A 112512-nucleotide genomic window follows, 5' to 3' on the forward strand; every position below is an offset into this window, starting at 1 on the left:
GCACGTACGGGGACCAGGGCAACGCACTGGTGGTGGAGCGCCGGGCGCGGCAGCGCCGGCTGGACGTCCAGCGCCTGGACGTCCGCTCCGACCAGCAGATCCCCACCTCGGGCGACATCTACCTGATCGGCGGCGGCGAGGACCGTCCGCAGCGGCTCGCGGCCGAGCGGCTGCGCCGGGACGGCGGCCTGAACCGGGCGGTCGCCAATGGCGCGATCGTCTTCTCGGTGTGCGCCGGGTACCAGATCCTGGGCCATGAGTTCATCAACGACCTGGGCGAGCGCGAGCAGGGCCTCGGGCTGCTGGACGTGGTGAGCACCCGCGGCGAGGGCGATCGGTGCGTCGGTGACGTACTGGCCGACATCGACCCGGGGCTCAACCTCCCGCCGCTGACCGGCTTCGAGAACCACCAGGGCGTCACCCACCTCGGGCAGACCGCCCGCCCGTTCGCGAAGGTACGGTTCGGCAACGGCAACGGCGTGGGTGACGGCTACGAGGGCGCATGGAAGGACACCGTCTTCGGTACGTACCTGCACGGCCCGGTGATGGCCCGTAACCCGCACATCGCCGACATGCTGATCAAGCTGGCGCTGGACGTGAACGCGCTGCCGCCGGTGAACGACCACTGGTACGAGGCGCTGCGCCAGGAGCGGATCGCGGCGGCTACACAGCCGGCGTGAGGCGCGAGGCGTAAAGCAACGTTTCGTCGCGAGGCCCCCCTTGCCGTATCAACGGGCGAGGGGGGCTTTGCGTGCCCGGAGGTGGGCTGAATGAAGAGAGGGGCCCGAGGTGACGTTTCGTCTTCTGGCCCCCCTTGTACTGGGGAACGGTTGGTTGAGGGGGCGAAGTGGTGCCCGGTGTGCTCGTCCGGGGCTGTCCGATGGGCACATCCTCGCCAGCCCCATCCGCTCAAGTGTGGCCGGGATCAGCGCATGTGAGGGGCCGGATTCCCGTAGTGCGGGCAAGCGCTTCGGAGGGGAGCGCCGCGCTTGTAGGGTGTGCGGAATCCAACCGGACGACGGGGTCCGGTCATCCGGTTGAGTTGCAGAGGTTTCTACGAGCAATGCGTATTGGTGTACTCACCTCCGGAGGCGACTGCCCCGGTCTGAACGCCGTCATCCGCTCCGTCGTGCACCGCGCCGTCGCCGACCACGGCGATGACGTCATCGGCTTCGTCGACGGCTGGCGTGGCCTGCTGGAGTGCGACTACCGCAAGCTCGACCTTGACGCGGTAGGCGGCATCCTGGCCCGTGGCGGCACCATCCTCGGCTCCTCCCGCGTGCAGCCGGCCCACCTGCGGGACGGCGTCGAGCGGGCCCGCGGCCACGTCGCCGACCTCGGCCTGGACGCGATCATCCCGATCGGCGGCGAGGGCACGCTGAAGGCGGCCCGGCTGCTGTCGGACGCCGGCCTGCCGATCGTCGGCGTGCCGAAGACCATCGACAACGACATCGCGTCGACCGATCTGACCTTCGGGTTCGACACGGCGGTCGGCGTGGCGACCGAGGCGCTGGACCGGCTGAAGACGACCGCGGAGTCGCATCAGCGGGTGCTGATCGTGGAGGTCATGGGCCGGCACACCGGGTGGATCGCGCTGCACTCCGGCATGGCGGCCGGTGCGCACGCGATCGTCGTCCCGGAGCGGCCCTTCGACATCGACGAGCTGAGCGAGCGGGTCGCGGCGCGCTTCGAGGCGGGCAAGAAGTTCGCGATCGTCGTCGTGGCGGAGGGCGCGAAGCCGCGCGCCGGCTCGATGGACTTCGAGGTCGGCGGCAAGGACATGTACGGGCACGAGCGGTTCGCCGGCGTCGCCCGGCAGCTGGCCGTCGAGCTGGAGGGCCGGCTCGGCAAGGAGGCCCGTGCGGTGATCCTGGGGCACGTGCAGCGCGGCGGCACCCCGACCGCGTACGACCGCGTGCTCGCGACCCGCTTCGGGTGGCACGCGGTGGAGGCGGCGCACCGCGGTGACTTCGGGATGATGACCGCGCTGCGTGGTACGGACATCACGCTGGTGCCGCTGGCGGAGGCCGTCGAGACGCTGAAGACGGTACCGGGCGACCGGTACGCCGAGGTGGAGTGCGTGCTGTAACGACACCGCGTACGGCACCGCGTACGACACCGCCTTCAGGAGCCGCCCCCGGTCACCGTCCGTGCCGGGGGCGGCTCTAGGCTGGTCGCGGAGCATTGGTGCGATTCAGGAGCGAGCGGATGGATCACAGCGGGCACGGCATGATGATGGATCTGCCGCCGTTCACGCTGGGGCGCGGGTTGGAGTTCGGCGGCGACGCGTTCTTCCTCGTCGGATGCCTGCTGGGGCTGGCGCTGTACGGCTGGGCCGTGCTGCGGCTGCGGCGGCGCGGCGACAGCTGGCCGGTGAGCCGGATCGTGGCCTGGGTCGTGGGCGTGCTCTCGGTCGCCCTGGTGATGTGCACGAAGCTGAACGACTACGGCATGGTCATGTTCAGCGTGCACATGGTGCAGCACATGGTGATCAGCATGCTGTCGCCGATCCTGCTGCTGCTCGGCGCGCCGGTGACGCTGACGCTGCGGGCGCTGCCGGCCGCGGGCCGTGGCCGCAAGGGCCCGCGCGAGCTGCTGGTGGCGCTGCTGCACAGCCGGTACATGCGGATCATCACGCACCCGGCGTTCACGATTCCGCTGTTCATCGCGAGCCTGTACGCGCTGTACTTCACGCCGCTTTTCGACTTCCTGATGGAGTCGCGGGCCGGGCACATCGCGATGATGGTGCACTTCCTGGCGGTCGGGCTGGTGTTCTTCTGGCCGATCATGGGCGTGGACCCGGGCCCGCACCGTCCGGGGTACGTGATGCGGATGCTGGAGCTGTTCGCGGGGATGCCGTTCCACGCGTTCTTCGGCATCGCGCTGATGATGGCGTCGGAGACGATGATCAAGACGTTCCAGCACCCGCCGGCCTCGCTGGGCGTCGACGCGCTCGCGGACCAGCAGGCGGCGGGCGGCATCGCCTGGGCGTTCAGTGAGATCCCGTCGGTGCTGGTGCTGATCGCGCTGGTCTTCCAGTGGTACACGACGGAGAAGCGGCAGTCGGTACGGAAGGACCGGGCCGCCGACCGGGACGGCGACAAGGAGCTGGCGGCGTACAACGCCTACCTCGCGTCGCTGAACGCGCGCGGCCAGGGATAGCGCGGACCACACGGAATCCGACGAAAGCTGGCGGTACGGGCCGCGGCCGGGGAACATGTCCCCAAGGCCGCGGCCCGTGGCATATCCCCGTACGGGCCGCCGTGAGGAGGATGCCAGGATGCCCGGATCGGCTAAGGCGATGGCAGGGTGCACGGTGGGCGGGCTGATCCTGGCCACGGCGTACACGGTGGCGGTGGGCAGCAGCGGCTGGCTGTGGTTCGCGTGGGTGGTGCTGGCCCTGGTGACGGTTGGCGTGGTGGCCGGGAAGCGGTACTGACGGACACCAAAGCTAACGAATATTTGTTCGATAATTAGACGGCGGGATCCGTTGTGGGGTGTCCCCCGCCCGGTGTGCTGCGCAGATACGCCAGTACCGCGAGCACGCGGAGATTGACGTGGGCACGTTCGTGGCTTTCGGGGTGCGGCAGGCCGAGTTTCTGGGAGATCGAGGTGACACGTTTCTCGATCGTCTTGAGGCTGTAGCTGAGTTCCGTGGCGATCGCCGCGTTCGAGTGGCCTTCCGCCATGAGTGCCAGGATCTGCCGCTCCACCGGGAGCAGGGAAGCCAGTGGATCGGTCGTCCGAGGACGGGTGAGGACGCGTTGGACGACCTCCGGGTCGACGACGACCTCTCCGGAGGCCACCCGCTTGATGGCGTCGACAAGCCGGTCCGCGTCCCGGACCCGGTCCTTGACGAGGTACCCCACAGCCCGGTCGGCCGCTTGCAGCAAGCGCATCGCGTAAGACGTCTCGGCGTAATGCGAGAGCACCAGTAAACCGACCGAGGGATGGCCCGCCCGGATCCGCTCCGCGCCTTCCAGCCCCTCGTCGCGGTGGGTCGGTGGCATGCGGATGTCCAGCACGGCGACATCGGGTGGATCGGCCGCGACGGCTCGCAGCAACTCGGGCAGGGTGGCGACCTCCGCGGTCACGGTGAAGCCACGCGCGGTGAGGATCTCGGCCAGCATCTGCCGCAGCAGTCCGGAGTCCTCCGCGATCACGATGCGCATGGCAGCTCCGCGACCAGACGGGTGCCCGCGCGCAGCGGACTGATCACGTGGAGCTGCCCGTCCAGGGCCCCCACCCGGTCCTCCAGTCCGCGCAAGCCCGTCCCGCGTGCCGGGTCCGCGCCGCCTGTGCCGTCGTCGGCAATGTCGACGACCAGACGGTCCGGTTCGTCGTCCGCCCGGATGCGCACCTGGGTCGCCTCCGCGTGCTTGTATGTGTTGGCCAGGGCTTCGGTGATCACGAAGTAGGCGGTCCGTTCCACATGTTCCGGCCAGCGACGGTGCGGAATGCAGGTGAGCACGGGCAGCGGGCCTCGCTCGGCGAGTGCTTCGACGGCGGCGGCCAGGCCCTCCTCCACCAGGATCGGCGGGCTGATTCCCTCGGCCAGTGCACGAAGCTCGTGCAGGACCTCCGTCAAGTACAGCGCTGCCGAGGCCAGATCGGGCCGCTGTCCCTCATCGGGCTCGTCCGCCGTGCCGGTCGCTCGGGCCCGGTCCACCAGCATGGAGATCACCAGCAGCTTGTGCTGGATGCCATCGTGCAGGTCGCGTTGGATGCGCTGGCGTTCGGCGTCGGCCGCGAGCGCGATGCGTGCACGGGAGGCACGTATTTCTTCGAGTTGGGCGCGTTGCGCGGCCAGCAGGCGGGCGTTGTCCAGCGCGAGCCCCGCCGCGGCCAGGACAGTGCCGATTAGGGGGCGCTGCTCGCGGAGCGCCGGATCGTGGACGAGAAACGCCAGCGGCTGCCCCCGTCGGACGACGGGCGTGACACCGCGGCCGTCTCCGGGAAGGACGTCGGAGGCCGCTCCGTCCGTGCGCACATAACCGGCCGCGGTGTGCCCCGCGGTGTCGGGACGTGGGAACCACAGTTCCAGCGCGGGGTCGCCCAGCGCCTCGGCGATGGCCGCCCGTACGGCCTCCGGTTCAGCGGATTCTTCCAGCCGTACGACGAGATCGGCCACCCGTACGCGTGCCATGCGGACCCGCACCAGCCCGGCGGCGAGTGCGACCGGCGTGACAATCATGCAGAGGGCGTACGCCAGGAGAGTAACCCTCTGCAGCCCGAGTGGCGCGTCGAGCATCGCCGCGACGGCAGCCGTGACGACCACTCCTCCCAGCGCGAGCATGGTCGTCCACACCGGCGCGTAGGCGCGGCGGACCGGCCGCCCCGCCGCGGCCCAGCGGCGCACCACGAGGGCGGCGGTCAGTGCGGTCAGCGCGAGGGCCACGACGCTGCCGATCGGCGCCCAGATCGAATACAGTGCCTGGGGATCTCCCCACTGCTGCGGTTGCGGCAGGTACTCGGCCCGGTATCGCACCCCCTGGGTCACCAACGGCATGGTGTAGAGGAGTGCAGCGACCCGACGTTCGTAGCGGTGGTAGAGCCGTCCCGAGGGCAGGGCGAGCACCAAGTGGCCGAGGGCGGCGTAGGTGAGGTAATAGCAGCAGAAGCCGATCGCGAACAGCACCGCATTGTCGCTGAGCTGCAATTCCCCGATGTACCAGGTGAAGCCGACCAGGATCATCCAGCGTCCGGTAGCGTTCGCCGGCCTGCGGAGCCGCAGTACCACCCCACACCATACGAAGGTCACCCCGGCCGTCTGCACCGGCAGCCACACCCATGGCGGATACGGCGCGCTGCGCCACGTGGCCAGGGTGGCTGCCGAAGCGAGCAGCACGCCCGCCACCCCCAGCAGGAGAGGTCCGAGCGACCGTCCCGGTTCCCGGTCTTCCCCCCACGGCCAGGCAGTGGTCGGTGTCGGGACAGCGCCGGCCGCTGGCATTCCCCCATTGTCGCGGCCGGATCCGGGTTTGTGCAGCGAGATTTCGAGGCGGGCCGCAGCGCGGTGACCGTACGGCCCGCCAGTAACGGCACACCCGTTCGGAGGGAAAACCCGCCGCCGCTTGGCGGGGTCACCCCACAGCGGTGCCGATCGCTCGCTGGCAGCGTGGACGCAAAGCACCGCACACGGTGGAAACGACAGGGGGAACGGGCCATGCGAGCAAAGCTCTTGGTGGTCTCGGCCGGCGCGGCGCTGGCCATGGGCCTGAGCGCCTGCGGGAGTTCGGAATCGGACGCGCCGGAGCAGCCGCCCGGGATCGTGAACGAGGACCCGGCGCAAGGAACAACGGACGAGCCGCTCTACGACGCCCCGGAGGAAGCAACGGCCGACGAGCCGCTGTACGAGGCCCCGGAGCAGGAGACCACCGACGAGTCGCTCTACGACGAGCTCGACAACTACTACGACCACAAGCGGTTGGAGCGTCAGCACGGCCTGACCAACGAGGACCTGCTCGACGACGGTTACGAGAATTTCCAGCGGAACATGGGCTCCTCCAGTGGCTGGTGACCACCGCGAAAGCTTCTCGGCCCGTTGCGTGAACGACGACAGCGAAGAAAAGGAGGAGACCCATGAATCCCAGTTTGCAGTGCCGGAGGCGCATGACCAGGCGGCTGGTTCCTTGGACCGCCATGCTGGCGGCAGCGCTCGCAGCCACGTTCACGGCTCCTGGTGCGGCCCATGCCGACGCGGATGCGGTTGCCGCATTCACGTGTGTCACCCGGACTCCGACGATCCTCGGCACGGAGAAGGACGACACCCTCGTCGGCACCAATGGCCGCGACGTCATCATGGGGCTGGGAGGCAACGACACCATTCGTGGTCTCGACGGCGCGGACGTGATCTGCGGGGATTACCACGACAGTCCCCCGCCCAACGCGAAGCCGGGCCGCGACACCATCTACGCCGGAGCAAGCGGCACGGGAGCGTTCGACGCCGACGAGATCCGCGGAGACGAGCGCGACGACCGGATCTTCGGCGAGGACGGACCGGACGAGCTCGTGGGCGGGACCGGCAACGACGACCTGCGCGGCGGTCCGGGCAACGACGACCACAACGGCCTGGAAGGCAAGGACACCATGTACGGCGGTCCCGGTGACGACACGCTGCGGGAGAGCAATCCCAAGGGCGGAAACGACCGCCTCTTCGGCGAAGAAGGCGTTGACACGCTGGAAAGCGGCGACGGCAACGACAAGCTCAGCGGAGGCAAGGGAAACGACAACCTCAGCGGTGAGGACGGAAACGACGATCTCAACGGCAATGAGGGCCAGAACGCGAATGATGGGGGCGCCGGCCACGACAAGTGCGTCAACCCGAGTGCGCCCACAGCCGTGAACTGCGAGAAGCCCTAGGGCATGGCCGATGGGTCGCCGCGACGCCGCGGCGACCCATCGCACACGGTCCGGCGCCGCCGCACCGTGGCGTGCAGGGCTGTGGGCGGCTGGAGGAGTAGGCCGACGCGGGGGGCCGGGTCGGCGGGGGCTACGTCGAGGTGGTGGTGCTGGGCGAGGGTGGCCAGTAGGAGGGCGGCCTCTACCTGGGCGAAGCGGGCGCCTAGGCAGGTGCGTTGGCCGCCGCCGAAGGGGTACCACGCGTGGTCCGGTACGGGGTCGGGGGCGTCGGGGTCCCAGCGTTGCGGGCGGAATGCCGTGGGGTCGGGGAACCAGCGCGGGTCGCGGTGGGTGGTCCACTGGCTGCACCACACGACGGTGCCGGCCGGGATGCGGGTGCCGGCGAGGGTGGCGCCGTCGCGGGCGACGGCGGGGATGAGCCAGGCGGGCGGATAGAGCCGGAGGGCTTCCTTGATGATTTGCCGGGTCCACGCCAGGCGGTCGTAGTCGTCGATGGTGGGTGGGCGGCCGGCGAGGACCTCGTCGAGTTCGGTGGTGAGCCGTTCGCGGGCCTCCGGTGAGTGCGAGAGCAGGTACCAGGTCCAGGTCAGGGCCGTGGAGGTGGTCTCGTGGCCGGCGGCCCACAGGGTGGCGGCCTCGTCGCGTACCTCCTCGGCGGTGAGCGGGCGGCCCTCTTCGTCGCGGGCCGCCAGCAGCCTGCTCAGCAGGTCGTCGCGGTCCCCGGTGTCGCCGCGCCGCTGCCGCGCGCGGATCAGCCGGTGCACCTCGGCGTCGATGGTGGCGATGGCCCGGAGCAGGCGGCGCCGGCCCGGGGTGCGGATCCAGCCCGGCAGGAAGAGGGTCATGTTCCGCAGTTCGGCGCCGATGCCGTGTTCGGCGACGGCCATCGCTTCGCTGAGCGCCCGGGTCCGGTCGCCGAGGTCGTTGCCGAACAGGGTGCGCAGGACGATGCGCTGGGTGAGCAGCGCCATCTGGTGGCGTACGTCGATGCGGTCGCCGTCCTGCCACTGCGCGGCCGCGTCCCGCGCGCACTCGACCATGGCGGTGGCGTAGCCGCGGACCTGGCGCGGGCGGACGGTGGGCTGGACCAGGGAGCGTTTGCGGCGCCAGTCGCTGCCCTTGCTGAGGATGAGGCTGCCGCCGGTGAGCTGCTTGAAGGCCCAGCCGATCTCCAGGAGCTCGAAGGTGCGCTCCCGGGCGGCGAGGAATTCGGCGATGTGGGTGGGGTGGAAGAGGAAGAGGCTGCGTCGCGGGCCGAGGGACCAGGTCACGGCGTCGCCGTACTCGTCACGCAGCCGTACGAGGAAGGCCAGGGGGTCCCTGCCGAAGGCCGGGAGGTTGCCGAGGAGGGGCAGGCCACGGGGGCCCGGTACAGGCTTCAGAGGGACGGGTGTCAGGGGGACGGTGGTCACGGGCATCAGTGCCTGCTGTGTGCCATGTGCCGCTCGAAGCGGGCGAAGGCGGCCTCCAGGCGCTCCTGCAGCCGTGCCTTCGGGCCAGCGCCCAGGAAGGCTTCCTCCAGTGCGGTGCGGGCGAGGTCCTTCAGCTCGGGGTAGCTCAGGTCGTACGTGGTCGCGGCGCGCTGGTACTCGTGGCTGATGTCGGTGCGGGAGATCCCGGGGTCGTCGGTGGCGAGCGTCACCGGTACGCCGGCCCGGCGGTAGCGCTGGAAGGGATGGTCGTCGCCGCTGACGCCGAGGATCTGGGCGTTGCTCGTCAGTGGCGATTCGAGGGCGATGCGTTGCTGGGCCATGGTGCGCAGCAGCTCTTCCGCGCCGTCCTCGTGCGCCAGGTCCACGCCGTGGCCGATGCGCTCGGCGTGGCCGGTGTGGACGGCTTCGCGGATGTGGAAGCGCAGGTCGGCGGGTTTGACGAGACCGGGGGTGAGTTCGCCGGCGTGCAGGGTGATGTGGGCGCGGGGGTAGACGCCGTGCAGGTAGTCCAGCATCCGCATGTGGAGCCGGTAGTCGCGCAGGGCGACCGCGCCGTCCTCGGGCGCGACGAGGTTCACCGCGACGAACCGCCGGTCGCGCTCGGCCAACCGCATGCCGAGCGCGAGCTGCGTGAAGACCAGCTCGGGGGCCTCGGACCGGATGCCCTGGGAGATGAAGCGGACGGTCACGCGGCAGCCGGGCGCCGGGGCGCGGGTGGCGCAGTGTGCGGTACGGCGGGAAACGGCCGTGGCCCGGTCGGCCTCCCGCCGGGCGTCGCGCACCACGCGGTCCAGCTTGCTGCCGGCCAGCAGCTCGCGGTGCATCCGGGCGAAGTCGGCGTCGTACCCGACGTCGGTGGCCAGTCGGCGCGCGGCGGCCGCGGCCGGGCTGATCATGGTCTCCAGGTACGACTGGTGGTGCGCGGCCGCGGTGCCGGTCACGTCGGCGAGCAGCTCACCGGTGTGCCGCTTGGCGGCCGCGTCGAATTTGCCGAAGGCGGCGAAGAAGTGGTCGTGGCCGGAGGTGCCGGGCGGGAGGTCCTGCATCGACCAGGCGCGGATCAGCCGCTGCCGGAAGGCGGGGTCGGTGCGGGTGTCGGCGGCGGGCCGGGTGCCGGCGCGGCACGGCGGCGGCAGGGCGGTATCGGTCCGGTCGATGCACAGCCCGTCCTGCGCGGCGAGGTGGACGAGCAGTTCGGTGGACGCGGCGCCGACGAGGTGATTGTGCAGGTCGCCGCCCTTGGGCAGGGCCCGCATGAAGGCGCGCAGCGCCCGCGGGTCGTGCCGGATGGCGTTCAGGTGTGCGTCGACGCGCTGCTCGGCGGGGGTCGCGGGGCGGCCGGGCGGTGGCGGGGTCGCGGCGGCGTCCGGTACGGCGGGCAGGGCCGCCGCGCCCAGGGAGGCGGCGGCCAGGAGCGTCAGTACGGTGCGCAGGCCGGGCTTGGGGCGGGGTGCGGGAGCGCTCCTGCGGAGCCGGTTGCCGAAGATCACGGTGCATCTTCGGCACGCCGGGTGGCCGGGTGCGACCTGACAGGCCGCGGGGGCGGGAAGGCCACCCGGTCGGCACAAGCGAGGGCAAGGCCACCGGTCGGCACAAGCCACGGGCAAGGCCACCCGGTCGGCACAGCCACGGGCACGGCGGCCCGGTGTGTGGCTGTGCCGATGCCGCTCGGGCGGTTACGCCCCCGAGACGGTCAGCTCGCGCTCCGCCTCCAGCTCCCGCTCGGCTTCCCCGACGGCTTCCCGATCGGCTTCCCGGGCGGCGAAGGGGCACTGCCAGTCGGCGGGCTTCGGGCGGCCGGAGTAGCGGCGGGCCTCGGAGAGCTGCTCGTACTCGTACAGGTTGGGGTTGATGTCCCCCTGCAGCTTGATGTCCTGCTTGCGTATCTTGTCCGCAAGCCGGTCCCACATGCCGGCGCCCTTTATGAGGTCGAACTGCTCGTGGGAATTGAAGGCCAGCATCGGGAAGGGAGGCCGACGGCCCCAGCGGCGGTGCGTCTCGTGCAGACCGATCACGAAGAAGGGGTGGCCGGCCACGGAGAAGGCGAACTGTCCGGACTGCGGATCGGACGAATAGCCCTCGGCCCAGCGATGACTTTCCGCGTCCTGTTCGTGGAGCAGCTGGAGCTGCTGCCAGAGAAGCTCTTCGAACCGCAGCTCATCGACCCCGCGAGGTTGCTCGAAGGTCGCGATGAAGCTGGTGAACGTCCGGGGGCTCCAGTCCGCCGAGCCGACGAATTCCGCGAGATCGAATGCCATCAGCCGGGCGGCTTCCGTACTCCCCATCCGGTCGTAGTGCCGGTGGGTTATGCCGCCCCGGCGCCAGGCCGAACGCCCTGCCAGGCAGGCGAACCGCTCCCCCAGGATGAACTCCTCGACCTCGCCACGCGCATCCGCCGTCATGGCCAGCCTTCCTTCCAATTACGTGCCTCCTCACAGGGAGATCGTTCCGGTGTGCCTGGCTGATTGTGACGGCCGAAGGCCGGTCAAAGAAAATCCGCGGCGGAATTCGCGATGACGAATCGCCCACATCCCGAGCAATCGGGTGGTTGTGTGCCGCCGCGCGGCGGCACGGGGCAGGCGTCACGAGGCAGACGTTCCGTGGCGGCGTTCCGCGGAGGCGTGAGGAACGCGGAATCCAGGAACCCGGCAACCGAGAACCCAGCGACCGAGGAACCCAGGAACCGAGGAGAGGCGTGGCATGACTGAGTACGAGCGTTCGCGGACGATGCCGGCGCTGCCCGAGCACGTCTTCGACCAGGCGAGCAATGTGTCGCAGCTCGATTCCTGGATGCCGGCGGACCTGCACGTACGGGAGGCGGAGCTGCCGGCCGTGACGGTGCACGAGGACCGTACGGGCGAGGACGCGTCCGCCCTCTTCCGGGCCGAGCCGGATCAGCAGCGCATGGAATGGGGCACCCGGGAGACCGGCAGCTACGCGGGGTGGCTCCAGGTGGCCGGCATCGGGAGCGGGGCGAGCGAGGTGACCATTCACCTGTCCTTCTTCGAGGCGTCCCACGACCCGGGCGGCGAGGCCGTGGAGGCGGCGCTGGACCGGAGCCTGGAGCGGCTGGCGGAGCAGGTACAGCTGCGTGTCGACGGCACGGAAGGGTGAATGATCATGCATCACGACGAGTTCCTGCGCCTGGTGCAGGCAGGAGCCGCGCTCCCCGACCGCGGGGCGGCGGAGCGCGCGGTGCGGGCGACGCTGGAGACGCTGGCGGAGCGCGTCCCCGACGGCCTCGCCGAGCATCTGGCGGCCCAGCTGCCGCAGGAGATCGGCGAGCACCTCCGCCGGGTGGTCGCCGCGCACGAGGGCGGCCCCGAGGAGTACCACACGGCGGAGCGGTTCGATCTGACGACGTTCGCCGCGCGGATCGCCTGGCGCGGCGGGGTCTCGGAGGACGCCGCGCTGCAGGAGGCGAGCGCGGTCTTCGAAACGCTGGACGCGGCGCTGGCGCCCGAGCTCAGCGAGAAGCTCGGCAGCGTCCTGCCGCCCGACATCCGTGAGCTGCTGCCCGTCTCCCGGGCGGAGGAGCGTTGACCATGAACCCGGCACCGGACCTGCGTACCGCCGTGATCACCGGGGCGGACTCCGGCATCGGCCGGGCCACCGCCGTACGCCTCGCCGAGCAGGGGCTGGACATCGGCATCACCTGGCACAGCGACCGGGAGGGCGCCGAGGCGACGGCCGAGGAGGTCCGCGGCAAGGGCCGGAACGCGGTGATCGAGCGGATGGACCTCGCGGATCTGCCCGCGGCCGCCGGCGCCGTCGACCGGCTCGCGGAGCGGCTCGGCCGGCTCGACGTACTCGTCAACAACGCCGGTACCGGCACTGCCACGCCCTTCCTGGACATCGACCACGCGACGTTCCAGCACGTGGTGGACGTGGACCTCATCGGCCCGTTCCTCTGCTCCCAGCCGGCCGCCCGGCGCATGATCGACCAGGGTGACGGCGGCCGGATCGTCAATGTCACCAGCGTGCACGAGCACCAGCCCCGGGTCGGCGCCGCGCCGTACTGCGCCGCCAAGGGCGGGCTGGGCCTGCTGACGCAGGTCATGGCGCTGGAGCTGGCCGAGTACGGCATCAACGTGAACGCCGTCGCGCCCGGTGAGATCGCCACCCCGATGACCGGGCAGACCGACGAGGACGTGACCGTCAAGGACCGGCCCGGTGTCCCGCTGGGCAGGCCCGGCGACGCCCGTGAGGTGGCCGCCGTCATCGCCTTCCTCGCCGGTCCGGACGCGGCGTATGTGACGGGGGCGTCGTGGGCCGTCGACGGCGGGATGCTGCGGATGGGTCCGCAGGCCGGCTCCCACCTCCCGGACCACAGCTGGCGCCGCCCGTAAAAAGACCGCCCGCAAACGACCGCCCGTAAAAAGCGTTACGTGGCGCTGCGCTCGCTCTCGTCCCGCAGTTCACGCTCCACGGCGCGGTTGCGGGCGTCGTCCGGGCGGCCGGCCGCGGTGCCGGGCCGACCCGCTCTGAGCAGCTCGCGCCACCGCTCCGGGCTCCAGTCGGCCGGCCGGGTCGTGGCGATGAAGTGCTGCACCGCGGCGAGGAAGCGGTCCGGATCGGCGGTGAAGGGGAAGTGCCCGGCCCCCTCGAAGACCTCCAGGCGGCTGCCGGGCATCGCATCGTGCGCACGGTACGCGTGGCGTACCGGTATCACGCCGTCCCGTGACCCCCACAGCAGCAGGGTGGGCATGCCCTCGGCCAGGTAACAGCGGTCCAGCATGGTGACGACCTGGCCGCGCCAGTCGACCACGGCGCGCAGGCTGCGGACGAACGCGCTCCGGGACGCCGCGTCCGGAAGCGCGTCGACCAGCCGGAGCAGGGTCGGCGCGTCCTGCCCGAGGTCCGTACCGAGGCGCTTGAGCAGCCCGAGGGCCAGCCGGGTCTGGGCGCGCATCCCCGGCAGGCCGAGCACAGAGAGCAGCGCGGCGGCCACCGGCAGGGACACGGCCCGCAGGACGGGGGTGACCTCCCGGCCCACGCCGCCCGCGCTGACCAGCACCAGGCGCTCGGTGCGCTCGGGGAACTGGTACGCGAACTGCATGGCCACCCCGCCGCCGAGCGAGTGCCCGATCAGGGTCGCGCGGTCGATGCCGAGGACGCCGAGCAGGTCGCGGACGCCGTTGGCGTAGGCGGCGACCGAGTAGTCGGCGCGCGGCTTGTCGGAGGCGCCGTGGCCGAGCAGGTCGGGGGCGATCACGGTGTAGTTCCTGGCCAGCGCCGGGAGGATGCCCGCCCAGGTCGCGGAGGAGTCCCCGATGCCGTGCAGGAACACGAGGGCGGGGCCACGGCCCGCGAGCCGGAAGGCGCGGCGGTAGCCGTGCACCACGTGGTGGCGCAGCTCCACGTCGTCCTGCACGCCCGAACGCCCCTCCCCCGGCCGTCTCCCCGTCCCCACCTTTCCGTACACCTTCTCCGTACGAGCGTAGAAGGCGTAGCCCCCCGGGGCCGTTACCGGAGTATGTCGTGCCCGCTACGGTCGCGGGTGCACTCGGTGCCGGACCCAGACGTTGGGTTCGACGTAGACCGCGTGATCGTGTGTGGTGTCGCAGTGCACGGGGATCAGGGCGCCGGGCACCTCTACGGGACCGTCGTGGTCGAAGGGCAGGCCGGTCCATTGGCGCCACTGGGCCAGGGAGCCGCTGACCGTCATCGACGCCGGGGCGATCTTCTCGATGGTGCCGCCGGCCTTGAGGTGCACCCGTAGCCACGGGTCGGCCGGCAGTCCGTCCGCGCGTCGCCGGTGGATGTAGTCGGTCATGGGGACGTGCGGTTCGAGGTGCTTGGCGGTCGGGCGGACCGGGGCCAGCAGCGCGTCGTGGCCCTGCCGGCCGACGGCATTCCGCAGCGCCTCCAGCATCCGGTAGGACAGCCCGCGGCCGAGGTATTCGGTGTCCACCGTGATCTCCAACGCACTGGCCGTCGTCGGCCGGTCCCCGTCCCGCCGGTCGTGGAACGACCATCCCAACACCCGGTCCCAGCCCCGGTCCGGCGTCTCCTCCCGGCCGTCGCTCGCGCCGTCGAAGGGCACGCTCAGCCCGCGCGCCACGACGCGGTCGCCGTCCGTCGCCACCACGCAGTACTCGGGGAATTCCGCGGCCACCCGGCCCAACAGGGCGTCCGCCACCGGGTCGTGCGGGACGAAGTCCGGCCAGGTGTCGGCGAACTCGTAGAGCCGGGGCAGCAGTTCCGGGCGCTCGGCGACGGGGGTTATCCGGATGCGGTCGGTGTCGGTCACGGCGGGGCCGGTGCCACTTCGGTCGGTGTCGGTCACGGCGGGGCCGGTGCCACTTCGGTCGGTGTCTGTCACAGCGCGGACGCTGCCACACGGACACCGCTCCGGCCAGCGGTTTTCCCCGGTCCTGCGTGGCCCGCCGACAAGCGGCTACACGTCCTCGTGGCGCCACCTGGCGGGCGATGCGTCAGGGGCTCCCGAAGAGGGAGGAGTGGGCATGCTCTTCTTCCGGCGGTCCCGCCTGAAGGCACGCGCCGTGAAGCAGAAATCGAGGCAGGCCGCCGGCCGCACCACGGAGGCGCTGGACGCCCGGCTGCCGGTCGCCGAGGGCGGCGGGCTGCTGCGCAAGCCGTTCCCCGACCACTGGTCGTTCCTGCTGGGCGAACTGGCCCTCTACAGCCTGATCGTGCTGGTGCTGACAGGGGTGTACCTCACGCTGTTCTTCCAACCCGGCATGAACGAGGTGGTGTACGACGGTTCGTACACTCCGCTCTCCGGTGTCCGGATGTCCGAGGCGTTCGACTCCACCCTGCGCATCAGCTTCGACGTGCGCGGCGGGCTGCTGATCCGGCAGATGCACCACTGGGCCGCGCTCGTCTTCCTCGCCGCGATCGGCGTGCACCTGCTGCGGGTCTTCTTCACCGGCGCGTTCCGCAAGCCCCGCGAGGTGAACTGGATGATCGGGGTGACGCTCTTCCTGCTGGCGCTGGCGGAGGGCTTCGCCGGTTACTCGCTCCCGGACGACCTGCTGTCCGGCACCGGGCTGCGGATCGCGCAGGGCATCATGCTCTCGGTGCCGCTCGTCGGGTCGTACGTCAGCATGTTCGTCTTCGGTGCGGAGTTCCCCGGCCACGACCTGATCTCCCGGCTGTACGGAGTACACATCCTGCTGCTGCCGGGCCTGATCCTGGCCCTGGTCACCGTCCATCTGATCCTGGTCTTCTACCTCAAGCACACGCAGTGGTCGGCCCCCGGCCGCACCAACCGCAATGTGGTCGGCAGGCCCCTCGTCCCGCACTTCGCGGCCACCTCGGGCGGCCTGTCCCTCATGGTCTTCGGGGTGACGGCGTTTCTCGGCGGGGTGGCGCAGATCAACCCGGTCTGGGTGTACGGCCCTTACCGGCCGGACCAGGCGTCCACCGGCGCCCAGCCGGACTGGTACGTCGGCTTCCTGGAGGGAGCGCTGCGGCTCGTACCGCCGTGGGAGACGACGGTCACCGGCCACACCCTCATGTGGAACGTACTGCTCCCGGCGGTGGTGCTGCCGCTCGCGCTGTTCGCGTTGCTGTACGCCTACCCGTTCGCCGAGGCATGGGTGACCGGCGACCGGCGCGAGCACCACCTGTGCGACCGGCCGCGCGACCGGCCCGTGCGCACGGCGCTCGGCGCGGCGGCCGTCAGCGCCTACGGCGTACTGCTGCTGGCCGGCGGGAACGACGTGGTGGCCCACGCCTTCGGCATCTCCCTCAACGCCCTTACCTGGGTGCTGCGGACGGCGTTGATCGTGCTGCCCGTGCTGGTGTTCATGGTGGTCAAGCGGGTGTGCCTGGCGTTGCGCGAGGCGGAACTGGAACGGCTGGCCGAGGGCGAGGAGACCGGACGGATGCGCCAGACGGTCGAGGGCGGTTACGAGGAGGAGCACCGGCCGGTGGGCGACGAGGAGCGGTACGTGGTGTTGCACGGCTCGATGCCGGCGGCTCCCCCGCTGGCGGCGGCCGGGCGGGACGGGTCCGGTGACGGGGCCGGGCGGCTGCGGTCCGCGCTCAGCCACTGGTTCGCGGCGGCCTCGCACCCGCGCGCGGAGTCCCGGGAGTCCGCCCGTCAGCTGCGCGACCGGCCGCCGGACTCCTGACGGTCCCGTCGGCCCCGACTGTCCTGTCGGTCCTGACTCCTCGCGTACTGGAACACCATCTCGAAGATGCCGAGGGCCAGCACCCCCGCGCCGAGCAGCGCCAGCCACAGCCCGAAGACCACACCGAGCGCGACGACCGTGAACCCGGCGGCGACGACCAGGGGCCAGGGGCTGGCGGGCGGGAAGAACTCCAACGGCCCTGCGGTGTCGGCCACTTCGGCGTCGCGGCGGTCCTGCGCCCGCGACCCGCGCCGCCGGTACTGCACGGCCAGGAAGAAGGCGACCAGCGCGGCCATCAGGCACGCGACGATCAGCACGCTGGTGCCCGCGGGGTCGTGCCCGTACCTGCCGTAGACGCCCGCGGTGACACCGAAGAAGCCCGCCACCCCGGCGAAGAGAACAGCTTCCGTCTTCATGTCCCCTACCTCTCCTGCGACTTCATGTGTGCCACTCCTTCTCCGGATGGTGCAGATCGAAGGCGGGCGACTCGGAGCGGATGCGCGGCAGGGCAACGAAGTTGTGGCGCGGCGGCGGGCAGGAGGTGGCCCACTCCAGGGACCGGCCGTAGCCCCACGGGTCGTCGGTGCCGACGCGCGTGCCGTACTTCGCCGTCTTCCACACGTTGTAAAGGAACGGCAGCGTCGAGGCGCCCAGCAGGAACGCGCCGATGGACGAGACGGTGTTGAGCAGGGTGAATCCATCGGCCGCGAGGTAGTCGGCGTAACGCCGCGGCATGCCGTTCTCGCCGAGCCAGTGCTGGACGAGGAAGGTGGTCTGGAAGCCCACGAACAGCGTCCAGAAGTGGATTTTGCCGAGCCGCTCGTCCAGCATCTTCCCGGTCAGCTTGGGCCACCAGAAGTAGAAGCCGCCGAACATCGCGAACACCACCGTCCCGAACAGCACGTAGTGCAGATGCGCCACGATGAAGTACGAGTCGGTGAGGTGGAAGTCCAGCGGCGGCGAGGCGATCAGTACGCCACTGAGCCCGCCGAGCAGGAACGTCACGAGGAAGCCGACCGCCCACAGCATCGGCGGTTCGAAGGACAGCGCCCCGCGCCACATCGTCCCGATCCAGTTGAAGAACTTCACTCCCGTGGGCACCGCGATGAGGAACGACATCAGGGAGAAGAACGGCAGCAGCACCGCGCCGGTGGCGAACATGTGGTGTGCCCAGACCACGGCCGACAGCATCGTGATCGCGACGGTCGCGCCGATCAGCCCGACGTACCCGAAGATCGGCTTGCGGGAGAAGACCGGCAGGATCTCCGTCACGATGCCGAAGAACGGCAGCGCGACGATGTACACCTCGGGGTGGCCGAAGAACCAGAACAGGTGCTGCCAGAGGATCGCCCCGCCATTGGCCGCGTCGAAGATGTGCGCACCGAACTTCCGGTCCGCCTCCAGCGCCAGCAGCGCCGCCGTCAGCACGGGGAAGGCGGGGAGCACCAGGATCGAGGTGAAGAGCACGTTCCAGGTGAAGATCGGCATCCGGAACATCGTCATGCCGGGCGCGCGCAGGCACATGATGGTGGTGATGAAGTTGACCGCGCCGAGCGTGGTGGACACCCCCGCCACGACCAGGCCCATCGTCCACAGGTCGCCGCCGGCGCCCGGTGACCGGACGGCCCCGTTCAGCGGCGCGTAGGCGAACCAGCCGAAGGCCGCGGCCCCGCCGGGCACCAGGAAGCCGCTCACCACCATCAGGCCGCCGAAGAGGTACATCCAGTACGACAGCGCGTTCAGGCGGGGGAAGGCCACGTCCGGCGCGCCGATCTGGAGCGGCATGACGGCGTTCGCGAAGCCCGCGAAGAGCGGGGTGGCGAAGAGCAGCATCATGACCGTGCCGTGGATGGTGAACAGCTGGTTGTAGAGGTGCTCGTCGGTGATCTGCAGACCGGGGCGCGCCAGTTCGGCCCGCATCAGCAGCGCGAGCACGCCGCCGAAGAGGAAGAAACAGAACGACGTCACCAGGTACAGATTGCCGATCACCTTGTGGTCGGTGGTCTTCGTCAGCCGGACCAGCCGCCTGCCCAGCGGTGGGGCCGGTCGGTACACGGGACGCACCGCGCCGTCCGCCAGTTCGGTCACAGCCTCGCCTCCCGGGAACACGCCGACTCAGCCGTGCCCGAGTGCCCCGCGGGGCCGGGAAAATCCGCCCGGTCGGCGGGACAATTGCTGTGTGGGCAGGGATCGGGAGAAACCAGGGGTGCGCGGCGCTCAGCTGTGGGTGCCGGGGGCGGTGAGCGGGCTGCTCGCCGGATACGCGGCGCTGGCCGTCGCGGAGCTGGTGTCGGCGGCGGTGCGGCCGGAGGCCGGGCCGGTCGTGGCGGTCGGCGGCGCGGCGGTCGACCTGACCCCGGCGCCGGTGAAGGACTGGGCGATCCGGACCTTCGGTACGGCGGACAAGCTCGTCCTCCAGCTCGGCATCCTGGCCGTACTGGCGCTGCTCGCGCTCGCCCTGGGCGTCCTCGCGCTGCGCCGCCGGCGGCTCGGCGCGGCGGGCGTCCTGCTGTTCGGGGTGGTCGGGGCGGTGGCCGCGGTGAGCCGGCCGGACGCGGGCGCCCTCGATGCGCTGCCGTCGCTGGTCGGGGCGGTGGCGGGCGGCGGGCTGCTGTACTGGTTCGCGGGGCGGCTGCGTGGGCGTACGGTACCGGGCTCGGGCCCTGCATCGGCCGCGGCTCCGGCTCCGGCTCCGGCTCCGGCTCCGGCTTCGGCTCCGCCTCCGGCTTCGGAGGCGACGGCGGCCGGGGAAGCGCCCGTGGCGGGCAAGGGCTGGGACCGCCGCGGCTTCCTCCTCGCGGCCTCGGCCGCCGCCGCGGCCTCCACCGGCGTCGGCGTGCTGGGCCGTACGCTCGGCAGTCCGGGCAGAGACGCGCTCGCCTCCCGGAGCCGCGTCGTCCTGCCCCCGCCGGCGTCCCCCGCACCACCCGTCCCGCGCGGAGCGCAGCTACGTATCGCGGGCCTCGGCCCGTTCCGCACCCCGTCGAAGGACTTCTACCGGGTCGACACGGCGCTCCTCGTCCCCAAGGTCGACGCCACGACCTGGCGGCTGCGCATCCACGGCACGGGCGTCACCAGACCTCGGACGCTGACCTTCGACGATCTCCTCCAACGCGACCTGATCGAACGCGACATCACCCTCGCCTGCGTCTCCAACGAGGTCGGCGGCCCGTACGTGGGCAACGCGCGGTGGATCGGCGTACCCCTGGCCGAGCTGCTCCGGGAGTGCGGCATCCGGCCGCCGTCCCGGGGCGGCCCGGCCGATCAGTTGGTGGCGCGCTCGGTGGACGGCATGACGATCGGCAGTCCGGTCGAGGACATCATGGACGGCCGGGACGCGATGCTGGCGCTGGGCATGAACGGCCGGCCACTGCCGCTGGAGCACGGCTTCCCGGTACGGATGGTCGTCCCCGGCCTGTACGGCTACGTCTCGGCCTGCAAGTGGATCGAGGACATCGAACTCACCACCTTCGACGCCTACGACGCGTACTGGGTCGAGCGCGCGTGGGCCCGCAAGGCCCCCGTCAAGACGCAGTCCCGTATCGACACACCCAGGCCCGATGCCCGGCTGCGGACCGGCACGGTCATGATCGCCGGTGTCGCATGGGCGCAGCACCGCGGCATCGACCGCGTCGAGGTACGGATCGACGACGGACCGTGGCGGCGGGCCGCTCTCGCCGCCGAGGACACCCGCGACACGTGGCGCCAGTGGTCCCTCCGGTGGCGCGCGAGGCCCGGCAAGCACACCCTCACGGTCCGCGCCACGGACCGCACGGGAAAGACTCAGCCCGCACGCCGCACCCCACCCGTTCCCGACGGGGCAACGGGCCACCACTCGGTGGTCGTCACCGTCGAGTGACGTGCCCGCGTGCCCAGCTGGTCTCCTCAGCCGTCTCTCCTCAGCCGTCAAGCACCCGGTCGGTGTCCAGGCGGGTGAGGAGTTCGGGGTGGTGGAGTTCTGCCAGGGGGGCCAGCAGGTCCGGGTGGCGCAGGAGGGCGGCGGCCTGCTGCTCGTGGGTGTCGGGCGCGACCAGGCGGCGGAATTCGACCGGTGTCCCGGAGGTGTGCCAGGAGTCGGCGAGGGCGTTCACCGCGGTTTCGGCCAGTGCGGGCGTACTGAGCAGGGCCGCAGCCCAGCTCGCGACGACCTCGTCCACCCACGACCGCCACGCGCGCTCCGCCTCGCCGTCCGGGTCGGAGGCGTCCGATCCGGGGGCGTCCGATCCGGGGGCGTCCGCGCCGGTGAGCCAGTCGAGACGGGCTGAGCCACCCGGGCCGGTGACCGAGACCAGCGCGGCATCCATCGGCGTCGGGTAGCGCAGCCACGCCGCGACGGTCACGGCCTGCCGGGCCTGCGCCTCGGTGAGGGCAGCGCTCATGGCACCGCCGCTCGACGGATACGCGCACGTCAGCCACTGGGTCGTCGCCGATATCAGCGGGGAGAGGTCTGCGGGCACCGATGAGCCCTCCGAATCGGTGAGGGGGCAAGCCGTACAGAACGTTACCCAGCAGCACTCTCCGGATAAATGACGCAGGTCACGACGGCGGCGTGGCATTCATCTCCGCTTGTCCCGTACTTGTCCAGTTCTTGTCCAAGCGCCGGTCAGGATGCACCTGGCAGTGGTACGCAGCTGCCTCTGCAGGTGAGGACGGACTCCGCGGGGCCCGGACCGAGGCAGCCGGCCCGGACTCGCGGGTCTGCTCAGTGTCAGTCGTACTCAGGGACAGTCCTACTCGGCGTCAGCGGTCGGCATGGGGCGGACGGTGAGTATCTGCTGTGCGTGGCCGACGGGCCCGTTGATGTCATGCAGGACCGTGCTGGTGATGCCCTGCCCGGTGCCGCCGAAGGTGACGGTGGTGTCCAGCCCGGTCCAGCGCCCTTCCGGCTGCCGGTGGAGGTGGACGGTGAGGTCGACGTTGGGAAACATCCAGGCGGTGGGCGACTCGCGCACGGCGATGCCGTTGGCGGTGTCGACCAGGGCGAGATAGGACGCCAGCGGACTGCTCGGCTGTCCCGCGACGAGGTCGAGGTGTGTGGACACCCAGGCGGTCGTGCGCCCCGGCTGCGGCGGTGCGACCGGCCGGACATCCAGCGAGGCGATGTACCCACCGGGCCATACGGAGCCCAGCGGCCAGGCGGGCAGCGACTCGGGCGGCTGGAGCCGGTCACCGGCGCCACCGGCCACGGCCGCGGTGTCCACGGCGGCGAGCAGCCAGGCGCGCGCCCGGACCACGGGGCGGCCGGCGATCCGTACGACGGCCTCGATCAGTTCGATCGTACGGCCGGGCCGCAGCGTCTCCACGTGGATCTCGCACTCGTCGAGCGCGAGGCGCCCCAGGATGTCGAAGCTGACCCGCCCGAGGACCAGCCCGCTGTCCGGACGCGCCGTCAGATGACGCTCCATGGCATGCACGATGAGACCACCGAGCGGGCTGAAGTGCTGCTCGTTGACGTCCCAGGCACCGCTCACGTGCGGGGTGGGCTTGTAACGGTGCTCATATCTATGGGCTCGTAAAAACTGTCGTACTGCGGCGCGCCGGTACTCAACGGAAGGTTCTCCTCGGCCTGCTGTCAAAGAGTGTAAGGAGCACAGAGTGTCAGGTCAGGATGACATGCAGGATGCGGAATGCAGGCGGTGAAGATCGTCACGCCGGGTCTTGAGCCGCGGACCGGTGGCGGGCCGTGTCGGGCGGCCAGACGGGGCGGTGGCTCTCGGGGAGAGTGGCGAGGGCCTGGGTGACGGTGGTGAAGACCGGGAGCAGTTCGCTGCCGCCGGTCTGGTCCAGTACGTGTCGTACGCGGCGGCCCACGCACGCCAGCAGCAGCCGCCCCTGGCGGCGGCGCAGCAGCCAGTGCAGGCCCAACAGGCAGTTCAGGCCGCGGGAGTCGCAGAAGGTGAGGGCCGAGCAGTCGAGGGTCAGATAGCGGTGACCGGCGCCGACGCAGGCGCCCACCGTGACGCGGAAGACGCCTTCACTGTCGTGGTCGAGCTCGCCGCTGACGCGTAGCACCGCGCCGGCATCGCAGGAGGCGAGCGTGGTGATCGCCAGTCCGTCGGCGTACGGCATCCAGCACCTCCGGCGCTCCTCATGCCCACTTCTGTCCACTTTCCCGTTGCTGCGGATCGTACGGGCCGCGCGAGGGGAAACAAGGCGCTTCCCCCAGTTTCCTCCTCGCCGCTCCGATCTCCTCCCCCCGTGCGGAGTTGCCTCGGCCGTCCCGGCCGACCGTGCGCCGTACGCACTGTGCGGTACGGTCCGTTCAGGCAACACCCGGCGAGAGGAGGTGCGCGCAGTGGCCGGACCTGTGGCTCGCGCCGTCATGGACGACCAGACCCAACTCCGCACGGTGCTCGACTTCGCCCGCCGCCACTTGGCGAGCAACGCGGCCGAGGCCGAGGCGTTCGCCCCTGGCGATGCCGGCGGCCAGATGCGCCACCGCCTCGCTGGCCTCACGAAGACGATCGAACTCCTCCTGGAAGCCGCCGAGCCGCTGGCCGCCCCTCCTCGACGCGAGGCGCCCCGCCCGGGCTCTGACGAGCAACACCGTGCGGACTGAGAGGAATTCCGTGCGTACTGATATGGCACCACTTATCAGCATGCCGATCAGCACTGCCTATCAGTAGTAGCACTCACCGGGAGTATCCCACTTGCTCCGCTGAGCAACCATTGCCAGGATGCGGGTGCACTTGAGATATGACCCAGCAGCATGCCAACGTCAGATTCGAGCCAGGTCGAGCGAGGATCACCGGCGTTCGGTCCACAGGAGACAACCACGCATGTGCGACGAATCGATCCCTCAACAATCGGTCCCTCAGCAGTTGACATCCGTTCTCCTCGACCTTGCCGACGCCGGCCCGCGTGACCACGACAACGGTGGCGTACTGCGGCGACTGACCGACCACAGCCGGAAGCTGCCGGGCGTCGAGGCGACGGCGGTCATCTCCGTGGACGAGCGCAACAAGAACGCTCCGACGGTGGCAGCCGCATCGGACCACGCATCCGGTCAACTTGCCAACGCTCAACTGGAGTTCGACGAGGGGCCCGGCCTCGAAGCCCTCCGTACCGGACGCCCGCTCGCCGACCTCCCCCTCGACCGGCCGAGCTTCCGCTCCCGATGGCCGCGCTTCGTACCGCGGTCCCTGTCCGAGGGGTTCACCGGCATCACCGTCATCCCCCTCCGCCACCAACACCGCACCATCGCCGCACTCCATCTCCACCACCAGCATTGCCGGCACCACGCCTTACCCGACGAGTCCGTCCGGGCAGCACAGGCCATGAGCGAGGCGGCAGTGATAGGCGTGGCGCATCAGAGGCAACAGCGGTACGTCGACCAGTTGCAATCGGCCCTGACCTCGCGGATCGCCATCGAGCAGGCGAAGGGAATACTCTCGGAACGCTTCGGGTGGACCATAGACGAGGCGTTCGAGCTGCTCCGCTCGTACGCGCGCAGCCACAACACCCGCCTGCACGACCTCGTCCGCTCAGTCCTCGACGGCCCACCCACCGAGGGCCCGTTCCGCCGCGCTTCACCTCAGTAGCCTTTTGACCTCAGGGGGCCTCACCGCCTCCAACCATCTCCGACCATCTCCAACCGCCTCCAACCGCCCTCTAACAGTGAAAGGTCGTGGTCGCTTCGAGGGAAGCCCGGCCGGTCGTGAGGCGGTTGACCGGCGCGGCCTCATCGGCGTACCCGAAGGAAACGCCCACGAGCAACTTCCCTTCCTTTACGCCGAGTTCACCACGGACGGTGTCGGCGTAGAAGCTCAGCAACCCCTGCGGGCAGCTGTCTATGCCGTACGCGGCCATCGCCAGCAGCAGCGTCTGCGTGTAGATGCCGACGTCCGCGGCCAGCCGCGCCCCGCCGTCACCGGCCACGAAGAGAAAGGCGACGTGCGGGGCACCGTAGAAGCGCAGGCTCTCGGCGTCGTAGGCCGCACGGGCCGCCTCGTCGTCCCGGTCGATGCCCAGCGCGCCGTAGAGCTCGCCGCCGAACGCGGCGCGGCGGCGCTGTTGCGCCGGCGAGTACATGTCCTCGCGGTACGGGAAGTCGCTCGTGGTGCGCCGCCCGGCGTGGGCTGCCTGGAGCGCGTCGGCGAGGCGGTCTCGCGGCGCCCCGCTCACCACCTCGACTCGCCAGGGCTGCGCGTTCGAGTTGGACGGCGCGGCACCGGCGAGCGCGAAGACCGCGCGCAGAGTCTCCTCCGGTACCGGGTCGGGCAGGAAGGCGCGGGTCGCACGGCGGCCGCGGATCAGCTTCTCGGCGTAACCGCTCAACTCGGTGCGGTGGGGCGGGCCGGACGGGTTCATGGGGGCACTCCTCAAGGGTCACTCAGGTACACGCGTCAAGGTCACTTAGGTAAACGTGACCGTTTACTTAAGCCGAGACCGTAACAGCACCTCCCCCCTTAAGTAAACGCTCGCGTATACTTCTGCTCCATGAGCAGCACGACGACCGCGAAGAAGACCCAACGCCGGGGGCGCGGCGCGCGGGAACGAATCCTGGCCGCGGCCGCCCCGCTGTTCGCGCAGCAGGGGATCAACGCGACCGGCATGGAGCAGGTCGCGGAGGCGGCGCCGGTGTCCAAACGGACGCTCTACGCGCACTTCCCGCTCAAGAGCGATCTGGTGATCGCCCACTTGCGGGAGCTGGCCGCATCGGGCCTGACCCTGGAGAGCGTGCTCACCCGCGAGGATCTCGATCCCCGCGAACGCATTCTCCGGCTGTTCGACCCCCCGGCACCGGACGCGAATCCGGTGCGCGGGTGCCCGTTCATCGATGCCGCGGTCGAATTCCCGGATCCGCTGAGCGAGATCCACACATACGCATGCGAGCAGAAGCTGCTGATGGCGCAACTCGTCACCGAGCTGGCGACAGAATTGGGCGCCGCCGAACCCGCCGCGCTCGCCGAGCAGTTGGTCACCCTCGCCGACGGCGCCGCCAGCCGCGCGATGGTGCTGAATCAGCCGGATTACGGCCGCCACGCGCGCACGGCCGCGGAAATCCTGCTCGACCGGGCGGCGCGTCACTGATCGTCACCCCCATCGGCAACGGTCGCCGCGGAGAGTCAACCGGATGAGGGCATGTGCACACGTACCAGCGAGTTTGGCGCCCCGTTCGAGTTACGGGCGTTTTCTGCACATCGCACCGGAGATGCTCCGTGCGGGCATTCCCTCACATCAGGAGAAAATCATGAGCATCCGTCGCGCAGTCGTCGCCACCACCCTGGCCGCCGCCGCTGTCCTGGGAGGTGCAGGCGTCGCAGCAGCCGATAGCGGTGCACAGGGCGCCGCCCTGAACTCGCCCGGCGTCGCCTCCGGTAACGTCATCCAGATCCCCGTCCACGTTCCGGTCAACGCCTGCGGCAACACCATCAGCGTCGTCGGGCTGCTCAATCCCGCCATCGGCAACACCTGCGTGAACACCTGACCCAACGCCACCGACTGACCCGTCGGCCTCCGGTCGAACGCCCCGCCTTCTCCCCCTTGCGGCGGGGCGTTTCGCATGCCCGCGTGCGAAACCCGGCGCAGAACCCTTGTGAAGCGATTCGCCGCCGCTCTACGGTATCGCCACTTGAATCGATTCAGCACCTAGAGACAGCCAGAGATGCAGGCTGTCGTGCAAGCCACAGCCACTCCGGGCTTCCATACGCGACGTTTCAAAGGGGAACAGTCATGGCTCTGCCGATCCCCCGCACCGTCAGAACGCCCAACCCCTGGCACGTGGGCATCGTCTCGGGAATGGCGTCCTACATCGACGCGGCAGCGATCGTCTCGAACGGCACCGCACTCGTCATCTACCAGGACGCGATCGGCCTGAGCGGCAGCGAGTTCGGCTGGCTCTCGGGCATCCTCACCTTCTGCATCGCCATCGGCGCCGTCGTCGGCGGCAAGCTCGGCGACGCCTTCGGCCGGCGCGCCGTCTTCCTCGTGACGATGGCGATGGCCGTCGCCGGCTGCGCGCTGCTGGTCTTCGGGACGTCCTTCCCGCTCATGCTGACCGGCGTCGCCCTCGTGGGCCTGGGCACCGGCGCCGACCTGCCCGTATCGCTCGCCACGATTTCCGAGGCGGCGACCGACAAGAACCGGGGCGCGCTGCTCGGCCTGTCCAACATGCTCTGGACGGTCGGCATCCTCGCCACGGCCCTGATCGCGTCCCTGGTCGGCGGCCTCGGCCGGCTCGGCGGGCAGATCCTCTACGCCCACGTGGGCATCGTCGCCCTGATCATCCTGCTCCTGCGGCTGGGCATCCCCGAGTCGCCGTACTGGCTCGCGGCCCGCAACGAGCGCCGCCGCGGCATCGAGACGGTGCGGGCAGAGCGGGTGCGCTTCGGCGAGCTGTTCACGCACCCGTACGCCAAGCCGTTCGCCGCGCTCCTGGTCTTCTACTGCCTGACCAATCTCGCCGCCAACACCAACGGCCAGTTCCACACCCACATCGCCGTCAACGTCGTCGGCATCAGCGTCGAACTCGCCTCGCAGCTCAGCCTCTTGGGATTCCCGCTCGGCCTGCTCAGCAGCCTGATCTTCATGAAGTACGTCGGCACCCGCCACCGGATGCGTCTTTTCGCGACCGGCGCGGTGATGCTCATCGTGTCCTATGCCACGCCCGCCGTCGTGGGATTCAGCCTCCCGGCATTCATCACGATGGGGATCATGGGCGGCGCCGGCGGCATGCTCGCCTTCGAGGGGATGATGAAGGTCTGGACGCAGGAGTCGTTCCCGACGATGCTGCGGTCCACCGCTCAGGGCGGAATCATCGCCGTCGCCCGGGTACTCGCCGCCGTCGCGGCCGTCCTCACCCCGGCCCTCCTCCAGTACAGCCCCCGCCTGACGTACGCGGGCCTCTGCCTCGCCACCGCCATCGGCCTGGGCGCCGCCTGGCTGGTCTTCCGCCGCCGGACACGCAACGAGTTCGAGGCGGAGGACGAGATCGACACGGAAACCCACCCCACCGCACACTCCGAAGGGCACCCATGCTCGACAACGCCACGATGATCACCGCCGGCACCGACCGCGCCGCCGCCGTCGTCCTGCACCGGACCATCGCCCTCGACGCCCCCCGATCGGAGGTGACCGCCGCACGGCTCCGGGCGACGGCGCACGGCATCTACGAGGCCCGTATCGACGGGCGCCCGGTCTCCGATTCGGTACTCGATCCGGGCTGGACCTCCTACGAATGGCGGCTGGAGGTACAGACGTACGACGTGACCCACCTCCTCAACAACAACCACGCCCACGAACACCACGACAACTCCCTCGACATCCAGGTGCTCCTGGGCAACGGCTGGTGGCGCGGCGATCTCGGCTTCGAGGGCGCGAACGCCAACTACGGCGAGGAGACCGGCTTCCTCGGCGAGCTCGAGATCACCTTCGCCGACGGCCACACCCAGTTCGTACCAACCGACACCACCTGGTCGGCCCGGACGAGCGAGATCCTGGAGAACAGTCTCTACAACGGCGAGCGGATCGACGCCCGGCTGCGTGGCAGCGGCGTACCACTGGAGGTCCGTGAGACCGCCTTCGACCGCACCACGCTCGTCGCCGAGACCGGTCCCCGAGCGACGCGGCAGGAAGTACTGCGGCCGCAACGCGTCTGGACCTCGCCGCAGGGACGAACCCTCGTCGACTTCGGTCAGAACCTCGTCGGTTGGATCCGTCTGCGTGTCACCGGCCCCGCCGGGACCGAGATCGTCATCCGGCACGCCGAGGTACTGGAGGACGACGAGCTCGGCACGCGGCCGCTGCGCGCCGCGAAGGCCACCGATACGTTCGTACTGTCCGGCGGTGACGACGAGTTCGAGCCGACGCTCACCTTCCACGGGTTCCGGTATGCCGAGGTCACCGGATATCCCGGGCGGCTCACGGTGGGCGACGACGCCCTGGTGGCCGTCGTCGTGCACTCGGACATGGCGCGCATCGGCACTTTCACCTGCTCGCACGACCTCGTCAACCGGCTCGTCGAGAACTCGGTCTGGGGCCAGAAGGGCAACTTCCTCCACGTACCGACCGACTGTCCGCAACGGGACGAACGCCTCGGCTGGACCGGTGACATCGCCGCGTACGCCGCCACCGCCTCCTTCCAGTTCGACACCGCCGATTTCCTGCACCGATGGCTGCTCGACCTCGCGGCGGAGACCCGGCACGCGGGCGCCGACGGAGTACCGCATGTCGTCCCCGACATCCTCAAGCACGGCCACTTCGCCAACGCGGAGTTGCTGGAGAAGTGGAACGGACCCACCGCCATCTGGGGCGACGCCGCGGTGTGGGTCCCGCAGGCGCTCTGGGAGGCGTACGGCGACCGCGAGCGACTCGCCGCGCACTACCCGGGCATGGTGCTCCACCTGGAGTCCGTACTCCCCCACCTCTCGGCGAACGGGCTGTGGGACAAGGGGTTTCAGTTCGGCGACTGGCTGGACCCCGACGCCTCGCCGCACGAGCCGTGGGCCGCCAAGGCCGACGCCGGTGTCGTGGCAACCGCGTGCCTCTACCGGTCGGCCTCCTTCGCGGCCGAGACCGCGCGCATCCTGGGCGAGGAGGCGGACGCGGCGCGCTGGGAGGAGCTGGCCCGGCGTACGAGGGAGGCGTTCCAGCAGTACTACGTCGACGGCACGGGTACGGGCGTGGGCACGGGTACGGGCGTGGGCACGGGCGGTGCCGATGGCGGGGGCGTGTTGCGCATCCGCTCCGACTGCGCAACGGTCTACGCGCTGGCCATCTGCTTCGGCCTGCTGGACGACGCAACGCGCGCCGCCGCCGGTCGCCGCCTCGCCGAGGTCGTCCGCGACCGCGACTACCGCGTCACCACCGGCTTCGCGGGAACGCCCTTCGTCACCTGGGCGTTGTCCGAGACCGGGCACGTCGACGACGCGTACCGGCTCCTGCTGGAGACGGAGTGCCCTTCCTGGCTCTACCCCGTGACGAAGGGCGCGACGACGATCTGGGAACGCTGGGACTCGATGCTCCCCGACGGGAAAATCAACCCGGGCGAGATGACCAGCTTCAACCACTACGCACTGGGCGCCGTCGCCGACTGGCTCTACAAGGTCGTCGCCGGCATCCAACCCGCCGCGCCGGGCTACGCCCGCATCCGCATCGCCCCGACACCCGGCCCCGGCCTCGACTGGGCCACCGGCACCCTCCGGACCCCGCACGGCCGCGTCGAGTCCCACTGGCGCCGTACGGGGTCCGGCATCGAGGTGCGTGCAGTCATCCCGCCCGGCATCGAGGCCGACGTACTACTCCCGGACGGCTCCACAACCACCGTCACGAGCGGCGGCGAACACATCTTCCACTCCCCCACCGCAACACACTGAACTACCACTGAACTGAGCTCCCGGACGCCCATAGAGTCCGCGGGCGGGCTTTACGCGGTGCGCCACTGTTCCAGCAGCGAACGCGCATGGACTCACCTGACGAGACCTCGCCGATCAACGTGGATTCCGCACCCCGTACGCTCGTCCGTCTACAGGCCGACGTCGACGAAGTGGAAGAGGAAGCGCATGGCGGGGGACAAAAACACACACGGGCTCGTGGCAGGAGCCGAGCAAGCAGCCCAGCCGGTCGAGAGCGCTCCTGCCCGACGCCGTACGCGCCCGATTCACTGGTTGTTGTTCAACAGCGTGTGCGCTGTGGCCTCGGTGGCCTTGATGTGGCTGGGGCCCGTGGTGCCGGTGCCGGTTCTGCGGCCCGTGGGCTTCCTCGTCTCCGCGTTGCTGATTCCCCTGGCGCTCATCCTGGTGCCGGTCTTCTGGTTCCGTCGTGTCATTCGGCAGAAGCGGACGGCCGCGTGGGAGCTGATCATTACCGTCATCGCCGCGGTCGGGCTGGCGGTCGTCTCCATGTCGGCCGGTGAGGATCAGGCATTGGAGAAGCGGGGCCGGTGGGTCGAGGCCGTCGTGACCAAGGTCGATGACCGCAAGACCGACCGATGCGAGCTCCGCACGCGCGACGGCCGGGAGATCTCCCCCCGGCTGTCGGAGGGCGACGGCTGTGACGCGGACATCGTGCAGCCGGGCGATGAACTGCGCGTGCTGGTCGACCCCGAGGGCATGGCCGGTCCGGCGGACGAGATGCCGTCCGGCTCGTACGTGGGAGCCATCGTCGGCCTGGCGGCACTGGTCGTCGCAACGGGCACCTGCGGCTGCGTACGGCTGCGTTTCTGGGACAACGCGGACGACAACCACTGAGTTCTCGAGGGTACTCGTGAGGCGGAGCGCCTGACGGGAGACAACGACGTATCAGCGCCGCAGAGCCGTATGCACAGCAGAACATGTAAAGGAAGCACTTCATGACCACCGCGGACAACGCGGACAGCGTGGACAGCAGCACCGGCGGCACGGCGGCTCGGCGAAGGCGGGGTGAGCCGTACCCGGCGCCCGGGCCCGTCCAGGCGTATCCGAACCGGGCCGCCCTGTTGCGGGAACGGGCGCAGGCGCTCAACTCGCTGGTGCGTGAGGACTTTTCCCGGCTGCGCGGTCTCGGCTTTCTGCTCTGTGCAGGGGTGCTGGTGGTCGCCGTCGCGCTCGGCGTGGGCAGTGTGACGGACGCGGTGCAGGCAGGTATCGACGGCGAGAGCGAGCGGTTGAGAAGCGACCTGATCGGCACCCCCGCGACCGTTGTGGCCGCGGGTATCGCACTGCTGGGGCTGCGGGCCATCCGCTCACGGGACCGACTGCGTTGGCAGCGTATTCGGGCCTGGTACGTGCTGGAGCGCACGCCCGCTGCCCGTGCCCTGCCGACAGGCGACATCCCGGCCGAGCTCGAACCGGCGGATGAACGCCCCCGGGTCCTGGACCGCTATGTCCGCTACCAAGGCTTGCACCTGCGTGGCAATTGCGGCTGCGTCGCGCTCCTCGCCTGCGCCATCTGCCTCCTCATCGTTCTGGTGAACGGAGACACCGCCTCGCCATTCACCATCATGGGTGCCGCCGCTCTGCTCACCGCCGGGGCACTGGCCTGGCAGGTCGTGTCGAAGTATGCCCGGCGGTCCCGCTGGTCCGGCGAGCAGAAGTCCGCGCAGGTCACCGAACGCAACCGCCACATCTTCCGCGAGCGTCTCACCGAGCCGGAGGCCAACAAGCAGGCCGCTGCGATGCCGCGCTACCTCCTCGCCGCCGTTGTGATCGCCCCGACCGTCCTCGTCCTCGGCGCGATCTGCGTAGCACGCCCGCGTACGGCGGCCAACCTCGGCGGCATCGCCGCCATGGCACTGGGCATCCTCCTCCTGCTGCTGCCCTTCGTCCTGGTGGCACGCCTGCGCGAACGCCGCGCCCTCAAGGCAGCGGCCCGAACCGCAGCGGCCGCCCTCCCCGCCGGGTCCGCCTTCTATGCGGTGGACTTCGGCCTGAACGAGGACGTGGCCCACGACACGGAAGCAGCCGTCTGGGACCGCGGCCCCGCCCGCGCCGGCGCCGCAGCGCTCACCGACTCGGCCGTCCACCTTCGCGAACCAGCCGGCGCAGCCCTGGACATCGCCCTGACCGACGTCCTCGGCGCGGTGCATTCCACCCCGGCGCCCTGGCTGGCCGACGGCTCACTGGACCTGCATCTGCACTCGGGTGAGGCCATCGAACTCCGTACACCCCAGCACAAGCACTTGGCGACCGACCTGGCCTCGGCGGGCGTACGGGTACTCCGGGCATAGCCTCGGGGCCGTACACCGCAGCGGCGTTGACGCCATCAGTTGGTGCGGTCCGCGAAGCCGGTCGGCAGGTCGGACGGGCCCGCGGCGACGACGTTTTCGTTGTTCTCCCCGACGTGTTCGAACAGGGTGATCTTTGCGAACTCCGGGACGACGTAGATGGGGTAGGTCGGGCCGGCGTCGCGGTAGGCGCGCATTTCGTCCAGGTGCTCGTTCTGGTACAGGACGGTCTTGCTGCCGTCCTCCTCGATCCAGTGCGGGAAGAAGATCGTGCCGTGCAGGACTCGTCGGCGGGGCAGGACGTTCACGACGACCGAGGTTCCCGTCGGTTCATTCCACGAGACCTTGTAGGCGTCTTCGGCCAGCTGTACCAGGTCGACTTCCTGGTCCTTGACCCATCGGCCGCCGACCATGCCGGTGTGGATGCGGTAGTCGATCGTGGTGGCATTCTTCACGTACATCTCGTACTGCCAGCCGTTGGCGTACGTGTAGATGAAGCGGTGCCCCACGATGCCGGACAGGTCCTGCGGCGGTACGGGGTTCTCGATGGTGGTCGTAGTCGTGGTCATGGGGGGGCTCCTCGGTGGTGCGTGGCGGTTGCCGTTCGGCTTCCGCTATTTGATTTTGCCACAAAATAGTTTTGCCGCAAAAGCATGCCGCTGACAGGGCAGAATGGGGCCATGGACTACAGCGCAGCAGACACCGGCACCGGCACCGGCACCGGCCAGCACGTCGCCATCGAGCTCGGCAGGCTCCTGGGGCCACTGCGGCGCGCCGTGCTGCGTGCCACGCGGAACGCCGAGGGGCTTCCCGATCTGCCCGAGGCGCAGATCGCGCTGTTGCGAGCGCTGTCCGCGGCGCCCGAAGGGCTGGCTCCGCGTGAGGTGGCGGCCCGGCTGCGGGTCGCGCCTTCCACGGTGAGCAATCTGGTGCGCACCATGACCGCGGCCGGGCTGGTGCAGCGGGTGCCGCACCCGCATGATCTGCGTACTGTGACGCTCACGGCTTCCGCGGCGGCGTTGCAGCTGCTGGAGCGTTATGACAGTGCGAGCACGGCGACCCTGGCCAGGGCGAGCGACGAGTTGCCGGCGGCGGACCGGGCGGCGCTGACCGCGGCCCTGCCCGCGTTGGACCGTCTGCTTCTGACCCTGGAGCGACAGGGCCCCGCGGTGGTCCGGCAACAGCAGCACACTGCGCGGGAAGGGCGTGACATATCCGCCGGTTCCGCCGATTGAGTCACGGGGCGTTCGTATCGTCCTCGGTGAGTGCTCGGGCCTGGGCGATCAGGAGGGCCACGTCGTCGTGGTCGTCGGGTTGGCGCAGGGTGTCCAGGAGCCACTGGCAGGTGGCCTCCAGTGGGCGGTGTTGTTGGCCGAGGACGTCGAGGAGGGTGTCCAGGCGCTCGTCGATGGGGTGGTGGCGGGTCTCGATGAGGCCGTCGGTGTAGAGGACCAGGCGGTCACCGGGGGTGAGTGGGAAAGTGACGGTGCGGAAGTGGACTCCGCCGACTCCGAGTGGCGCGCCGGTCGGCAGGTCCACCAGTTCGGGGCGCTGCCCACGGGGCATGCGGACGGGTGGCAGATGGCCGGCGTTGGCGATGTGGCACTCGGCGCGGTGCGGGTCGTAGACGGCATACAGGCAGGTGGCGATGTAGTGCTCCAGCCCGAGGGTGGTCTTGTCGAGGTGTTGGAGGACCTCGTGCGGCGCCAGGCCGAGGTCGGCGTAGGCACGTGTGGCGGTGCGCAGGCGTCCCATCGTCGCGGCGGCGTCGATGCCGTTGCCCATCACGTCGCCGACCACCAGCGCGGTCTTGTCCTCGGTCAGCGGGATGACGTCGTACCAGTCGCCGCCGATCTCGCTGGACGCCTGAGCGGGCTGGTAGCGCGAGGCGACCTCCAGGCCGGTGAGGTGGGGCGGGTGGCTCGGCAGCAGGCTGCGCTGGAGGGTCTCGGCGGAGTTGCGCACGCTCTCGTGCCAGCGGGCGTTGTCGATGGCCACGGCCGCCCGTGCGGCCAGTTCGCAAGCGAGGAGGACGTCGTCTTCGTCGAAGGGGAGCGGGTTGCGGGCGCGCAGCAGGTCGAAGGCGCCGATGACCTCGTTGCGGGCGATCAGCGGCACGGCGAGGTAGGAGTGGACACCGGCGCGGGCCAGCGCCGTCGCGGCCTCGGGGTCGCGGGCGATCCGCAGCAGGTCGTCGCTCTGTGCGTGGGCCACCAGGACGGGCTTGCCGGTGTGCACGCACTGGGTGATCAGGCGGTCCGCGCTGTACGCGGCGACCTCGCCGACCGCGTCCACGGCGGCAGCGGCCTCGGTGGGGTAGGCAGTGGCCACCGCGAGCGCGCGGAACACCTCCGAGCCCTCGTGGCCGCCGGTGGTGCGACGGCAGGCCAGGACGGCGTCGAGGACGTCCACCGCCGTGATGTCCGCCGGCTCGGGGACCGCGACCTGCGCCAGTTCCCGCGCGGTCTGCGCCACCTCCAACGACGTCCCGACGTGCGCGGAGGCGTCGGCGATCAGTGTCAGCCGGCGCCGGGCCCGCTCCGCCTCGGCCGCCGCCCGGTGCCGTTCGCTGACGTCCAGGACCGTGTTCGCTACACCGATCACCCGGCCGCCGGGCCCTTCGAGGCGGTAGTACGACACCGACCAGGCATGATCCGTGTCCGGATCGGCCAGGGTGCGGCCCACGATGTACTGGTCGATCAGCGGTGTGCCGGTGCGCAGGACCTGCCACAGCGCGGATTCGATGGCGGAGGCATCGAGGAGCTTCAGAATGTCGTGCGGGCGGCGGCCGAGGTGGTCGGCGGCGGGGACGCCGTTGATGCGTTCCAGCGCGGGGTTGGTCAGGACGTACCGCAGGTCGGTGTCCAGCAGCGCGACGCCCATGGGCGACTGCGAGACGAGGTGCTCGGACAGCGCCAGCTTGTCCTCCACTCGCTGCAACGTGGTCCGGTCCGCCGCGATGCCCAGGGCGTAGACGTCGCCGAGGTCGTCCAGCAGCCGCATGTTGCGGAATTCCACCAGCCGTGTACTGCCGTCCTTGTGGCGGACGGGGAACGCACCCGCCCAGCCCGCCTCGCTGCCCATCACCTCGGCGAAAAGCCGCAACACCAGCTCACGGTGGTCCTCGCTGACCAGCAATCGGGCAGCGTACTGGCCGAGCGCCTCCTCAGCGGTGTAACCGAACACCTCGCCGGCCTGCGGGCTCCAGAACACGATCCGCCCATTGCTGTCCAGGACGATCGCGGACACGCCGAGCAGGTCGAGCAGCTCCCCCGGCGGCACTGGCCACTCCTGGTGGTCCGGCCCCTCCTCCGCGAGCGATTCGTCTGCCACCATCCCGCCTCCTCCGCGGCGGTGCCGAGCGCCGTGTGCGACCAGAGCCGTCCCATCCATGCTGCCTCTGCACCGGCCGGTGCACGAGTGGAGCCGACGGCCCGAGGTCGGCACCGAGTCGGCATTAGTCCGGTTGTAAGTGGTTACATCTGACCACACCCGCACCTACACTTCTGACCTTCATGGCATAGCTGACCTGCGGAAACGTCAGTGACGGCAGGGTCGGCAGAGGGAGGGGTAAGCGCGTGTTCTACCAGGTGCTCAAGTACGTACTCCTGGGGCCGCTGTTGCGGGCGGTCTTCCGGCCCCGGGTGGAGGGGCTGGAGCACATACCCGAGGAGGGGGCGGCGATCATCGCCGGCAATCACCTGTCCTTCGCCGACCACTTCGTCATGCCCGCGATCGTGCCGCGCAGAGTCACCTTTCTGGCCAAGGCCGAGTACTTCACGGGGCCCGGCCTCAAGGGCCGGCTGACCGCGGCGTTCTTCCGGGGGGTCGGGCAGATTCCGGTGGACCGGTCCGGCGGGAAGGCGTCGCGGGGCGCGATCAGGTCGGGGGTGAACGTGCTCCGGAAGGGGCGGCTGCTGGGGATCTACCCGGAGGGCACCCGCTCGCACGACGGGCGGCTCTACAAGGGCCGCACGGGGGTCGCGGCGATGGCGCTGGAGGCCGGGGTGCCGGTGGTGCCGTGCGCGGTGATCGGTACGTTCGAGGCGCAGCCGGCCGGGCGGCGGCTGCCGCGCGCCATTCGCGTGACGATCCGTTTCGGGGAGCCGATGGACTTCTCCCGGTACGCGAACATGACCTCCGAGCACGCCGCGCTGCGGGCCGTCACCGACGAGATCATGTACGAGATCATGAAGCTGTCGGGGCAGGAGTACGTGGACATGTACGCGCCCGACGCGAAGGCCGCCGCGCAGCAGCAGACGGGCAAGTAAGCGAGCGGGGCGCACCGTACATAAACGAGCGGGGCGCCCGGGAAACCCCGGGCGCCCCGCCTTGTGCAAGCTGTCGCTACGGCTTCGGCGTGGCGTGCGGCGCGCACGTCACGTCCTCGGCGTCCGTCTTCCCGTCGACGAAGTACGCGTCGACGCGGTTGTTGATGCACGGGTTGGCCAGGCTGGTGACGCCGTGCGAGCCGGCGTCCTTCTCGGTGATCAGGCGCGAGCCCGCCAGCCGGCGGTGCAGCTCGACGGCGCCCTCGTACGGGGTCGCGGCGTCCCGCTCGCTCTGCACGATCAGCACGTTGGGCAGGCCCTTGCCGGTCTTGACGTTCACCGGGGTCTGCTGCTTCTCCGGCCACGTGGCGCAGGGCAGGTTCATCCAGGCGTTGGACCAGGTCATGAACGGGGCCTGCTCGTGGATGCGGGTGTTGTCGCGGTTCCAGCGCTGCCAACTGGTGGGCCACTTGGCGTCGTTGCACTCCACGGCGGTGTAGACGGCGTTGCCGTTCTCCGCGGAGATGTTGCCGGCCTTGTCGCTCATGTCGGGGGCGGCGTTCTCGACGAGCGGCTTCTCGTCACCGGCGACGTACGCGCTCCACGCCTTGGCGACCGGCGCCCACATCGAGTCGTAGTACGGCGCGTTCTGGAAGAAGCCGGTGAGCTCGGCCGGGCCGACCTGGCCGCCGAGCGGGGACTTCTTCGCGGCCGCGCGCAGCTTCTCCCACTGCGCCTGGACCTTCTCGGGGGTGTCGCCGATGTGGTACGTCGCGTCGTTCTTCGCGACCCACTTCTTCCAGTCGCCCCAGCGGGTCTCGAAGGCGATGTCCTGGTCGAGATTGGCCTGGTACCAGATCTTCTCGCGCGAGGGGTTCACGACGGAGTCGACGAGCATCCGGCGCACGTGGTCGGGGAAGAGCGTGGCGTAGACGGCGCCGAGGTAGGTGCCGTAGGAGACGCCGAGGTAGTTGAGCTTCTTGTCGCCCAGCGCCGCACGCACCACGTCCAGGTCACGGGCGGTGTTGGGCGTCGTCATGTGCGGGAGCAGGTCGCCGCTGCGCTCCTTGCAGCCGTCCGCGTACTCCTTGGCGAGCTTGCGCTGGGCGAGCTTGTCGGCCTCGTCGTCGGGCACCGGGTCGGCCTTGGGCGCCTTGACGAACTCCTGCGGGTCCATGCAGGAGATCGCGGCGGAGTGGCCGACGCCCCGCGGGTCGAAGCCCACAAAGTCGTACGCCTTGGCCATCTTGGCGTAGATCGGGTTCTTGGTCGTGACCCGGGTGGGGAAGCGGAGGCCCGAGCCGCCGGGGCCGCCGGGGTTGTAGATCAGCGAGCCCTGGCGCTCGTCCTTGGTGCCGGTGTTCTTGACCCGGTCCACCGCGATCTTGATCTTCTTGCCGTCGGGCTTCGCGTAGTCGACCGGCACGGTCACGAACCCGCACTGGATCGGGGCGTCCAGGCCCCAGTCCTTGGGACAGGTCTGCCAGTCGATGCCCGCCTTCGCGGCGCGCGCGGCGGCGGTCTGCACGCCGCGGTCCTCGGCGGAGCCGCGCTGGTGGTTGGTGCCCGCGCTGGCGGGTGTGGCGGCGATGGCGCCGGCTATGAGCGCGCCCGCCACCACGGTCCCGGCGGCGCCGAGCGCTGCTGTTCTTCTCACGTAGGTGTTCCCCCTGCATGGTGTGCCACTTGTGGCGGCGATGATCACAGAGCCGCAGGGGGATCCTGTCTCGTACAACCGTCCGATGAAAAGACCGGACGGCGTTTTCTTTACCAACCCGTAGGAATCGCGGCCATTTCGAGCAGTCGCCGGACGGCCAGTGCGTCGGGTGCGACGGCGGTGACGAGCGCCGCGGGCCCGGCGAGCGGGGTGAGCACGGCCTGGCCGGGACCATCGGCCGCCGCCAAGGTCCGTACAGGTACGGGGTGTTCCTCGTACGCCGGGTCGACGACGAGCAGCTGTCCGACGGCGCGGTGTCCGGCGAGCACCGCGGACGAGTCCCAGCCGGGCACGCCCGGTCCGTACGCGGTCTCCTGGTCCAGCAGGACCCGGCCCGCGCGCCGGACCGTCAGCCGGGCGGCGAGCCGTCCGGTCGCCTCGCCGGTCCGGCCGAGCACCTGCTCCTCACGGAGCACCAGCCGGGCGGTGGGCGCGAGGTCGACGGTGGTGGTCTGGATCAGGTCGCTGCCGGCCGCGGTGATCAGCGGCTCGGGCAGCCAGTCCAGACGCGCCCCGTCGGCCACGTCCAGCGCCACGTCGTAGCGGGCGGTACCCGGATGGTGGCCGGGCAGCGCGAGGGTCGCGGCGGCCGCGGTGATCCGCAGGTCGCTGCCCTCCCCCGCACGCGCCTCGATACGCAGCCGGTCGCCGCCCACCGGGGCGCTCATCGCGCCGACCACGCAGACCCGGGCCGCCGCGTCGTGCGAACGCAACCGGCGCAGCGCCAGCGGCCCGTCGCCGTCCAGTACGGGCAGCCGGGTGACGCCGTACGGGTCGGTGGTCGCGGTGATGCGGGCGGTGGCGCGCAGTTGGCGGGCGGCGGGCGGTACGGCGGCGGACGCCGCAAGAGCGGGCGCGGTGGGCGCGGGCGGTGGCGGCGCGAGCGTCATGCCGGGCCCGCGGTCCACTGGGCGAGGCACTCGCGGACCCACTCCGCGACCGGCGCGACACCGTTCTCACTCTTGATGGCGGTGAAGACGACGGGCAGGTCGCCGCGCTGTGCCTTCGCGTCCCGCGCCATCGACTCCAGGTCCGAGCCGACGTACGGGGCGAGGTCGGTCTTGTTGATGACGAGCAGGTCGGCGGTGGTGACGCCGGGGCCGCCCTTGCGCGGGATGTCGTCGCCGCCGGCCACGTCGATCACGAAGATCTGGAAGTCGACCAGGCCCTTGGAGAAGGTGGCGGTGAGGTTGTCGCCACCGGACTCCACCAGGATCAGGTCGAGCGGGCCGACCTCCTCCTCCAGGTCCTCGACGGCCTCCAGGTTGGCGGAGATGTCGTCGCGGATGGCGGTGTGCGGACAGGCGCCGGTCTCCACGGCGGTGATCCGCTCCGGGGGCAGTACCGCCTCGCGGAGCAGGAATTCGGCGTCCTCGCGGGTGTAGATGTCGTTGGTCACGACGGCGAGGGACAGCTCGTCGCGCAGCCGGCGGCACAGGGCCGCGACGGTCGCGGTCTTGCCGGAGCCGACCGGGCCGCCGAGGCCGATACGCAGCGCGCGGCGCGTCCCGTCGGCGCGCTTCGGCTCGGCCGCGCCGTAGGTGTGGCGGTGCGGGAACTTCTCGTCGAGATCGTGGTCGAGGTGCATACGAACTCCGTTGGGTGCAACAAGTGAGTGGGGGTCAGGACGCGAACAGCCGTACCGGCCAGGCCGCGTGCTGCTCGGCGGTGATGTCCAGCAGCGGTGCGGAGCGGGCGGGCAGCGCGCCGGTGCCGTCCTGCGGGACGCGCGCCGCGGCCGCGACGGCCTCGGCCACGACCGCGTCCAGGTCGGGGGCGAGGCGCGCGAGGACGGCCGTCGCGTCGAAGGGGTCCAGGCTCAGCAGCCGTACGGCGGCGGTGGCCGGGCCGCTGACGGTCTCGTACGCGACGGCGTACGCGGCGTCCTCCGGGTCCAGCCCCGCCGAGCGCGCGGCGAGGCCGAGGACGACGGGCTGGTGGGCGCCGCGCGGCCGGGCCGCGGCGAGCGCGTCCAGTTCGGCCGAGGGCCAGGTCGCGCGGGCCGCGCGCATCATCTGGCGGCCGAGCTTGCGTGCGGTGGTACGCAGGGCCGGTACAGGTGTACGGGCGTCCGCCGCCTCGTCCAGGGCGAGCGGATCGCAGCCCGCGGCGGCCGCGGCGGCGAGGCCCGCCGCGACCAGCCCGGCCGTGTGCAACCGGCCGCGGCAGAACTCCTCCAGCGAGCCGCCGTCCCGGATGCGCCCTGCGGCGACGGCCGGTTCGGCGCCCCCGGAGTGGGCGTGCCCGCCGGCGGGGAAGCGGCCGTCGGCCAGGACCAGCAGCGCGGCGCGGCTCATCGGTGATCCGTTCGGTACGGCATCGGTACGTACCCCATCAGAAGAGGAAGTACCGCTGGGCCATGGGCAGTTCGGCCGCGGGGGCCGGCTCGACCACCGCGTCGTCGATGGTCACCGTGAAGGTGTCGGGGTCGACGACGACCTTCGGCAGCGCGTCGTTGTTGCGCATGGACGCCTTGGTGACCTGGCGGGTGGAGCGGATGGCCGTCAGCTCCTTGGCGACGCCCAACCGGTCGCTCAGCCCGTCGTCGATGGCCTGCTCGGAGACGAAGTTGAGCGAGTTGGCACCGGGGGCCTTGCCGATCGCGCCGAACATCGGGCGCGGCAGGATCGGCTGCGGGGTGGGGATGGACGCGTTGGCGTCGCCCACCTGCGCGTACGCGATCTGGCCGCCCTTGATGACCAGCCGCGGCTTGACGCCGAAGAACGCCGGGTCCCACAGCACGAGGTCGGCGAGCTTGCCGGTCTCGACGGAGCCGACGACGTGGTCGATGCCCTGGGCGATCGCCGGGTTGATGGTGTACTTCGCGACGTACCGCCGTACGCGGTTGTTGTCCGCGGCGAAGTCGCCTTCCAGCGCACCGCGGCGCTTCTTCATCACGTGCGCGGTCTGCCAGGTGCGCATGACGACCTCGCCGATGCGGCCCATGGCCTGGGCGTCGGAGGACATCATCGAGATGGCGCCCATGTCGTGCAGGAAGTCCTCGGCCGCGATGGTGGAGGGCCGGATGCGGGACTCGGCGAAGGCCAGGTCCTCGGGGACCGCGGGGTTGAGGTGGTGACAGACCATCAGCATGTCGAGGTGTTCCTCGACGGTGTTGACGGTGTGCGGCCGGGTCGGGTTGGTCGACGCGGGCAGCACGTTGGGTTCCGACACCATGGCGATCATGTCGGGGGCGTGGCCGCCGCCCGCGCCCTCGACGTGGAAGGCGTGGATCCCGCGCCCGGCGATGGCCGCGATGGTGTCACCGAGGAAGCCGGCCTCGTTCAGGGTGTCGGTGTGGATCGCGAGTTGGGCGCCGCTCTCCTCGCAGACGTTGAGGCAGGCGTCCAGTACGGCCGGGGTGGCGCCCCAGTCCTCATGGATCTTGAAGCCGAGCACGCCGGCCCGCAGCTGGTCGCGCATGGAGGCGACCGACATGGTGTTGCCCTTGCCGAGCAGCCCTACGTTGACGGGGAAGGCGTCCATCGCCTCGAACATCCGGGAGACGTGCCAGGCGCCGGGGGTGATGGTGGTGGCCTTGCTGCCCTCGGCCGGACCGGTACCGCCGCCGATCATCGTCGTCACACCGGAGGCCAGCGCCTCGGTCGCCTGCTCGGGGCAGATGAAGTGCACGTGGGTGTCGATGGCGCCGGCCGTGAGGATCTTGCCCTGCCCGGCGATGATCTCGGTCTCCGGGCCGATGACCAGGTCCGGGTGGACGCCGTCCATGGTGTCGGGGTTGCCGGCCTTGCCGAGCGCCACGATGCGGCCGTCGCGGATGCCGACGTCGGCCTTGACGATGCCCCAGTGGTCGATGACGATCACGCCGGTGATCACGGTGTCCGGGGCGCCGTCCGCGCGGGAGAGCCGGGACTGGCCCATCGACTCGCGGATGACCTTGCCGCCGCCGAAGACGGCCTCGTCACCGCTGCGCCCGGGGCCGCCTGCCCAGTCCTCACTGATCTCGATCAGCAGGTCGGTGTCGGCGAGGCGCACCAGGTCGCCGGCCGTCGGGCCGAAGAGGTCGGCGTACGCGGCACGGGAAAGTTCAGCCATCGAGGGTGCCTCCGGTCTCGCCACGCAGGCCCGCGACGATCCGCTTGCCCCCGAGGGGCACCAGTTCGACCTCGGTGGGGATACCGGGCTCGAAGCGCACGGCGGAGCCGGCGGCGACGTTCAGGCGCTTGCCGTGCGCGGCCGCACGGTCGAAGTCGAGGCCGGGGTTGGCCTCGGCGAAGTGGTAGTGGGAGCCGACCTGCACGGGGCGGTCGGCGATGTTGAGGACGGTCATGCGCGTGACGGGAAGCCCCTCGTTGAGGCGTACCGGCTCATCGGCGTAGAGGATCTGTCCCGGGATCATCTGCGGCTCTCCCTGGGTCAGCTGATGGGGTCGTGAACGGTGACGAGCTTGGTGCCGTCCGGGAAGGTCGCCTCGACCTGGACGTCGTGGATCATTTCGGGGATGCCCTCCATGACGTCGTCACGGGTGAGGACCTGGCGCCCGGAGGACATCAGCTCGGCGACCGTACGGCCGTCGCGCGCGCCTTCCAGGATGTGCACGGTCAGCAGGGCAATGGCTTCGGGGTGGTTGAGCCGTACGCCGCGGGCCCGGCGCTTTTCGGCAACGTCCGCCGCGACATGAATCATCAGCCGTTCTTGTTCATGCGGGGTCAGTTGCATATTCCACCTCACATTTCTTACCAGCCTGAACCGCATCGGCCCAGGTCACAGGCAGCGACGCGCCCGTATAAGTAGATGTATCACACATTCAACAAAGGAAAAGCAAACTGATCTCCAGCTAAGTTCCATGAATCGCCCCGGACTTCGCAGGCTAGCTCCGCTCGATGTCGGCGGCGTTACCTCGGTGAATCCCTTGTTAAATCTGGGGACCGCACTCCCGGCGCCACATTTCCCAATTACCGGCGACTCGCCTCGAAGCAGACATAACACCCAGACCGCCCCGCTCGCCGGAACAACGCGTTCGCTATTCGCCCTTGACTGCCCACAGACAAGTCACGATGCTCATCTGCGCGCGCCCGCACGCCCCACGCGTCGCGTACGCGCTCGCACGACACAACAACAAGCTCCGCACCAACCCCCCACACAGCATCGGAGCCACATCGTGACCCGTTCCGCACGCATACGCCGGGCGGCCCTGGCCGCCGGCGCCTGCACCGCCGTCGCCGCCACGCTCTTCACCGCGGCCGGCGCCCAGGCCGATCCGGCGCCGCTCGCCGCGCCGGACATTCCGGTCTCCGCCGTCAAGGCGGACCTGGACCAGCTGCAGTCCATCGCCGACGCCAACAGCGGCAACCGCGCCCACGGCCGGCCCGGCTACAAGGCGTCCATCGACTACCTCAAGGGCAAGCTGGACGAGGCCGGCTTCACCACCAAGGTCCAGGAGTTCGACCACAACGGCACCAAGGGCTACAACCTCGTCGCCGACTGGCCCGGCGGCGACGAGAGCAAGACGGTCATGGCCGGCGCCCATCTGGACTCGGTCGACGAGGGGCCGGGCATCAACGACAACGGCTCCGGCTCGGCCGGCATCCTCGAAGTCGCCCTCGCGGTCGCCAAGGCGGACCTCAAGCCCGCCAAGCACCTGCGGTTCGGCTGGTGGGGCGCCGAGGAGTACGGCATGGTCGGCTCGCAGCACTACGTGTCGAGCCTCGCCGAGGCGGACCGCGCGAAGTTCGACTCGTACCTCAACTTCGACATGATCGGCTCGCCCAACCCGGGCTACTTCGTCTACGACGACGACCCGCGGCTGGAGAAGGTCTTCAAGGACTGGTACGCCACGAAGGACATCGCCACCGAGATCGAGACCGAGGGCGACGGCCGCTCCGACCATGCCTCGTTCAAGGACGTGGGCATCCCCGTCGGCGGCCTCTTCTCCGGCGCCGACTACAAGAAGACCGCGGAGCAGGCGAAGAACTGGGGCGGCACGGCGGGCGAGCCGTTCGACGCCTGCTACCACCAGTCCTGCGACACGACGAAGAACATCGACGAGAAGGCGCTGGACACGAACACGGACGCCATCGCCCACGCGGTCTGGGAGCTCAGCTCCTGACGCCTCCTCAACTGCCAGGTCGGCCCGCGGGCTGACCCCGCATCACCTCTCGTGGCCCGGTCGCCGATCCCCGGCGGCCGGGTCGCGGTGTTCCGCGGCGATGCCGAACCGGCGGCGTTCGCCCGCAGCGGACGCCGGCAGCTGCCGCACCGAGGAGACCGTACTGATGACCTCCTCCCCGGCGGCCGCCTCCGCCCGGTCGAGCTCTTCGAGTCGTCGCAGGTCAGCAGCGGACACCAGCGCCACCAACGGCTTGCCGTGGCGCGTGACGACCACGCGCTCGGAGCCGTACACGACGCGGTTGATCAGATCCGCCAGCTCCGCCCGGGCTTGCGTCACCGGAATCTCGTAGGTCATGCTCCCCATTCTAACGGGATGTACGTCCTGTACATTTTTTACAACGGAACAGAGGAGGAGCACCATGCTCGAACCCACGGCCCGCTACGTCCTCCCGGAGTTCACCGAGCGCACGACGCAGGGCACGCGGACGCTCGATCCGTACTCCAAGCTGCTCGACGAGCGCATCGTCTTCCTCGGCACCCCGATCGACGACACCTCGGCCAACGACGTCATGGCCCAGCTGCTCCACCTCGAACACGCCGCCCCTGAGCGGGACATCTCGCTCTACATCAACTCCCCCGGCGGCTCGTTCACCGCGATGACGGCCATCTACGACACGATGCAGTTCGTCACCAGCCCCATCGAGACGGTCTGCCTCGGCCAGGCCGCCTCGGCCGCCGCCGTCCTGCTCGCCGCCGGCCACCCCGGGCGCCGCCTCGCCCTCCCCGGCGCCCGCGTCCTCATCCACCAGCCGTCCGTCAGCGATCCGATCCAGGGCCAGACCTCCGATCTCCTCCTGCAGGCCCAGGAGATGCTGCGCACCCGCGACTTGCTGGAGGAGCTGCTCGCCCGGCACACCGGGCAGCCGCGCGAGCGGATCAGCGCCGACATCGAGCGCGACAAGATCCTCGATGCCGAGGAGGCGGTGGCGTACGGGCTGATCGACGGGCTCACCCGCGGCCGCAAGGCGTCGTCCGCCGCCGCGCCGGGCGCGAGGTGAGACGGCGATGGCGCTGCCTCCCGAGCTGCCGCCGCTGCCCGCGCTGACCCGGGCCGAGGGCGCGGTCATCGACAGTTACCTCCAGGTCCTGGACCTCCTGGGGCGGATCAACCCGGCCCGCGGCGAGGGCACGTACCGGGGGCTGCGCGCGGCGCAGGCGCTGGTCGGGCAGGCGGTGGCGCTGCGGGACGCGCTGGCGCTGATGCATGAGCGCGGCGAGACCGAGCTGCACGCCGAGACGCTCACCCGCGCGCTGCGGGTGCTGGACGGTGAGCGGCGGGCCGGTCTCGTCGCCGTGCCACCGCCTGATGAGGAATGACGGGACGATTCCGTTCCACGGGGGCGCGGAATCCGATCGGGCTACCGCCGTTGGAGTACTCCTTGGCCCGCTTGCGGCGGCGTACGACTTGCGCACTCCGTCGACGTGTCGCGTTGCGGGCGGTACGACGGTGCCGGTGCGGGGGTGCGTACGGGGTGCGGGCCGCTCGACGGACCGCGCCTGTCCACCCGAACGGATCAAGCGTGACCACCTTCACAGACCTCATGTTCCGCGCCTGAACCACCCCGGCGCTGCGTCACGATCCCCCCGACGACAAGCCCCCGCCGCAGCGGCGGGGCGGTCCGGGCGGACGCCGAATCCTGCCGCCGTGCCCGGGCGCCTGGTCGATACGCGTGGACCGGCAGGAGCGGAGGACCCGAGCACGACGGGGCCGCGGCCGTAGTACTGGCCGGGCGGCCCCTTGGGGTGAAGCGTTCGCCGTCTTTGGCGGCGGCACAGCGCCGGGCATCTTCGCCTGCCCGAACCCGACAGGTCTTCCTTCGCAGGCGGCTGACGAAGGAGTGCGCATGACTGCGCGCGTTGATCTTCCTGTTCGTGGTGTTGCCGCGCCGGGCCTCCTGGCCCGTGCCGGGGTGGTGTCGGCCCTCGGACTGGCGCTGCTGGTGCCCGGGAGCGCGGGGGACGCCTCGGCGGCGCCCGCCTCCGGTGCCACGTCCGCCGCCACGTCCGCCGTGTCGGCGACGGCCTCGGGGTCCGGCAAGGCGGCACTGCGGGTCGCGGCGTCGAAGAAGGGGGCGCCGTACGCATGGGGGGCCGAGGGGCCGCACCGGTTCGACTGCTCGGGCCTCACGCAGTACGCCTTCAAGCGCGTGGGGAAGCGGCTGCCACGTACGGCGGATTCCCAGTACCGCCATGTGCGGCACATCAAGGCATCCTCGCGCAAGCGCGGTGACCTGGTCTTCTTCCACTCGGGCCGGTACGTGTACCACGTCGGCATCTACGCCGGAAAGGGCCGCATGTGGCACGCCCCCAAGCCGGGCGCCTCGGTCCGCAAGGAACGGATCTGGACCGGCCGCGTCTGGTACGGACGGGCGTGATGCGGGTGTGATGCGGAGCTGACGCAGAGGTGACATAGAGGGGGCGGGGCCGGGGGCCCCGCCCTCCTTCTGCGCTGCTGAAGCGCAAGCGCGGCACGGGCCCGGCGAATGGTCTCGGCCGCATTCGGGCGGGTCAGGTGCCGGCCGTGCGCTGTTGTCAGGTGCCGGCCGGGCGGGGTTCCGCGGGTGGGACCGGGGCGGGCCAGGGGAGGGCGATCCAGACCGTCTTGCCGCCGCTCTCCGTCGGTTCGACGGTGATCTTTCCGCCGGATTCCGCCGCGAGGCAGCGGATGATGGCCATGCCGCGGCCGTTGTCCTGCTGGACCGCGGCCGGCAGCCGGCGCGGCATCCGGGGGTGGCCGTCCGTGACGCCGATGCGCAGGACTTCGTGGCGGTCGAGGTGGACGTCGACGGTGAAGGTCGGCGACCGGTCCGAGGTGTGCACGACGGCGTTGGTCGCCAGCTCGGAGACGATGAGCCGGACGGAGTCGAGGAGTTCGGCGCGGCCCGTGCCGGTCGGCGCGTCGTCCCACTCCGTGAGAACTCGCGTAACGTATCTGCGCGCTATCGGTACGGAGCCGGGCGCGCTCGGCAGGGTCAGTGCTGCTTCCTGGTGATCCGCCATCGCCGCGCCGTCCCTTTCCCGCCCGAGGCCGTCTCCTCGCTGGACAGCGACATGATCGGGTCCGAAAATCGGTCCCTTGCCGCTGCTTTGCGCCAGACTGCCACTCATGCTGCCCCTGCCGTGAGCCATCCACCAAGATATGCATATATCTGTCGCCCGAAGCGGTGAACTCTGCTACGCGAGACCGTATTTGGGCGGCACACTGACGCATCGGTGTCAGTTATGACGAATCGCGGTACGTCCGTGAGGAGGGTTCATGCACCACGGTCCCGCAGTGCGCCGTCGCAAGCTCGGTGCGGAGTTGAGGCGCCGTCGGAATCTGGCCGGGCTCACGAGCGGCGAGGCCGCCCGTCTTGTGGGCTGGCATCAGTCGAAGGTGAGCCGGATAGAGACCGGCCGGAGCGGAGTGCGTCCGGCCGACGTGGAACGGCTGCTGGACGCCTATGACGTGCGCGACGAGGAGTCCCGCGCACTGCTGGCCGCGCTGTGCGGCCAGGACGCGGGCGGCGGCAGCGGCGGGGATGCCGGGCGCGGCTGGTGGCACACCTACCGCGACCTGCTGCCGCCCCAGTACCGGGACTTCATCAGCCTGGAGGCCGGCGCTTCGCACGCGCGAACGCTGGAGACGACGGTCGTACCGGGGCTGCTGCAGACCCCGGACTACGCACGGGCCGTCACCCGGGCCGCGCTGGCCGACCTGCCGCAGAGCAGAATCGATGCGCTTGTCGATGTCCGCATAGCGCGGCAGAGCGTTCTGGAGGGGGACCCTCCGCTGAAACTTTCAGCCGTGTTGGACGAGGCGGTACTACGCCGTCCGGCGGGTGGTCCAGAGGTGATGAAAGCCCAATTGCGGCATCTCCTGAAGGTCATGGAACTGCCGCACGTGCGGCTGCAGGTGCTGCCGTTCACTGCCGGGGTCCACATCGGCATCACCGGCCCTTTCGTTATCTTCTCCTTTCCGCTCATTGCTGACTTGGATGTGGTGGTTCTCGACCATTTGACGAGTAGCCTCTATCTCGAACGCAAAGAGGACCTCAGGGCGTACAGCGATGCATTCGACACGCTGCGGGGGCACGCCCTCTCATGCGAGGAATCATCGGCTTTGATTGCCCGGGCCGCAGAGGGCTGACAGCCTGGCCCGGGCGCGTTGAGGAGGCTCCAACATGACGGCATCGCCGCGGTACGTGCCCGCCAGCACGGCCCTTGCGGGCGCGCGCTGGGTGCGCAGCACGCGCAGCACGGGAATGAACAACTGCGTCGAGACCGCCCGGGTCAACGGTGAAACTCTCGCCGTGCGCGACTCGAAGGACATTTCGGGACCGGCGTTGCTCTTCGCGGTCCCTGCATGGCGGGCTTTTGTCGACGCCCTGCACACCGGTCGGCCCATAAAGGAGGGCTGATCCAGCTGGGGCTGAACCAGCCCTTCTCGGAACCGGTTCAAGAATAAAATTCCGACACCCGTTCCGGGGAATTCGGTCAAGCGGTCGGCGCGGTCGAAAGAATCGCGCCGACCGCTTCGTCGATCTGCCGGTCGGTCAGATCCCCACGGGCGGTGAGCCGAAGGCGCGAAATACCGTCGGGAACGGACGGCGGACGGAAACAGCCGACCATCAGACCCGCCGTGCGGCAGTCCGCGGCCCACCGCACGGCCGCCTCCGGCGAGGGCGCCCGTACGGAGACCACCGCGGCGTCCGGAAGGACGGCGGACAGTCCGCCGGCCGTCAGACGGCGGTGGAGTTCGCGGGCCACGGCGCGGGCCCGGTCCGCGCGCTGCGGCTCGCGGCGGAGCAGCAGCAGCGCGGCGAGCGCGCCACCGGCGGCGGCCGGCGCCAGGCCGGTGTCGAAGATGAACGTACGGGCCGTGTTGACCAGGTGCTCGATGACCTTCGCCGGGCCCAGTACCGCACCGCCCTGACTGCCCAGGGACTTGGAGAGCGTCATGGTGGCGACCACGTCCCGCTCCCCCGCCAGGCCCGCCGCGTGCAGCGCGCCCCGGCCGCCCTCGCCCAGTACGCCCAGTCCGTGCGCGTCGTCCACCAGCAGCGCCGCGCCGTGCGCGCGGCAGGCGGTGGCGTATCCGGCCAGCGGCGCCGCGTCCCCGTCCACCGAGAAGACCGAGTCGGAGACGACCACGGCCCGGCCCTCGTAGTCGGGTTCGGCGTGGGCCGCGTCGAGTGCCTTGTGCACGGCTTCCGGGTCGCTGTGCGGGACAACGGCCGTACGGGCGCGGGAGAGACGGCAGCCGTCGATGAGCGAGGCGTGGTTGCCGGCGTCGGAGACGACCAGGGAGCCGGGCGCGGTGAGCGCGGTGACGGCGGCGAGGTTGGCCGCGTAACCCGAGGAGAGGACCAGTGCGGCCTCGAAACCACAGTATTCGGCCAGTTCGCGTTCGAGTTGCGCGTGCAGTTCGGTGGTGCCGGTGACCAGCCGGGAGCCGGTCGCACCGGCGCCCCAGCGGTGCGCGGCGGCCGCGGCGGCCCGGGTGACCTCGGGGTGCCGGGCGAGGCCCAGGTAGTCGTTGCTCGCCAGATCCAGGAGCGGCGAGTCGGCCGGGCGCGGGTTCAGCGTCCGTACGAGCCCGGCGCCGCGACGCCGTTCGCGCGCCTCGTCGATCCAGGCGAAGGGGTCGTTACCGGGCTGGGCGGCGGCGGGGTCGGCAGGCATCGGCTTCCTCGGGTTTGTTGGCTGTCGATAGACGTTAGCGGTCGTTACGCCTGCCTACGGTGTGGCGATACACACACCGCCAACCAGCGGCGTTGTGGGAATCCTCCTTGGCCCCGGGCGGTGCCGTAGGACAGGATCTTCGCCATGGACCTGCTGAACGCTCTGGTGGAGAAGGGTCTGCGGCGCGAGTCGCCGACCCGCGAAGAGGCACTCGCCGTACTGGCGACATCCGATGACGAGCTGCTCGACGTCGTAGCGGCGGCGGGCAAGGTCCGCCGCCAGTGGTTCGGGCGGCGGGTGAAGCTCAACTACCTGGTCAACCTCAAGTCGGGCCTGTGCCCGGAGGACTGCTCCTACTGCTCCCAGCGGCTCGGCTCCAAGGCCGAGATCCTCAAGTACACCTGGCTCAAGCCCGACGAGGCGTCCAAGGCGGCCGCCGCGGGTGTCGCCGGCGGCGCGAAGCGCGTCTGCCTCGTCGCGAGCGGCCGCGGGCCGACGGACCGCGATGTGGACCGGGTGTCGGAGACGATCTCGGCCATCAAGGAGCAGAACGAGGGCGTGGAAGTATGCGCCTGCCTGGGGCTTTTGTCCGATGGGCAGGCGTCGCGGCTGCGGGACGCGGGCGCCGACGCGTACAACCACAACCTGAACACCTCCGAGGCCACGTACGGCAAGATCACCACGACGCACACCTACGAGGACCGCGTCTCCACCGTCCAGCAGGCCCAGGCGGCCGGCATGTCCGCCTGCTCCGGCCTGATCGCGGGCATGGGCGAGACGGACGAGGACCTCGTCGACGTGGTCTTCTCACTGCGCGAGCTGGACCCGGACTCCGTACCGGTCAACTTCCTCATCCCCTTCGAGGGCACCCCGCTGGCCAAGGAGTGGAACCTCACCCCCCAGCGCGCCCTGCGCATCCTGGCCATGGTCCGCTTCGTCTGCCCCGACGTCGAGGTACGGCTGGCCGGTGGCCGCGAGGTACATCTGCGTACGCTCCAGCCCCTCGCGCTGCACCTGGCCAACTCCATCTTCCTCGGCGACTACCTCACCAGTGAGGGCCAGGCCGGCAAGGACGACCTGGCGATGATCGAGGACGCCGGGTTCGAGGTGGAGGGCGCGGACACCACGACACTGCCTGCGCACCGCGCCGACGCACTGGCCGCCGCGGGCGGCGGCTGCGGCGGGCACGGTGACGGCGGCGGCTGCGGGCCGTGCGGTGACGGTGGGGCGGCCGACGCGGCTCCCGAGCCGGTGGCCGCCGGTGCAGTTGCCGCCGAGCCGGAGCCGGTGGCCGCCGGTGCGGTGGCCGAGGTCCGGGACGCCGACGGTGCCCGTACGGACCTGGTCTCGGTGCGCCGCCGCGGCGCCGGTACCGACCTGCCGCCCAATGCCTGAGCCGATGGACATGCGCGACCTGCTGGCCCTGGACCGGCAGCACGTATGGCACCCGTACGGCCCGATGCCCGGCAAGGACGACCCGCTGGTCATCGAGTCGGCGGCCGGGGTCCGGCTGCGGACCGCCGAGCCGGTCCAGGGTCACACCGAGCTGGTCGACGGCATGTCGTCCTGGTGGTCGGCGATCCACGGCTACAACCACCCGGTACTGAACGAGGCCGCGCGCGGCCAGCTGGACCGGATGAGCCATGTGATGTTCGGCGGGCTCACTCATGAGCCCGCCGTCCGGCTCGCCCAGCGGCTCGCCGACATCGCGCCGGGCGACCTGGAGCATGTCTTCCTGTGCGACTCCGGGTCCGTCTCCGTCGAGGTCGCGGCCAAGATGTGCCTGCAGTACTGGCGTTCGCTCGGCCGCCCGGCCAAGCAGCGGCTGCTGACCTGGCGCGGCGGTTACCACGGTGACACCTGGCATCCGATGTCGGTGTGCGACCCGGAGGGCGGGATGCACGACCTGTGGTCGGGTGTCCTGCCCCGGCAGGTGTTCGCCGACGCGCCGCCGGGCGGGTTCGACGCACCGGTGGACGAGGCGTACGCGGACCATCTGCGGGACATGATCGGCCGGCACGCCGATGAGCTGGCCGCGGTCATCGTGGAGCCGGTCGTACAGGGCGCGGGCGGCATGCGCTTCCACTCCCCCGCGTATCTGCGGGTGTTGCGGGAGGCGTGCGACGCGCACGACGTGCTGCTGGTCTTCGATGAGATCGCGACGGGCTTCGGCCGCACCGGCGAGCTGTTCGCGGCCGGGCACGCGGGTGTCGTACCGGACGTGATGTGCGTCGGCAAGGCGCTGACCGGCGGCTATCTGACCATGGCGGCGACGCTGTGCACGCCGCGGGTGGCGGACGGGATCAGCCGGGGCGAGGTGCCGGTGCTCGCGCACGGGCCCACGTTCATGGCCAACCCGCTGGCCGCCGCGGTCGCCAACGCCTCGCTGGATGTGCTGTTGGCCCAGGACTGGCGGCAGGAGATCAAGCGGATCGAGACCGGCCTGCGGGACGGACTGGCACAGGCCCGGACGATTCCGGGCGTCCAGGACGTACGGGTGCTGGGCGCCATCGGCGTCGTCCAGCTCGACCACGCCATCGACATGACGGCGGCGACCCGGGCCGCGGTCGGGGCGGGCGTATGGCTGCGGCCGTTCCGCGATCTGATCTACACGATGCCGCCGTACATTACCGGCGACGAGGACATCGCCCGTATCTGCGCGGCGGTGTGCGCCGCCGCGCGCGAGGGCTGAGAAGGAGCACGTTCACATGTCGGTGCTGTTCATCACGGGCACGGGCACGGAGATCGGCAAGACGGTCACCACCGCCGCGATCGCCGCCGCCGAGCTGGGCCGCGGCCGGTCGGTCGCGGTGCTCAAACCCGCACAGACCGGTGTGGCGGCGGACGAGCCGGGGGATGTCGCGGAGGTCGCGCGGCTCGCGGGCTCCGGCGTCACCACCGCCGAACTCGCCCGGTATCCCGAGCCGCTGGCGCCCGCCACGGCGGCCCGCCGGGCCGGGCTGCCACCAGTACGCCCGTACGAGGTCGCCGAGGCGGCGAGCAAGCTGGCCGCCGAGCACGATGTGGTGCTGGTGGAAGGCGCGGGCGGGCTGCTGGTGCGCTTCGACGAGGCGGGCGGGACGCTGGCCGATGCGGCGAAGGCGCTGGGCGCGCCGATGCTGATGGTGGCGCAGGCGGGGCTCGGCACGCTCAACGCCACGGCGTTGACCGCGCTCGCGTTGCGTACGGCGGGCATCGAGACGCCCGGTGTCGTCATCGGCAGTTGGCCCGCCGAGCCGGATCTGGCGTCGCGGTGCAACGTGGAGGATCTGCCGGAGGTGGCGGGGGCGCCGCTGCTTGGCCTTGTGCCGGCCGGGGTGGGGGCTTTGCCGTCTGCGCGGTTCCGGGCGCAGGCGCGGTCTTGGCTGGCGCCGCGGCTGGGCGGTACGTGGGGGCTGTGACGGCCGCCCCGGCCCGGGGTGTTCGGGGGCGCTGCCCCCGGACCCCCGGTCCTCAAACGCCGGACGGGCTGGAATTGGTCAGCGATCGCCGGACGGGCTGGATTTTGGGCAAGCCCTTCAGTCCAGCTCAGCGCCCTTCCGCTCTGGGATCAGGAGCATCGCTGCCATGTCCAGGACGTAGATGACGGCCAGTAGGGCGATGGCCTTCTGGAAGCCGTACGCGCCGGCCACGAGGGCGACGACGAGCGGGGCCAGGCCGCCGATGCCGCGGCCGACGTTGAAGAGGACGTTCTGTGCGGTGGCGCGGGCGTGTGTCGGGTACAGCTCGGCGATGAGCGCGCCGTAGCCGCCGGTCATGCCGTTCACGAACGCGCCCATGACCGCGCCGCCGATGAGGAGTGCGGTGGGCGTTTCGAGCGTGGCGTACGCGAGGACCGTGACGACCGAGCCGGCCTGGAAGATCCAGAAGGTGGGGCGGCGGCCGATGCGGTCGGCGAGGTGGCCGAAGGCGAGGATGCCGCAGGCCATGCCGACGACGGTGACGGCGGTCCAGGCGCCGGACTTGGTGAGGCTTTGACTTCCGCTCCCCCGGCCAAAGCCGGGGGATTCCTACCACGGTCGGCTGACCGTCTCGGTGGGTTCCTGTTTCACCGCGCTGTGCCGGGACGGGTCCCGGTCTTACCCGCGCTCCGCAGGCTGACACGGCCAGTCCGGCCGCCTTGGCGATGTTGACCGCCGCGTTGATGTCCCGATCGACGACGGCCCCGCAGGCTCCGCACTCCCACACGCGGACGTGGAGGGGCTTGGGGCCGTCCTTGACGCCGCACTGCGAGCAGACCTGAGACGTCGGCTCGAACCGGCCGATGTGTACGAGGGTGCGCCCGTACCGGGCGGCCTTGTACTCCAGCATCGCTGTGAAGGCGGACCATCCGGCGTCGTGGACGGACTTGGCCAGGCGCGTCCGGGCGAGTCCCTTGACCACCAGGTCCTCAACGGCAACCGCTTGGTTCTCGCGGATGATCTTCGTTGACAGCTGGTGGTGGAACTCGCGCCGTGCGTCCGTCACCTTCGCATGCGCGCGGGCGACCTTGAGCCGGGCCCTTCCTCGGTTGTTGCTGCCCTTGGCCTTCCGGCTCAGGGCTTGCTGTGCGCGCTTGAGGCGCTTCTCGGCCCGGCGCAGGAAACGCGGACTGTCGATCTTCGTGCCGTCCGACAGAATCGCGAAGTGCGCCAGGCCCAGGTCGATACCGACCTGCCCGGCCACCTCGGGCAGCGTCTCCTCCGCCCCGGTCTCGATGACGAAGGAACAGAAGTACCGGCCGGCCGCGTCCTTGATCACGGTCACCGTGGACGGGGTGGAGGGCAAGGCTCGGGACCACTTCACCCGTACATCACCGATCTTCGGCAACGACAGGTCACCGCCGGCCGTGATCTTCCAGCGGGCATTGGCAGTGAACCTCACGGCCTGCCGGTTGTCCTTGCGGCTCTTGAACCGGGGAGCCCCCATGCGCGGGCGCTTTCCCTTGAGGCCGTCGAAGAAGTTCCGGTACGCGGCGTCCAGGTCCCGCAGGGACTGCTGGAGGACTACGGCGGATACCTCGCCGAGCCAGCCTCGTCCCTCGGTCTTCTTCGCCTCGGTGATCAGCAGCTTGGACAGGTCCCCGGTCCTCGGGAACTCCGCACCGGCGGCGCGGGCGGTCTCACGAGCGCGCAACGCGTCGTTGTAGACCACCCTCGCGCACCCGAACGCCCTGGCCGGCGCCGAGCGCTGAGGACCGTTCGGGTACATCCGGAAGGCGTACCTGAGCTGCACAGCGGTCACCGTACTGCGGTTAGTTCACAGCCGAGTTCAGAACAACCACATTCACCTACTCGCGAACTCCCCGCCCAAGGCCGCTGTCTACAAGCTGGTCAACAGCCTCAAGGGCGTCAGCTCCCGGAGACTCCGGGAGGACTATCCGGAACTTGCCCGGCACTACTGGCGGGCTCAGCGGCTGTGGTCCGGCTCCTGCTTCGCAGGATCGGCCGGCGGGGCTCCGCTGTCGATCGTCCGTCAGTACATCGAGCAGTAAAATCGTCCGCTCTGACCTGCAGGTCAGAGCAACGCTCAGAATCGCCTCACCTTCCCCATAAACGGGGGAGCACCGCGATTGGCCCCGGTAGCTTCGGGAGGTGTGTGGTGGGGGAGGGGGCCTCGATCACCGGGGATCACCGGGCTCTCCCCGTGGGGAGAGGGAGGGGCCCTGCCAGAAACCACGAAACTACGTTCTCCCTGGCCGAGACCCCATTCTAAGACCGGCACATCGTGTCAGGTACACGCGGTCTCCGTACCACCGACGGACCGGCGTCCCAGCGGCCCAAGTCCGCACCGGCGACGGACCGGTCCCCCGGCGGCACAATCAGAGGCGGGAGCCGCCGATGTCAAAGGCGGGAGCCGCCGTCGGGTCGTACGGGAAGGGCGAGACATGTCGCTGCGTAACAGAGGACGCCGGACCGCCGTGCACCATCCGCTCTTCGCCCGGGCCTACGCGCGGCTCGGGCCGCTCGCCGACGCGCACGCCGGTGTCCGGCCGTTGCGGCGCGAGCTGCTGGCGGGGCTGTCCGGGCGGGTCATCGAGATCGGCGCGGGCGGCGGGCTGAACTTCGCGCACTATCCGGGGACGGTCTCGGAGGTGGTGGCGATCGAGCCGGAGGCGGCGCTGCGGCAGGCAGCGCGTACGGAAGCGGTGCGGGCCGAGGTGCCCGTCGATGTGGTGCCGGGGGTCGCCGAGGCGCTGCCGGTGAAGAGCGAGGCGTTCGACGCGGCGGTGGTGGCGCTGGTGCTCTGTTCGGTACGGGATGTGGAGCGGGCGCTGGCGGAGTTGCGGCGGGTGCTGCGACCGGGGGCCGAGCTGCGGTTCCTGGAGCATGTACGGGCCGAGGGGCGCGGGCTGCGGGCGGTGCAGCGGGCGGCGGACCGTACGGTGTGGCCGCTGCTGAACGGCGGCTGTCACACGGGGCGGGACACGGTGGCGGCGTTGCGCGCGGCCGGGTTCGCGGTCGAGTCGCACCGGCGGCTGCGGGTGCCGCCGCGCGGTATCACCCTGCCGACCTCGCCGATGGTGCTGGGCACGGCACGACGCCCGGAGACGACGGGCTGAACGGCACGCCATCTCCGAACGCCGACCACATCCGCAAACCCGTCCGCGGACCCCTCAGCGGCGCTCCCCCGCCACCCCGGTCCCCCGCCCCGGCACGCTCCGCACACTCGCGCAAGGCACCGATGACCGCAGGTGCTTGCTGCCGCGCTGTACTGCCAGTGCGTCGGTGGCCCGGACTCTTGCCACCGAACCGCGCTGGAAGACCAGCACGACAGCCGGTGCCCCCACCGCCCGCACATCCGCTCTAACGGACTGGACTTGCCGCCAACGGCCCTGAATGAGCACCAGGTCGCCCTGCCTCACCTGCAGCGCCCTCACCGCACCATCACAGCCCACATTTCTTGGCCCACCCCATCTGTCGTGGCGGGACCACTCGGTGCGCCCCCTCCCCAGGGGCGGACTTGGGTCCTGCCGTGATTGGTCCGGTAACTCTGGCGCCTCGTTCGCTTCTGCGTACACTCCGATCCGGTCACATTGCCGACCCTTGGGTATACGCGCGTTGCGTGACCATATGCGTTTGCTCATGCGGAGTAGACCACTGAGCGACGGGGGCCTGGGTGGCACTGGGTGCCACATGCCGTCCGAGCTGCATGCGCGCTCCGTCCGGCCAGCGAAAAGTGCAATATTGCATCCGAACGAGGGGGTGCATGGATGCACTCGTACGCGGGCGCGCGACCCCGTGATGGCAGTGCGTGCCACTCTGATCACGCCCCGCTACGAGCCGGTCACCGGCCTGCTGACCTCGGCCGGTGCGCAGCCGCCGCGGAACCCTCGCGAACCGCCTCCTGCGCGGCAGTTGGGCTGATCACGGCCCGGACGGGCGCAAACGGCCACTGGAGACGGAAGGCACGGGGTGACGGCCGGATAAGGGCGGTGGGTGGCGCACGCCACTGTCTCCGACCGGCCGTTACTCGTCCGTACCTCGGATTACTCGTCCGTATCGGCGGTTCCGGCACCGTCCGCGCCGGCGGTTCCAGGGCCGTCCGCACCGGATCCCGAGCCGGGCAACTCCCCCGGCCAGTGACGCAGTTCACGCAGCAGGGTGAGGAAGGCACGTTCCGCCGGGGACAGCAGGCGGTCCCGGCGGTGGACCAGGCTGACCGGGCGGGGCTCCGGCGCGGGTACGACGGGCAGTACGGCGAGCCGGCCGGCCCGTACGTCCTCCCCCACCGCGTGCTCGGAGATCAACGCGAGCCCCAGCCCGGCCGCCACGCACTGCTTCACCGCCTCCGGGCCCCAGATGTCCGCGCGCGGCACATCCTCCAGCGCCCAGTCGGCCAGCACCTGTTCCTGCAGGCTGCGGGTCTGCGAGCCGGGCTCGCGCAGCAGGAACCGGGCCCCGGCCAGCTCGGCGGGCGTGACCTCGGCGGCGCCCGCGAGCCGGTGGCCGGGGGCCGCGACCAGTACCAGCCGCTCGTCCAGCACGGTTTCCACGACGAGCCGGTCGGCGTGCGGGCTGCCGGCCACCACCGCGATCCCGATGCCGCCGCCCAGCAGTTGTTCCTGCACCGCCTCGCCGTTGCCCACGAAGATGTCGCACTCGATGGCGGGGTGCCGCTCCCGGTACCGGGCCAGCAGCGCGGGCAGCAGGTAGGTGCCGACGGTCGTCGAGCCGCCGACCAGCAGCCGGCCGGTGGCCAGTCCGCTGACCTGCTGCACGGCCGCGACGGCTTCCTCGGCGAGCAGGAAGACCCGCTTGCCGTACTCGGCGAGCACCTCGCCCTCGGCGGTCGGCCGCGCACGGGTCCCGGAGCGGTCCACGAGCGTGACGCGCAGCGACTGTTCGAGCTTGCGCACCTGGTTGGAGACCGAGGGCTGGCTCATGTAGAGCTTCTGCGCGGCGGCGGAGAAGCCCTGGTGCTCGACGACCTGCATGAAGATCCACAGCCGGTGGAGGTTGAGTTCCATGGCACCTCCAAGGGCTTGCGAGGACCGAAGATCAGCCGGCCGCGCGCAGCTTAACCTTCCGGCTGCCCGCCGGACAGGGCCACGACAGGGCCATCCGTACCGTCCAGATCAGCGGCCCCCTCTCCCGCGCCCTGCCGCGCGCGGGCCCACAGGTAGTACAGCGGCGCGGTGACGACCAGCCCGACCAGCCAGGAGAGATCGGCGCCGCCGAGATGTGCGGCGAGCGGGCCGGTGTAGAGGTCGGTGGCGAGGAACGGGATCTGTACGACGATGCCGAGGGCGTACGAGCCGAGCGCGACCGGGTTGAAGCGCCCGTAGCGGCCGCCGTCCGGGGCGAAGAGGGCGTCGAAGTCGTAGCGGCCGCGGTGCAGCAGATAGAAGTCGATGAGGTTGATCGCGGTCCAGGGGACGAGGACGACCAGCAGGACGAGGACGAGATTGACGAAGTGGGTGACGAAGTCGCTGGAGAGGCCGAGGGCGATGAGCAGGGACGCGGCCAGGACGAGTGCCGAGACCGCGCCGCGGGCCGCCACCCGCGGCTGCCAGCGGGCCCGGAAGGTCTGCCCGATGGTGATCATCGAGAGCACCGCGCCGTAGAGGTTGAGCGCGTTGTGGTTGATCACGCTGAAGAGGAAGAGCAGCAGGAGTACGGGGCCGAAGGCGCCGGCCGCGTCGTGGAATCCGGCGACCGCGTCCGGGTCGGGGCTGACCAGCGCGACGACCGTACCGGCGAGGAAGGGCAGCGCGGAGCCGAGGCAGGAGCCCCAGTAGGTGGCCCAGAAGGTGCTCGCGGTGCGGACCGTACGCGGCAGGTAGCGCGAGTAGTCCGAGACGTACGGGGCGAACGCCAGCTGCCACAGGGCGCTGAGCGAGACGGTGGCGAGCCAGCCGGCGAAGGTGAAGGAGCCGCGGGTGAGGAAGTCGTCGGGCAGGCCGTGCGCGACGACCATCGCGAGGCCGGCGAGGATGCCGAGGCCGAGGACGACGGTGGCGATCTTGTTGAGGGTGTGGATGAGGCGGTAGCCGATCAGGCAGATCGCGGCTGAGCCGGCCGCGCCGAGCAGGATGCCCGCGTCGACCGGGACGGCGGGCGCGAGGCCATGCAGGGACTTGCCCGCCAGGACGATGTTGGAGGCGAAGAACCCCACGTACATCGCGGCGGCCACGACCACGATGAGCAGCGCGCCCACCGACCCGAACTGCGCCCGGCTCTGGATCATCTGCGGCACGCCCAGCTGCGGCCCCTGCGCCGAGTGCAGCGCCATGAAGACACCGCCGACGAGCTGGCCGACGACGATGGCGAGGACCGCGGAGACGAAGGACTGGTGGAAGACCTGGACCCCCATCGCGCCGGTGACCAGCGGCAACGGCGCGATGTTGGTCCCGAACCACATGGTGAACAGGTCGCGGACCCGGCCGTGCCGTTCGGTCTCGGGGACGTGGTCGATGGTGTGCTTTTCGAGCGCTTCGGTGGGTTCAGGCACGGGCGTCTCCTCGCCTCACGTGTGGTGGCTGGGAGTCTCGGGGAGCCCTGTTGATCCGGTCAATCAGAGAAATCCGCTCTCCTTCATCTGATGAACCGATGCAGCGGGGATGGCAGGATCCCGTCATCACGACGCACAGGAGCAGCCCCATGCCCAAGGACGCGAACTTCACCCTCGTACAGCTGCGGTACTTCCTCGCCGCGGCGGAGCTCGGCAGCATGACCGCGGCGGCCCAGCGGATCAATGTCTCGCAGTCGGCGATCTCGACCGCGGTGACGCATCTGGAGCGGGAGCTGGGGGTGCAGCTGCTGATCCGGCGGCATGCGAAGGGCCTGTCGCTGACCCGGGCCGGCGAGCGCTTCCTGCACGAGCTGCGCGGCTTCCTCACGCACGCCGAGGATCTGACGGAGGCGGCGCGCAGCCTCGGTACGGAGCTGGTGGGCGAGCTGGCGGTGGGCTGTTTCCAGACGCTGGCGCCGTTCTGTCTGCCGCGGCTGCTGCGGGAGTTCGGCCAGGCGCACCCCGCGGTACGGGTGCAGGTCACCGAGGGCGACATCCGAGCGGTGCAGGAGGACCTGCGCAGCGGTACGTGCGAGCTGGCGCTCCTGTACGACCTGGGGCTGGACCCGGACATCGAGCGGGAGGTGCTGGCGGTGGCGCCGCCGTACGCGCTGGTGCCGCCGGACCATTCGCTGGCGGGCGCCGGTGCGGTACGGCTGGCGGAGCTGGCGGCGGAGCCGATGATCCTGCTGGATCTGCCGCTGAGCCGGGACTACTTCCGTTCGCTGTTCCTGAAGGCGGGCGTGGAGCCGAAGGTGCGGCACCGCAGTACGAGTTACGAGACGGTGCGGGCGATGGTGGCGGCGGGGCACGGCTTCGCGATCCTCAACCAGCGGCCGGTGCACGACGCGACGTACGACGGCGGGCGGGCGGTGGCGCTGCGGCTGACCGATCCGCTGCCGGCGCTGCCGGTGGTGCTGGCCCGGCTCGCGGGCATCCGCCCGACGGGCCGCGCCCAGGCGTTCGCGGCCGTGTGCCGGGAAGCGCTGGGGGCTTGACCTGCCCCGTAGTCGCAGTATCTGCAAAACCGATGCAGTAGGTCGAAAACCTCTGCTTTACGGATGCAGAGCGGCGCGCCCATAGTCATGTCTCAGCAGAGCCCGCACGCCTCGGGAGGCTGATGATGACCCTCACTCTGGACGACGCCGTGGATCCGCGGACGCTGCGCGCGGACTTCGTCGCGGCGATGGGGAATGCCGCCACCGGCGTCACCGTGGTCGCCACCGACGGAGCGGCCGGCCGCTTCGCGCAGACGGTCAGCGCGATGAGTTCGGTGTCCGCCGATCCGCCGTCGCTGCTGGTGTGCGTCAACCGCCGCAGCCCGCTCGCGGACGCGGCCGTACGCAACGGTGTCTTCTCGGTGAATGTGCTCGCCGTGGACCAGGCCCATGTCTCGGACGTGTTCGCGGGCCGGCCCGCCGACGGTGAATCCCCTTACGAGCCCTATGACTTCGACTGTGCGCGCTGGCTGTCACTGCACACCGGCGCGCCCACCCTGGCCGACGCGGCCGCCGTCTTCGACTGCCGGCTCGCCGACGCGTACGAGCACGGTACGCACCGCATCCTCATCGGCGAGGTGCTCGCCTCCGCCGTGACGGATGCCGCCCCGCTCGTGCACCACGCCCGTGCTTACGGGTCGCACCGCCCGCTTTGAGCCCCCTCTTCCTAAGGAGCACCCGCATGATCCGTACCGGGGAGCAGTACCGGGAGTCGATCCGCGACGGCCGGGAGGTGTGGATCAACGGCGAGAAGGTCGCCGATGTCACCGCACATCCCGCCTTCAAGCCGCTGGTCGACATCCGGGCGCGCATCTACGACATGGCCCACGAGCCGGACACCCGCGAGGTCATGACGTACACCGACCCGGACACCGGCGAGGTCAACGCGATCCAGCAGAAGCCGCCGCGGACGCGGGCGGACTGGGACGCCAAGCGGGCGGCAACGGACGCCGTGCTGACGGACGTCGGCGGGGTCGTCACCCGTGTCGGTGACGAGACGATCGGCGAGGTGTGGTCGCTGATCGACGGTCAGGACGTACTGGACGCGATCAACCCGGCCTACAGTGACAACGTCAAGCGCCACATCGACAAGGCGTGTTTCGGCGACCCGTTCCATGTGTCGGCCAACACCGACCCCAAGGGCGACCGTTCCAAGCGTCCGCAGGACCAGGACCCGGACATGCTGCTGCATGTCGTGAAGGAGACGGACCGCGGGATCGTGGTGCGCGGCGCGAAGTACGAGACCGCGGCGGCCTACTCCAACCAGGCGTTCACCAAGCCGACGATCGCCAACTGGGGGGACTCCGAACTCTCGGACTACGCCCTGGGGTTCATGCTCGACATGGGCTCGCCGGGGCTGAAGTACATCTGCCGTACGGGCTTCGCGGGGCGGGCGCCGGCGGAGGACTATCCGCTCGCCAACCGCTTCGATGAGGTCGACACGCTCGTTGTCTTCGATGACGTCGAGATCCCGTGGGAGAACGTCCTCTTCTACCGGGACACCAAGGCGGCGACCTTCATCCGCGCGACGTTGCACCGGTACAGCGCGTACGCCTTCACCCAGCGCAATCTGCGGCTCGCGGACCTGATGATCGGCGCGGCGCTGTGGAACGTGAAGCAGACCGGGCTGGAGAAGCAGCAGGCCGTGCAGGAGAAGCTGGCGACGCTGGCGTGCTACCGGGAGGGCATCAATGCGCACCTGACGGCGGCCGTGGCGATGGCGGAGCCGAGCCCGGGCGGGCTGCTGATGCCCAATCAGTCGCTGCTGTACACCGGTCGTGTGCTGGCCTGTTCGCAGCTGCACGAGATGATGCACATCGCGCGGGAGCTGTGCGGCGGGCAGATCTGCATCACGCCCGACAAGGCGTCCTTCGACCACCCCGACACCGCGCCGTGGCTGGAGAAGTTCTACTCGGTGAATGAGCACTGGGTCGCGGAGGACCGCCGCAAGCTCCTCGCGTACGCCCGTGATCTGCTGAACTCCGATTACGCGGGCCACCGGCTCACCTTCCAACTCTTCGCGCAGTCACCGCCGTTCGCGCATCTCGGCGCGGTGTACCGGAACTTCGACTGGGACGGCCCGCTGGACCTGGTGAAGGACGCGGCCGGGCTGTCGGACAACGTCCTCGGCACGCTGGGAAGGAAGACCAAGTGACCACGCACCGGCGCATTCGGCCGTTCAACACCGCCGAGACCTATCCCGAGCAGAATCTCTCCAACGACCTCGCGCAGGCGGTGGTCGCCGAGGGCACGGTGTATCTGCGCGGCCAGATCGGCCAGGACCTGGACACCCGCGAGAATGTCGGCGTCGGCGATGTCGAGGCGCAGGCCGAGCAGGCCATGGCGAACATCGCGATGCTGCTGGAGGAGTCCGGCAGCCGGCTCGACGAGATCGTCAAAATCACCGTCTATCTGACGGACATCCGCTTCCGCGAGCCGGTGTACCGGGTGATGGGGCGCTGGCTCAAGGGCGTGCATTACGTCTCGACGGGTCTGGTCGTCTCCGCGCTCGCCCGCCCGGAGTGGCTGGTGGAGATCGACGCCACGGCCGTGATCCCGAAGGAGCGCCGATGACTTTTTCCGTTGCCGCACGTTGTCCCCGTACCGGGGAATTCGGTGTCGTGGTGTCCTCGTCCTCTCCTGCCGTGGCCGCGCGTTGTGCGTATGTACGGGCCGGGGTCGGCGCCGCCTGTTCGCAGAATGTGACGGATCCGCGGCTGGGCCCCGAGCTGCTGGATGCACTGGCGGACGGGGTCGATGCGGAGACCGCGGTGGCGCGGCTCACCCAGGCCGTACGGCACGTGGACTGGCGGCAGTTGACGGCCATCGGGGCGTCCGGCGAGCCCGCCGCGTACTCCGGTGACCGCACGCTCGGGGTGCATGCGCAGGCCGTCGGCGCGGACGCGGTCGCGGCGGGCAATCTGCTCGCCGATCCGGGTGTGCCGGCAGCGATGCTGGCCGCCTTCGCCGCCGATCCCGCGGCCCCGCTGGCGCAGCGGCTGGTTGACGCACTGTCAGCGGGGGCCGCGGCAGGCGGTGAGGCGGGTCCGGTGCATTCGGCGGGGCTGCTGGTCAGCGGGCAGGTGCCGTGGCCGGTGACGGATCTGCGGGTGGACTGGACGGACGGCGATCCGGTGGCGGAGCTGGCGGCGCTGTGGAAGCGGTGGGAGCCGCAGGCGGCGGACTATGTGCGGCGCGCGCTGGACCCTGATGCGGCGCCCGGATACGGCGTGCCGGGTGATCCCGCATGAGCGGTGCCGAGACGGCCGTGCGGGACGCCGTCGCCGCCTCCGCCGACGGCCTGCTCGCCCTCAGCCACCGCATCCACGCCCACCCCGAGACCGCCTGGGAGGAGGAGCGGGCCGCCGACTGGACCGCGTCGGCCCTCGCCGACCTGGGCTATCGGGTCACGCCCGGGATCTGCGAGCTGCCCACCGCGTTCGCGGCGACGATCGGCTCGGGGCCGTTGCATCTCGCGCTCTGTGCGGAGTACGACGCACTGCCCGGCCTGGGCCATGCCTGCGGGCACAACATCATCGCGGCCTCGGCGGTGGGGGCGGCAGCCGGGCTGGCCCGGGTCGCCGACGATCTCGGGCTGACGGTGACGGTGCTGGGCACGCCGGCCGAGGAGGGCGGCGGCGGGAAGATCCTGATGCTGGAGCGCGGTGCGTTCGACGGGATGCACGCGGCGATGATGGTGCATCCGGGGCCGGTGGATGTCGCGGAGGCGGAGCCGTACGCGGTGGCGCATCTGCGGATCGACTACGAGGGCAAGGCCGCGCACGCCGCGGCCTATCCGGAGCAGGGCCGCAACGCGGCGGACGCGTTCACCGTCGCGCAGGTCGCGATCGGCCTGCTCCGCCAGCAACTCCCGCACTCCGTAAGGGTGCACGGGATGCTGACGCGCGGTGGCGAGGCGCCGAACGCGATCCCGGAGCGGACGAGCGGGCGGTGGTACGTGCGGGCCGGTTCGCTGGAGGAGCTGGCGGCCGTACGGCCGCGCGTCGAGCGGTGTTTCGAGGCGGGGGCGCTGGCAGCCGGCTGTGAACTGTCGGTGGCGCACGAGAGCCCGCCGTACGCGGAGTTCCGTACGGACCACGAGATGCTCGGGCTGTACCGGGCGCATGCGGAGGCCGCCGGGCGGAAGTTCACCCCGCCGTCGGCGCCCGAGGCGCGGATGAACCGGGCCTCGACCGACATGGGCAACGTCTCGCGGGTGCTGCCCGCGATCCATCCGTACATCGGCATCGGGTCGCTGCCCGCGGTCAATCACCAGAAGGAGTTCGCGGCGCACTGCGTCACGCCGGAGGCCGACCGCGCCGTGCTCGACGGCGCGGTGGCACTGGCGCTGACGGGGGTGTCGTTGGCTTCGGATCCCCGCCGGCGGGAGCGGCTCACAGCCGCGGGCACCCCGTGACCGTACGGGCGTAGCGGAGGACCGCGTCGCGGGCCGCGGCGTGGTCCACCGCTGGGTTGCGGCTGATGATGTGCAGGCCGTAGCCGTCCTCCAGGGCGACCAGGTCGCGGGCGACGGCTGCGGCGGGCTGGCCGAGGGTGAAGTCGCCGCAGGCGGCGCCCAGTTCGAGGAGTGTGGTGTAGAGCGCGACCTCGCGGGCGTAGAGCGATGCCATCAGCGTGGCGTGCTGGCGGCTGCGGTCGGCGAGGCCGTGCAGTTCGTAGAGCAGGCGATGGGTGGCGTCGTCGCTGTCGCGCGGCAGGCCGCTCGCCGCTGCCGCGCGCAGCCGCTCGACCGGGTCACCGGCGTCGTCGGTAGCAGCGTGACGGTTGGTCAGGTACCGTTCCACCGCGCTCTGGTGCACCTCGAAGACGAGATCGTCGAGCTCGGGATAGTAGTAGAGCACCGAGCCCGCGGAGACCCCGGCCTCGGCCGCGATGTCCTTGATCCGCAGGCCTGCCAGGCCACGGCCGGTGATCGCCCGGCCCGCCGCCTCGATGAGTGCTTCCCGGCGGGCGCCTTGGTTCTTGGTCCTTGCCATGCCGTAAATTCCCCGTTTCTCGCTTCAACGAATGCGACTTTCTCCCCCGCGATGCATTGACAGAGTAGCGCCCCATAGTTTGAATCACGGTTCAAAGAATCCCTCCCCCTCGCAAGGAGGCGGCGTGGCACGCGAAGCGAACGCCACCGTGGAGCGGCACACCATCGACGTCATCCCCGACGACGAGCGGCACGGCCGCACCCGCGACCTCTTCACCATCTGGTTCTCCGCCAACCTCGGCCCGCTCACCATGGTCACCGGCGCCCTCGCGCCCACCGTCTTCGGACTGTCCTTCGCATGGAGCGTGCTCGCACTGCTCGTCGGCCACCTCGGCGGCGGCTTCCTGATGGCGCTGCACTCGGCGCAGGGGCCGCAGCTGGGCGTGCCGCAGATGATCCAGAGCCGCGGCCAGTTCGGCAGCGTCGGCGCGCTCGCCGTGGTCCTCGTCGTGGTCGTGATGTACCAGGGTTTCTTCGCCTCCAACCTGGTGCTCGGCGCCCAGTCGCTGGAGCAGGCGCTGCCGGCCGTGCCCGTCGACGCGGGCATCGCGCTCGGCACGGCGGTCAGCCTCGTCGTCACGGTCGTCGGCTACCGCCTGATGCACGGCATCGGCCGGCTGACCACCTGGCTCTTCGGCGCGGTCCAGCTGGTCGGCGCCGCCTGGATCGCCTTCGGCGGGCTGCCCGCCGGGTTCCTGACCCGCGGCGGCTTCTCGCTCGGCGGCTTCCTCGGCATGATCTCCGTCGGCGTGCTCTGGCAGATCGCGTACGCGCCCTATGTCTCGGACTACTCGCGCTACATGCCAGCCGACCGCGCCCAGGTCCGCTCGACGCTGTGGTGCACGTACTGGGGCAGTGTGCTCGGCAGTGTCCTGCCGATGCTGGTCGGCGTGGCCGTCGGCGTCGCGGTGGGCGGCGAGGACCCCGTGGCCGCGCAGTCGCAGCTGCTGGGCAGCCCGCTCGCGCAGATCACACTGTGGTCCTTCGCCGTGGTCACCATGCTCACCAACTCGATGAACCTGTACGGCGCGACGCTGTGCGTGGTCACCGCCGTCCAGACCTTCGCGCACCGCTGGCTGCCGGGCCCGGCGCTCCGCGCGCTCCTCTCGCTCGCCCTCGCCGCCCTGTCCTTCGTACTGGCCGCGGCCTTCGCCGACTCGTTCATGGCCAGCTACCTGAACCTGATCTACCTCCTGCAGTACGTCCTGATCCCCTGGACCGCCATCAACCTCGTCGACTTCTACCTCGTCCGGCACGGCGACTACGACGTGCCGTCGTTCTTCGCGCGGGACGGCGGGGTCTACGGCCGCTGGAACGCCACGGCCCTGGGCGTCTATCTGCTCGGCATCCTGATCGAGGTGCCGTTCATGGCCCAGACGCTCTACACCGGGCCGCTCGCCCACGCCCTCGGCGACACCGACTTCGGCTGGCTCGCCGGGCTGCTCTTCACCACGCCGGTGTACCTGTACGCGGCGCGGCGGCGAGTACGACGGGCCGCAGCGCGCGCCGCGTCCGGCGCGGCCGCCGCCCCTCCCCCGTATGCCGACACCCACTGACCTGCACTCACTGACCTGGAGCCGCCATGAGCACCCCCACGTACGAAGAATGGCAGCAGCGCGCCGCCCAACTCCGGCCGGAGACAAGGGCGTTCATCGACGGCGAGTACGTCGACGCCGCCGACGGCCGGACCTTCTCCGACGTCGATCCCGCCACCGGCAAGACCGTCGCCGAGGTCGCCCGCTGCGGCGCGGCGGATGTCGACGCGGCCGTACGGGCGGCCCGTACCGCCTTCGAGGACGGCCGCTGGTCGCGGCTCGCACCGGCCGAGCGCAAGCGGCGGCTGCTGCGGCTCGCCGAGCTGATCACGGAGCACGGCGAGGAGCTGGCGCTCCTCGACACCCTCGACATGGGCAAGCCCATCACCGAGACGCTGACCGTGGACGTGCCGGGCGCCGCCGGGTGCTTCGCGTGGCACGCGGAGGCCGTCGACAAGCTGTACGACGAGGTGGCGCCGACCGCGCCGGGCAGTCTCGCGACGGTCCGACGGGTGCCACTGGGCGTGGTGGGCGCGGTGGTGCCGTGGAACTTCCCGTTGGACATGGCGAGTTGGAAGCTGGCGCCCGCGCTCGCCGCCGGCAACAGCGTGGTGCTCAAGCCCGCCGAGCAGTCGCCGCTGTCCGCGCTGCGGCTCGCCCGGCTCGCGGCGGAGGCCGGCATCCCCGACGGCGTACTGAACGTCGTCCCGGGCTTCGGCGAGGAGGCGGGGCAGGCGCTGGGCCGCCACCCGGACGTGGACGTGCTCGCCTTCACCGGTTCCACTGCCGTCGGCAAGCTCTTCCTCTCCTACGCCGCCGAGTCCAACCTCAAGCAGGTCTGGCCCGAGTGCGGCGGCAAGAGCCCCAACCTGGTCTTCGCCGACGCCGACCTGGAGGCCGCCGCGGAGAAGGCCGCGTGGGGTTTCCTGTACAACTCCGGGCAGGTGTGTTCCGCCAACACCCGTCTGCTGGTGGAGAGTTCGATCGCGAAGGAGTTCACCGCTCGGGTCGTGGACCACGTACGGCAGTGGCGGCCCGGCGACCCGCTCGACCCGGCGACCGTGCTCGGCCCGCTGGTGGACGAGGCGCAGGCGAACCGGGTGCTGGGCGCGGTGCGGACCGCGCGTGCCGCGGGCGCCACGGTGGCCTGCGGTGGTACGCGGCCGGAGGGCCCCGGCGCGTACCTCGACCCGACCGTGGTGACCGGCCTCGCCCCGGACGCGCCACTCGCCCGCGAGGAGCTGTTCGGCCCGGTGCTGGCCGTGCTGCCGTTCGCGGACGAGGCGGCGGCGGTACGGATCGCCAATGACTCGCCGTACGGGCTGGCCGCCTCGGTGTGGACCCGGGACATCGGCCGGGCGCACCGGGTGAGCGACGCACTGCACGCCGGGACGGTGTCGGTGAACACGGTGGACGCGCTCGACCCGGTGACGCCGTTCGGCGGCTTCAAGCAGTCCGGCTTCGGCCGGGACCTCTCGCTGCACTCCTTCGCGAAGTACACGGGGCTGAAGACGACATGGATCCAGTACGCATGACGCAACGTCAGGACGTTGAGCAAGAGATTGCGCGGCGGGCGGACGATCTCGTCGCGCTCACCACCGCCCTCGTCGGCTTCGACACGACCGTACGGGGGTCGGCCGGGGAGCCGGCGCGGGACGAGGCGGAGCTGCAGGAGTTCCTGGCCGGGCGGCTGCGGGCCGCGGGGGCCACCGTGGACGTGTGGACGCCGAAGCCCGGGGACCTGCCGGAGTCGCCGCAGACCCCGCCGGGGCTGGGCTTCGACGGGCGGCCGCAGCTCGTGGCGCGCTTCCCCGGTACCGGCGGCGGCCGCAGCCTGCTGTTCAACGGGCACATCGATGTCGTCTCGGCCGAGCCGCGCGGTGACTGGGCGTCGGACCCGTTCCGGGCCGAGGTGCGGGACGGGCGGCTGTACGGGCGCGGCACGTGCGACATGAAGGGCGGCATCGCGGCCGCGGTGGTCGCGGCGGAGGCGCTGGCCGCGCTGGGCATCCGGCTGCCCGGCGATCTGCTGCTCAACACGGCGACCGACGAGGAGTGGAACGGCGCGGGCACGCTCGCCTCGGTCGGGTACGGGGTGCGTGCCGACGCCGCCGTCGTGCCCGAACCCACCGACCTGAACGTCGTCACCGCCCAGCGCGGCATCCTCGGCGGCACGGTCACCGTGGCGGGGCGGCCGGGGCACGCCGAGTTCCCGCCCAGCGACTGGCGGGCGGGCGGCGCGGTGAACGCCATCGAGAAGACGCTCCCGGTCCTCGACGCACTGCGGGAGCTGCGCGAACGCTGGGCCGAAGACCCCGGTCACCGCCACCCGCTCCTCCCGCCGCCGTCGATCGTGCCCACGATGATCAAGGGCGGCGAGTGGTGGGTGACCTATCCGGCGTCCTGCGAGGTCTGCCTGGACGTCACGTATCTGCCGGTGCAGGCGGACGGGGACGGCTGGGCGAGCCGGGTCCGTACGGAGATCGAGGAGACCGTACGGAAGGCCACCGGGGCCGACGGCTGGCTCGCCGCGCATCCGCCGGTCTTCGCCTGGGACACCGAGCTGGCGCCCGCGGAAGTACCGGGTGATCACGCGCTGGTCGGGGCACTGAGCGAGGCCGCCACCAATCTTGTCCGCGCCCCGCGTGTGGTCGGCGAGCCGTCCTGGACCGATGCCGCCACCCTCACCCGCTTCGGGAACACCCCTGCCGTCTGCCTGGGCCCGACGGCCACCCGCCCGGACGGCTCCCCCACTCTCCACACCGTCGACGAATACATCGAGGTCAGCGACCTGATCGCGACTGCTCAGACGCTCGCGCTGACCGCACTCACCATGACCGCTGAAGCTCCGAAGGGGACCTCATGAACCACGCCGAACTCGCCGCCGCCGACCGCGCCCGCATCATCCACCCGTATCTCCCCGGCACCGTCGAGGAGCGGGTCGTGATGACCGAGGGCTCCGGCTGCCGGCTCACCGACGCCGAGGGGCGCTCGTACCTCGACGCCACCGGCGGGCTCTGGCTCGCGCAGATCGGGCACGGCCGCGAGGAGGTCGCGCGCGCCGCGGCCGAGCAGATGGCGAAGCTGGAGTACTTCACCAGCTTCTGGGAGTTCTCCAACGACCGGGCGATCGAGCTGGCCACCCGGCTCACCTCGCTCGCGCCCGAGGGCCTGGGCCACGTCTACTTCACTTCCGGCGGCTCGGAAGGCAACGAGGCCGCGATCAAGATGGCGCGGTACTACCACCACCGGCGCGGCGAGTCCTCGCGTACGTGGATCCTGGCGCGCGACAAGGCGTACCACGGCATCGGCTACGGCGGCGGCTCGGCGACCGGCTTCCCGCTGTACCACGAGGGCTTCGCGCCGATGATGCCGCACGTCAGCCACCTGACGCCGCCGTGGCCGTACCGCACCGAGCTGTACGGCGGCGAGGACCCGTGCGACTTCCTGATCCGGGAGCTGGAGGAGCGGATCGCGGAGATCGGGCCCGGCAACATCGCGGCGATGATCGGTGAGCCGATCATGGGCGTGGGCGGGATGCTGACGCCGCCGGCGGACTACTGGCCGCGGGTGCGGGAGGTGCTGGACCGGCACGGCATTCTGCTGATCTTCGATGAGGTGGTGACGGCGTACGGGCGGGTCGGCGAGTGGTTCGCGGCGCAGCACTTCGGTGTCACGCCGGACATCATCGTCACCGCCAAGGGCATCACCTCCGGCTACACACCGCTGGGCGCGCTGCTGGTCGGGGACCGGGTGGCCGAGCAGCTGCTGCGCGAGCACGGCTTCCCGATGGGCTACACGTACAACGGTCACCCGGTCGCCGCCGCGGTGGCACTCGCCAACCTCGACATCATCGAGCGCGAGGGGCTGCTGGCCCGCGCGGTGGAGATCGGCGGTGCGCTGCACGGTGAACTCCAAGCGCAGCTGGGCGACTTGCCGGTGGTCGGCGAGGTGCGGTCGGTGGGCATGATGCTCGCCGTCGAGCTGGTCGCGGACAAGGAGACGCGCGCGCCGCTGCCGGTGCGGCCGGAGCGGATGCCGCACGATGTGATCCGGCGCGAGACGGGCGTGATCGTACGGGACTCCGCGCACAGCATCGTGCTGTCCCCGCCGCTGGTCATGACGGAGGCGGAGGTGAAGGAGACGGTGACCGCGATGCGGTCGGTGCTGGAACGCACGCTGCCGACCGGCGAGATTGGCAACTGATCCACTCCACCGCAACCGGCCACGACTGGAAGGGCGCACTGCCGTGTCCGTACCACCCACCAGATCCGCACCCGTACCACCACCGCAACCCCCTGAGACCGTCCCCCACCTGCACCGCAGCCTGCGCCGGTTCGACATCATGGCGATGGGTGTGGCGGCCGTCATCTCCTTCGACGTGCTGGGGCAGATCGCCGGCGGCGGGGGCGAGGCCGTCACCTGGATCGCCGTGATCGCGGTGGGCTTCCTGCTGCCGTACGCGCTGGTCTTCGCCGAGACGGGGGCCGCGTTCCCGCAGGAGGGCGGCCCGTACGTCTGGGTGAAGCTGGCCTTCGGGCGCGCCACCGCGGCGCTCACCACGCTGTTCTACTGGGTCACCAATCCGGTGTGGCTCGGCGGTTCGCTGGTGTTCATCGCGGCGGAGTCCTGGGACGGTTTCGTCTTCCCGCTCGGCTCCGGGACGGTGGCCGACTACGCCTTCAAGCTGCTGTTCATCTGGGCGGCGATCCTCACCGCGATCGTGTCGCTGCGCCGCGGCAAGTGGATCACAACGGCGGGTGCGGCGGCCAAGGTGCTGGCCCTCACCGTCTTCTCCGGCACGGCCGTGGCGTACGGCATCCAGCACGGCTTCCACGGCCTGGACCAGGCCTCCTTCTCCCCCACCGCGGTCGGCTTCCTGGGCCTGGTGCCGGTGCTGCTCTTCGCCTTCGTCGGCTTCGAGGCGCCGAACGCGGCGGGTGACGAGATGCACGACCCGCAGCGGGACGTCCCGGTCTCCATCGGGATCTCCGGGCTGATCGCGACGTGCTGCTATCTGCTCCCCGTGCTGGCGATCCTCTCGGCGGCACCCGCCGGAAAGGTGACGGGCATCGGCGGGTTCATGGACGCGGCCCGGCTGGTCTTCGCCGTGTACGGGGACTGGAGCGGGCCGCTGCTGACCACGGCCGCCGTGCTGTTCGTCTTCGCACTGCTCACCCAGGGCAGTGCGTGGATGATCGTCAGCGACCGGATGCAGGCGATGGCGGCGGCCGACGGCGGGTTCTTCAGCCGCGGGCTGGGCGCGTTCCATGCGCGGCTGGGCACTCCGGTACGGATGAATCTGCTCTCCGGGGTCACCGCGACGCTCTTCATGGTCGCCTCGATGAAACTGGCGGCCGGGGACACCGCCGCGGTGTTCGGTGTCGTCCTGACCGTCGCGATCACCACGCTGCTGCTGTCGTACCTCGCGATAGTGCCGGCCCTGATCCGGCTGCGCCTGCGGCGCGCGGAGGTACCCCGCCCGTACGAGGTGCCGTTCGGCACGCGCGGCTTCGTGGTGTGCGCGTCGCTCGTGTACGCGTGGGTCGTGCTGGGCTCCTGGGTGGCGCTGTTCCCGGGCACCCTGGAACACCTCGTCGGGCTGCCGTACGACTTCGCCGACATCTGGGGCGTCTCGCGTACCACCTTCGAAACCTTCACGCTGGGCACGGTCGTCCTGCTGCTGGCCGTCGGCGCGGCGGGGCTGTGGGGGCAGCGCGGAAGGAGCGCGCGGGACTGAACGGGAGCGCGGCGGCCCCCGGCGACCCTCGGTCGGTCGCCGGGGGCCGCCGCGTCGGGCTATGAGCGGTATAGGGATTCCGGTGGTTCTGCCGGGGGCCCGGGCGGTGTTCCCTGGTGGGGCAGGGCGGCGCGACCGGCCGCCGACTACGACCTCAGGGGTGGAACCGCACATGAAGGAAGCTGGTGCCGAGCGGCAGTCCGAGCCGCGGACCGAGCGGCTGACCGTCAACGGGCGCGACTACGCCTGGCCCGCCCGGCCCGTCGTCGTGGTGTGCATCGACGGCAGCGAGGACGCCTATCACGAGCGGGCCATCGCCGACGGCCGGATGCCGTTCCTGGAGCGGATGCTGCGGGACGGCAGCGATCTGCGCGCGGACTGCACGATGCCGTCCTTCACCAATCCCAACAACCTGTCGATCGCGACCGGAGTGCCGCCGTCGGTGCACGGGATCTGCGGAAACTACTTCTACGACCCGGCCGCCGACGCCGAGGTCATGATGAACGACCCCGAGCTGCTGCGGGCGCCGACGCTGTTCGCCGAGTTCTCGCAGGCCGGCGCCAAGGTCGCGGTGATCACCGCGAAGGACAAGCTGCGCCGGCTGTTGGGCAAGGGGCTCGCCGCGGACGGCATCTGCTTCTCCGCCGAGAAGGCCGACCAGGTCACGCAGCAGGACAACGGCATCGAGAAGGTGCTGGAGCGGGTCGGGATGCCACTGCCGTCGGTCTACAGCGCCGAGCTGAGCGAGCTGGTGATGGCGGCGGGCGTGGACGTGCTGGAGCGGGACCGCCCGGAACTGACGTACCTGTCGCTGACGGACTACATCCAGCACAAGCACGCGCCCGGCTCCCCCGTGGCGAACGACTTCTACGCCATGCTGGACGGCTACTTCGCGCGGATCGACGCGCTCGGCGCCGTGCTGGTAGTCACCGCCGATCATGGGATGAACGCCAAGAGCGATGGCGACGGGGACGCCCAAGTGGTGTTTCTGCAGGACGAGTTGGATGCCCGGCTCGGCGCTGGCGCGGCGCGTGTCGTGCTGCCCATCACCGACCCGTACACGGTGCACCACGGCGCGCTCGGCTCGTACGCCACGGTGCATCTGCCGGCGAGCGCGGACGCGGACGCGTTGCGTGCCGAACTGGCCGCGCTGGACGGCGTCTCCGAGGTGATGGGCCGGGAGCGGGCCTGCGTCCGCTTCGAGCTGCCCGGCGACCGGATCGGCGAGCTGGTCGTCATCGCCGAGCGCAACACGGTACTGGGCACCACGCCCGCCCGGCACGACATCTCCGGGTTCAAGGAGCCGCTGCGCTCGCACGGCGGGCTGACCGAGCAGCGTGTGCCGTTCCTGGTGAACGCGCAGGTCGGACCGGTCCCTCAGGGCCACCGGCTGCGTAACTTCGACAGTTATTGGGTGGGCACGTCGGTGGCGGCGGGGGTGCTGCTCACCGCCTGACCCACCGTCACCCCGCCCCTCCTACGGACGATCCAACCCCCCGCATACGGACGACGCACCACCCGGCCCCGGCGCGCCGCCGAGGCGCGCGCCGGGGCCCCGTCATGCCCGAATCCAGGCCGAGGGACAGGACTCCGCCATGGCCGACGTCGCACCGCAGTCCGTACCATCACCACCACCCGGTCCCCCGCTCTCCACGCGGGAGGCGCTGAAGGGGATGACCCGCTGGCGCCGGCAGATCTTCGCGGTCACCTGGCTCGCGTACGCGGGCTTCTACTTCGTCCGCCAGGCGTTCTCGGTCGCCAAGCTCGGCATCCTGGACGATCCCCTGGTGAACGGGGTGCTGACCGAGCAGGTGCTCGGCGTGCTGGACGCGTTGTATCTCGCGGCGTACGCGGCAGGGCAGTTCGTGTGGGGCATGTGGGCCGACCGCTTCGGGCCGCGGGTGGTGGTCGCCGGCGGCATGATCGGCGCGGTTGTCGCCGCGTGCGCGATGGGCGTCAGCAGCGCCGTGCTGGTGTTCGGCGGGGCGATGGTGCTCCAGGGGCTGGCGCAGTCGACGGGCTGGGCGCCGCTGTGCAAGAACATGGGCAGCTTCTTCACGGTGCGCGAGCGGGGCCGGGTACTCGGCATCTGGAGCAGCAACTACGCGTTCGGCGGGCTCGCCGCGCCGCCGTTCCTCGGCTGGTGGGCGTACGAGGTCTTCGACAGCTGGCACGCGGCGTTCCTCGCGGGCGCGGCAACACTCGCCGTCGTCCTGGTGCTGTTCCTGGTCTTCCAGCGGAACACACCGCAGGACGTGGGGCTGCCGGATCCGAATCGTACGGAGGATCCGCATCGTACGGAGGAAGAGCCCGCTGCGGTCACCCGCCGCAAGCCCGCCCTGGCCCTCTACAAAGAAGCACTGCGCGACCGCATGGTGCTGACGCTCGGCGCCGCGTACTTCCTGCTCAAGCCCGCCCGGTACGCGATCCTGCTGTGGGGCCCGGTGATCGTCAGCCGGCAGCTGCCGGAGGTCGGCAAGGTCGGGGCCACGCTCATTCCGGTGGCGTTCGGTGTCGCGGGGGTGCTCGCACCGATCGTGATCGGCTGGGTCTCCGACACCGTCTTCCGGTCCCGCCGGGTGCCGCCGTGCGTGCTGGCGCTGGCCCTGCTGACCGTGGCGCTGGCCCTGTTCATGCCGCTGACGGCGACCGGCAGCGCGGTGGTGATGATCGCGGTGCTGGCGGTGATCGGGCTGGCCGTGTACGCGGCGGACGCGATGATCAGTTGTGTTGCTGCGGTGGACTTCGGCAGCGCCGGCGGCGCGGGCACGGCCGCCGGGCTGGTCAACGGCTGCGGGTCGATCGGTGCGATTCTCGGCGGTCTGCTGCCCGGCTTCCTCTCCGGCACCGCGCTGTTCTACGGCTTCGCGGGCGCCGCGCTGCTGGCCGGCCTTCTGATGCTCCCGCAGTGGAACCGCGTACCCGCCAACGCGGCGGCCTGAGGCCCGGCACGCTTCGTCCTGATCCATCCACGGTGCACTACCACTCAAGAGGGGATCATCCATGGCGACTCACCGTTGTGACACCGCCGTCGTCGGCGGCGGCATCGTCGGCCTTGCGCACGCCCTCGCGGCCGCCAAGCGCGGCGACCGCGTCGTCGTCTTCGAGCGCGACGACCGCTCCGTCGGCGCGTCCATCCGCAACTTCGGCATGATCTGGGCAGTGGGGCAGCAGCGTGGCGCGATGTACGAGCGTGCGCTGCGCAGCCGCGAGATCTGGCTGGAGGTGGCGGCGAAGACCGGGCTGTGGGCCGCCCCGACCGGCTCGTTGCATCTGGCGCACCATCCCGATGAGGCCGCGGTGCTGGAGGAGTTCGTCGCGACCACGCCCGCCGCGAGAGAGCGCGGTACGGAAATGCTGTCCGCGAGAGAGGCGGTGGCGCGCAGTCGTGCGGCGCACCCGGACGGGCTGCTGGCCGCGATGTGGAGCCCGACGGAGCTGAACGTCGACCCGCGGCACGCGATCCCGGCGGTCGCGGCGCATCTGGCCGAGGAGTACGGCGTGGACGTGCGCTTCGGCACGACCGTGCGGGGCATCGGTATGCCGACGGTGTCGACCACGGCCGGCGACTGGCGGGTGGACCGGGTCTTCGTCTGCAGTGGCAATGACTTCGAGACCCTGTATCCGGAGGTGTTCGCGGCGAGCGGGCTGGTCCGCTGCAAGCTGCAGATGCTGCGGACGGGGGTGCAGCCCGGCGGGTGGCAGTTGGGACCGATGCTGTGCGGCGGGCTGACGCTGCTGCACTACGCGGCGTTCGAGGAGCTGGCGGCGCGGGCTGCGCTGGACGCGCGGATGCGGGCCGAGCTGCCGTTCCACCGGGACAACGGCATCCATGTACTGCTGTCGCAGACGGCGGACGGGCGGCTGACGATCGGCGACAGCCATGCGTACGCCACGACCCACGACCCGTTCGAGAGCGAGGAGATCAACGCGGCGATCATGGAGTACCTGGCGGGCTTCGCGAGGCTCCCGGACACCGGGATCACCGAACGCTGGTCCGGCTTCTATCCGTCCCTGCGCGACGGCCGCACGGAGCTGGTGGTCGACCCGGAGCCGGGGGTGACCGTGGTCAACGGCGTCGGCGGGGCCGGGATGACGCTGTCGTTCGGGCTCGCGGAGGAGAACGTCGCGGCGCGCTGAGCGCAGTACACGGGGCGGGCCCGGCGCACCATCGCGCCGGGCCCGCCCCGTGTGTGCCGCAGAGCGGGAACCGTCAGACCGCCGGGGCCGGGTAGGTCGGGTACTCCACCCCGGAGACGTGCTGGACGACGCGGATGACCTGGCAGGAGTAGCCGAACTCGTTGTCGTACCAGAGGTAGAGGATCGCGTTGTCGCCCTCGACCTTGGTGGCGCCGGCGTCGACGATCGAGGCGTGGCGCGAGCCGATGAAGTCGTTGGAGACCGCGTCGGGGGCGCTGGTGAAGTCGATCTGGCGGCGCAGCGGCGAGGTCAGCGACACCTCGCGGAGGTGGTCGAGGACCTCCTCGCGGGTGGTCTCGCGGGCGAGCTGCAGGTTGAGGATCGCGATCGAGACGTCCGGGACCGGGACGCGGATCGAGCTGCCGGTGATCTTCGCCTTGAGGTCGGGCAGCGCCTTGGCGACGGCGGAGGCGGCGCCGGTCTCGGTGATGACCATGTTGAGCGGCGCGGAGCGGCCGCGGCGCTCGGACTTGTGGTAGTTGTCCAGCAGGTTCTGGTCGTTGGTGAACGAGTGGACGGTCTCCACGTGGCCGCGCAGCACGCCGTACTCGTCCTCCATCGCCTTCAGCGGCGGGACGATCGCGTTGGTGGTGCAGGAGGCGCAGGACAGGATCTGCTCGTCCGGCTTGATGGTGTCGTGGTTGACGCCGTGCACGATGTTCGGGACGTCGCCCTTGCCCGGGGCGGTCAGGACGACCTTCTCGACGCCGGGGCGCAGGTGCTTGGACAGGCCCTCGCGGTCGCGCCACTTGCCGGTGTTGTCGATGAGGATGGCGTCCTTGATGCCGTACGCCGTGTAGTCGACCTCGGAGGGGTCGTTGGCGTAGATCACCTTGATCTCGTTGCCGTTGGCGATGATCGTGTTGTTCGCCTCGTCAACGGTGATCGTGCCCTGGAACTGACCGTGGATGGAGTCGCGGCGCAGCAGCGAGGCGCGCTTCACGATGTCCTGGTCCCCACCGCCGCGGACGACGATGGCGCGCAGCCGCAGGCCGTTGCCGGAGCCGGCCTTCTCGATGAGCAGGCGGGCGACGAGGCGGCCGATGCGGCCGAAGCCGTAGAGGACGACGTCGCGGCCCTCGCGGCACTCGATCTTGTTGGCGCCCGTGGCACCGGCGACGGCCTCGGCGGTGAACTCCGCCACCGAGAGGCCGCGGTCGTCGGCGTCGTACGTCTCGGCGAGCCGGCCGATATCGATCTGCGAGGGGCCGAGGTCGAGCGTGGTGAGGGCCTGCAGGAACGGGAACGTCTCGGTGACCGAGAGCTCCACGCCCGCGATCTGCCGGGCGAATCGGTGGGTCTTGAGGATGCTCACCACCGACTTGTTCACCAGGGAGCGGCTGTGGAGCAGGACGGTGACGTCCCGCTCCCGGTGCAGCTTCCCGATGATCGGGATCATCGACTCCGCGATCTCCTCGCGGTTCTTCCAGTTGGTGAACGAGTCGTCGTTGACAGTCACAGGCTTATCTCTCGATCGAGCTAGGCGGTGCTCACATGATAAACCCCTCTTCTTCTGATCTTTTCACCGGTCCCCCTGGGCACTCCCGCCCCGCAGCTGCCCGCCGGCCGCCTAATAGCTGATGCAGGCCGAGTGCCACTCCGTGTAGAAGTCCCAGACCTGCGGCGAGCACTCCGGCGGGCCGTACTGGGACGCCTTGGCGCCGACGTGCGGGAGGTGCGCGTACGCACCCACGCCCGGGCGGTTGACGTGCAGCATTCCGGCTTCGAAGCGCTCGATGGCCTCGAAGGCGCGGGACTGCGAGGCGGTGAAGATCGTGCCGGACATGCCGTATTTGACCGAGTTGGAGATCCGCATGGCGTCGTCGAAGCCGTCCGCGTCGACGACGGCGAGCACCGGCCCGAAGACCTCCTCCTGGGCCAGCTCACTGTCCCAGGGCACGTCGCGGATGACGGTGGGCTGGACGTAGCAGCCGTCCGGCAGGCCGTCCCCGGTCGCCCGGCCGCCGCCGCACAGCACCTTGCCGCCGTCGCGCTGCGCCCCGGCGACGGCCGCCAGCGCCGCGTCCAGCCGCGCGGTGTTCACCACGGGGCAGATCTGCGAGGCGGGGTCGTCGCCCGGGCCGACCTTCATGCCCGCCACCCGGGCCACCAGCTTGTCCAGGAAGGCGTCCCGCACGCGGACGTCGACCACGGCCCGGCTGGTGGCGCTGCACCGCTGTCCGGCCTGCCCGAACGCGCCGTGCACGACCGCGTCCACCGCCCCGTCCAGGTCCGCGTCGTCCAGCACGATCACCGCGTTCTTGCCGCCGAGCTCCAACTGCGTACGGAGCAGCCGGTGGGCGCCGCCCGTGTGGATGGCGGTGCCGACCGGCAGCGAGCCGGTGAAGCTGACGCCGGCCACGGACGGGTTCGCGACCAGCGCCTCGCCCGCCGCGACATCGCCCTGGACGAGGTTGAGCACACCGTCGGGCAGCCCGGCCTCGTGGAAGACCTCGGTGAGCAGGGCCGCGGTGAGCGGGGTGAGCGGCGAGGGCTTGAAGACGGCCGTGCAGCCGGAGAGCAGGGCCGGGGCCACCTTCCACATCGGGATGGCGAGCGGGAAGTTCCACGGCGAGACCAGCCCGACGACGCCGATGGGGCGCCGGAAGGTGTACGCGAACGTACGGTCCTCCTCGGCGGGCGCGGTGACCCCGCCGAGCAGCCGCGCCTGGCCCACGGTGAAGTCCAGTACGGCGCGGGACCGGGCCACCTCGCCGCGGGCCTCGCGGAGCAGCTTGCCCTGTTCGCGGGTGATGGCGCGGGCGAATTCCTCGGCGCGCTCGGTCAGGAGGCGGCCCGCCTCGGCGAGGATCGCGGCGCGCCGGATGGGGCCCTGCGCGCGCCAGGCGGGCAGGGCCGCGGCCGCGGCGTCCGCCGCGCGGTCCACGTCGACGCCACCGGACTCGGCGAACTCGCCGAGGTGATCGCTCAGATCGGCCGGGTTGGTGTTCGTGCGGGTCTGCCCCGATTCGGCCGGGCTCCACCGGCCGTCGATGAAGTTCAGCAGGTGATGCGCCGCGATGGGCTGCCGCCCCGATACGTCTGCCATGCTCGTCCCTTCGCCGGACCTTCGCCGGACAACTGTCGCCACTGGGCTGCCGCCAGGCTGTCCCAGCGAACGCCGGGGCACCATCCGGGAATTGGCAATGCCCCCGATAGCGCTCCCCTATCTGGCACCGTGCCGGCGGACGCGGCTGGCACCCTGCCGCGCGCCGCGCGGTGCCGTACGTACGGACAGATCACGGACAGATCCCCGACCTCAGGAGGCTCGATGACCCGGCCGTTCCGTTTCGGTGTCAATACGCTCGCGATCGCCTCGGGCGAAGAGTGGCGCGCCAAGTGCCGCAGGGCGGAGGCGGCCGGTTACGACGTGCTGCTGGTGCCGGACCATCTGGGGATGCCCGCGCCGTTCCCCGCGCTGGTGGCCGCGGCCGAGGCCACCGAGCGGCCGCGGGTGGGCACCTTCGTACTCAACACCGGCTTCTGGAACCCGGCGCTGCTGGCCCGCGAGGTGGCCACCACCGACGCGCTCACGGGCGGCCGCCTCGAACTGGGCCTGGGCACCGGGTACGTACGTGCCGAGCACGAGACGGCGGGGCTGCCCTGGGGCAAGCCGGGCGAGCGGGTCGATCATCTCAGCCGCACGATCGAGGAGCTGGACCGGCTGCTGGGCGACCCGGAGCACGTCCCGCACGCCGCGCAGACGCCCCGGCCGCCGCTGCTGATCGGCGGCAACGGCCCGCGGATGATGCGGCTGACGGCGCGGCACGCGGACATCGCGGCCTTCCAGGGCGGCCGCCAGGCACCCGGGAAGCCGGAGGGCGTACTGGAGCTGGCCTCGGCGGAGCAGCTGGACGCGACGGTCGCCCGGTACGCGGAGGCGGCGGCGGGCCGCGCGGAGCCGGCCGAACGCAACATCCTCGTACAGCGCGTGGTGATCACCAACGACCGCAGGGCGGCGGCCCGCGAGTTCGCCGCGCACGACATCGGCCTGGACGAGGAGCAGCTGCTGGACGCGCCGACGCTGCTGTTCGGCACGGTCCGGCAGATCGCCGACCAGCTCCGCGAGCGCCGGGAGCGGTACGGCTTCTCCTACGTCACGGTGCTGGACGCGGTCCTGGAGACGTTCGCCCCGGTCATCGAGGAGCTGCGGGGCAGCTGAGTCCGGGTGCCCCTGGGGCCGGGCCGCTGATCATGCCCGGCCCGGTCCCAGTGCCGGTACCGCTTCCAGTACCAGGACGGCGAGGTCGTCGTCGATCGGGTCGGGGCTGAAGTCGTGGGCAGCGCGCCGCACCCGCTCCGCGACGGCCTTGGCGCCCAGGCCCACGCAGCCGCGCAGCACCTCGGCCAGGCCGTCGTTGTCGTCCAACTGCCGGTTGCCGCGGCGGCGTTCGGTCACGCCGTCGGTCACGCACAGCAGCGTCTCGCCCGGCGCGAGGTGGAAGGAGTTCGCGCGGAATTCCGCGTTCTCGTCGATGCCGAGCAGCATCTGCGGTTCGGCGGCCGTGGTCACCGTGCCGTCGGCCGACAGCCGCAGCGGCAAGGGGTGCCCGGCGCTCGCCACGGTGACGCGCGCGCCGCCGGAGACCGGGTCGGGCTCCAGCTCCCCGTACAGCAGGCTCAGGAACCGGGAGCCGACCTGCTCCCCGCCGACCACCACCGCTTCCGCGCCCTCCTCCGCCATGGCCAGATTGAGCCGCCCGAGCAGGGCCTCGACGCCATGGCCCTCGCGTGCCAGCAGCCGTACGAGGTGGCGGGCCAGGCCGGTGACGGACATCGCCTCCAGGTCGTGCCCGCACACGTCGCCGAGCAGGAAGCACCAGCGGCGGTCGCCCATGGGGAACAGGTCGTAGAAGTCGCCGCCGACGCTCTGGCCCTCGCCGTGCGGCTCGTACACGAGCGCCGTGTCGATGTTCGGGATGGCCGCGAGGGACGTGGGCAGCTGCCTGCGCTGCAGCGAGTGGCTGATGTCCGCCTGCCGGGTGTAGTGCCGGGCCGTGACGACCCCCTGGGCCACCCGTCGCGCCACGTCCTGCGCGAGGCGTACCACGTCGCCGGTCAGGGGCGGCTGTCCCGCCCGGCCGATGAGCAGCGCGCCGTGGCACCGTCCGGCCGCGACCAGCGGGATCATCAGCGCGGAGCCGCCCTGGCCGGCCGGGGCCGCCGCCTCCGGCCAGGGCCAGGCGATGACGGTGGTACTCGGCATGACGGGCGGCGGGCGGTCCTCCTCCAGCGCTTGGCGGAGCGTGCGGATGCGCTCCTCGTCCCGGTGCCAGACGCGGGAGAGCCGCATCCGGCCCTGGGTGGTGGTCAGCCATACAGCGCACCAGTCGGCGATCCTGGGGACCAGCAGCTGTCCGGTGAGCGCCGCGATCATGTCCTCGTCCAGCTGCCCGCCGAGCAGCTCGCTGACCTCGGCGAGGAAGGTCTGCCCCGCAGAGTCCGTCCCGTCGGGGGCCGGAGCGCGGCGGTCGGGCGCCACGGCGTCGTGGATCGCCGCCGCGAGGGGATCGCCGGGGCCGCCGGGCCGGGCCTCCATGGGGGTGTCCAGCCGGAACCACACGGCCCGCTCGGTGTGCCGGCAGGTCACGCCCCAGGATTCGGCCAGCGCGCGCAGCAGCTGCAGACCGTGACCGCACAGGTTGTCCCGTAGCTCCTGCCCCTCGTGATCGGCGCCGGAGGCGTAGCGGTCCACCACGTCGACCACCACGCCCACGCGCCGTGTCCCGCCCAGGGCGAGTGGGGCGGGGAGGCCCTCCCCCGAGTCGAGGCGGCAGCCGACCTCGACCTCGAATCCGCCCTGCGCGGTGGCGGCGGTGGTCAGCTCGCTGACGAGGAGCACGGCGTCGTCGACGAGTCCGTCGTCGATCGCCGGTGTCCCGCTGATCGCCAGTGTCCCGGGGAGGGCCGGTTCGGCCAGTCCGGTGAGGGCGACGCGCAGGAATCTGCGGGCCGCGGAGGGTGCGAGCGCGTTGGCGGGCAGCCGGATCCGCGGCTCTGAATCCCGCAGGTCGGAGGAGGTCCCCACTGGCGACTCCCGGCTCGGTTCCGGTGCTCAGCTCAATGAATGTAGCCTAAATCGCGGCAAAGAGGTACATATGGTTTTATTGCCCGATTGAGGATCTTCCCCATGGAACGCTCTTCGGAATCCACGCCGGACACCCCACCCGGGGCCACCGGGCCCGCCGAGCCCGCCGACCGGCCCGGCTTGGCCCGGGACGAGCAGGTGCTGCGCGCGGCCGAACTGCGACCGCTGCTCACGGCCATGAACGCGGTCCGTGACGGCGATTTCACCGTACGCGCGGACGGTGCGTACGAGGGTGTCGCCGCGGAGCTGGCGGAGGCGTTCAACCAGATCGTCACGCGGAACGCGCATCTGGCCTCGGAGCTGCAGCGGGTGCGCCAGGAAGTGATCCGCGAGGGCCGGCTGGACGAGCGGCTCGCGGCCAGCCCCGGGCACGGAGCCTGGACCACGAGCGTGGAAGCGGCCAATACGCTCCTCGAAGCGCTGGTCGTACCGGTCGGGAACGCCACCCGCGTACTGGACGCGGTCGCCGACGGCGATCTGACCCGGCGGGTCGAGCTGCACGACGGCAAGCGGCAGCTCCACGGCGATCTGGCCCGCCTCGGGCGCGGCGTGAACCGCATGGTGGACCAGCTCTCGCTGTTCACCGGTGAAGTGACCCGGGTGGCCCGCGAGGTCGGCACCGAGGGCCGGCTCGGCGGGCGGGCGAAGGTACAGGGCCTGTCGGGCGACTGGCGTTTCGTGACCGAGGCCGTCAACGCGATGGCCGCGCGGCTGACCGCGCAGGTCCGCGACATCGCGGTGGTCACCACGGCGGTCGCCCGCGGCGATCTGACCCAGCAGGTCACGGTCGAGGCGACCGGTGAGCTGCTGGAGCTGAAGCTCACCGTGAACACCATGGTCGACCAGCTGCGGGCGTTCGCCGACGAGGTCACGCGGGTGGCCCGCGAGGTCGGCACCGAGGGGCAGCTGGGCGGGCGGGCCCATGTGGCGGGCGTCTCCGGCGTATGGAAGAACCTCACCGACAACGTCAACTTCATGGCGTCGAATCTGACCTGGCAGGTACGCAACATCGCCCAGGTGACCACGGCCGTCGCCAACGGCGACCTGAGCCAGAAGATCACGGTGGACGCCCGCGGCGAGATCCTGGAGCTGAAGTCGACGATCAACACCATGGTCGACCAGCTCTCCGCCTTCGCCGACGAGGTCACCCGGGTCGCCCGCGAGGTCGGCACCGAGGGACAGCTCGGCGGCCGGGCACAGGTCCGCGGCGTCTCCGGCGTATGGAAGGACCTGACGCAGAACGTCAACTCGATGGCGGACAACCTGACTTCGCAGGTACGCAACATCGCGCAGGTCGCCACCGCCGTCGCCCAGGGCGACCTCGGCAAGACGATCACCGTGGAGGCGAAGGGCGAGATCCTGGAGCTGAAGTCGACGATCAACACGATGGTCTACCAGCTCTCCGCCTTCGCGGACGAGGTCACCCGGGTCGCCCGCGAGGTCGGCACCGAGGGGAACCTGGGCGGGCAGGCGCAGGTCCGCGGCGTCTCCGGGGTGTGGAAGGAGCTGACGGACAACGTCAACTTCATGGCGCTGAACCTGACTTCACAGGTACGCAACATCGCCCAGGTCACCACGGCCGTCGCCGACGGCGACCTGTCGAAGAAGATCACGGTGGACGCGCGCGGCGAGATCCTGCAACTGAAGGACACCGTCAACACCATGGTCGAGCAGTTGCGCGCGTTCGCCGACGAGGTGACCCGGGTGGCCCGGGAAGTCGGTACGGAAGGCAGGCTCGGCGGCCGCGCACAGGTCCGCGGCGTCTCCGGGGTCTGGGAAGACCTCACGGAGAACGTCAACTTCATGGCGGACAACCTCACTTCACAGGTACGCAACATCGCCCAGGTCGCCACCGCCGTCGCCCAGGGCGACCTCTCGAAGAAGATCGACGTGGACGCGCGCGGCGAGATCCTGGAGCTCAAGACCACCCTCAACACGATGGTCGACACGCTCTCCTCGTTCGCCTCCGAGGTGACCCGGGTGGCCCGCGAGGTCGGCAGCGAGGGCCAGCTGGGCGGCCAGGCACGGGTCGAGGGCGTCTACGGCACCTGGAAGCGGCTGACCACCAGCGTCAACGAGCTGGCCTCGAACCTCACCACCCAAGTACGCGCCATCGCCGAGGTCGCGAGCGCCGTCACCCAGGGCGACATGTCGCGCTCCATCACCGTCGAGGCAAAGGGTGAGGTCGCCGAGCTGAAGAACAACATCAACCTGATGGTCTCCAACCTCCGCGAGACCACCCGCGCCAAGGACTGGCTGGAGTCCAACCTCACCCGCATGGCCGCCCTCATGCAGGGCCACCGCGACCTGGTGGAGGTCGCCGGACTGATCCTCAGCGAGCTGACCCCGCTGGTCAACGCGCAGTTCGGCGCGTTCTTCCTGGCCGAGTCCGGCGCGCGTCCCGGCGAGGGCCTCCAGTTCATCGCCGGTTACGGCACCGACCAGGCCGGCGGCGAGAGCCCGCTCCCCGGCTCCGGCACCCCGGGCCGCGGCCTGATCGCCCAGGCGGCCAAGGAGAAGAAGCGCATCCTCGTACTGGACGCCCCCGAGGACTACATCACCATCAACTCCGGGCTCGGCGCGGCCCTCCCGGCCAGCATCGTCATCGTGCCGATCCTCTTCGAGGACGAGCTGCTCGGCGTGATCGAGCTGGCGTCGCTCAGCAGGTTCAGCGATGTGCACCTGGCCTTCATCGACCAGTTCGCCAACACGATCGCCGTCTCGTTCAACACCATCATCGCCAACTCCCGTACAGAATCGCTGCTTTCGCAGTCCCAGCGGCTCACCGCCGAGCTGCGCGAGCGCTCCGACGAGCTCCAGCGCTCCAACGCCGCACTGGAGGAGAAGGCGGCACTGCTCGCCACCGCCTCGCAGTACAAGTCGGAGTTCCTCGCGAACATGTCGCACGAGCTGCGCACCCCGCTCAACTCGCTGCTGATCCTCTCCCGGCTGCTCGCCGACAACCCCGACGGCCATCTCTCCGAGCAGGACGTGCAGTTCGCCGCCACGATCCACCGCTCCGGATCCGATCTCCTCCAGCTGATCAGCGACATCCTCGACCTGTCGAAGATCGAGGCGGGCCGGATGGACGTCCACCCGAGGGACCTGTCCCTCGACAAGCTGCTCGACTACGTGCACGCCACCTTCCGGCCGCTGACCGCCGACCGCGGACTCGGTTTCGAGATCACCGTCGGCGACGACGTACCGCACGAGCTGTACTCCGATGAGCAGCGCCTCCAGCAGGTCCTGCGCAACCTGCTGTCCAACGCGGTGAAGTTCACCCACTCCGGCGGTGTGGAGCTGTGCGTGGAACGGGTGCCGGGCGAGCAGTTCACGGAGGAGACGCTGCGCGACGCGGACGCGGTCGTCGCGTTCCGCGTCAAGGACACCGGCATCGGCATCTCCCCCGACAAGCTCCCGATGGTCTTCGAGGCGTTCCAGCAGGCCGAAGGCACCACCAACCGCAAGTACGGCGGCACCGGCCTCGGCCTGTCCATCAGCCGGGAGATCGCCGGGATGCTCGGCGGCCGGATCACCGCCGAGAGCGAGGTCGGCGTCGGCTCCCGCTTCACCCTGTACATCCCCGCGCGCCATCCCGGCAGCCTGGAGATCCCGGCACCGGAGGGCGCCCTGCGCTCGGCGGCGGCCTCCCGCCCGGCGGCGGACGCGCGCCCGGTGGAGGGCCTCGCCCCGGTCGCGGACCTGAACCCGGAGGAGCTGGTCCCCGCCACCCTCGACTGGCCGGACGAGACGGTCGGCACCGGTGCCTCCGCGGGCCCGGGCCCCGAAGCCCGCGAGGATGCCTGGCCGCAGACGACGCGGCTCAAGGAGTGGCTGAGCGGGCGCCCGGGGCAGGTGCTGGCCGGGCGCCGGATCCTCGTCGTGGACGACGACATCCGCAACGTCTTCGCCCTCACGCATGTACTGGGCCGGGTCGGCATCACCGTGAAGTACGCGGAGAACGGCCGCGAGGGCCTGGAAGTACTGCAGCGCACCCCCGATGTTTCCCTGATCCTGATGGACATCATGATGCCCGAAATGGATGGCTACGAGACCATCCGCGCGATCCGCCGCACCCCCCGGCTCGCCGAGCTGCCGATCATCGCGCTCACCGCCAAGGCCATGCCCGGCGACCGCGAGAAGGCCATCGAAAGCGGCGCCTCCGACTACGTCCCCAAACCCGTGGACATCGACCGCCTGCTGTCGGTGATCTGCGCGCTGCTCGATCCGGAGAACGACACGGCGTCGCCGGACGGCGGCGACGCGGCACAGCAACACGATCCGGCGCAGGACGATGCCGGCGAGGCGCCGAAGGGCAGGTCATGAGCACACAGGCCATGAGCACCGTCGCACCCGACCAGTGCAACATCCTCCTCGTCGACGACATGGAGGAAAACCTCATCGCGCTGGAGGCCGTACTCGGCCCCCTCCACCAGAAACTGGTCCGCGCCCGCTCGGGAGAAGAAGCCCTGAAGGCGATGCTGCGCCAGGACTTCGCGGTGGTACTGCTGGACGTGGTGATGCCCGGCATGGACGGCTTCGAGACCGCCGGCACCATCAAGCGCCTCGATCAGACCAAGGACGTGCCCATCATCCTGGTGACCGGCGCCAACCCCGAAGCGGACTACGCCTACCGCGGGTACGCGGTGGGCGCCGCGGACTTCCTGACCAAGCCCATCGACCCGTGGATGCTGCGCACCAAGGTCGGCATCTTCCTCGACCTGTACCGCAAGAACCAACGCCTGGCGGCCGCCGCCGAGCAGCCCGCCGACGGAGAGCGGCTCGCGGAAATCACCCGACAACTCGCCCACATCGAACTCCTCCTCCGCGACACCCCGCCCCCCGACCCCACCGACATCGCGGACCGCGTCGCGGAGGTGACCCGCTCGGTGGAGAGCCTGCGGGGGAACGGGGACTGACGTCGGCGCTGCGCCTCGATCGGAAACCGCTCGCCGTACCGGCCGGTGATCTGCTTGGCTCCCCCCATGAGTGATCTTCTGAGTGGACTCCGCATCCGCCCCGCCACCCCCTCCGACATCGACGCCGTGCTGCGGTTCTGGCGCGACGCCGCGGAAGGAACAAGCATCAGCGACGACCACGACGGGGTGGCCCGGCTGATCGCCCGGGACCCGGAGGCGCTGCTGCTGGCCGAGCGGGACGGCGAACTGGCCGGCACGGTGATCGCGGGTTTCGACGGGTGGCGCTGCCACTTGTACCGGCTGGCGGTCCACCCCGACCGGCGGCGGCAGGGCATCGGGCGGGCGTTGTTGGCGGCCGCGGAGGAGCGGTTCGCCGCGCTGGGCGGGCGGCGCGCGGACGCGATGGTGCTCAACCGCAACGAGTCCGCGCACCATGCGTGGCACGCCTCGGGCTATGCCCCCGAGCCCCAGTGGAGCCGCTGGGTCCGCCACCTGACGGACTGAGGCCGGCCGGCGCCCGTTCAGTACGCCGTCGGCCAACCGCCGCTCCAGTTCAGCAGGTTGACGCCCAGCTTGGGCGTGCCGCCGTCATTGCCGTCGTAGTAGTGGTAGACGAGCAGGTCGCCGTCGGCGTCGGGCATGACGTCCTGTCCGCCGGGGCCGATCACGGAGCCCTGCGACGCCATGACCACGGTGCCGCCGTTGTCGGTCATGGCAACGCCGTTGCGGTCGTAGTACGGGCCGGTGGGGCTGGTGGCCCGGCCGACTTTGATCTTGTACGTGGAACCGGTGCCGTTGCAGCACGTGTCGTACGAGGCGAAGAGGTAGTAGAAGTCGTTGCGTTTGACCACGGTCGGGCCCTCGACCGCCTTCGTACCGGTCGGGCGCGCGGCCAGCGAGTGGCGCGTGGTGTCACCGGCGTACTGCTTGCCGGTCGCCGGATCGAGACGGATCATCTTGATCCCGCTCCACCAGGACCCGAAGGCCAGCCACCACTTGCCGTCACTGTCGACGAACAGGTCGGGGTCGATGGCGTTGTAGTCGCTGCCGGAGGTGGAGGAGTGGACGATGCCCTGGTCGCGCCAGCTGCCCGGCAGCCCGGTCGAAGAGGGGCGAGCCCGATGGCGGAGGCGTTGGTGCCGAAGCGCGAGACGGCGTAGTACATGAGGTACCGACCGCCCTGGTAGGAGATGTCGGGCGCCCACGGGTCGTTCGTGTCCGAGTACCGCGACCACCAACTCGGCGGCGCGGCAAAGGCGTTGCCGTCGCGGGTGAAGGCGGTGCGGTCGGTGGAGGTGCGGGCTTCCAGGTAGCCGTGGGTGGAGTAGAGCAGGTACCGGCCGTCCGGCGCGCGGAGCATGGTCGGGTCGTGCACGACGACGTCACCGGTGACATGGCCCGGGCCGGGGTAGGCGGACGCGCTCGCCGGCATCAGGGCGAGCAGGGCCGCGGCGGGCACGGCGAGGAGGGCGGATCTCAGGCGGGGGTGGCGCACGCGGTTCTCCTTTGCTCGGAGATTCGCACGGCATGGCGTTCGGGATATCGAACCATGCCCGCGACTTCGAACGGAAAGCTAGGGAACAAGTGACGGTGCGTCAACGCTTCGCGCAGAGATTCCTGTACCGGGTGGGGCCCGGGAGCTGGAATAAGGCGCGGGCCGTGGCGGGTTGTGGGCTGCATGACTTCCTCAGACCACGACACGCCCTTCGGCCGCATCGGCATCTGGAGCTCCGCCCTGCGCTCCCAGGACGCCGAGAGTCTCGCCCGGATCACCGATGCGGTGGCGGAGCTCGACGAGCTCGGGTTCGGCACCGTGTGGCTGGGCGGCAACCCGTCGGTGGCCGATGCCCGTCACGTCGTACAGGCCACCCGGCGCGCCACCGTGGCCACCGGAATCCTCAGCATCTGGGACCACGACGCGGCCACCGTGGCCGCGGAGGCCGCCCAGCTGGAGAAGGAGGCGCCGGGCCGGTTCGTCCTCGGGATCGGGGTCAGCCACAGTGCGCTCGCGCCGCAGTACGCCAAGCCGTACTCCGCGATGGTTGCGTATCTGGACGGGCTGGACGCGGCACCGGAGCCGGTGCCGGCCGAGCGGCGGGTGCTGGCCGCTCTCGGGCCCAAGATGCTGCGGCTCGCCGCCGACCGTGCCGCCGGGGCGCATCCGTACCTCGTCACCGCGGAGCACACCGCCCAGGCACGTGCCGCGCTCGGCAGCGAGGCGCTGCTCGCGCCGGAGCTGAAGGTCGTGCTCGACAGCGATCTCGAGCGGGCGCGTGCCACCGCCCGCGAGACCCTCGCGATGTATCTCCAGCTGCCCAATTACACCGACAACCTGCTGCGGCTCGGCTTCGCCGAGGAGGACCTCAACGGCGGCGGCAGCAACCGCCTCCTCGACGCCCTCTTCGCGCTGGGCGATGTGGAGACCGTCAAGGCCCGCCTGGACTCCTACTACGCCGCGGGCGCCGATCACGTCGCCCTCCAGGTCCTCGACAAGGACGCGGACCGGCACGCCGGTCTGCCGCGCGCCCAGTGGCGCGAGCTCGCCACCGCGCTCGGGCTGACGGGCTGAGCAGCGCCTGAGAGCTGCGGACGCAGCGGCCCGGGACCTGTCCGGTCACCGGGCCGCTGTTTTGCCGGTCCTTTACTATGGATAGTCCCCCCGCTGCTGGATACACGGACTCCGCAGCGCATTTCCCGAGGAAAGGTGTGAGCGTCCAGCCATGGGCGACCCTCCCAGTTGCAGTCGACATAGCGCGAACCTCCCGGTCCTGTTCGATCATGGGACGGAGGTGACCCGATGACCGAGCTGCTCCTGTTGGCCGTGGCGTTCCTGCTGACCCTGGCCTGCGGTGTCTTCGTCGCGGCCGAGTTCTCGCTGACGACCGTCGAGCGCAGCGACCTCGAGCGCGCCGCCGAGCGCGGCGAGCGCGGCGCAGACAGCGCTCTGAAGGCCGTACGCGGCCTGACCTTCCAGCTCTCCGGCGCCCAGCTGGGCATCACGGTGACCGGCCTGGTCATCGGCATGCTCGCCAAGTCCTCCATCGCCGCGCTGCTCACCGGCCCCCTGGAGGCCATGGGGCTGCCGCGGTCCGCGGGCGAGAGCGCCGCGCTGATCCTCGGTACGGCCATTTCGACGGTCGTCCTGATGGTCGTCGGCGAGCTGGTGCCGAAGAACTGGGCGATCTCCAGCCCGCTGCCCATCGCCAAGCGGGTGGCCACGCTCCAGCGCGGCTTCAGCGCCATGTTCCGGCCGCTGATCGGCCATCTGAACAACACCGCCAACCGTGTGGTGCGCCGGATGGGCCTGGAGCCGGCCGAGGAGCTGGCCTCCGCACGCGGCCCGCAGGAGCTGGTGGCGCTGGCCCGGCACTCCGCGAAGGAGGGCGCGCTGGAGGCGGACACGGCCGAGCTGTTCGTCCGTACGCTGAGTCTCGCCGACCTCACGGCGGAGAACGTCATGACCCCGCGGGTGCAGGTCACGGCCCTGGAGGTGCAGTGCACCGCCGAGGACGTGGCCAACGCCACCCGCGCGACCGGCCTGTCCCGCTTCCCGGTCTACCGCTCCAGCCTGGACAGCGTCGTCGGGGTGGCCCACATCAAGGACGTACTGGCCATACCGGCCGAGCGGCGGCGCCGGCACCCGGTCGCGGAGATGCTCCGCGAGCCGCTACTCGTACCGGAGACGCTGCCGGTCAATGAGCTGCTGGACCGGCTGTCGGGCAAGCGGACGATGGCCGTGGTGATCGACGAGTACGGCGGCACGGCCGGCGTCGCGACGCTGGAGGACATCGTCGAGGAGGTCGTCGGCGAGGTCGTCGACGAGCACGACCCGATGGAGACCCCGGACCTGGCCCCGGCCGGCAAGGACGAGGACGGGCGCACGCTGTACGACGCGGACGGCGCGGCCCGTTCCGACCAGCTGGAGCGGATCGGCCTGCGGATGCCGGAGGGCCCGTACGAGACGCTGGCCGGGCTGATCGCCACGGAGCTGGGCCGCATCCCGCAGGACGGCGACGAGCTGACGGTCGCCGGCTGGCGGATGGACGTCGTGGACGCGTCCGGCCACCGGGCGGCGCGTGTACTGCTGCACGCCCCCGCACCGGGTGACGAGGGCGCCGCCCGTACGCACGAGGAGGCCGCCCGATGACCGCGCTGCAGCTCTTCATCGGCCTGCTCACACTGGTCGTCAATGCCTTCTTCGTGGGCGCCGAGTTCGCGCTGATCTCGGTGCGCCGCAGCCAGATCGAGCCGTACGCCGAGCAGGGCGACCGCCGGGCGCGCAGCGTCCTGTGGGGCCTGCAGCACGTCTCCGCGCTGATGGCGGCTGCCCAGCTGGGCATCACGCTGTGCACGCTGGTACTGGGCGCGGTCGCCGAGCCGGCCATCGCCCACCTCCTGGAGCCGCTCTTCCACGTCACCGGCGTACCGGAGTCCCTGGTCCACCCGGTGTCCTTCGTGATCGCGCTGGCCCTGGCGACGTATCTGCACATGCTCTTCGGCGAGATGGTGCCGAAGAACATCGCGCTGGCCGCCCCGGTGCGCAGCGCGCTGCTGCTGGGGCCGCCGCTGGTGGCGATGGCCCGGGCGCTGCGCCCGGTGATCTTCGCGATCAACTCGTTCGCGAACGGGCTGCTGAAGCTGTTGCGGGTCGAGGTCAAGAACGAGGTCGCCGCGACCTTCTCCGACGCCCAGCTGGTCAAGATGGTGGAGGACTCCTCCGACGCGGGCCTGCTGGACGACCGGGGCGCCGAGCGGCTGCGGGACGCGCTGGAGCTGGGCCGCCGCCCGGTCCGTGACGTGGTCCTGCCGGCCGAGAAGGTGGTCTCGGCGCGCCTCGGCATCACCCCCGAGGGGCTGGAGGACCTGTCCGCGCGGTCCGGCTTCTCCCGCTTCCCCGTGGTCGACGGCTCCCGCCGCATCCTGGGCTATCTGCACGTCAAGGACGCGCTGGACGCGATGCCGCGGGACCTGCCGTTCCAGGTGTCCTCGATGCGGCCGATCGCCCGGGTGCGGGCGGCGACGCCGCTGGACGACGTGCTGACGGCGATGCGCGGCTCGCGTACCCACCTGGCCGCCGTGATCGGCGACGACGGACGGCTGGCCGGGCTGGTCACGATGGAGGACGTGCTGCGGGAACTGGTGCTGCAGCACCGGCCGGCGGTGTAACGGCTCCGGCTCCGCGCGAGCGATCCTGTACTGCGTATAGGATCGCTCGCGCCATGGAGATGAGTGCTCAGTACACCAGTTTTGTCGCGGTCGGGGATTCCTTCACCGAGGGCATGTCGGACGCGCTGCCGGACGGCTCGTACCGCGGCTGGGCCGACCTGCTCGCGGCCCGCCTCTCCGCCCGTACACCGGGCTTCCGGTACGCGAACCTCGCCGTGCGCGGCAAGCTCATCGGCCAGATCGCCGAGGACCAGGCGCCCGCCGCGGCGGCCATGGGCGCCGACCTGATCACACTGGTGGGCGGCCTGAACGACGTACTGCGCCCGAAGTGTGACGTGCCTCGCGTGTGCGCACTCCTGGAGGAGGCCGCGGCACGACTGGCCCCGAGCTGCAAGCAGCTGGTCCTGATGCGCAGCCCGGGCCGGCAGGGCCCCGTACTGGAGCGCTTCCGCCCGCGCATGGAGCTGCTCTTCGACCACATCGACGAGGTCGCGCGCCGGCACGGCGCGCTCGTCGTCGACCTCTACGGCTCGGCGTCGCTCGGCGACCCGCGGCTCTGGGCGGACGATCGCCTCCACCTGACGGCCGAGGGCCACGAGCGCGTCGCCGAGGCCGTCTGGCAGACGCTCGGCCTTCCCCCGGAGGCGGACTGGGACGCCCCACTGCCGCCACCCGTACCGCCGGGCTGGGTGGCCCGCCGCACAGCGGACGCCCGCTTCGCCCGGACACACTTGGTCCCGTGGATAGGCCGCCGCCTGACGGGCCGCTCCAGCGGCGACGGCCGCCCCCCGAAGCGCCCGGACCTCCTTCCGTACGGGGAGGACTGACCACACACGCAGCACCGGATGGGCCGCGCACAGCCACGTGCGCGGCCCTTTTGCATGTCTCGAACGGTGGGGCTGGAACGGTATGGACAGCCAACACATCACGCAAGATGCGTTAACAACGGCGATCTCTTCTGCTAAAACTGCTGCCCGTCCCTGTTGGCGCACCCCCGTCCCCGAGGTGGCACCTTCATGCCTACATCCCTGCCCGCTCGCTCCCCCGTCGGCAGACGCGCCCTCCTCCGAGGCGCCGCCGCCGTCGGTGCCGCCGGGCTGCTCACCGCTTGCGGCCGCGCCGCCGGCGCGTCCTTCGACGCGGGCGCCGCACCCTGGCGCCGGTACGCCGGCACCACGCTGAACTTCATCTCCGAGAACACCGCGCCCACCGCCGCGATCGCCGCGAACCTCGTGCCCTTCACGGAGCTGACCGGCATCCACGTCAACATCGTCACGCTGGAACTGTCCGCGCTCGCCCAGAAGGTCGCGCTGGACCTGGCCTCCGGCAACGGCGAGTACGACGTGGTGTACGCCGACCCGTACCAGGTCCTCGCGCCGTACGCGGCCGCCTTCGCCGACCTGCGGGAGTTCCAGGAGAACCCGGACCTGCCCCGGCTGCCCGGCGGGTTCGGCGACTTCGTCGCGACGCACCTGGACGCGGCCGGGCGCTTCGAGGACGAGGAGAAGGTGCTGGCGCTGCCGTACGACTCGGCGACCATGATCTGGCAGTACCGCGCCGATCTCTTCGCGAAGTACCACGACCGGATGGCCGCCGACCTCGGGTTCGACCCGACGCCGTCGGACGGCACGACGTGGGAGCAGTACTACGCGATCGCCCGCTGGTTCAACGAGCACACCGACGAGGTGAAGTACGGGACCGGGCACCAGGCGAAGCAGCACGACTCGCTGATGTGCGACTTCTCGAACGTGCTGTGGGCGTACGGCGGGGACTACTTCGACGACGGCGCGCGGGTCGGGAGCCTGGGTGCCACCGCCCCCGGGCGGTGCCGGCTGGGGTCCGAACGGGCCGTGGCCGCGGCCGAGTTCTACCAGCGGCTGCTGAAGATCGCCGACCCCGGGTCGCGGACCTGGGACTGGGACGGGCTGGGCGCCGCGTTCCGGGCCGGGCGGATCGCGATGTGCCCCAACTTCCACGAGTACGCGGCATCCAACGAGGCCGTCATGCCGGGGAAGGTCGGGTACGCGCGGCTGCCGAAGGGGCCCGCGCGGGCCGCCGGCATGTACGGCGGGACCGGCATCGCGATATCCGGCGTCGCCCCGAAGCGGCGCCGCGAGGCCGCCTGGCTCTTCGCCAACTGGGCGACGGCACCGAAGACGCAGCTCGCCGGGCTGGCGAGCAAGGTCGGCGGCGGCACCCCGACCCGTACGTCGGTGTACGCGGAGCGCGCGGTGCTCCGCGCCGAGCACCGGCCGACGAAGCTGCCCAACATGCTGACCGCGAAGGCCCTACGGGAGACCTGGCGGCCGGCCAACATCGGGCTGCGGCCCAAGATCCCGATGTGGGGCGAGTGCGACACGGCCGTCTACACCCAGCTGTCCGGGCTGCTCGCCGGGGACGCGTCCCCGCGCGCGACGATGCGCGCCGCCGCCGAGCGCATCGACAGGATCACGGCACGAGGGTGGGTGGCCTGAGCATGACGACGCCTTCCGTACGGGCAACGGCGCCGGACACCGCCGCCACCGCGCCCGGCACCGGGTGGCCGCGCCGCCGCCGTCCGCTCCCCGGCTTCCACGGCCGGATGATGGCCCCCGGCATCCTCGTCCTCGCCGCGGTCTCCGTGCTGCCGTTCGTGGCCGTGGTGGCGATGAGCTTCTCCCGTGTCCATCTGCTCGGCGGCCTCGGGCTGGAGGGCGTCGGCCTGGACAACTGGGGGCGACTGTTCGCCGACCCGGACATGGCCTGGGCCTGGGTCCGCACCGCCGCGTACTTCGTCCTCACCGTCGGCGGCGAGATGGTGCTCGGCACGCTGCTCGCCGTCTGCCTGTGGCGGCTGCGGCGCGGCCGCAACGCGGCGCTGAGCCTGGCACTGCTCCCGATGTTCGTCGCGCCCGTGATCGTCGGGCTGCTCGGCCGCTTCCTCACCGACTCCACGTTCGGCCTGTACAGCTGGCTGCTGCGGCAGGTCGGGTACCACGGCGACATCATGGGCGACCGGGCCGGCGCGTTCACGGCGGTGACGCTGATGGACATCTGGGAGTGGACGCCGCTGATCGCGCTCATCGCGCTGGCCGGGCTGACGTCCGTACCCGCGAGCGTCCTGGAGGCCGCGGCCCTGGACGGCGCGGGCATAGTGCGCACGCTCCGGTACATCGTCCTGCCGTCCCTCACGCCCGTACTGCTCGTGGCGCTGCTGATCCGGTCCATGGACGCGCTGCGTTACTTCGACATCATCTGGAACACCACCGGCGGCGGCCCGGCCGACGCCACCAAGGTCGCCTCCGTACGGCTCTACGAAACGGCCTTCCGCTTCTTCGACTTCGGGTACGGCGCCGTGACCGGCCTGCTGATGCTCGCCGTGACCACCGTCGTCGCCCGCTTCTTCGTCCGCCTCCTCGAACGGAAGGAGCTGCCGCGATGACCACCGCCGCTCTCGAACGCGGTACCCGTACCGCCCGCTGGACCGTCCGCGTCCTCGTGCTCGTCGCCCTCGTGTGGACCCTCGTACCGCTGGGCTGGATGCTGCTGTCGTCCCTGAAGGCCACCGGGGAGGTCACCGCGCCGACCCCCAGTCTGTCGTTCGCGCCGACGCTGGAGAACTATCGGCGGCTGTTCAGCGGCGGCAACTCGCTCTGGCCGTACCTGCGCAACAGCGTGGTCGCGGCGGGCGCTTCGGCGCTGCTGGCCACCGCGCTGGGCGCGCTCGCCGGCTACGGCCTGGCCCGCAGCAGGATGCGAGGCAAGCACCACCTGTCGTTCTGGATCATCTCCACCCGGATGGCACCGATGGCGGCCGTGGTGCTGCCAATCTTCCTGATCTTCCGCTGGCTCGGGCTGATCGACACCCTCCCCGGCCTCGTCCTGGCCTATCTCTCCTTCAATCTGCCCTTCGCGATCTGGCTGCTCAGCGCCTTCTTCGCGGAGGTACCGCCGTCCCTGGAGGAATCCGCGCTGGTGGCCGGGTGCGGCAACTGGCAGGCGTTCCGGCACGTCATCCTGCCGCTGACGCGCCCGGGCCTGGTGACCACCTTCGTACTGTGCCTGGTGTTCTCCTGGAACGACTACGCCTTCGCGCTGGTCCTCAGCGGACCGCACACCCAGACCCTGCCCATCGCCGCCAGTCAGCTGGTCACCCAGACCGGCATCGACTGGGGGCAGCTGACCGCCATCGGGACCGTCGTGGTGATCCCGATGATGCTGGTCGGCCTCGCCGTACGCCGGTGGCTGGTCACCGGCCTGACCATGGGAGCCGTGACCGGAGAATGACCCACACTTCCGACCTTCCGGAGACGATGCGGGCCGCCGTGCTCGTCGCACCGAAGCAACTGGAGATCCAGGAGCGCCCGGTGCCCCGGCCGGGGCACGGGCAGGTGCTCGTACGCGTCGAAGCCGTCGGCGTGTGCGGCTCCGACGTGCACTACTACGAGCACGGGCGGATCGGCGACTTCATCGTCCGCTCCCCCATGGTCCTCGGGCACGAGCCGGGCGGCACGGTCGTCGCGCTCGGGCCCGGCGCCCGGCGGCACACCCTGGGGCAGCCGGTCTCCATCGAGCCGGGCGTGCCGTGCGGCCGCTGCGCCCAGTGCCGGCAGGGCCGGTACAACCTCTGCCCGGACGTGTCCTTCTACGCCACGCCGCCGGTGGACGGGGCGCTGTGCGAGTACGTCGCCGTGGACGAGGACTTCGCGCATCCGGTGCCCGAGTCGCTGGGCACGGAGGGCGCGGCGCTGCTCGAACCGCTGTCGGTGGGCGTCTGGGCCGCGCGGAAGGCGCGGATCGCGCCGGGGGCGCGGGTGCTGGTGACGGGGGCCGGGCCGATCGGGCTCGTCGCCCTGCAGAGCGCGCGGGCCTTCGGGGCGAGCGAGGTCGTGGTCACCGACGTCGCGCCGCAGCGGCTCGCCGTGGCCCGCGAGCTGGGCGCCACCGCGACCGTGGACGCGCGGCGGACGCGGCTCGCCGACACCGGGTACGAGCCGGACGTCCTGCTGGAGTGCTCGGGCGCGCCGGCCGCCGCCGAGGAAGGACTGCGCGCGCTGGGCCGGGCGGGGCGTGCGGTGCTGGTCGGGATGGGCGGGGACACCATCCCGCTGCCGCTGGCGCATGTGCAAAACTTCGAGATCGAGGTCACCGGTACGTTCCGTTACGCCAACACCTGGCCGACCGCCATCTCGCTGGCCGCTTCCGGCGAGGTGGATCTGGCCCGGCTGGTCACGCACCGGTACGGCCTGGAGGACAGCGGGGTGGCGCTTACCGCGGGCGCCGCCGATCCGGCCGCGATCAAGGCGGTGGTGCGCCCGCAGATCGGCTGACGGCGCGCCGGGCCCGGGCGCGGCGCACGAGAGGGAACGCACGAGGGAAGGAGGGCCGGGTGCCCGCCAAGGCGCGGCTGTCGCAGGCAGCCGTCGAGGACCGCCGGCAGGACGTACTGAAGTACGTCGTCGAGCGGGGCGAGATCCGCATCGACGACCTCGCCGCGCACTTCGGCCTCAGCCTGATGACCATGCACCGCGATCTCGACGACCTCGCGGGGCGTCATCTGCTGCGCAAGGAGCGCGGACGCGCGGTCGCCTTCCCGGCCCTGACCATGGAGACCGCCACCCGCTTCCGGGAGGGCGCGCACCGCGAGGTGAAGAGCGCTCTGTGTGCCGCCGCGGCCCGGCGGATCCGGCCCGGCAGCACGCTGCTCATCGACGACTCGACCACGCTGTACCCGCTGGCCGGCCTCCTGGCGGCGATCGACGGGCTCACCGTCGTCACCAATTCGGTGGGGCTGGCCCAGCGGCTGACCTCGGGGACCGGGGCATCCGGAGCGTCCGGCGGGCCGGCCCGGTCGGCGCGGTCGGGTCCGGAGGTGACGCTGCTCGGCGGGCAGTACCAGGGCGACTTCAACTCCTGCACCGGACGTGAGGTGACGCGGGGGCTGTCGCGGATCCACGCGGATCTGGCGCTGATGTCGGCGACGGCGGTGCACGGCGGTCGCCTCTTCCATCCGCTGCCGGAGTTCGTCGAGGTCAAGGAGGCGATGCTGGGCGCCGCCACCGGCAGCCTGCTGCTCGCCGACCACTCCAAATTCGGCACGACCGCCACGTACTGCTACGGGGACGCGGCACTGTACGAGGCGGTGATCACCGACGCCGGCACGGATGCCCGCGAGGTCGCCGCCGTGCGTGAGCTGGGCGTCGAGGTGGAGACGGTACCGGCGGAGCCGCGCGGCTCGTAGCGGGGGCCGTGCGGCTTGTGGCGGGGTCGGGCGGCTTGTAGCGGAGCCGCGCGGCTTGTAGTAAGCCACAATCCGGACCGTGGCGCCGGCCTGCGCAAACGAACAGTAGAATCGGCTCACGTGACTGCAAAGCCCCGCATCCCCAATGTCCTGGCCGGCCGCTACGCCTCCACCGAGCTGGCCGTCCTGTGGTCCCCCGAGTACAAGGTCAAGCTGGAGCGGAAGCTGTGGCTCGCCGTGCTCCGCGCGCAGAAGGACCTCGGCGTTGAGGTGCCCGAGCAGGCCCTCGCCGACTACGAGCGAGTCCTGGACAACGTCGACCTGGCCTCCATCGCCGAGCGCGAGAAGGTCACCCGGCACGACGTGAAGGCCCGGATCGAGGAGTTCAACGCCCTCGCAGGGCACGAGCAGGTCCACAAGGGCATGACCTCCCGCGACCTGACCGAGAACGTCGAGCAGCTCCAGGTCCGCCTCTCCCTCGAACTGATGCGGGACCGCACCGTCGCCGTCCTCGCCCGGCTCGGCAAGCTGGCCGGCGAGCACGCCGAGCTGGTCATGGCCGGCCGCTCGCACAACGTCGCCGCCCAGGCCACCACCCTCGGCAAGCGCTTCGCCACCGCCGCCGACGAGCTGCTCGTCGCCCACGCCCGCCTCGAGGACCTCCTCTCCCGTTACCCGCTCCGCGGCATCAAGGGCCCGGTCGGCACCGCGCAGGACATGCTCGACCTGCTCGGCGGCGACGCCGGCAAGCTCGCCGAGCTGGAGCAGCGCATCGCGGGCCACCTCGGCTTCGCCCAGAACTTCACCTCCGTCGGCCAGGTCTACCCCCGCTCGCTCGACTACGACGTGGTCACCTCCCTGGTGCAGCTGGCCGCCGCGCCCTCCTCGCTCGCCAAGACCATCCGGCTGATGGCCGGCAACGAGCTGGTCACCGAGGGCTTCAAGCCCGGCCAGGTCGGCTCCTCGGCGATGCCGCACAAGATGAACACCCGCTCCTGCGAGCGCGTCAACGGCCTGATGGTCATCCTGCGGGGCTATGCCTCGATGGCCGGTGAGCTCTCCGGCGACCAGTGGAACGAGGGCGATGTGTCCTGCTCCGTGGTGCGCCGCGTCGCGCTGCCGGACTCCTTCTTCGCGCTGGACGGCCTGCTGGAGACCTTCCTGACCGTCCTGGACGAGTTCGGCGCCTTCCCCGCCGTGGTCGCCCGCGAGCTGGACCGCTACCTCCCCTTCCTCGCCACGACGAAGGTGCTCATGGGTGCCGTGCGCGCCGGCGTCGGCCGCGAGGTCGCGCACGAGGCGATCAAGGAGAACGCCGTCGCCGCCGCGCTCGCCATGCGCGAGCAGGGCGCCGAGCGCAACGAGCTGCTGGACAAGCTCGCCGCCGACGACCGCATCCCGCTGAACCGCGACCAGCTGGCCGAGGCGATGGCCGACAAGCTGTCCTTCACCGGCGCGGCCGCCGACCAGGTGGCGGCCGTGGTCGCGCGCATCGAGGAGATCGCCAAGGCGCACCCCGAGGCCGCGGCCTACACCCCCGGCTCCATCCTCTGACGCCGGTCTCCCCATGCCGCGCTTCACCCCCGAAGAGCTGGAAGCCGCTCGTGACCGCCTCGTCCCGGACGTGGCCGCGAGCGGCCTCCGGGTGCTCTTCTGCGGCATCAACCCGGGCCTGATGTCGGCCGCGACCGGCCACCATTTCGCCCGGCCCGGCAACCGCTTCTGGCCGACGCTGCACGCCGCCGGCTTCACCCCCCGGCGGCTGCGGCCGGACGAGGAGCAGGAGCTGCTGCGGTACGGCGTCGGCATCACCAACGTCGTGCAGCGGGCCACGGCCCGCGCGGACGAACTGACGCCGGAGGAATTCGCGGAGGGCGGCCGCCAGCTGGAGGAGAAGGTGCGCCGGCTGCGGCCCGCGTGGCTGGCGGTCGCCGGGGTCACCGCCTACCGCGCGGCCTTCGGCGACAAGCTCGCCAAGGTCGGGCCGCAGGAGCGGACCATCGGCGGCGCCCGCATCTGGGTACTCCCCAACCCCAGTGGCCTGAACGCTCACTGGAACCCCACCACCCTGGCGGAGGAGTACGGCCGGCTCCGCGAAGCGGCGTTCGCCGAGGACTGACCGCCGCCGTCCGGCCACACCGCCACGACCAGCTCGTACGGCAGGAAGTCGGCGGCTCTGCCCACGCCGGTCGCCACGCGGCAGTCCCCGACCTTCCAGACGTGTGCCGTCGTGGTCAGGGCGGACAGGTCCGCCAGCGGCGGCCACACCGGCAGGCCCATCGCCGACCGCTCCAGATGAGGCGTCAGGTCCAGCACTTCGGGCGGGCCCCAGCGTAAGGACAGCACACCGTCCAGCGCCTCCCGTTCCGCTTCGAACTCCTCGGCGACCGCCCGCTCGTCCGCCGGGTCGGCGTCCCAGTACTCCTCGCTCACGCGGAGCCGGAGAAGCCGACCGACGTCGCCGGGCACGGAGAGCGCGGCGTCAATCGCGGTGTCGATCGCGGACAGGTGACCGGAAAACTGTTGCTTCGTCATGTCACCAGTAAAGACCCGGGGTCTGACAATCGGTCCGTCACAGGCCGTGACCAGCGCACTTCGGGGCTCGCCGCACGCCGTCCGACCGGCTACGATCCCGCAAACACGCGAGGCGAGGGAGACGGACGTTGGGGCGGCTCACCGGAGGGGACCCCTCCCTGCTGCGGCGGATCAACTCCGCGGTGGTACTGCACACGCTGCGCGCCGCCGACTCCCCCACCCTGACCCACCTGGTACAGCTCACCGGGCTGTCCCGGCCCACCGTCGAGGGGGTCGTGGAGGGCCTGATCGAGTCCGGGCTGGTCGTGGAGGCGCCGGCCGAGGAGGGCGCGCGGCGGCAGGGCCGGCCCGCCCGCCGGTTCCGTTTCCGTGCCGAGGCCGGGCACTTGCTGGGCATCGAGATCGGCGCGCACCGGGTCTCGGCGCTGCTGTCCGATCTGAGCGGCCGCGTACTGGGTTCGGTCCAGCACGACGTGGACGAATCGGCCCCGGCCGACCGGCGGTTGGCATGCGCCCGGGACACGGTCGCCGACCTGCTGCGGCAGGCGGGCGTGGCCCGCGACTCGCTGCGCACGGTGGGCGTCGCGGGCCCCGGGATCGTGGAGGCGGACGGCACGGTACGGCTGGGTACGGCACTGCCGGGCTGGACGGGGCTGCCGCTGGGCGAGCGGCTGCGCAGGTCCTTCCGCTGCCCGGTCCTGGTGGAGAACGACGCCAACGCGGCCGCGGTGGCCGAGCACTGGAAGGGCGCGGCGGCCGGCTCGGACGACGTGGTGTTCGTACTGGCCGGGCTGAGTCCGGGCGCGGGTTCGCTGATCGGCGGGCGGCTGCACCGCGGCTTCGGCGGGGCGGCCGGCGAGATCGGCGCGCTGCATCTCCTGGGGCGCGGCGAGACGCCGGAGACGCTGCTGTCGACGACCGGCGAGCCGTTGCATCCGCTGGACGAGGCGCAGGTCGCGCGGGTGTTCACGCTGGCGCGCGAGGGTGACGCGCGCGCCCGGGACGCGATGCGGCGCTTCATCCAGCGGCTGGTGCACGATGTCGCGGCGCTGGTCCTCGCCCTGGATCCGGAGATCGTCGTGGTCGGCGGCTGGGCGGCCGGTCTGGACGGTGTACTGGACCCGCTGCGCGAGGAGTTGGCGCGCTACTGTCTGCGGCCGCCGCAGGTCGCCCTGTCCGTCCTGGGCGAGGCGGCCGTGGCGACCGGCGCCCTGCGCCTCGCCCTCGACCACGTCGAGGAGCAATTGTTCGCGGTGGAGGGCACGGTGACGGCCCGGCGGTGATCCCGCCCGCAACTGCCACTCACCGTAATGCCCACCGGATCGCTTGCCGCCGTCCGAAGGCTTGCTGCATCGTCCGAGACTCCAGCCCTTCGGACCGGCGGTGCGCCCGGCCGCACCGGCCCGGTGCGTGAACCACCGGGCAGGCCGGGGCGAGTCCGAGGGGGTGGGATGCGACGCTTCTCGCGCGCCACGCTCGGCCTCGTCCTCGTGACCGCGTTCCTGCTGCCCGTGGCCACCAACCTGGCCACCGGCGCCGTTCCGGAACAGGTGGTGCCCTACTTGTGGCTGTCCTGGCCCGTCGCTCTCGTGCTGGCACTGGTCGCGGCGTTCGTCGAGGCGCGCCGCGGCCCGCCGGAGGCGGAGCCGGACGGCGGTGACGGGACCGCCGGCGACGCCCGGGAGCGCCGTACGCTGGCGCAGCTCGCCGCTACGGTGCGGCAGCAGTGGGAGGAGGAGGCCGGGATCCGCATGCTCCACCGGCCACGGCCGCTGAACGTGCGCTGGTCGGCGACGCCCCGCCCGGTCTCCGCCCGGCCCGGCGCGGTGCTCGGCGGCACCGTGGGCGGCCGGCCGCTGCGGCTGAGGCTGCTCGGCGGGCTCGACGAGGTGGTGCCCCGCTATCTGGCACTGCCCCGACGCCAGTTGGTGGTGCTCGGCGGGCCAGGGGCCGGCAAGACCGTACTGGCCATGGTGCTGACGCTCGGTCTGCTGGAGCGCCGCGGCGAACACGGCGGGCCGGTACCGGTGCTGCTGTCGATGTCGTCGTGGGACCCGCACGGCGAGCATCTCTTCACCTGGGTCGCCCGCCGACTCGCCGAGGACTACCCCGCGCTCGCCAACCCGGACGTGTTCGGGCCCCACGCGGCGACCCGGCTGGCCACCGGCGGGCACATCCTGCCCGTACTGGACGGCCTGGACGAGATGCCCGCTCCGCTGCGCCCGGCGGCGCTGGCGGAGATCGACCGGGCGGCCGCCGGCCGCCCCTTCGTGGTCACCTGCCGCAGCACCGAGTACGAAACCGCCGTCACCAGCAGCGGCCAGCTGCTGGCCACAGCGGCCGTGGTCGAGCTCGCACCGGTGGATGTGCCGGAGACCATCTCCTTTCTGACCGGCGGGACCGTCGCCGAGGACGCCCGCTGGGCACCCGTCTTCGCCCGCCTGCGGGAGCAGCCCGGGACACCCCTGGCCCAGGCGCTGTCCGCCCCATTGATGGCGGCCATGGCCCGCACCGCCTACATGTCACCGGCGACCGATCCCGCCGAGCTGCTCGACGCCGCCCGGTTCCCGGAGCGCGACGCCGTCGAGGAGCACCTCCTGGACGCGTTCGTTCCCGCCGTCTACGCGGCCCGCACGGCGCTCCCCGGAACCGGCGGAGGCCGAACGGGCACGGACCGGTGCCACTCCCCCGAACAGGCGCTGCGCTGGCTGGCCTTCCTCGCCACCCACCTGCACCGCCAGGGCACCCGCGACCTGGCCTGGTGGCGGCTGCACCGTGCGTTCTCCCCCTGCGGATGCCGGGTCGCCGCGCTCGTACTGGAACTGATCAGCGGACTGGTGGGAGGGCTGGCTGCCGGGCTGTCGGTCGGTCTGGCGGCCGGACTGGCCGCCGGCACGGCGGCCTCGGTCGTCGCCGGCCTTCTGGTCCGGCCGCCCGTCTATCCCCAGCAGGTCAATATCCGCCTCCGCGGGCGGGGCCGGCGCCTCGGCCGCAGACTCGGCTCCGGGCTGACCGTCGGGCTCGCCACGGGAGTGGGCGCCGGGGTCGGGGCCGGGCTGCTGGCCGAGCTCACGGGCGGCCGCGTCGTCGGGCTGCTCGCCGGGCTGATGGCCGGCATCGGGCTGGGGGTCTCCTTCGGCGTCATGGAGTGGCTCAACACCCCCGCCGACGCCCTGAGCTCGGCCAGCCCGGAGTCGTTGCTGCGCAACGACCGCGCCGTCATGGCCATCCGCTTCCTGGTGGAGACCCTCGGCTCAGGACTGGTCGCCGGGGTCGTGGTCGCCCTGGTCTTCGAACGGGAGCTGGGCGTCATGACGGGCCTGACCGTCGGACTCGGCACCGGTCTCAGCATCGGCGCGGCCGGCCGGCTGGTCGGCCGGTTCCAGACCGGACTGCCGGCCGGCACCTGGAGCTGGTTCTTGGTGACCCGCGCCTGGTACGCGCTCCGCGGCGACCTGCCCTGGCGCCTGATGCGCTTCCTCCGGGATGCGCACCGCCGCGGCGTGCTCCGCCGCAACGGCCCGGTCTACCAGTTCCGCCACGCGCGTCTGCAGGACCGCCTCAGCTCGCCAGTACCGTCACGTCCTCGCGGTCCCCGAAGGTGAGGCGGCAGGTGTCGGCGCGGTAGGTGGAGACGGAGACCGCCGTGGTGCGGCCGCCGGTCACATAGCGGGTGGTGACCACCAGTACCGGCGCACCGGGGAGCCGGTCCAGCTGCTTGGCGTCCTCGGCGCGCGCCGAACCCAGTTCCACAGCGCGCTCCTCGCCGTCCAGGTCGAGCCGCTGCAGTTCCTGAAGGACGGCGCGGGCGCGGGCCACCGGGCCGGTGGCGGCGGCCGTCGCCAGGCCGGGCACGGACTCGGCCGGTACGTAGAGCAGTTCGGCCGCGACGGGCTGGCCGTTGTCGACCCTGGTGCGCCGCACGATGTGCACGGTGTCGCCCGCGCCCACTCCCAGCGGCTCGGCGACGGCCGCCGGGACCGCGCCGCCGTCCACCGCCGCCGCGTCGGCCGGCTGCCAGGCGTCGCCGGGCGCGCCGGGCCAGCTGTGTCCGGAGCGGTCCACGGGCACGCCCATACGGGGCGGCGCGACCGTGGTGCCCACACCGCGGCGGCGCTGCAGCCTGCCTTCGAGTTCGAGCTGTTCGAGCGCCTGCCGGAGCGTGGCGCGGGCGACCCCGAAGCGCGCGGCGAGGTCCCGCTCGTTCGGCAGAATCTCACCGACCGCGAACTCCGAGTCGAGCGCCTCACTGAGCACGGTCTTGAGGTGCCAGTACTTCGGTTCCTGCACCGTGTCGAGCTGCGTGGTCCCCACCCTGTCCTCCGCATTCGCCGTGTCCCGGGACCGCCCCGGGGTCCCCCGGCGCCCGCCAGGGGTTTTGAGCGCTTCTTTATTAAAGGTTGTTGAAGTATGCCTGCGACGATATGAGCGGCCTCACCCTTGGTCAAGACCAATGGGCGATCCGATGCCGTAGCGTGACCGACTCAACACGGTTGGACACGGCCGATGGGCGCGCGAATGCGGCGGTAAGCACGCAAAAGCCGGCGGCCCACCGGGCCGCCGGCTCCAGGGAAGGGCGGGCCTCAGGCCTGCACCGCCGCCAGCTTGTCAGGGTTGCGGACCACGTAGATCGTCTGGATGCGGCCGTCGACCACGTCCAGCTGGAAGACCGTGTCGACCCGGTCGCCGACCCGCCCCACCAGCGCGACCCCGCCGTTGAGCTCGGCGAAGCCGAACCGCAGGTCGACGGCCGGGGCCTTGGAGATGCCGACCAGGAACCGCCCGACCTTGTCCGCCGTCTCGATGACGCGCAGCGGCGCCTTGGCCTTGCCGCCGCTGTCGCCGACCAGCCGCACGTCCTCGGCGAGCAGGCCGATCAGCCCCTGGAGGTCGTCGCCGGCCGCGGCGGCCAGGAAGCGTTCGGTCAGGTCGCGCTGGCGCTCCGGGTTCACCTCGAAGCGCGGCTTGCGCTCCTCCACGTGGCGCCGGGCCCGCCCCGCCAGCTGGCGCACCGCGGCCTCGCCCCGCTCCAGTACGGACGCGATCTCCGCGTACGGATAGCCGAACGCCTCGCGCAGTACGAAGACGGCGCGCTCCAGGGGCGAGAGGGACTCCATGACGACGAGGACCGCGAGGGTGACGGACTCGGTGAAGACGGCGCGGTCGGCGCTGTCCGGGACGGCGCCGCCGAAGTCGGTGGCGACGGGCTCGGGGAGCCACGGCCCCACGTACGCCTCGCGCCGGGCCTGGACTTGGCGCAGCCGGTCGATGGCGAGCCGGGTGGCGACCCGCACCAGGTAGGCGCGCGGTTCCCGTACCGTGTCGCGGTCGGCGGCCGACCAGCGGAGCCACGCCTCCTGGACGACGTCCTCGGCGTCGGCCACCCGGCCGAGCATGCGGTAGGCCACGCCCTGGAGGACGGGGCGGTGTTCTTCGAAGACATCGGTCGCGGTGTCGGTCAGCACGTCCTTATCCCACCGGTACGGCGCCGTGTTGTCCAGCGGGTTCCGTGTGGGCGGCGGTTCGGGGCTGCCGGGGAATTCACGTCCGACTGCTACCCACCGGTAATGATTGCTGACAAGGTGTCTCTTGGGCCGCCCCCACGTACGGCCCATCCCCAGCGGCTTCCCCTCCCCTCAAAGGAGCCCCCATGACGACTGCCCGGACCGCGCCGACCGCCACCGCCTCCTCCCTCCTCGTCGCCCCCGACGGCCGGCCGCCGTTCACCGTCGCGTACGAGCGCAAGGGCGCGGGCGAGCCGGTCGTGCTGCTGCACGGGATCGGCCACCACTACCAGGCGTGGGAGCCGGTGTTCAGCGTGCTGGCCGCGTCGCACGACGTGATCGCGCTGGACCTGCCGGGCTTCGGCGCCTCCCCCGCGCTTCCCGACGGCGTGGCGTACGACCTGACGACGGTGGTGCCGCTGCTGACGGACGCCTTCGCGGCACTGGGCGTCGAGCGGCCGCACGTGGTGGGCAACTCGCTCGGCGGGCTGCTGGCGCTGGAGCTGGGGCTCGCGGGGGCGGTGCGGTCGGTGACGGCGCTGTCGCCGGCCGGTTTCTGGACGGAGGCCGAACGCCGGTACGCCTTCGGGGTCCTGACGGGCATGCGGGCGGGGGCGCGGGCCCTGCCGCCGCCGGTGGTCGAGGTGCTGGCCCGCTCGGCGGCCGGCCGCGCGGCGCTGACCGGCTCGATCTATGCGCGCCCCGGGCGCCGTTCACCGGCCGCCGTGGCGGCCGAGACGCGCGCGCTGCGGGAGGCGCCCGGCTTCGCCGCCACGCTCGCCGCGGGGCGCGGCCCCGGTGTGCTGTTCCGCCACGACATACCGGACGTTCCGGTGACCATAGGGTGGGGCACCCGCGACCGGCTGCTCCTGCCCCGCCAGGGCGCACGGGCCAAGCGCGTGATCCCGGGTGCCCGCCTCGTCCGCCTCCCCGGCTGTGGCCACGTGCCCATGAACGACGACCCGGCCCTGGTCGCCAGGGTCATACTCGACACGGTGCTGCCGACCGGAGTGTGACCCGCGACGCCGACCTCCTGGTCATTGCCGCGTCCGCTTGCGACCATGGGCCGGTTCCGGGCTTCCGTGCCGTTGTCAGCCGGTTGTTCACTGTGCGTTCGGTTTCGGGGCACCGGGCACCGGTACGAACGGACCGTACGCAGAGCGATCGAGCAACGGAGGATCACATGGCGCAGGGAGCGGCAGCAGGCGGCAGAGCCTTCGGGCGGCGTTCGGTGCTGCACGGAGCGGCGGCCGCGTCCGCGGCGCTCGCGCTGCCGGCGATCGGCGGCGCGGCTCCCGCGCAAGCACGCACCGGTCGGCCGAGCGCCGACTGGGGCGTGCAGGTGGGCGATGTGACGACCGGCTCGGGGCTGGTGTGGGTGCGGTCGGACCGGCCGGCGCGGATGATCGTGGAGACCGCGGCGACCGAGTCGTTCCGTAACGCGCGGACCTGGCACGGACCGGTGATCGGCGCGGAAACGGACTTCACGGGGCTGACCTCGCTGCGCGGCCTGCCGCCCGGCGAGCAGATCCACTACCGGGTCACGCTCGCCGACCCGGACGATCCCCGGCGTACCGGGGAGCCGGTGACCGGTACGTTCCGTACGGCACCGGTGCAGCGCGGCGAGGGGGTCCGGTTCCACTGGTCCGGGGACCTCGCGGGGCAGGGCTGGGGCATCAACCCCGACCGCGGCGGCTACCGGATCTATGAGGAGATGCGGCGCCGGAACCCGGACTTCTTCCTGTGCAGCGGCGACAACATCTACGCCGACGGCCCCATCACGGCGAGCGTCAAGCTGCCGGACGGGCGGACCTGGCGGAACATCACCACCGAGGAGAAGTCCAAGGTCGCGGAGACCCTCGCCGAGTTCCGCGGCAACTTCCGGTACAACCTCCTGGACGACAATCTGCGGCGGTTCAACGCGCAGGTGCCCACGATCACGCAGTGGGACGACCACGAGGTGCGCAACAACTGGTATCCGGGGCAGATCCTGGACGACGACCGGTACCAGGAGAAGAACGTGGACGTGCTGGCCGAGCGCTCGCTGCGGGCGTTCGGCGAGTACTTCCCGATCCGCACGCTGCGGCCCGACGGGCAGGGGCGGGTGTACCGGGTGGTCCACCACGGGCCGCTGCTGGACGTGTTCGTGCTGGACATGCGGACGTACCGGAACGCCAACTCCGACGGGAAGCAGACGGAGGACGCGCAGGGCATCCTGGGCGCCGAGCAGCTGCGGTGGCTCAAGCGGGAGCTGTCGCGGTCGCGGGCGGTGTGGAAGGTGATCGCGTCCGACATGCCGCTGGGGCTGGTCGTGCCGGACGGCAAGACCCGCTTCGAGGCGGTGGCGCAGGGCGATCCGGGGCAGCCGCTGGGGCGGGAGCTGCAGCTCGCGGAGTTGCTGCGGCACATCAAGCACCGGCGGATCACGGGCACGGTGTGGGTGACGGCGGATGTGCACTACACCTCGGCGCAGCACTACGATCCGTCGCGCGCCGCGTTCAAGGACTTCGAGCCGTTCTGGGAGTTCGTCTCCGGGCCGCTGAACGCGGGCGGGTTCCCGGCGCTCAAGCTGGACGGTACGTTCGGGCCCGAGCAGCGGTTCGTGAAGGCGCCGGACCGGGCGAACACCTCACCCGCGGAGACGCCGCAGTACTTCGGTGAGATCGACATCGACGGCGGGAGCGGGGAACTGACGGTGCGGCTGCGGCAGGACAGTGGCGAGGTACTGTTCAGCCAGACCCTGGAACCGGGGCGAGTCGGACAGTAGAGGCGTACGGTTCGAAGGCGCCAGGAGAGGCAATTGCGTCCTTTACCTGGCGGACACAAGGCGTTTGTGATCATGCAACACCGGTCGGTGATGCTGGAGTGCATGACTGAGAAAACCACCAACCGCAGCGCCCGCCGCCATCACTGGCGGCGGGACGTCGTCGAACTGGCCGCCCTCTTCACCGCCGTCGCGGTGGCCGACTCCGTCGCCAACGCCGTCGCACACGGTCCGTCGGGCCCGGTGTTCCTGTGCGCCTCGGCCGTCGCGCTGCTCGCCACGGCGGGCTTCCACGTGTGGTGGGCACGACGCCACGAACACGCGCCGCCGCCGGGCGATACCGGCGCCGCAGCGTCGTCGGCCGCCGCCCTCGCCGAGGGCGCGGAGCTCCCCGAGACGACGCTGTGGCGCATGCGGACGACCGTACGGGACGAGCCGGGCAGCCTGGCCGCACTGTGCCAGGCGCTGGCCGCGCACCGGGTCGACATCCTGAGCCTGCAGACCCACCCGCTGTCGGACGGCACGGTGGACGAATTCCTGCTGCGGGTGCCGGGCACCCCGGAGCGGGGCGTGCTGGCGGGCGCGGTGACCGCGGCGGGCGGCCGGGACACCTGGCTGGAACGCGCCGATACCCATGATCTGGTCGACGCGCCGGCCCGTATGCTGTCCCTGGCCACCCGAACGGCCCTGGACTCCGCTGAACTGCCTCTGGCGCTGCGGCAGTTGCTGGGCCGCTGCACCATCCACTCGGTACCCGCGCGCACGCTGAAGGGCGAGCCGTTGGCCGAACGGGTGCCGGACGAAGGCGTACTTGAGGACCACACCATGAAGTTCCGCGACCCGTCCGGGGGTGCGCTCATCATCGAGCGGCCGCAACTCCCCTTCACGCCGACCGAGTTCGCGCGGGTCCGGGCGCTCGTGGAGCTGGACACCCGGCTCGGCGAGCGGGTACCGGAGCGCCGGGACACCCTCACCCTCCCCGAGGGCAACCACATCACCGTACGCCGCGCCGACCCCTCCGACCTGACGGCAGCCCGCGAGATGCACGACCGCTGCTCGGAGCGGACGCTGTCGCTGCGCTACCACGGCCCCGTACAGGACTCAGCGCGCTACCTCGACCACCTGCTGAGCCCTCGGCACGGCCGCACGCTGGCCGTGGAGACCGCCTCCGGGCGGCTGGTGGCCCTCGGCCACCTGCTGTGGGACGGCGACGAGACCGAGGTGGCGCTGCTGGTGGAGGACGCGTGGCAGCGCCGCGGCATCGGCGCCGAGCTGCTGGAGCGGCTGGTCGCGATGGCCGCCGAGACGGGCAGCGAGAGCGTGTACGCGATCACGCAGGCGTCCAACACCGGGATGGTGGCGGCCATGCGCGGCCTCGGGCTGCCGCTGGACTACCAGGTCGAGGAGGGCACGCTGGTGATCACGGCGCGGCCTGCGGGGCTGCGGCGCCGGCCGCTGCCGGTTCCCGCGGAGTGGGAGACGGCCGGCCGCTGAGCGCCGCCTCCAGGTCCTGCCACAGGTCCTCGACGT

100 protein-coding genes and 4 pseudogenes (2 of these 104 only partly in view) are annotated in these 112512 nt (G+C 71.1%); 66 read left to right on the plus strand and 38 right to left on the minus strand.

Features of this window, described 5'->3' with window-relative positions:
- The 4 genes from AB0I82_RS12000 to AB0I82_RS12015 form a co-directional block, all read left to right on the plus strand.
- Nucleotides 1–680, plus strand: the 3' portion of a protein-coding gene (locus AB0I82_RS12000; RefSeq protein WP_363257086.1) for a glutamine amidotransferase. It extends 49 nt beyond the left edge of the window; the window shows 680 of its 729 coding nt (coding positions 50–729); the start codon falls outside the window, past its left edge; the stop codon is at nt 678–680.
- A 383-nt stretch (nt 681–1063) separates the two neighbouring features.
- On the plus strand, nt 1064–2089 hold the full coding sequence (locus tag AB0I82_RS12005; protein ID WP_223735062.1) for a 6-phosphofructokinase: 1026 nt from the start codon (nt 1064–1066) through the stop codon (nt 2087–2089).
- 119 nt (nt 2090–2208) lie between these two features.
- Nucleotides 2209–3162: a cytochrome c oxidase assembly protein gene (locus tag AB0I82_RS12010; RefSeq protein ID WP_363257087.1), complete on the plus strand. Its 954-nt coding sequence runs from the start codon at nt 2209–2211 to the stop codon at nt 3160–3162.
- Nucleotides 3163–3280: 118 nt separating this feature from the next.
- Entirely contained in the window at nt 3281–3439 is a 159-nt protein-coding gene (locus AB0I82_RS12015) for a hypothetical protein (RefSeq protein ID WP_363257088.1), read from the plus strand.
- A gap of 34 nt (nt 3440–3473) precedes the next feature.
- Here AB0I82_RS12015 and AB0I82_RS12020 read toward each other — a convergent pair whose 3' ends face one another.
- Both AB0I82_RS12020 and AB0I82_RS12025 read right to left on the minus strand, forming a co-directional pair.
- Nucleotides 3474–4172: a response regulator transcription factor gene (locus AB0I82_RS12020; protein ID WP_363257089.1), complete on the minus strand. Its 699-nt coding sequence runs from the start codon at nt 4170–4172 to the stop codon at nt 3474–3476.
- Nucleotides 4160–5848, minus strand: coding sequence for a histidine kinase (locus tag AB0I82_RS12025; protein ID WP_363257090.1), 1689 nt, complete (start codon nt 5846–5848; stop codon nt 4160–4162). The genes AB0I82_RS12020 and AB0I82_RS12025 overlap by 13 nt, the downstream gene beginning before the upstream one ends.
- Before the next feature lie 318 nt (nt 5849–6166).
- On the opposite strand from AB0I82_RS12025, the gene AB0I82_RS12030 reads away from it, so the two are divergent.
- Nucleotides 6167–6520: a hypothetical protein gene (locus tag AB0I82_RS12030; RefSeq protein WP_363257091.1), complete on the plus strand. Its 354-nt coding sequence runs from the start codon at nt 6167–6169 to the stop codon at nt 6518–6520.
- A gap of 92 nt (nt 6521–6612) precedes the next feature.
- Nucleotides 6613–7362 (plus strand): calcium-binding protein, encoded by a 750-nt coding sequence (locus AB0I82_RS12035; RefSeq protein ID WP_363257092.1) that lies wholly within the window; start codon nt 6613–6615, stop codon nt 7360–7362.
- Here the strand turns inward: AB0I82_RS12035 and AB0I82_RS12040 are convergent.
- The 3 genes from AB0I82_RS12040 to gntA form a co-directional block, all read right to left on the minus strand.
- Entirely contained in the window at nt 7359–8774 is a 1416-nt protein-coding gene (locus AB0I82_RS12040; protein WP_363257093.1) for a cytochrome P450, read from the minus strand. The two genes, AB0I82_RS12035 and AB0I82_RS12040, sit on opposite strands and share 4 nt — an antisense overlap.
- A gap of 5 nt (nt 8775–8779) precedes the next feature.
- A complete protein-coding gene (locus tag AB0I82_RS12045; protein WP_363257715.1) occupies nt 8780–10177 on the minus strand; it encodes an adenosine deaminase in 1398 nt (465 codons plus the stop codon).
- Between the two features lie 294 nt (nt 10178–10471).
- Nucleotides 10472–11197 (minus strand): guanitoxin biosynthesis heme-dependent pre-guanitoxin N-hydroxylase GntA, encoded by a 726-nt coding sequence (gntA, locus tag AB0I82_RS12050; protein WP_363257094.1) that lies wholly within the window; start codon nt 11195–11197, stop codon nt 10472–10474.
- A gap of 298 nt (nt 11198–11495) precedes the next feature.
- Between gntA and AB0I82_RS12055 the strand changes: the two genes are divergently transcribed.
- The 3 genes from AB0I82_RS12055 to AB0I82_RS12065 are packed head-to-tail and all read left to right on the plus strand — an operon-like array spanning nt 11496 to nt 13144.
- Nucleotides 11496–11909 carry an SRPBCC family protein gene (locus AB0I82_RS12055; protein ID WP_363257095.1) on the plus strand — a complete coding sequence of 138 codons (414 nt, stop codon included), beginning with the start codon at nt 11496–11498 and terminating at the stop codon, nt 11907–11909.
- A gap of 6 nt (nt 11910–11915) precedes the next feature.
- Nucleotides 11916–12338 (plus strand): DUF2267 domain-containing protein, encoded by a 423-nt coding sequence (locus AB0I82_RS12060; RefSeq protein ID WP_363257096.1) that lies wholly within the window; start codon nt 11916–11918, stop codon nt 12336–12338.
- Between the two features lie 2 nt (nt 12339–12340).
- Entirely contained in the window at nt 12341–13144 is an 804-nt protein-coding gene (locus AB0I82_RS12065) for an SDR family oxidoreductase (RefSeq protein WP_363257097.1), read from the plus strand.
- Nucleotides 13145–13179: 35 nt separating this feature from the next.
- Here the strand turns inward: AB0I82_RS12065 and AB0I82_RS12070 are convergent, their stop codons facing one another.
- The gene (locus AB0I82_RS12070) at nt 13180–14169 is read right to left on the minus strand and encodes an alpha/beta fold hydrolase (protein WP_363257098.1); all 990 of its coding nucleotides are present in this window, start codon (nt 14167–14169) and stop codon (nt 13180–13182) included.
- Nucleotides 14170–14283: 114 nt separating this feature from the next.
- Nucleotides 14284–15048 carry an N-acetyltransferase gene (locus tag AB0I82_RS12075; protein ID WP_363257716.1) on the minus strand — a complete coding sequence of 255 codons (765 nt, stop codon included), beginning with the start codon at nt 15046–15048 and terminating at the stop codon, nt 14284–14286.
- 214 nt (nt 15049–15262) lie between these two features.
- Here AB0I82_RS12075 and AB0I82_RS12080 point away from each other — a divergent pair, with 214 nt between their 5' ends.
- Nucleotides 15263–16897: a ubiquinol-cytochrome c reductase cytochrome b subunit gene (locus AB0I82_RS12080; RefSeq protein WP_363257099.1), complete on the plus strand. Its 1635-nt coding sequence runs from the start codon at nt 15263–15265 to the stop codon at nt 16895–16897.
- Here AB0I82_RS12080 and AB0I82_RS12085 read toward each other — a convergent pair.
- On the minus strand, nt 16867–17313 hold the full coding sequence (locus AB0I82_RS12085) for a cytochrome c oxidase subunit 4 (RefSeq protein WP_363257100.1): 447 nt from the start codon (nt 17311–17313) through the stop codon (nt 16867–16869). The genes AB0I82_RS12080 and AB0I82_RS12085 overlap by 31 nt on opposite strands.
- A gap of 22 nt (nt 17314–17335) precedes the next feature.
- Nucleotides 17336–18961, minus strand: coding sequence for a cytochrome c oxidase subunit I (ctaD, locus tag AB0I82_RS12090; protein ID WP_363257717.1), 1626 nt, complete (start codon nt 18959–18961; stop codon nt 17336–17338).
- A 142-nt stretch (nt 18962–19103) separates the two neighbouring features.
- Between ctaD and AB0I82_RS12095 the strand changes: the two genes are divergently transcribed.
- Nucleotides 19104–20756 (plus strand): molybdopterin-dependent oxidoreductase, encoded by a 1653-nt coding sequence (locus tag AB0I82_RS12095; RefSeq protein WP_363257101.1) that lies wholly within the window; start codon nt 19104–19106, stop codon nt 20754–20756.
- 40 nt (nt 20757–20796) lie between these two features.
- Here the strand turns inward: AB0I82_RS12095 and AB0I82_RS12100 are convergent, their stop codons facing one another.
- The 3 genes and pseudogenes from AB0I82_RS12100 to AB0I82_RS12110 all read right to left on the minus strand — a co-directional run bounded on the left by AB0I82_RS12100 (nt 20797) and on the right by AB0I82_RS12110 (nt 22966).
- Complete coding sequence (locus AB0I82_RS12100) at nt 20797–21354, minus strand: hypothetical protein (RefSeq protein ID WP_363257102.1); 558 nt, start codon at nt 21352–21354, stop codon at nt 20797–20799.
- Between the two features lie 273 nt (nt 21355–21627).
- A pseudogene (locus tag AB0I82_RS12105) lies at nt 21628–22445 on the minus strand (thioesterase family protein).
- A 98-nt stretch (nt 22446–22543) separates the two neighbouring features.
- On the minus strand, nt 22544–22966 hold the full coding sequence (locus AB0I82_RS12110) for an STAS domain-containing protein (protein ID WP_363257103.1): 423 nt from the start codon (nt 22964–22966) through the stop codon (nt 22544–22546).
- 226 nt (nt 22967–23192) lie between these two features.
- On the opposite strand from AB0I82_RS12110, the gene AB0I82_RS12115 reads away from it, so the two are divergent.
- Both AB0I82_RS12115 and AB0I82_RS12120 read left to right on the plus strand, forming a co-directional pair.
- A complete protein-coding gene (locus AB0I82_RS12115) occupies nt 23193–23456 on the plus strand; it encodes a hypothetical protein (protein ID WP_363257104.1) in 264 nt (87 codons plus the stop codon).
- Between the two features lie 262 nt (nt 23457–23718).
- Nucleotides 23719–24438 (plus strand): GAF and ANTAR domain-containing protein, encoded by a 720-nt coding sequence (locus AB0I82_RS12120; RefSeq protein ID WP_363257105.1) that lies wholly within the window; start codon nt 23719–23721, stop codon nt 24436–24438.
- Nucleotides 24439–24508: 70 nt separating this feature from the next.
- Here AB0I82_RS12120 and AB0I82_RS12125 read toward each other — a convergent pair whose 3' ends face one another.
- Entirely contained in the window at nt 24509–25207 is a 699-nt protein-coding gene (locus AB0I82_RS12125; protein WP_363257106.1) for a nitroreductase, read from the minus strand.
- A 129-nt stretch (nt 25208–25336) separates the two neighbouring features.
- On the opposite strand from AB0I82_RS12125, the gene AB0I82_RS12130 reads away from it, so the two are divergent.
- The 6 genes from AB0I82_RS12130 (at nt 25337) to AB0I82_RS12155 (ending at nt 32543) form a co-directional block, all read left to right on the plus strand.
- Nucleotides 25337–25930: a helix-turn-helix domain-containing protein gene (locus tag AB0I82_RS12130; RefSeq protein WP_363257107.1), complete on the plus strand. Its 594-nt coding sequence runs from the start codon at nt 25337–25339 to the stop codon at nt 25928–25930.
- A gap of 160 nt (nt 25931–26090) precedes the next feature.
- Nucleotides 26091–26327 (plus strand): chaplin, encoded by a 237-nt coding sequence (locus AB0I82_RS12135; protein WP_363257108.1) that lies wholly within the window; start codon nt 26091–26093, stop codon nt 26325–26327.
- Between the two features lie 245 nt (nt 26328–26572).
- The gene (locus tag AB0I82_RS12140; RefSeq protein WP_363257109.1) at nt 26573–27895 is read left to right on the plus strand and encodes an MFS transporter; all 1323 of its coding nucleotides are present in this window, start codon (nt 26573–26575) and stop codon (nt 27893–27895) included.
- Nucleotides 27874–30213: a family 78 glycoside hydrolase catalytic domain gene (locus tag AB0I82_RS12145; RefSeq protein ID WP_363257110.1), complete on the plus strand. Its 2340-nt coding sequence runs from the start codon at nt 27874–27876 to the stop codon at nt 30211–30213. Before AB0I82_RS12140 ends, AB0I82_RS12145 begins: the two co-directional genes overlap by 22 nt.
- Before the next feature lie 315 nt (nt 30214–30528).
- The gene (locus tag AB0I82_RS12150; protein ID WP_363257111.1) at nt 30529–31086 is read left to right on the plus strand and encodes a hypothetical protein; all 558 of its coding nucleotides are present in this window, start codon (nt 30529–30531) and stop codon (nt 31084–31086) included.
- Between the two features lie 101 nt (nt 31087–31187).
- On the plus strand, nt 31188–32543 hold the full coding sequence (locus AB0I82_RS12155; RefSeq protein WP_363257112.1) for a hypothetical protein: 1356 nt from the start codon (nt 31188–31190) through the stop codon (nt 32541–32543).
- Nucleotides 32544–32578: 35 nt separating this feature from the next.
- Here the strand turns inward: AB0I82_RS12155 and AB0I82_RS12160 are convergent, their stop codons facing one another.
- Nucleotides 32579–33109, minus strand: coding sequence for a phenolic acid decarboxylase (locus AB0I82_RS12160; protein ID WP_363257113.1), 531 nt, complete (start codon nt 33107–33109; stop codon nt 32579–32581).
- 111 nt (nt 33110–33220) lie between these two features.
- Here AB0I82_RS12160 and AB0I82_RS12165 point away from each other — a divergent pair, with 111 nt between their 5' ends.
- Complete coding sequence (locus AB0I82_RS12165; protein WP_363257114.1) at nt 33221–33775, plus strand: helix-turn-helix domain-containing protein; 555 nt, start codon at nt 33221–33223, stop codon at nt 33773–33775.
- A 1-nt stretch (nt 33776) separates the two neighbouring features.
- On the opposite strand, the gene AB0I82_RS12170 is transcribed toward AB0I82_RS12165, so the two are convergent.
- Nucleotides 33777–35876, minus strand: a complete 2100-nt coding sequence (locus AB0I82_RS12170) for a SpoIIE family protein phosphatase (protein ID WP_363257115.1) — start codon at nt 35874–35876, stop codon at nt 33777–33779.
- 242 nt (nt 35877–36118) lie between these two features.
- Here AB0I82_RS12170 and AB0I82_RS12175 point away from each other — a divergent pair, with 242 nt between their 5' ends.
- Nucleotides 36119–36811, plus strand: coding sequence for a lysophospholipid acyltransferase family protein (locus tag AB0I82_RS12175; protein WP_363257116.1), 693 nt, complete (start codon nt 36119–36121; stop codon nt 36809–36811).
- A 76-nt stretch (nt 36812–36887) separates the two neighbouring features.
- Here the strand turns inward: AB0I82_RS12175 and AB0I82_RS12180 are convergent, their stop codons facing one another.
- The 7 genes from AB0I82_RS12180 to AB0I82_RS12210 form a co-directional block, all read right to left on the minus strand.
- Entirely contained in the window at nt 36888–38468 is a 1581-nt protein-coding gene (locus tag AB0I82_RS12180) for an alpha/beta hydrolase (protein WP_363257117.1), read from the minus strand.
- Nucleotides 38469–38578: 110 nt separating this feature from the next.
- Nucleotides 38579–39418 carry an urease accessory protein UreD gene (locus AB0I82_RS12185; protein WP_363257718.1) on the minus strand — a complete coding sequence of 280 codons (840 nt, stop codon included), beginning with the start codon at nt 39416–39418 and terminating at the stop codon, nt 38579–38581.
- Nucleotides 39415–40116, minus strand: a complete 702-nt coding sequence (gene ureG / locus AB0I82_RS12190) for an urease accessory protein UreG (protein ID WP_363257118.1) — start codon at nt 40114–40116, stop codon at nt 39415–39417. The genes AB0I82_RS12185 and ureG overlap by 4 nt, the downstream gene beginning before the upstream one ends.
- A gap of 34 nt (nt 40117–40150) precedes the next feature.
- Nucleotides 40151–40825 (minus strand): urease accessory UreF family protein, encoded by a 675-nt coding sequence (locus tag AB0I82_RS12195; protein WP_363257119.1) that lies wholly within the window; start codon nt 40823–40825, stop codon nt 40151–40153.
- A gap of 37 nt (nt 40826–40862) precedes the next feature.
- A complete protein-coding gene (locus AB0I82_RS12200; RefSeq protein WP_363257120.1) occupies nt 40863–42584 on the minus strand; it encodes an urease subunit alpha in 1722 nt (573 codons plus the stop codon).
- Complete coding sequence (locus AB0I82_RS12205) at nt 42577–42888, minus strand: urease subunit beta (RefSeq protein WP_363257121.1); 312 nt, start codon at nt 42886–42888, stop codon at nt 42577–42579. The genes AB0I82_RS12200 and AB0I82_RS12205 overlap by 8 nt, the downstream gene beginning before the upstream one ends.
- Before the next feature lie 17 nt (nt 42889–42905).
- A complete protein-coding gene (locus tag AB0I82_RS12210) occupies nt 42906–43208 on the minus strand; it encodes an urease subunit gamma (RefSeq protein WP_031057600.1) in 303 nt (100 codons plus the stop codon).
- A 442-nt stretch (nt 43209–43650) separates the two neighbouring features.
- Here AB0I82_RS12210 and AB0I82_RS12215 point away from each other — a divergent pair, with 442 nt between their 5' ends.
- On the plus strand, nt 43651–44598 hold the full coding sequence (locus AB0I82_RS12215) for a M28 family metallopeptidase (RefSeq protein WP_363257122.1): 948 nt from the start codon (nt 43651–43653) through the stop codon (nt 44596–44598).
- 42 nt (nt 44599–44640) lie between these two features.
- Here AB0I82_RS12215 and AB0I82_RS12220 read toward each other — a convergent pair whose 3' ends face one another.
- Entirely contained in the window at nt 44641–44955 is a 315-nt protein-coding gene (locus AB0I82_RS12220) for a type II toxin-antitoxin system Phd/YefM family antitoxin (RefSeq protein ID WP_363257124.1), read from the minus strand.
- A 64-nt stretch (nt 44956–45019) separates the two neighbouring features.
- Here AB0I82_RS12220 and AB0I82_RS12225 point away from each other — a divergent pair, with 64 nt between their 5' ends.
- The 3 genes from AB0I82_RS12225 (at nt 45020) to AB0I82_RS12235 (ending at nt 47035) form a co-directional block, all read left to right on the plus strand.
- Entirely contained in the window at nt 45020–45658 is a 639-nt protein-coding gene (locus AB0I82_RS12225) for an ATP-dependent Clp protease proteolytic subunit (protein ID WP_363257125.1), read from the plus strand.
- Between the two features lie 7 nt (nt 45659–45665).
- The gene (locus AB0I82_RS12230; RefSeq protein WP_363257126.1) at nt 45666–45977 is read left to right on the plus strand and encodes a hypothetical protein; all 312 of its coding nucleotides are present in this window, start codon (nt 45666–45668) and stop codon (nt 45975–45977) included.
- Nucleotides 45978–46504: 527 nt separating this feature from the next.
- Nucleotides 46505–47035, plus strand: coding sequence for a C40 family peptidase (locus AB0I82_RS12235; RefSeq protein ID WP_363257127.1), 531 nt, complete (start codon nt 46505–46507; stop codon nt 47033–47035).
- Nucleotides 47036–47192: 157 nt separating this feature from the next.
- Here the strand turns inward: AB0I82_RS12235 and AB0I82_RS12240 are convergent, their stop codons facing one another.
- Nucleotides 47193–47660, minus strand: a complete 468-nt coding sequence (locus AB0I82_RS12240; protein WP_363257128.1) for an ATP-binding protein — start codon at nt 47658–47660, stop codon at nt 47193–47195.
- Between the two features lie 256 nt (nt 47661–47916).
- On the opposite strand from AB0I82_RS12240, the gene AB0I82_RS12245 reads away from it, so the two are divergent.
- A complete protein-coding gene (locus tag AB0I82_RS12245; protein ID WP_030257931.1) occupies nt 47917–48789 on the plus strand; it encodes a helix-turn-helix transcriptional regulator in 873 nt (290 codons plus the stop codon).
- A gap of 34 nt (nt 48790–48823) precedes the next feature.
- The gene (locus AB0I82_RS12250; protein ID WP_363257129.1) at nt 48824–49060 is read left to right on the plus strand and encodes a DUF397 domain-containing protein; all 237 of its coding nucleotides are present in this window, start codon (nt 48824–48826) and stop codon (nt 49058–49060) included.
- Between the two features lie 76 nt (nt 49061–49136).
- Here the strand turns inward: AB0I82_RS12250 and AB0I82_RS12255 are convergent, their stop codons facing one another.
- A complete protein-coding gene (locus AB0I82_RS12255) occupies nt 49137–50324 on the minus strand; it encodes an 8-amino-7-oxononanoate synthase (RefSeq protein ID WP_363257130.1) in 1188 nt (395 codons plus the stop codon).
- 144 nt (nt 50325–50468) lie between these two features.
- Here AB0I82_RS12255 and bioB point away from each other — a divergent pair, with 144 nt between their 5' ends.
- The 3 genes from bioB to bioD are packed head-to-tail and all read left to right on the plus strand — an operon-like array spanning nt 50469 to nt 53725.
- Nucleotides 50469–51719 (plus strand): biotin synthase BioB, encoded by a 1251-nt coding sequence (gene bioB / locus AB0I82_RS12260; protein ID WP_363257131.1) that lies wholly within the window; start codon nt 50469–50471, stop codon nt 51717–51719.
- Nucleotides 51712–53016, plus strand: coding sequence for an adenosylmethionine--8-amino-7-oxononanoate transaminase (locus AB0I82_RS12265; RefSeq protein ID WP_363257132.1), 1305 nt, complete (start codon nt 51712–51714; stop codon nt 53014–53016). Before bioB ends, AB0I82_RS12265 begins: the two co-directional genes overlap by 8 nt.
- A gap of 16 nt (nt 53017–53032) precedes the next feature.
- Complete coding sequence (bioD, locus tag AB0I82_RS12270; RefSeq protein ID WP_363257133.1) at nt 53033–53725, plus strand: dethiobiotin synthase; 693 nt, start codon at nt 53033–53035, stop codon at nt 53723–53725.
- Between the two features lie 117 nt (nt 53726–53842).
- Here bioD and AB0I82_RS12275 read toward each other — a convergent pair.
- Both AB0I82_RS12275 and AB0I82_RS12280 read right to left on the minus strand, forming a co-directional pair.
- A pseudogene (locus tag AB0I82_RS12275) lies at nt 53843–54283 on the minus strand (MFS transporter); the annotation flags it as partial.
- 58 nt (nt 54284–54341) lie between these two features.
- Nucleotides 54342–55538, minus strand: a pseudogene (locus AB0I82_RS12280) (RNA-guided endonuclease TnpB family protein); the annotation flags it as partial.
- Between AB0I82_RS12280 and tnpA the strand changes: the two are divergent.
- Both tnpA and AB0I82_RS12290 read left to right on the plus strand, forming a co-directional pair.
- On the plus strand, nt 55528–55797 hold the full coding sequence (tnpA, locus tag AB0I82_RS12285; protein ID WP_363257719.1) for an IS200/IS605 family transposase: 270 nt from the start codon (nt 55528–55530) through the stop codon (nt 55795–55797). The pseudogene AB0I82_RS12280 and the gene tnpA sit on opposite strands and share 11 nt — an antisense overlap.
- A 393-nt stretch (nt 55798–56190) precedes the next feature.
- Complete coding sequence (locus AB0I82_RS12290) at nt 56191–56865, plus strand: class I SAM-dependent methyltransferase (protein ID WP_363257134.1); 675 nt, start codon at nt 56191–56193, stop codon at nt 56863–56865.
- Nucleotides 56866–57792: 927 nt separating this feature from the next.
- On the opposite strand, the gene AB0I82_RS12295 is transcribed toward AB0I82_RS12290, so the two are convergent.
- Nucleotides 57793–58773, minus strand: coding sequence for a LysR family transcriptional regulator (locus AB0I82_RS12295; protein WP_363257135.1), 981 nt, complete (start codon nt 58771–58773; stop codon nt 57793–57795).
- A 50-nt stretch (nt 58774–58823) separates the two neighbouring features.
- The gene (locus AB0I82_RS12300; protein WP_363257136.1) at nt 58824–60257 is read right to left on the minus strand and encodes a cytosine permease; all 1434 of its coding nucleotides are present in this window, start codon (nt 60255–60257) and stop codon (nt 58824–58826) included.
- A 149-nt stretch (nt 60258–60406) separates the two neighbouring features.
- Between AB0I82_RS12300 and AB0I82_RS12305 the strand changes: the two genes are divergently transcribed.
- From AB0I82_RS12305 to AB0I82_RS12330, 6 genes are all read left to right on the plus strand, one after another.
- The gene (locus AB0I82_RS12305) at nt 60407–61315 is read left to right on the plus strand and encodes a LysR family transcriptional regulator (protein WP_363257137.1); all 909 of its coding nucleotides are present in this window, start codon (nt 60407–60409) and stop codon (nt 61313–61315) included.
- A gap of 122 nt (nt 61316–61437) precedes the next feature.
- Complete coding sequence (locus AB0I82_RS12310; protein ID WP_363257138.1) at nt 61438–61971, plus strand: flavin reductase family protein; 534 nt, start codon at nt 61438–61440, stop codon at nt 61969–61971.
- A gap of 26 nt (nt 61972–61997) precedes the next feature.
- On the plus strand, nt 61998–63470 hold the full coding sequence (locus AB0I82_RS12315) for a 4-hydroxyphenylacetate 3-hydroxylase family protein (RefSeq protein WP_363257139.1): 1473 nt from the start codon (nt 61998–62000) through the stop codon (nt 63468–63470).
- Nucleotides 63467–63889 (plus strand): RidA family protein, encoded by a 423-nt coding sequence (locus AB0I82_RS12320; RefSeq protein WP_363257140.1) that lies wholly within the window; start codon nt 63467–63469, stop codon nt 63887–63889. Before AB0I82_RS12315 ends, AB0I82_RS12320 begins: the two co-directional genes overlap by 4 nt.
- Entirely contained in the window at nt 63886–64566 is a 681-nt protein-coding gene (locus AB0I82_RS12325; RefSeq protein ID WP_363257141.1) for a DUF1028 domain-containing protein, read from the plus strand. The genes AB0I82_RS12320 and AB0I82_RS12325 overlap by 4 nt, the downstream gene beginning before the upstream one ends.
- Entirely contained in the window at nt 64563–65732 is a 1170-nt protein-coding gene (locus AB0I82_RS12330; RefSeq protein WP_363257142.1) for a M20 family metallopeptidase, read from the plus strand. Before AB0I82_RS12325 ends, AB0I82_RS12330 begins: the two co-directional genes overlap by 4 nt.
- On the opposite strand, the gene AB0I82_RS12335 is transcribed toward AB0I82_RS12330, so the two are convergent.
- Nucleotides 65710–66312: a TetR family transcriptional regulator C-terminal domain-containing protein gene (locus AB0I82_RS12335; RefSeq protein ID WP_363257143.1), complete on the minus strand. Its 603-nt coding sequence runs from the start codon at nt 66310–66312 to the stop codon at nt 65710–65712. The genes AB0I82_RS12330 and AB0I82_RS12335 overlap by 23 nt on opposite strands.
- Before the next feature lie 124 nt (nt 66313–66436).
- On the opposite strand from AB0I82_RS12335, the gene AB0I82_RS12340 reads away from it, so the two are divergent.
- The 8 genes from AB0I82_RS12340 to AB0I82_RS12375 all read left to right on the plus strand — a co-directional run bounded on the left by AB0I82_RS12340 (nt 66437) and on the right by AB0I82_RS12375 (nt 77726).
- Nucleotides 66437–67867 (plus strand): cytosine permease, encoded by a 1431-nt coding sequence (locus tag AB0I82_RS12340; protein WP_363257144.1) that lies wholly within the window; start codon nt 66437–66439, stop codon nt 67865–67867.
- A gap of 26 nt (nt 67868–67893) precedes the next feature.
- Complete coding sequence (locus AB0I82_RS12345) at nt 67894–69381, plus strand: aldehyde dehydrogenase (RefSeq protein WP_363257145.1); 1488 nt, start codon at nt 67894–67896, stop codon at nt 69379–69381.
- Nucleotides 69378–70712, plus strand: a complete 1335-nt coding sequence (locus tag AB0I82_RS12350; protein ID WP_363257146.1) for an ArgE/DapE family deacylase — start codon at nt 69378–69380, stop codon at nt 70710–70712. The genes AB0I82_RS12345 and AB0I82_RS12350 overlap by 4 nt, the downstream gene beginning before the upstream one ends.
- Nucleotides 70709–72052, plus strand: coding sequence for an aspartate aminotransferase family protein (locus AB0I82_RS12355; RefSeq protein ID WP_363257147.1), 1344 nt, complete (start codon nt 70709–70711; stop codon nt 72050–72052). The genes AB0I82_RS12350 and AB0I82_RS12355 overlap by 4 nt, the downstream gene beginning before the upstream one ends.
- A 43-nt stretch (nt 72053–72095) precedes the next feature.
- Nucleotides 72096–73586 (plus strand): APC family permease, encoded by a 1491-nt coding sequence (locus AB0I82_RS12360; RefSeq protein WP_363257148.1) that lies wholly within the window; start codon nt 72096–72098, stop codon nt 73584–73586.
- A gap of 172 nt (nt 73587–73758) precedes the next feature.
- Complete coding sequence (phnA, locus tag AB0I82_RS12365) at nt 73759–75042, plus strand: phosphonoacetate hydrolase (RefSeq protein WP_363257149.1); 1284 nt, start codon at nt 73759–73761, stop codon at nt 75040–75042.
- Between the two features lie 139 nt (nt 75043–75181).
- A complete protein-coding gene (locus AB0I82_RS12370; RefSeq protein WP_363257150.1) occupies nt 75182–76528 on the plus strand; it encodes an MFS transporter in 1347 nt (448 codons plus the stop codon).
- Between the two features lie 61 nt (nt 76529–76589).
- Complete coding sequence (locus AB0I82_RS12375) at nt 76590–77726, plus strand: TIGR03364 family FAD-dependent oxidoreductase (RefSeq protein WP_363257151.1); 1137 nt, start codon at nt 76590–76592, stop codon at nt 77724–77726.
- 73 nt (nt 77727–77799) lie between these two features.
- Here the strand turns inward: AB0I82_RS12375 and AB0I82_RS12380 are convergent, their stop codons facing one another.
- A complete protein-coding gene (locus tag AB0I82_RS12380) occupies nt 77800–79245 on the minus strand; it encodes a glyceraldehyde-3-phosphate dehydrogenase (protein ID WP_363257152.1) in 1446 nt (481 codons plus the stop codon).
- A gap of 111 nt (nt 79246–79356) precedes the next feature.
- Nucleotides 79357–80835 (minus strand): aldehyde dehydrogenase family protein, encoded by a 1479-nt coding sequence (locus AB0I82_RS12385; RefSeq protein ID WP_363257153.1) that lies wholly within the window; start codon nt 80833–80835, stop codon nt 79357–79359.
- A gap of 222 nt (nt 80836–81057) precedes the next feature.
- Between AB0I82_RS12385 and AB0I82_RS12390 the strand changes: the two genes are divergently transcribed.
- Nucleotides 81058–81948 carry an LLM class F420-dependent oxidoreductase gene (locus AB0I82_RS12390; protein ID WP_363257154.1) on the plus strand — a complete coding sequence of 297 codons (891 nt, stop codon included), beginning with the start codon at nt 81058–81060 and terminating at the stop codon, nt 81946–81948.
- Between the two features lie 30 nt (nt 81949–81978).
- Here the strand turns inward: AB0I82_RS12390 and AB0I82_RS12395 are convergent, their stop codons facing one another.
- Entirely contained in the window at nt 81979–83814 is a 1836-nt protein-coding gene (locus AB0I82_RS12395) for a SpoIIE family protein phosphatase (RefSeq protein WP_363257155.1), read from the minus strand.
- A gap of 237 nt (nt 83815–84051) precedes the next feature.
- On the opposite strand from AB0I82_RS12395, the gene AB0I82_RS12400 reads away from it, so the two are divergent.
- From AB0I82_RS12400 to AB0I82_RS12410, 3 genes are all read left to right on the plus strand, one after another.
- Entirely contained in the window at nt 84052–88200 is a 4149-nt protein-coding gene (locus tag AB0I82_RS12400; RefSeq protein WP_363257720.1) for a HAMP domain-containing protein, read from the plus strand.
- A gap of 11 nt (nt 88201–88211) precedes the next feature.
- Nucleotides 88212–88793, plus strand: a complete 582-nt coding sequence (locus AB0I82_RS12405; protein ID WP_363257156.1) for a response regulator — start codon at nt 88212–88214, stop codon at nt 88791–88793.
- Between the two features lie 66 nt (nt 88794–88859).
- On the plus strand, nt 88860–89297 hold the full coding sequence (locus tag AB0I82_RS12410) for a GNAT family N-acetyltransferase (protein ID WP_363257157.1): 438 nt from the start codon (nt 88860–88862) through the stop codon (nt 89295–89297).
- 17 nt (nt 89298–89314) lie between these two features.
- On the opposite strand, the pseudogene AB0I82_RS12415 reads toward AB0I82_RS12410, so the two are convergent.
- Nucleotides 89315–90225: pseudogene (locus AB0I82_RS12415) on the minus strand (arabinan endo-1,5-alpha-L-arabinosidase).
- Between the two features lie 246 nt (nt 90226–90471).
- On the opposite strand from AB0I82_RS12415, the gene AB0I82_RS12420 reads away from it, so the two are divergent.
- From AB0I82_RS12420 to mug, 11 genes are all read left to right on the plus strand, one after another.
- Nucleotides 90472–91362, plus strand: coding sequence for an LLM class F420-dependent oxidoreductase (locus AB0I82_RS12420; protein ID WP_363257158.1), 891 nt, complete (start codon nt 90472–90474; stop codon nt 91360–91362).
- Nucleotides 91363–91590: 228 nt separating this feature from the next.
- Entirely contained in the window at nt 91591–92940 is a 1350-nt protein-coding gene (locus AB0I82_RS12425) for a hemolysin family protein (RefSeq protein ID WP_363257159.1), read from the plus strand.
- Nucleotides 92937–93959 (plus strand): hemolysin family protein, encoded by a 1023-nt coding sequence (locus tag AB0I82_RS12430; RefSeq protein ID WP_363257160.1) that lies wholly within the window; start codon nt 92937–92939, stop codon nt 93957–93959. The genes AB0I82_RS12425 and AB0I82_RS12430 overlap by 4 nt, the downstream gene beginning before the upstream one ends.
- A gap of 53 nt (nt 93960–94012) precedes the next feature.
- A complete protein-coding gene (locus AB0I82_RS12435; protein ID WP_363257161.1) occupies nt 94013–94786 on the plus strand; it encodes an SGNH/GDSL hydrolase family protein in 774 nt (257 codons plus the stop codon).
- Between the two features lie 189 nt (nt 94787–94975).
- A complete protein-coding gene (locus AB0I82_RS12440) occupies nt 94976–96433 on the plus strand; it encodes an extracellular solute-binding protein (protein ID WP_363257162.1) in 1458 nt (485 codons plus the stop codon).
- 2 nt (nt 96434–96435) lie between these two features.
- A complete protein-coding gene (locus AB0I82_RS12445; RefSeq protein ID WP_363257163.1) occupies nt 96436–97380 on the plus strand; it encodes a sugar ABC transporter permease in 945 nt (314 codons plus the stop codon).
- Complete coding sequence (locus AB0I82_RS12450) at nt 97377–98225, plus strand: carbohydrate ABC transporter permease (RefSeq protein ID WP_363257165.1); 849 nt, start codon at nt 97377–97379, stop codon at nt 98223–98225. Before AB0I82_RS12445 ends, AB0I82_RS12450 begins: the two co-directional genes overlap by 4 nt.
- The gene (locus AB0I82_RS12455; protein WP_363257166.1) at nt 98222–99268 is read left to right on the plus strand and encodes an NAD(P)-dependent alcohol dehydrogenase; all 1047 of its coding nucleotides are present in this window, start codon (nt 98222–98224) and stop codon (nt 99266–99268) included. Before AB0I82_RS12450 ends, AB0I82_RS12455 begins: the two co-directional genes overlap by 4 nt.
- A 59-nt stretch (nt 99269–99327) precedes the next feature.
- Complete coding sequence (locus AB0I82_RS12460; RefSeq protein ID WP_363257167.1) at nt 99328–100179, plus strand: DeoR/GlpR family DNA-binding transcription regulator; 852 nt, start codon at nt 99328–99330, stop codon at nt 100177–100179.
- Nucleotides 100180–100299: 120 nt separating this feature from the next.
- On the plus strand, nt 100300–101733 hold the full coding sequence (gene purB, locus AB0I82_RS12465) for an adenylosuccinate lyase (protein ID WP_363257168.1): 1434 nt from the start codon (nt 100300–100302) through the stop codon (nt 101731–101733).
- Between the two features lie 13 nt (nt 101734–101746).
- Nucleotides 101747–102298: a G/U mismatch-specific DNA glycosylase gene (gene mug / locus AB0I82_RS12470; RefSeq protein ID WP_363257169.1), complete on the plus strand. Its 552-nt coding sequence runs from the start codon at nt 101747–101749 to the stop codon at nt 102296–102298.
- Here mug and AB0I82_RS12475 read toward each other — a convergent pair.
- Nucleotides 102229–102714, minus strand: a complete 486-nt coding sequence (locus AB0I82_RS12475; protein ID WP_363257170.1) for a hypothetical protein — start codon at nt 102712–102714, stop codon at nt 102229–102231. The genes mug and AB0I82_RS12475 overlap by 70 nt on opposite strands.
- Nucleotides 102715–102842: 128 nt before the next feature.
- Between AB0I82_RS12475 and AB0I82_RS12480 the strand changes: the two genes are divergently transcribed.
- Both AB0I82_RS12480 and AB0I82_RS12485 read left to right on the plus strand, forming a co-directional pair.
- Nucleotides 102843–103997, plus strand: a complete 1155-nt coding sequence (locus tag AB0I82_RS12480; RefSeq protein ID WP_363257171.1) for an ROK family transcriptional regulator — start codon at nt 102843–102845, stop codon at nt 103995–103997.
- Nucleotides 103998–104165: 168 nt separating this feature from the next.
- The gene (locus AB0I82_RS12485; protein ID WP_363257172.1) at nt 104166–106319 is read left to right on the plus strand and encodes an NACHT domain-containing protein; all 2154 of its coding nucleotides are present in this window, start codon (nt 104166–104168) and stop codon (nt 106317–106319) included.
- Here the strand turns inward: AB0I82_RS12485 and AB0I82_RS12490 are convergent.
- Together AB0I82_RS12490 and AB0I82_RS12495 are read right to left on the minus strand one after the other, a co-directional pair.
- Entirely contained in the window at nt 106276–107028 is a 753-nt protein-coding gene (locus tag AB0I82_RS12490) for a GntR family transcriptional regulator (RefSeq protein ID WP_363257173.1), read from the minus strand. The genes AB0I82_RS12485 and AB0I82_RS12490 overlap by 44 nt on opposite strands.
- Nucleotides 107029–107297: 269 nt before the next feature.
- Nucleotides 107298–108179, minus strand: a complete 882-nt coding sequence (locus AB0I82_RS12495; RefSeq protein ID WP_363257174.1) for an RNA polymerase sigma-70 factor — start codon at nt 108177–108179, stop codon at nt 107298–107300.
- Between the two features lie 185 nt (nt 108180–108364).
- Here AB0I82_RS12495 and AB0I82_RS12500 point away from each other — a divergent pair, with 185 nt between their 5' ends.
- The 3 genes from AB0I82_RS12500 (at nt 108365) to AB0I82_RS12510 (ending at nt 112476) form a co-directional block, all read left to right on the plus strand.
- Nucleotides 108365–109234, plus strand: a complete 870-nt coding sequence (locus AB0I82_RS12500; protein WP_363257175.1) for an alpha/beta fold hydrolase — start codon at nt 108365–108367, stop codon at nt 109232–109234.
- 167 nt (nt 109235–109401) lie between these two features.
- Nucleotides 109402–110985 (plus strand): alkaline phosphatase D family protein, encoded by a 1584-nt coding sequence (locus AB0I82_RS12505; RefSeq protein ID WP_363257176.1) that lies wholly within the window; start codon nt 109402–109404, stop codon nt 110983–110985.
- Nucleotides 110986–111087: 102 nt separating this feature from the next.
- Nucleotides 111088–112476 carry a GNAT family N-acetyltransferase gene (locus AB0I82_RS12510; RefSeq protein ID WP_363257177.1) on the plus strand — a complete coding sequence of 463 codons (1389 nt, stop codon included), beginning with the start codon at nt 111088–111090 and terminating at the stop codon, nt 112474–112476.
- Here the strand turns inward: AB0I82_RS12510 and AB0I82_RS12515 are convergent.
- Nucleotides 112403–112512 carry the 3' end of a PLP-dependent transferase gene (locus AB0I82_RS12515; protein ID WP_363257178.1) on the minus strand. It continues 1132 nt past the right edge of the window, so the window shows 110 of its 1242 coding nt (coding positions 1133–1242); the start codon falls outside the window, past its right edge; it ends in the stop codon at nt 112403–112405. The genes AB0I82_RS12510 and AB0I82_RS12515 overlap by 74 nt on opposite strands.

Source organism: Streptomyces sp. NPDC050315 (genome assembly GCF_040655775.1).
In the GTDB taxonomy this organism is placed as follows: domain Bacteria; phylum Actinomycetota; class Actinomycetes; order Streptomycetales; family Streptomycetaceae; genus Streptomyces.

Excerpts from the sequence above, each read along its gene's own strand:
- AB0I82_RS12220 (WP_363257124.1), bottom strand. The coding sequence starts at position 44,955 with ATGACCTACGAGATTCCGGTGACGCAAGCCCGGGCGGAGCTGGCGGAT.
- AB0I82_RS12065 (WP_363257097.1), top strand. The coding sequence starts at position 12,341 with ATGAACCCGGCACCGGACCTGCGTACCGCCGTGATCACCGGGGCGGAC.
- AB0I82_RS12345 (WP_363257145.1), top strand. The coding sequence starts at position 67,894 with ATGAGCACCCCCACGTACGAAGAATGGCAGCAGCGCGCCGCCCAACTC.
- AB0I82_RS12245 (WP_030257931.1), top strand. The coding sequence starts at position 47,917 with ATGCACCACGGTCCCGCAGTGCGCCGTCGCAAGCTCGGTGCGGAGTTG.
- AB0I82_RS12450 (WP_363257165.1), top strand. The coding sequence starts at position 97,377 with ATGACCACCGCCGCTCTCGAACGCGGTACCCGTACCGCCCGCTGGACC.
- AB0I82_RS12005 (WP_223735062.1), top strand. The coding sequence starts at position 1,064 with ATGCGTATTGGTGTACTCACCTCCGGAGGCGACTGCCCCGGTCTGAAC.
- ureG (WP_363257118.1), bottom strand. The coding sequence starts at position 40,116 with ATGCACCTCGACCACGATCTCGACGAGAAGTTCCCGCACCGCCACACC.
- AB0I82_RS12165 (WP_363257114.1), top strand. The coding sequence starts at position 33,221 with ATGGACTACAGCGCAGCAGACACCGGCACCGGCACCGGCACCGGCCAG.
- AB0I82_RS12035 (WP_363257092.1), top strand. The coding sequence starts at position 6,613 with ATGACCAGGCGGCTGGTTCCTTGGACCGCCATGCTGGCGGCAGCGCTC.
- AB0I82_RS12290 (WP_363257134.1), top strand. The coding sequence starts at position 56,191 with ATGTCGCTGCGTAACAGAGGACGCCGGACCGCCGTGCACCATCCGCTC.
- AB0I82_RS12485 (WP_363257172.1), top strand. The coding sequence starts at position 104,166 with ATGCGACGCTTCTCGCGCGCCACGCTCGGCCTCGTCCTCGTGACCGCG.
- AB0I82_RS12185 (WP_363257718.1), bottom strand. The coding sequence starts at position 39,418 with ATGACGCTCGCGCCGCCACCGCCCGCGCCCACCGCGCCCGCTCTTGCG.
- AB0I82_RS12020 (WP_363257089.1), bottom strand. The coding sequence starts at position 4,172 with ATGCGCATCGTGATCGCGGAGGACTCCGGACTGCTGCGGCAGATGCTG.
- AB0I82_RS12400 (WP_363257720.1), top strand. The coding sequence starts at position 84,052 with ATGAACGCGGTCCGTGACGGCGATTTCACCGTACGCGCGGACGGTGCG.
- AB0I82_RS12130 (WP_363257107.1), top strand. The coding sequence starts at position 25,337 with ATGAGCAGCACGACGACCGCGAAGAAGACCCAACGCCGGGGGCGCGGC.
- AB0I82_RS12265 (WP_363257132.1), top strand. The coding sequence starts at position 51,712 with ATGCCTGAGCCGATGGACATGCGCGACCTGCTGGCCCTGGACCGGCAG.
- AB0I82_RS12080 (WP_363257099.1), top strand. The coding sequence starts at position 15,263 with ATGCTCTTCTTCCGGCGGTCCCGCCTGAAGGCACGCGCCGTGAAGCAG.
- AB0I82_RS12250 (WP_363257129.1), top strand. The coding sequence starts at position 48,824 with ATGACGGCATCGCCGCGGTACGTGCCCGCCAGCACGGCCCTTGCGGGC.
- AB0I82_RS12375 (WP_363257151.1), top strand. The coding sequence starts at position 76,590 with ATGGCGACTCACCGTTGTGACACCGCCGTCGTCGGCGGCGGCATCGTC.
- AB0I82_RS12225 (WP_363257125.1), top strand. The coding sequence starts at position 45,020 with ATGCTCGAACCCACGGCCCGCTACGTCCTCCCGGAGTTCACCGAGCGC.
- AB0I82_RS12330 (WP_363257142.1), top strand. The coding sequence starts at position 64,563 with ATGAGCGGTGCCGAGACGGCCGTGCGGGACGCCGTCGCCGCCTCCGCC.
- AB0I82_RS12410 (WP_363257157.1), top strand. The coding sequence starts at position 88,860 with ATGAGTGATCTTCTGAGTGGACTCCGCATCCGCCCCGCCACCCCCTCC.
- AB0I82_RS12350 (WP_363257146.1), top strand. The coding sequence starts at position 69,378 with ATGACGCAACGTCAGGACGTTGAGCAAGAGATTGCGCGGCGGGCGGAC.
- AB0I82_RS12310 (WP_363257138.1), top strand. The coding sequence starts at position 61,438 with ATGATGACCCTCACTCTGGACGACGCCGTGGATCCGCGGACGCTGCGC.
- AB0I82_RS12060 (WP_363257096.1), top strand. The coding sequence starts at position 11,916 with ATGCATCACGACGAGTTCCTGCGCCTGGTGCAGGCAGGAGCCGCGCTC.
- AB0I82_RS12255 (WP_363257130.1), bottom strand. The coding sequence starts at position 50,324 with ATGCCTGCCGACCCCGCCGCCGCCCAGCCCGGTAACGACCCCTTCGCC.
- AB0I82_RS12420 (WP_363257158.1), top strand. The coding sequence starts at position 90,472 with ATGACTTCCTCAGACCACGACACGCCCTTCGGCCGCATCGGCATCTGG.
- AB0I82_RS12500 (WP_363257175.1), top strand. The coding sequence starts at position 108,365 with ATGACGACTGCCCGGACCGCGCCGACCGCCACCGCCTCCTCCCTCCTC.
- AB0I82_RS12055 (WP_363257095.1), top strand. The coding sequence starts at position 11,496 with ATGACTGAGTACGAGCGTTCGCGGACGATGCCGGCGCTGCCCGAGCAC.
- AB0I82_RS12160 (WP_363257113.1), bottom strand. The coding sequence starts at position 33,109 with ATGACCACGACTACGACCACCATCGAGAACCCCGTACCGCCGCAGGAC.
- AB0I82_RS12125 (WP_363257106.1), bottom strand. The coding sequence starts at position 25,207 with ATGAACCCGTCCGGCCCGCCCCACCGCACCGAGTTGAGCGGTTACGCC.
- phnA (WP_363257149.1), top strand. The coding sequence starts at position 73,759 with ATGAAGGAAGCTGGTGCCGAGCGGCAGTCCGAGCCGCGGACCGAGCGG.
- bioD (WP_363257133.1), top strand. The coding sequence starts at position 53,033 with ATGTCGGTGCTGTTCATCACGGGCACGGGCACGGAGATCGGCAAGACG.
- AB0I82_RS12385 (WP_363257153.1), bottom strand. The coding sequence starts at position 80,835 with ATGGCAGACGTATCGGGGCGGCAGCCCATCGCGGCGCATCACCTGCTG.
- AB0I82_RS12335 (WP_363257143.1), bottom strand. The coding sequence starts at position 66,312 with ATGGCAAGGACCAAGAACCAAGGCGCCCGCCGGGAAGCACTCATCGAG.
- AB0I82_RS12210 (WP_031057600.1), bottom strand. The coding sequence starts at position 43,208 with ATGCAACTGACCCCGCATGAACAAGAACGGCTGATGATTCATGTCGCG.
- AB0I82_RS12140 (WP_363257109.1), top strand. The coding sequence starts at position 26,573 with ATGGCTCTGCCGATCCCCCGCACCGTCAGAACGCCCAACCCCTGGCAC.
- AB0I82_RS12370 (WP_363257150.1), top strand. The coding sequence starts at position 75,182 with ATGGCCGACGTCGCACCGCAGTCCGTACCATCACCACCACCCGGTCCC.
- AB0I82_RS12315 (WP_363257139.1), top strand. The coding sequence starts at position 61,998 with ATGATCCGTACCGGGGAGCAGTACCGGGAGTCGATCCGCGACGGCCGG.
- AB0I82_RS12305 (WP_363257137.1), top strand. The coding sequence starts at position 60,407 with ATGCCCAAGGACGCGAACTTCACCCTCGTACAGCTGCGGTACTTCCTC.
- AB0I82_RS12205 (WP_363257121.1), bottom strand. The coding sequence starts at position 42,888 with ATGATCCCGGGACAGATCCTCTACGCCGATGAGCCGGTACGCCTCAAC.
- mug (WP_363257169.1), top strand. The coding sequence starts at position 101,747 with ATGCCGCGCTTCACCCCCGAAGAGCTGGAAGCCGCTCGTGACCGCCTC.
- AB0I82_RS12200 (WP_363257120.1), bottom strand. The coding sequence starts at position 42,584 with ATGGCTGAACTTTCCCGTGCCGCGTACGCCGACCTCTTCGGCCCGACG.
- AB0I82_RS12445 (WP_363257163.1), top strand. The coding sequence starts at position 96,436 with ATGACGACGCCTTCCGTACGGGCAACGGCGCCGGACACCGCCGCCACC.
- AB0I82_RS12425 (WP_363257159.1), top strand. The coding sequence starts at position 91,591 with ATGACCGAGCTGCTCCTGTTGGCCGTGGCGTTCCTGCTGACCCTGGCC.
- AB0I82_RS12430 (WP_363257160.1), top strand. The coding sequence starts at position 92,937 with ATGACCGCGCTGCAGCTCTTCATCGGCCTGCTCACACTGGTCGTCAAT.
- AB0I82_RS12030 (WP_363257091.1), top strand. The coding sequence starts at position 6,167 with ATGCGAGCAAAGCTCTTGGTGGTCTCGGCCGGCGCGGCGCTGGCCATG.
- AB0I82_RS12085 (WP_363257100.1), bottom strand. The coding sequence starts at position 17,313 with ATGAAGACGGAAGCTGTTCTCTTCGCCGGGGTGGCGGGCTTCTTCGGT.
- AB0I82_RS12355 (WP_363257147.1), top strand. The coding sequence starts at position 70,709 with ATGAACCACGCCGAACTCGCCGCCGCCGACCGCGCCCGCATCATCCAC.
- AB0I82_RS12405 (WP_363257156.1), top strand. The coding sequence starts at position 88,212 with ATGAGCACCGTCGCACCCGACCAGTGCAACATCCTCCTCGTCGACGAC.
- AB0I82_RS12145 (WP_363257110.1), top strand. The coding sequence starts at position 27,874 with ATGCTCGACAACGCCACGATGATCACCGCCGGCACCGACCGCGCCGCC.
- bioB (WP_363257131.1), top strand. The coding sequence starts at position 50,469 with ATGGACCTGCTGAACGCTCTGGTGGAGAAGGGTCTGCGGCGCGAGTCG.
- AB0I82_RS12295 (WP_363257135.1), bottom strand. The coding sequence starts at position 58,773 with ATGGAACTCAACCTCCACCGGCTGTGGATCTTCATGCAGGTCGTCGAG.
- AB0I82_RS12240 (WP_363257128.1), bottom strand. The coding sequence starts at position 47,660 with ATGGCGGATCACCAGGAAGCAGCACTGACCCTGCCGAGCGCGCCCGGC.
- AB0I82_RS12235 (WP_363257127.1), top strand. The coding sequence starts at position 46,505 with ATGACTGCGCGCGTTGATCTTCCTGTTCGTGGTGTTGCCGCGCCGGGC.
- AB0I82_RS12325 (WP_363257141.1), top strand. The coding sequence starts at position 63,886 with ATGACTTTTTCCGTTGCCGCACGTTGTCCCCGTACCGGGGAATTCGGT.
- AB0I82_RS12390 (WP_363257154.1), top strand. The coding sequence starts at position 81,058 with ATGACCCGGCCGTTCCGTTTCGGTGTCAATACGCTCGCGATCGCCTCG.
- AB0I82_RS12455 (WP_363257166.1), top strand. The coding sequence starts at position 98,222 with ATGACCCACACTTCCGACCTTCCGGAGACGATGCGGGCCGCCGTGCTC.
- AB0I82_RS12475 (WP_363257170.1), bottom strand. The coding sequence starts at position 102,714 with ATGACGAAGCAACAGTTTTCCGGTCACCTGTCCGCGATCGACACCGCG.
- AB0I82_RS12135 (WP_363257108.1), top strand. The coding sequence starts at position 26,091 with ATGAGCATCCGTCGCGCAGTCGTCGCCACCACCCTGGCCGCCGCCGCT.
- AB0I82_RS12170 (WP_363257115.1), bottom strand. The coding sequence starts at position 35,876 with ATGGTGGCAGACGAATCGCTCGCGGAGGAGGGGCCGGACCACCAGGAG.
- AB0I82_RS12230 (WP_363257126.1), top strand. The coding sequence starts at position 45,666 with ATGGCGCTGCCTCCCGAGCTGCCGCCGCTGCCCGCGCTGACCCGGGCC.
- AB0I82_RS12510 (WP_363257177.1), top strand. The coding sequence starts at position 111,088 with ATGACTGAGAAAACCACCAACCGCAGCGCCCGCCGCCATCACTGGCGG.
- AB0I82_RS12010 (WP_363257087.1), top strand. The coding sequence starts at position 2,209 with ATGGATCACAGCGGGCACGGCATGATGATGGATCTGCCGCCGTTCACG.
- gntA (WP_363257094.1), bottom strand. The coding sequence starts at position 11,197 with ATGACGGCGGATGCGCGTGGCGAGGTCGAGGAGTTCATCCTGGGGGAG.
- AB0I82_RS12440 (WP_363257162.1), top strand. The coding sequence starts at position 94,976 with ATGCCTACATCCCTGCCCGCTCGCTCCCCCGTCGGCAGACGCGCCCTC.
- AB0I82_RS12505 (WP_363257176.1), top strand. The coding sequence starts at position 109,402 with ATGGCGCAGGGAGCGGCAGCAGGCGGCAGAGCCTTCGGGCGGCGTTCG.
- AB0I82_RS12110 (WP_363257103.1), bottom strand. The coding sequence starts at position 22,966 with ATGCCGTACGCCGACGGACTGGCGATCACCACGCTCGCCTCCTGCGAT.
- AB0I82_RS12015 (WP_363257088.1), top strand. The coding sequence starts at position 3,281 with ATGCCCGGATCGGCTAAGGCGATGGCAGGGTGCACGGTGGGCGGGCTG.
- AB0I82_RS12195 (WP_363257119.1), bottom strand. The coding sequence starts at position 40,825 with ATGAGCCGCGCCGCGCTGCTGGTCCTGGCCGACGGCCGCTTCCCCGCC.
- AB0I82_RS12435 (WP_363257161.1), top strand. The coding sequence starts at position 94,013 with ATGGAGATGAGTGCTCAGTACACCAGTTTTGTCGCGGTCGGGGATTCC.
- AB0I82_RS12155 (WP_363257112.1), top strand. The coding sequence starts at position 31,188 with ATGACCACCGCGGACAACGCGGACAGCGTGGACAGCAGCACCGGCGGC.